This is a genomic window from Pseudomonas sp. 21, from assembly GCF_000955805.1.
GTDB lineage: Bacteria > Pseudomonadota > Gammaproteobacteria > Pseudomonadales > Pseudomonadaceae > Pseudomonas.
Genome location: NZ_JYOA01000003.1, coordinates 224237 through 336567 on the forward strand (window position 1 = coordinate 224237; position 112331 = coordinate 336567).

Genomic DNA, 112331 nt, shown 5'->3' on the forward strand with positions numbered 1-112331 from the left:
GCGCATGGCGCGCTCCTACAGAAATGAAAAAGGCGCCGGAGGGCGCCTTTTTCATTGTTTCAGCCATCAGATGCGGAAGCTGTCCACCAGGTGACGCAGGCGGCCGGCCTGGTTCTCCAGGTCGGCACAGGCGCGCAGGGTGGCCTGGAGGTTTTCCACGCCTTCCTGGTTCAGGGTGTTGATCTCGGTGATGTCCATGTTCAGCGAGTCGACCACGGCGGTCTGTTCCTCGGTGGCGGTGGCCACCGACTGGTTCATCGAGTCGATCTCGCCGATGCGGTGGGTCACGCTGGCCAGGCGCTCGCCGGCGCGGTTGGCGATTTCCACGCTTTCCAGGCTGTAGCGCTGGCTCTCGGTCATGGTGTCCACGGCTTCGCGGGCGCCGACCTGCAGCTCTTCGATCATCTTCTGAATCTGCTGGGCCGACTCCTGGGCGCGGTGGGCGAGGTTGCGCACTTCGTCCGCCACCACGGCGAAGCCACGGCCGGCTTCCCCGGCGCGGGCGGCCTCGATGGCCGCGTTCAGGGCCAGCAGGTTGGTCTGCTCGGAGATGCCCTTGATCACTTCGAGGATCTGCCCGATGTTCACCGTGCGGCTATTCAGTGCTTCGATGTTGGCGCAGGCGGAGCTGATCTTGTCCGACAGCAGGTTCATCGCGCTGATGGTCTGCTCCACTACCTGGCGCCCGTCGCCGGCCTGGTGCGAGGCATCGGTGGCGTGGTGCGAGGCATCGGCGGCGTTTCGCGCGATCTCCTGGGCGGCAGCGCCCAGTTCATTGATCGCCGCCGCGACGCTGTTGGTGCGGTTGGACTGCTCGTCGGAGTTGCTCATCGAGGAGTTGGAGGCGTTCACCACCAGCTGCGAGACGTCGTGCAACTGGCGCGCGGTGGAGGCCACCTCGCGGATCGATTCGTGGATACGTTCGACGAAGCGGTTGAAGGCATTGCCCAGCACGCCGAACTCGTCGTTGCTGGCGACCTTCAGGCGCTTGGTCAGGTCTCCCTCGCCCTGGGCGATGTCTTCCATGGCGCGCCCCATGGTGGTCAGCGGCTGCATCAGCACGCGGATCAGCATGCCCAGCAGGAGCAGGATGGCGACGATGGCAATGGCGGCGGCGACGATGGCCGAGGCGCGGAACTTGCTCAGCATGGAGTAGGCCGCGTCCTTGTCGATGGACAGGCCGATGTACCAGTTCACCGACGGCAGGCCTTTGACCTGGGTGAAGCTGAGGATGCGGGTGTGGCCGTTGAGCTCGGCCTCGCTGAAGCCGCCGCCGATCCTGGGTGTGTTCTGCGGGTAGATGTCGGAGAGGGACTTCATGATGAAGCTCTTGTCCGGGTGCACCAGGATCTTGCCGTCGCCGCTGACGAGGAAGGCGTAGCCCATGCCGCTGAAGTCCAGCGAGTTGATGATTTCCACCAGGGTCTGCAGGCCGAGGTCGCCGCCGACCACGCCCAGGGTCTTGCCGCCAGCGCGCGCAGGAGTGGCGACGGTCATGATCAGTTGCTGGGTGGCTGCGTCGATGTAGGGCTCGGTCAGCGTGGTGCCGCCGGCCGCGACGGCATCCTTGTACCAGGGGCGGGTACGCGGGTCGTAACCGTCAGGCATGGCGCTGTTGGGGCGCATGGTGAAGGTGCCGTCTTCCTGGCCCAGGTAGGTGAAGTTGAAGGTCTTGCGCAGGGTGTCCTGCTCCAGCAGGCCGGTCAGATGCTCGGGCGAGCTGTCGCGGGCGAGGGTCTGGGCGGTGCTTTCGATCAGCAGCAGGCGGCCGCTCAGCCAGTTCTGGATGTTGCTGGCGCTGACGTCGCCCATCTCCCGCAGGTAGTCCTCGAGGTCCTCGCGGATCGCATTGCGCTGCAGGTAGTCGTTGTAGAGGGTGAAGAGGGCGAATGCCGAGAAAACAACAAGAGAAGCGGCCAGGAGGATCTTATGGCTGAATTTCAGGCTCTTGATCATGCTGCGTCGAGTCCGGAAGTAGTGGGATGCCTGAGCGGCGTTGGTCCGGGCGACAGATCCGGTGTCGCCGCAGAACGTCCGTCCCCGTGGTATGAAACGGACGGCGCCGGCGCGGCGGATAGCCGTGCAGGCGTGGCCGGAACTCCCTTGTGCCGGCGGTGACGACAGGCCCGGTTTGTTGGTTGGTATCAAAGGCCTTCACCCTTGATTTCGGCGTGCCCGAGGGAAGCTTGAAAGAGTCGGACGAACGGTAGGGGTGGCTCTGTGGCGGGTGTTTCAGCGGTGATACAGGTTGCAGGGGCTGGCTCGAGAATGCAGATTCACCGGCGGTTTCGTCGCGAACAAAAAAGGCGCCCGAAGGCGCCTTTTTCGTTTTCCGCTGCGGTCAGATGCGGAAGCTGTCCACCAGGTGACGCAAACGGCCGGCCTGGTTCTCCAGGTCGGCACAGGCGCGCAGGGTGGCTTGCAGGTTCTCCACGCCTTCCTGGTTGAGGGTGTTGATCTCGGTGATGTCCATGTTCAGCGAGTCGACCACGGCGGTCTGCTCTTCGGTGGCGGTGGCCACCGACTGGTTCATCGAGTCGATCTCGCCGATGCGGTGGGTCACGCTGGCCAGGCGCTCGCCGGCGCGGTTGGCGATTTCCACGCTTTCCAGGCTGTAGCGCTGGCTCTCGGTCATGGTGTCCACGGCTTCGCGGGCGCCGACCTGCAGTTCCTCGATCATTTTCTGGATTTCCTGCGCGGACTCCTGGGCGCGATGGGCCAGGTTGCGCACCTCGTCCGCCACCACGGCGAAACCACGGCCGGCTTCACCGGCGCGGGCGGCTTCGATGGCGGCGTTCAGGGCCAGCAGGTTGGTCTGCTCGGAGATGCCCTTGATCACTTCGAGAATCTGCCCGATGTTCACCGTGCGGCTGTTCAGTGCCTCGATGTTGGCGCAGGCGGAGCTGATCTTGTCGGAGAGCAGGTTCATCGCGCTGATGGTCTGCTCCACCACCTGGCGCCCATCGCCGGCCTGGTGCGAGGCATCGGTGGCGTGGTGCGAGGCATCGGCGGCGTTGCGCGCGATCTCCTGGGCGGCAGCGCCCAGTTCATTGATCGCCGCCGCGACGCTGTTGGTGCGGTTGGCCTGCTCGTCGGAGTTGCTCATCGAGGAGTTGGAGGCGTTCACCACCAACTGCGAAACGTCGTGCAACTGGCGCGCCGTGGAGGCCACTTCGCGGATGGATTCGTGGATACGCTCGACGAAGCGGTTGAAGGCGTTGGCCAGCACGCCGAATTCGTCGTTGCTGGCGACCTTCAGGCGCTTGGTCAGGTCGCCTTCGCCCTGGGCGATGTCCTGCATGGCGCGGCCCATGTCGGTCAGCGGTGCCATCAGCACGCGGATCAGCATGCCGAGCAGGAACAGGATGGCGACGATGGCGATGACGGTGGCGACGATGGCGGTGTTGCGGAAGTCGCTGAGCATCGCATAGGCGGAGTCCTTGTTGAGCACCAGCGCGACGTACCAGGTCACGCCCGGAAGGCCCTTCACCGGCGTCATGGAGACCAGCTGGTCTTCGCCGTTGATGCTGACTTCCTGCACGCCCGGCTGCACCTTGGGCGCGCCTTGCTGGTAGACCTCGCCGAGGCTCTTGAAGATCAGGCTGCTGTCCGGGTGCAGGAGGATCTTGCCGGCGTCGCTGACCAGGAAGGCATAGCCATCGCCGTCGAACTTCAGCGAATTGATGATCGCGGTGATGGTTTCCAGCTTCATGTCGCCGGCGGCCACGCCGACCAGTTGGCCGTTGCGCATGACCGGCATGGACATGGCGAGAATCTGCTCGTTGGTGCCGGCATCGAGGAAGGGCTCGGTGACGATCAGCCGGCCGGCGGCCACGGCGTCCTTGTACCAGCCGCGGGTACGCGGGTCGTAGCCGTCGGGCATCGGCGCATAGGGGCGCATGGTGAACACGCCGCTGGCGGCTTCGCCCAGGTAGACCGATTCGAAGTTCTTCTGGAACACCTGCTGCTCCAGCACATGCTGGATGCGTTCGGGTGTCGGTTCGCCGTCGGCCAGTTGCGCCGCTTCCGCTTCCACCAGCTGGATGCGACCTTCCAGCCAGCTCTGGATATTGCTGGCGGTCAGGCTGCCGACCTCGGAGAGATAGGATTCGGTGTCGGAGTGGATTGCGTCGCGCTGGCGCAGATCGTTGAAGAAGATGAAACAGGCGAAGGCGAAGGTGACCACGAGAGAGGCTGCCAGGAGGATCTTCCTGGAGAAGGACAGCGAACGAAGCATCGGTAAAGCATCCTGCTGTAAAACGGGTTTGAGCAGGTTGTATCGGCAGATGCGCGGGGAGCTTTAGGAGAATTGCGGCAGGCAGGCGAACAAGTTCCCGCGCGGGGCGCGGGAACCATGAATCCGGTCGTCAGGAAGTTGGATCAGGGGGGGGTGTTATTTAACGGCTTTTGCAACTTCTTCCTGAATGCTGGTCATGATGGTGCCCAGGTCGCCACCGATAATGCTGGCGCCCGCGATAACCACCACCGAGATCAGTCCCGCAATTACCGCATATTCGATTGCTGTTGCCCCTTCCTTGTCGGCCGCGAATGCCTTGGCCATGCAGAACAATCTCAGGGACAGGTTTTTTATTGTCAGGTCCATCGCGGGTGCTCCCTCGAATACCACGGGGCGGCGCCCCGACTTCACCGTCAGGCTAGGCGTCGTATGGCCGAATGCAATTGTTCAAATAGCGCTAATACCAAAGTTATAACCCTCTCGGCATATAAATAATTGCAGGTCGTAAATTTAACCGGCGTGGTTGACGCTCTAAATACAGCTACTAGATTCAGCCATGGCACAACTGAAAACTGATTATGAGGAATGGTTCTTATCGAACTTCCTCGCCTGGCCGAAACAACAATAAAGTTCTGAAGGACAAAACCCGGTGCTGCCGGTAACGGACTTCTTACGACAAGGCCGCGGACCCTCCGGTCCGCATTTCCGAGATTGCCCAAGGATGTGGTCATGAATAGCAAGGTGCTGATGGTATTCGCCGGGCTGTTGCTGGTTTGCGCCGGTGTGGTGGGGTATCTCGGACTCAAGGTCGGCAAGCCGGCCGCGCCGGTTGCCGGCGTGGTTCAGGAAGTGGCGCCGGCGGCGATGGCCGAGGCCGACAAGCTGCAACGCACCGCCGTGGTGGTGGCCGCCCGTGACCTGCCGGCCCTGACGGTGATCGGCAAGGACGATGTCAGCGTGGAGATGCTGCGCACGGCTCCCGCCGGCAGCTTTCCCAAGCCCGAAGTCGTTATCGGTCAGCGTGTCTGGGTCGCCGTTCCGGCGGGCAATATCCTCACCTCCGCAGTGACCGAACCGGGCGGCCCTCTGGCCCGTACCATCCGGCCGGATGAGCGCGCCATGGCGATTGCGGTGGACGAGGTCATCGGTGGCGGCGGCTTCGTGCTTCCCGGTGATTACGTCGACGTCATGCTCTTCGTCCAGGACCAGCAGAGCACCGAGCGCAGCCTCAGCGCCCAGGTGGTGCTGCCCGGCGTGCGGGTGCTGACCTACGGCGAGCAGATCGCCGTTTCCACCGACGGCCAGGCGCGCAACGCCGGCGACCCCAAGGACAAGACACCCAAACCGCCGCGCACTGCCGTGCTGGCGGTACCCGCCGAAGCCGCTTCGCGCCTGATGCTGGCCAGCCAGGCCGGGTCCCTGCGCCTGGCCGTGCGCAGCAAGGACGAGAACCTCTACGAGAAGGAGCAGCAGGGCCGCTATATCCAGGCCTCGCTCGGTTCCGCCGGCAGCCAGCCGATCACCCTCGAGCAACTCATCGGCAAGCCGCGTCAGGCCCCGGCGCCCGCCGTGCGCCAGGTCTCCGCCCCGCAGGTTGACGCCGGCGTGGTGGTCTACCGGGGCACCACCGTTACCCGTGAAGCACATTGAGCAAGGAGTGCATCGATGTCCAAGCGCTTCATCCTTCCCCTGGTTGCCCTGCTGGCTTGCGCCGTTCACTCCGCGGCCCAGGCCGTGCCGAGCGCCTGCGCAGGCTTTGCTGACCAGCAACTGAATCTCGATGTCGAGCAGGGCGCCCAGCGCGACCAGCAACTGCCGGTGCCGATCAAGCGGCTGGCCATCGGCGACCCGAACATTGCCGACGTGCAGGTGCTCGACAAGCGCGACTTCCTCGTCACCGGCAAGGCCGAAGGCCTGACCAGCCTGCTGATCTGGACCGCCTGCAGCGACCAGCCGATGCGCACGGTGGTGCGCGTCGGTGCGCGTGCGGTGGGCGACGTGGCGGGCGCAACCGGCGTTGGCGCCGGCAGCCTGCCCAACCAGGTGCAGACCGATATCCGCTTCGTCGAAGTCAGCCGCAGCAAGCTCAAGCAGGCTAGCACCTCGCTGGTGCGGCGCGGCTCCAACACCTTCGTGCTGGGCTCGCCGGGCAGCCTGGGCAGCATGACGGTCGATCCCGTCGGCAACCTCGATGGCACCTTCGGCAACGCCAACGGCGGCTTCAACATCATCTGGGGCGGCGGCAGCAGCAAGTGGCTGGGCTTCATCAATGCCCTGGAAGGCAGCGGCTTCGCCTACACCCTGGCGCGGCCCAGCCTGGTGGCTACCAGCGGGCAGACGGCGTCGTTCCTGGCCGGCGGCGAGTTCCCGATTCCCGTGCCCAATGGCGACAAGGACACCATCACCATCGAGTACAAGGAGTTCGGCGTGCGCCTGACCCTGACCCCGACGGTGATGAACGACAAGCGCATCGCCCTGAAGGTCGCCCCGGAAGTCAGTGAACTGGACTTCTCCAGCGGCATCCGCACCAACGACATCGCCGTGCCTGCGCTGACCGTGCGGCGCACCGATACCAGCGTGATGCTCGCCGACGGCGAAAGCTTCGTGATCAGCGGGCTGATCAGCAGCAGCACCATCAGCAACATCGACAAGTTCCCCTTCCTCGGCAGCATCCCGGTGATCGGCGCGCTGTTCCGATCTTCGAACCTGGACAAGGACGACCGCGAGCTGCTGATGATCGTCACCCCGCACCTGGTCCAGCCGCTGGCGGCCAATGCCGCGCTGCCCAAGCTGCCCGGCGAAGGGCTGCGTGACTACGACCCGGGCTTCGGCGAGTTCTACTTCCTCGAGGACGGCCGCTTCGACAAGCGCAAGGCCAGCAGCGGGATGTCGCACTGATGGATACCTACGAAGCGCTGACCCGCCAGAGAGCGGGAGGCAAGGCAAAGCAAGGGAGCACGGGCATGAGTCAGACTTTCGTGGCGCTGGTCCAGCATCCCGGTGAGCAGGAGTGGCTGCAGAGCAGCCTGGCCGGCTGCGGGCAGGTGGTTCTGGCCAATAGCGGGACCCTGGAAGAACTGCTGTCGCTGCTGGACGTCACCGGCGCGACGGTCCTGTTCACCAGCCTGAACAAGGCCAACCTGGTCTCCCAGGGCTCGCTGATCGAGGGGCTGGTCTCGGCGCGGCCGCTGCTCTCGGTCGTCGCCGTCGGCGATGGCCTGGACAACCAGCTGGTGCTGGCCGCCATGCGCGCTGGAGCACGGGACTTCGTCACCTACGGCGCCCGTGCCAGCGAGCTGAGCGGGCTGGTCCGCCGTCTCGGCGGGCGCCTGCCCACGGTGCCGGTAAGCGCCACCCAGCAGGGTGAACTGATCAGCCTGATCAGCGCCCGGCCCGACGCCGACGGCGCCTTCGTCGCCCTGCACCTGGCCCTGGCGCTGCAACGCCAGGCGGACCACCGCGTGCTGCTGGTGGACATCGGCCAACCCACCGGCGAGGCGCTGGCGATCCTCGGCATGGAGCCGTCATTCACCTTTGCCGATGCGCTGCGCAACCTGCGCCGCCTGGACCAGACCCTGATCGACAGCGCCTTTGCGCGCCACGAGTCCGGCCTGCGCGTGCTGAGCCTGTCGGACGAGCCCGGCGTGCTGGAGCGCATCACCACTGCCGAGCTGTATCTGCTGCTGGGCAACCTGCGCAGTGCCTTCAGCCATATCCTGATCAACCTCACCGGCGTTGCCGAAGGCGAACTCAGCGGCCAGTTGCTGATGCAGGCCAACCGCGTGCTGTGGCTGGTGGACCAGAGCGTGCCGTCCTGCAAGAAGGGGCTGGAACGCCTGCGCCGCCTGCGCGAGCGCACCCCTGCGCTGCCACGCATCGAGCTGCTGATCGAGCGTTACTGGGCCTCGGTTCCACCGGATGCGCCGGCGCTGGGCAAGATGTTCGGCCTGGAACTTTTCGGCGTGCTGCCTGCCTCGCCCGAAGCCCGCCTGCGTGCCAAGAATGTCGGCCAGAGCCTGTTCGACCTGGCCCCGCGTGACCCGCTGACGGTGAAGCTGCGCGACCTGGCCGAGGCGCTGGGTGCGGGCGTGGCCGAGAAGCGCGGGCTGTTCAGCTGGATCGGCCGGGCGAAGGCCGCGCGCTCATGAGTCAGCACTACGGCGGCGGTCACGGCCGCCACGACCAGGACCTGCAGACGCTGAAAATGCGCCTGCACCGCTACATCATCGACGAGATCGACGAAGACGGCATGAACCTGCTGGAGGGCGCGCGGCCGGCGGTGGCACAGTACGTCTCCGAGAAGGTTTGCGAATACGCCTCGCGCCGCCAGCTGGCAATTTCCCGCTACGAACTGGACCGCCTCGCCGAGGAGGTGGTGGACGAACTGACCGGCTTCGGTCCGCTGGAAATCCTCCTGCGCGATCCGGGCATCTCGGAAATCCTGGTCAACGGCCCGGACCGGGTGTTCATCGAGCACGAAGGCCGGCTGTACCAGAGCGACCTGCGCTTCATCGACGACCACCATGTGCAGCGGGTGATCCAGCGCATACTCGCGCCGCTGGGGCGGCGCCTGGACGAGTCCAGCCCGATGGTGGACGCGCGCCTGCCCGACGGCAGCCGGGTCAACGCGATCATCCCGCCGGTGGCACTGGACGGGCCCTGCCTGTCGATCCGCAAATTCAGCAAGGAACTGCTCAAGAGCGCCGACCTGCTCGCTTACCAGAGCGTCGACGAAGCCATGCTGGCGTTCCTCCGCCAAGCGGTGGCGAGCCGCTGCAACATCCTCATCAGCGGCGGCACCGGCACCGGCAAGACCACGCTGCTCAATGTCATGAGCAGCTTCATCGACGAGCGCGAGCGCATTGTCACTATCGAGGACACCGCCGAACTGCAACTGGGCCACGACCACGTGGTGCGGCTGGAGACCCGTCCGCCGAATGCCGAAGGCTTCGGTGAAGTGACCGCTCGCGACCTGATCCGCAACGCCCTGCGCATGCGCCCGGACCGCATCATCCTCGGCGAGATCCGCGGCGTCGAAGTGCTCGACGTGCTGCAGGCGATGAACACCGGCCACGATGGCTCGATGAGCACCGTGCACGCCAACTCGGCCATGGACTCGCTGCTGCGCCTGGAGATGCTGGTGGGGCTCACCGGCCAGCGCGTGCCGGAGCAGACCTTGAGGCAGATGCTCTGCTCGGCGCTGGACATCATTGTGCAGATCACCCGCCTGTCCAACGGCCGCCGCTGCGTCAGCGAGATCCTCGAAGTGCTGGAGGTGCGCGACGGCGTCTACGTCACCAATTCGCTGTTCAGCCTCGACCGGCGTGGCACCGGGCAATTCGTCCGCACCGCCCAGCCCAGTGGCATCAAGTTCCGCCAGGTGCTGCTGTGAGCGGCGCCCTCTGGCTGGTCGTAGGCAGCCTGGCGCTGGCGGCGCTGGGCATGGCGCTGGCGGGCATGAGCTGGCGCGCGCGACACCATGAACTGGTGATGCGCCGCCTGAGCGGAGAGAGCGTGGTCGCGGGGGGAGGGCGCGCCCGCAGCAGTCACTGGCTGGCGCGACGCATGCGGCGTGCCGGCATCTCCGACATGCGCGGATGGGTGTTGGGAGCCGTTGTGGTCTGCATTGTGCTGGGGCTGTTCGGCCAGCGCCTGGGCGGACCGATAGCCGCGCTCTGTGGTGTCGGGGTGGGAGTGCTCGGCTTCCACGCACTGCTCAATCTGCTGTACCGGCGTCGCCTGCAGAAAATGATCCGGCAGATGCCCAACTTCCTCGACCAGGTGGTGCGCAGCCTGCACTCGGGGCGAACCCTGGGGGATGCCATCACCCAGGCGGTGAACGCGGCCGACGACCCGCTGCGGGAAATCTTCTCGCTGGTGAACAACCATGTGCTGATGGGCATCAGCCTGCCTGAGGCGCTGCAGGAGGTGGCAGAGCTCTACGACGTGGAGGAGCTGCACGTGCTCTCCCTCGGCGTGGCGGTGAACCACCGATACGGCGGCAACACCACCGACCTGCTGGAAAACATCATCAAGGTCATCCACGAGCGGGAGAAACTCGGTCGCCAGCTGCGCGCCATGACCGGCGAGACCCGCATGAGCGCTCTGGTGCTGGCGTTGCTGCCGGTGAGCCTGGGCGCCTACATCCTGTTCAGCAATCCGGGCTACCTGATGAACATGTGGCACGACCACGGTGGCCGCCTGATGCTGCTGACTTCCCTGGGGTTGCAAGTGCTGGGGTGCTACACGCTCTGGCGCATGCTCAAGAGCATCTGAGGAGGCCGGCATGCCCCTGATGTACGGATTGATGGCGGTGATCCTGGCCCTGGCGGCGATCCTCCTGCTGCTCTCGCAGAGCCGCACGGCCGGTCGCGAACAGCGCCTGATCGAGCAGCGCCTGGGCGGCGATGCAACGCCGCACGGTGCTGGCCAGCGCATGGCGCGGGCCTTCGACCGGATGAGCGACAGCGGCCTGGGTCGACGCCTGCAGCTGCGCGATGAGGAAGTCCGGCTGCTGCTCAACCAGGCCGGCTGGTCCGGCAGTACGCCGCGGCGTATCTACCTGATGTCGATATTCCTGGTTCCCCTGCTGTTCGTGGCCATCGTACTGGTGGTCCTTGCCACACCGGGGCACGCCCATACCTCGCCACTGCTGCCATTGTCCTTCGCCGCCGGGATCGGCTTCCTGCTGCCCAAGCGAGTGCTCGCCCATTTTGCCGGCAAGCGTCGGCAACGCCTGGCGGGCGAGGTCATCCTGTTCATCCAGCTGATCCGCATCCTGTTCGATTCCGGCCTCACCGTGGAGCAGAGCCTGCGTGTGGTCAGCCGTGAAGGACGGAGCATCGTGCCGGTGCTGGTGGAGGAGCTCGACGGCGTCCTGGCGCATGCCGAAAACGGCCTGGACCTGGCCGACGAACTGGAGCTGCTGAGCAAGCGCCTGGCGGTGGGCGAATTGAGCGACTGCTGCAACGTGCTGCGCCAGATGCTGCGCCAGGGCGGCAGTGCTCGCGGATCGCTGCTGACGCTCAAGCAATTGTTCGAGGACCGGCGCCTGACCGACCTTCAGGAAAAGGTCAGCAAGATGTCGGCGAAGATGAGCCTGGTGATGATGACGCTGTTGTTCCCGGCGCTGCTGATCATCCTCGCCGGGCCCGGCTTCCTCGCGATCACCAAGGCCCTGGGGAGAATGGGATGAGAAACGCGTGCTTGATCGGCCTGCTGGGCCTGACCCTCGGCGGCTGCGCCAACCTCGACAGCCTGGGTGGCGGGCCGAGTGTCGGGCAGAACTGCGACGAGAAGCTCGGCCAGGCGGTGGAACTGCAGCTCAACCTGGCCCGCGAGATGCTGGACAACGGCCGTGCCCACGCCGCCCTGGCCAACCTGGAAACCCTGCCGCCGAACTCGCTGGAAGTGCGCGAAAGCAAGGCGCTGGCCCTGCGCCGCATCGGCGATCCCAAGGCGCGCATCGTCTACGAAGGGTTGCTGGGCACCTGCAAGGCCGCCGAGGCCCACCATGGCCTGGGACAGATCGCCATGCGCGGCGGCAATACCGTGGAAGCCGAGCGCGAGCTGCGTGAGGCGGCGCGCCTGCAGCCTACCGATAGCGCGCTGCGCAACGACCTGGGTTACGTCCTGCTGCGGCGCGGTGAACTGGAGAGGGCGCGCTTCGAGTTCATTACCGCCATGGAGCTGAACGAGCACGACAAGCTGCCGGCTACCAACCTGCTCAGCGTCATGTTCATCCAGGGCGAGAACAGCGAGGCCAGCCGGTTGATCCAGAGCGTCGGGCTGTCCGCCGACCAGGTCCGCGCGGCCCAGGACCAGGCGAAGGACCTGCGCCCGGCCAGCCCCGCCAGTCCGGCCAGCCAGCCGGCAGTGCAGGCCGAAAGCGTGAGTTACGTGGACGATCCGGAAGAGGGCGCGCACCCCGCGCTGGTCGAGTCGACCCCGGCGGTCGCGCGCGACGCCAAGCTGCTGGTCAAGGCCCGCTGAGGCGGGCAGGGAGGGAAGGATGAAGACATGGATTCTAGCCGGCGCGCTGCTGGCGACGCCGATGCTGGCCCAGGCGGTGGAGACCACCCACACCGAAGCCGGTACCACCGCTCGTGACCAGCAGGAAGTGCTGACCTGGCTGGACCTGCAGAGCAGCGGCAAGGCCGCCTCGCCCCACCGGCAGAGCGCCACCCCGGCCGAGCGCGACCGCGCCTACCAGCGCTACCTGAAGAGCTATACCCACGAAATTCCCGAGTACCTGCTCGACGACAACAACGGCTTCAGCACCGACAAGAACTGATCCCTTCCGGAGGCTGCCATGGGATGTGAACGGCAGCGAGGCGCAATCGGCGTCATGGCGGCGGGAACGCTGCTGCTGGCATTGATTTGCCTGGCCCTGGTGGTAGACACCGGACGCCTGTACTTCGAACAGCGCAAGCTGCAACGTGTGGCGGACATGGCGGCGCTGGAAGCCGCCACCCAGGGCGGCATGTGCGGCTCGCAGCTGGCTGCCGACATCCAGGGCTATGTCACCGCCAGTGCGGCGAAGAACGGCTTCGTTCCCGGCACGGGCGACACTCTGGTGGGGACGCTGGGCAGTGTCAGCTTCTCCGCCGGATACGGCAGTGCCGACTCCCAGCGGGTTTTCAGTGCGGGCGGCAACCTGGCGGATTCCGTTCGCGTGCAGGCTACCCACAGCGTTCCCTCCAGCCTGGTTCTCAATGTCGCCAGCCTGTTCAGCGGTGCCTCGAGCACGACGGTGCTCAGTGCCCAGGCCGTGGCACGGCGCTCGGCGATGGCGGGCATTTCCGCCGGTAGCGGCGTGCTGAGCCTGGATTCGAGCAACTCGCCGTTGCTCAATGCCCTGCTCGGCGGGCTGCTGGGCACCAGCATCAACCTGGACGTGGTGACCTACCAGGGCATCGCTGGGGCCAACGTCTCGCTGCTCGCCCTGAGCCAGCAGCTCAAAGCGGCCGGGGTGAATCTCGAACTGGGCAAGATCGACAGCCTGCTGGGAGCCAACGTCACCGCCGCGCAGCTGCTCCAGGCCATGGTCAATGCAGCGGACTCCTCGCAGCTGGCCGGCGTGAATACGGCGCTGCTGCGCACCGCGCTGGCCACCATCAACGTACCGACGGCGAACCTGACCCTGGGGCAGATTCTCAGTGTGGTGGCGCCGGACAGCGTGCGCGATACGGCGCTCAGTGCCGGGGTCAATCTGCTGGACCTGCTGATGGCCACGGCGCTGGTGGCGAACAAGAACAATGCGGTGACCATTCCCACCCAGAAGCTTGCCGTGCCTGGGCTGCTAACGCAGAGTCTGACCCTGTCGGTAATCAACCCTCCACAGATTGCTATCGGCTATCCCGGCCGCAACGCCGACGGATCCTGGAGGACTCAGGCACGATCATCGCAGGTCAATCTGACGGTGAAGGCTAACGTGGACCTGCTGAATCTCGGTCTGGTGAAGTCCGCCGTGACTCTGGTTGCCGCAGTCGCGCCAGGTTCCGCCGCGCTGGAAAGTATCCAGTGCGGAGGAGTTGGCAAGCCGGTGACGGTGGGTGTTCAGGCGCAACCTGGCATCGCTTCCCTGAGCCTTGGCGCCTCGGTCGATCTGGTGAGCCTGGGATCGGGCTATCTTGCCAGTGTCGACATCACCACTCCTTCGGGGCCCGTGACAATCGCCACTTCAACCCCGACTGCGCTGACCTACACCGTAGCCAGCCCCAGCGATCTGCCCAGCGCCGTTCAGCGTGCCCAGAGTCCACTCGGGGCGTCTTTGGGGGCGGGCTTGGCGAGCCTTAGCAACGGGCTGAAGATCAAAGTGTCGTTGGGCTCGCAGGGATTGCTGTGCAACCCGTTGCTGGGCTGGCTGCTGTGTGACCTGGGCAAGCTGGTGGACAGGGTTGCCGGTGCGGTCATCAACTCCGCCACCGACCTGGAGAAGCTCCTGACCAAGGCCCTGGCGGACCTGGTCACGGCCTTGGGCAATGCGCTCATCGACCCGCTGCTCAAACTGCTGGGCATCCAGACCGGCATCCTCGACGTGCGCCTGATCGACCTCCAGACCGGCGGCTCGGAGCTGCTGATCTGAAGGTCGCCAGAGGTTGTCGCGGGCTCAGTGCACCGCGCTGCTCTGCGAGGCGCTGGGGGAGATGGCGAGGGCGAGTTGGGTGCGGTTGTGCATGTGCATCAGCCGCAGCACCTGGGAGACATAGAGCTTCACGGTATTCTCGGTGATCCCCAGGTCGTAGGCGATCTGGTAGTTGGTCAGCCCCTTGCTCACCAGGCGCGCCACCGCCTGCTGGCGTGGCGAGAGCTTGTTGAACAGCGGGTTGTTGACCACCGGCGTCATCTGCTCGGCGTTGCTCGGCGCTGCGCTGGGCGCAGGCTCGGGCTGTTCCTGCTTGAGCGCGCCGCTGCTGGCCGGCTGGCCGCCGCCACCATGGACTTCATACTTGATCTTGTGGATATCCCGCGAAATCGAGTTGAGCGATTCCGCCAGGTACTCCAGTCGCTGGTTCACGTGGCTCAGGCTGAGCTGGCTGCGGATGCGCTCGTGCAGGCGCGCCTCCAGGCGCTCCAGGCCCTTGAGTAGGTCCATTGGCGCCACTGGCTTCTGGTAGTAATCGGCGACACCGACGCGCATGGCCTCGATCACTTCCTGGCTGCCCTGCTGGCCGGTGAGAATGATGGTTTCGAAGAACCGCGCCGTGCCGGCTGCCTCCTTCAGCGCCTCGACCACGCGGATGCCGTTGTCGCGACCCAGGCCCAGGTCGCAGATCACCAGGCCGATCGTGGGATCGTCGCGGAACTTCTGCAGGGCGCTGTCCTTGCTGTCGCTGACCACGCAGTGGTAGCCGCTGTTCTCCAGCAGTTCGGAAAGCTCCGCGGTGACCTGAGGCTCGTCATCGATGACCAGCACGCTGAAACGGCGATTGGCCGTTTTTTCCATGACTGCACGCTCCTTGAAGGAATACTTCCATTATTTTTATCGTCCGGCCGTTCAATTACCGTAGCCGGATCGTCCCATCAGGCGATGGATGGTATTAACCCTTAGCATATAGTCGTTAAGTTTGGACTCTGCCAATTGTCGGAATCATTTTTATTTGAAGATCGACAGGGTCGTCAGAAGACCGGCGAACAGCGCGAAGATGAAAGGAAATGACTTGAACTTTGACGGTTGCAGTTTGGCTAATTGCGATTTGCAATTAGCCGGTACTTTGTCCGAATCAATCAAAAGTTTGCTGGCGAACATCAGCACCACACAGAACAGGCAGGCCAGCGCCAGGGTGTACAGCACCGTCAGCGGGTCGCTGGCCAGGCCCAGGGCGATCAGCAGTTTCACGTCGGCCGCGCCCAGCTTTCCCAGCCAGTAGCCCGGCACGCTGAGCAACGCCGCCAGCAGCGCGGCGACCCCCGCGGCAAGCGGCGTGTAGCCCGTCAGCGTGTGGCCCGTAAACAGCAGGAACAGCAGGGCGCCCAGCGCTCCGCCGAGCGTCAGCCAGTTGCTGACCTGCAGCCGCGTGAGGTCCTGGCTGGCACAGGCGGCGAACCAGCCCAGCAGGCAGAGTTTGAACAGCATCGAGAATGTCCTTATCCCGGAACGGCGACTTCGAAGCAGGGTAGTGGAGTTTTAAGGTATCCCGCAGTCCAGCGCCATATTGCAAATGAAGCCAGGAGTAATCGAGTTTGGCTCGCAACGTTATTCCGATAGGCCATGAGGGCGAATCCTGGAAGAGCGCCTAGTATTGCTGGAGAGCGGTATTTCTCCGACGGCGGGTATCTTCAGTAAAGTTCCGCTGCGCCGACAAGTTGAACGATCATTCAAGTTGGAAGTTGGTCCGGGAGTATTGCGCATGAACGGAGTCGGCGGACGTGGCACTCAACGAGGCGCGGTGGCTATCGAGTTCGCCGCCGTATTCGTCCTGTTCTTCGCAGTTCTATACGGACTGCTCGGTTATTGCGTGCCCCTGCTGATGCTGCAGTCGTTCAACGATGCGGCGGCGGCGGGGGCGCGAGTGGCCGTCTCGGTGAATCCCCAGGCCGCGGGTGGCTACAGTGCCGCCCTGAAAGCGGCTGTGGATAACGCCGTGACCCAGCGACTGAGCTGGATGCCGGCGAGCTGGCGCAACGGCTGCTACAGCGGGCAGTTCATGGACACCCCGGTGACCGAGACAGTCTCGGGGCGCCAGTACACGCGCGTCCGGGTGTGCGTCAGCTATCCCTACGCCACCTCTCCCATTGTCCCGCTACTGACCCTGCCGGGAATCGGTACGGTGCCGCGCCTGCCCGACGTGCTCAGCGGCACGGCCAGCGTCCTGCTCTGAGGCACCGGATGTTCGATTTCTGGCGCTCCAGGCCTCGTGGCCAGCACGAGATGAATGACAGCCCGGTGCCGAGTCGGCCGCTGGCGGCACGCCGGCGCCCGGCGCTGCCGCTGGAAGAGCTGGCCGAGCCCGTGGTGACCGGCCACTGGGACCTGTGGCTGGAACTGGACAGCCGCGATCGCGTTATTGCTCGCGGTGGCAGCCAGGCGCACCGGTTGCTGCCGCCCGTGCCGGGCAATGGCGATCTGCCGGGACTGGGGGACTATCTGGACCGGCGCATTCCCGGCGGCATGCAGGTGTCCAGCCTGCGCGGTGGCGAACGGCTCGACCTGGTGCTGCGCAGCACCGGCGAACTGCCGCTGGTCTGTCGCTTCCAGGCGGTCCTGCAGGCCAACGAACACTGCCTGTTGCTGGGCACGGACATCTCCGACCTGAACTGGCAGTCCGACAGCCAGCAGCACAAGCTGCAATGCCTGAACCTCAGCAAACTGCTGCTGGCGCGCCTGCGCCACAGCTCGCAGCGCCGCCTCGGCGAGGCCGTCGGTGAGGTGCTGGAGGCATTCTGCAGCAACTTCCACATGCGCAGCATGGCCCTGCTGCTGGAGGCACCGGACCAGAGCCTGCGGGTCTTTGCCTGCTACGTGCAGCCCGGCTTCGACAGCCTGTTGCGGGAAAACCTGACTCTGCCCGGCGATGAACTGCGGGCCGCCAGCGGTGCCTGCCTGCTGGGGGCCGATGACAGCCCCTCGGAGCTGCTGCGCACCTTGTGTTGCACCCAGCTCTACCTGATCCCGGCCCCCGTGCGCGGTGGGCGTCTGGCCGGGTTGCTGGCCGAGCCGATGGAGCATGGCGGCAGTTGGCCGGGGCTGGCGCCGAGCGACTGGCAGTACCTGGCGGAGATCCTCACCAACCTCGTCCACGAACGCACGGAGCTGCACAGCCTGCGCGACAGCAGCCGGCGCCTGAACCTGCTGCAGGACATGGTGGGCGGCGGCTGGTGGCGCTTGCACGTCGACGAGGGCCTGTTCGAACTGTCGCCGGCGGTGGCGGCGAGCCTGGGTCTGCCCGCCGGGCAGCTGCAACTGGCGTTGGCCGACCTGCTGAGCCAGTTGCACCCCGCCGACGCCGATGAGCTCAGCCTGCGCCTGCGCAACCTGCAGCCGGGCGGGCGGCTGGTCCAGGACCTGCGCCTGCGCGGTGCGGCTCCCACCCAGACGCGCCGTTGGCTGCGCCTGCAGGGCCGGCGGCAGGCGCGCGCCGGCGACCAGTTGATGGACGGCGTGCTGCTGGACATCAGCGAGGGCAAGCTGCAGGAAGAACAGGCGCTGGCCGCCCACGCCCGGCTGCGTAACCTGATCGACAGCGCGCCGGTGGTGATCTACGTGCAGCGCGTGGAAGAGGGGCACCTGATCCCCGAGTTCTACAGCGAGAGCGCGGGCAACATTTTCGGCCTGGACCTGCAGGGGCAGAGCTGGCAGGCACTGGCCGAACGGGTGCATCCCGAGGATCTGGAGGCCTTCCTCGACCGTGGCCGAGAGCTGTTGCGCGAAGGTCGCGTCCGCACCGAGTACCGCCTCTGCGACAGCAGTGGCGAGTGGCACTGGCTGTATGACGAGGCCAAGCTGCTGAGGGACATCCAGGGCATTCCGCAGGAAGCCGTCGGCCTCTGGCTGGATGTCACCGAGCAGCGTCTCGCGGCGATGCAGATCGCCGAAAGCGAGGAGCGCTACCGCGTTCTGGTGGAGGACTCGCCGGCGCTGATCTGCCGATACGACCCCGACTTGCACCTGACCTTCGTCAACCACACCTTTGCCCAGGTACTCGGCGAGCCGGTTGAAGCGTTGCTCGGCCGGCGGCTCGACGAGTGGCTGTCGGAGCAGGATTGCAGTGCCTTGCGCGCCCGCCTGGTGGGCGGTGGCAAGGGCGCGGTGGACGATTCCTGGGAGCTGCGCTTCTGCCTCCCCGGGCAGCGCAACCTCTGGCTGATCTGGTCGGACCGGCCGTTGCTGGATGCCGAGGGGCGGTTGGTGGAAATCCAGGCCGTGGGCCGCGACAACACCGCCGTGCGCCATGCCCAGCAGCAACTGGCCCAGGGCGCGAAGATGGCCAGCCTGGGCGAGATGGTCAGCGGCATGGCCCACGAGATGAAGCAGCCGCTGCATGTCATGCGCATGTCCCTCTATAACGCCCGGCAGAAACTCGGCGAGCCCGAGTACCTGAAGGAAAAGCTCGAGCGTGCCGACGCGCAGATCGACCGGCTCTCGCGGGTGATCAGCCACATGGGCGTGTTCAGCCGCAAGTCGGAGCTGGAGGCTGCGCCTTTCGATCCTTACGACGCCTGCGAAGGTGCCGTCGCCCTGCTGGGTGAAAGCCTCACGCAGCAGGGCATCACCCTGGAATGCCGGCCGCCGGCGCAACGGGTGGTGGTGCGCGGCTATGCCGACCAGCTGGAGCAGGTGCTGATCAACCTGCTGGCCAACGCCCGTGACGCTCTGCTGGGACGAGGAGACGAGGGCGCGCGCTGGGTCGGCGTGTCGCAGGAGCCTTGCACCGACCCAGGCTGGGTAGAACTGCATGTGCGCGACAACGCCGGTGGCATCGACCCGACCGTGATCGAGCGCATCTTCGAGGCCTTCTTCACCACCAAGCCCATCGGCAAGGGGACGGGGCTGGGGCTGTCGGTGAGCCACGACCTGATCCGCAACATGGGCGGCAGCCTGTCTGTGGATAACTTCAAGGGCGGCGCGCGTTTCGTCATCCGCCTGCCGAGGCAGGTCATCACCATTTGAGCAAGCGGAAATGAAAAACGCCTGCGGATGCAGGCGTTTTTCGTGGTGCGTGGCGCGGGATCAGCCGATGAAGCGCGAGGACAGCCAGAACAGGCCGGCGGACAGCGCGATCGACACGGGCAGGGTCAGCACCCAGGCCATGAGGATGTTGCGGATCGTGCTGCCCTGCAGGCCGCTGCGGTTCGCCACCATGGTGCCCGCCACGCCGGAGGACAACACGTGGGTCGTGGACACCGGCAGGCTGTAGATGTTGGCCATGCCGATGGCGGCGGTCGCGGTGAGCTGGGCGGCGATGCCCTGGGCATAGGTCATGCCCTGCTTGCCGATCTTCTCGCCGACGGTGAGCACCACGCGCTTCCAGCCGACCATGGTGCCGATGCCCAGGGCCAGGGCCACCGCGATGATTACCCAGAAGGGCGCGTATTCGGTGGTGCTGGTCAGGTCCTTGCGCAGCTTCTCGAGGTCCGCCTTCTCGCGGGACGGCAGCTCGGACAGCTTGCCGACCTTCTTCGCGGTGTCGTCCAGGCACAGCAGGTAGCGGCGGACCTGGACGCGCTCGTCGTCGTTCAGGTCGTTGTAGCTGGAGACGCCGTGCAGGTCGCCCAGCAGGCCCTTGAGGGTCGCTTCGGTCTGCTTCGGCTCGCAGCGGTACAGATCCGGCATGTCCGCTTCGCCGGCCTTGCCCAGTGCGAGCATCTCGCCGAGGGTGTCGGAGTGGCGGTTGTAGAACTGCTGCAGGTGGATGGCGGCGTCGCGGGTGCGCTCGATCTGGTAGGTGGTGCTGTTCAGGTCGAGGACGAACTTGGCCGGGACGATGCCGATCAGCACCAGCATGATCAGGCCGATGCCCTTCTGGCCATCGTTGGAGCCGTGCACGAAGCTCACGGTCATGGCCGAGATCACCAGCACGAGGCGGTTCCAGAACGGCGGGGGCTTCTTCTCGTCGACGTCGCGGCGGGTTTCCGGTGTCTTGTGCATCTTCGACAGCGGGTACAGCCACTTCAGGCCGATCAGCAGGGCGCCGGCGACGATGAAGCCGGCCAGCGGCGAGAAGATCAGCGACAGGCCGATGTCGATGGCCTTGCCCCAGTTGATCCCGTCGGCCACCGGTACGCCGTTGATCAGGGCATTCGCCAGGCCTACACCGAGGATCGAGCCGATCAGGGTGTGCGAGCTGGAGGCCGGGATGCCGAAGTACCAGGTGCCCAGGTTCCAGGTGATGGCCGCGGCGAGCAGCGAGAACACCATGGCCAGACCGTGGCCGGTGTTCACGTTGATCAGCAGTTCCACCGGTAGCAAATGGACGATCGCGTAGGCAACGCCGACACCACCGAGCAACACGCCGAGGAAGTTGAAGATGCCGGAGAGGATCACCGCGCGGTACGGGGACATGGCCTTGGTGTAGATGACCGTGGCCACCGCGTTGGCGGTGTCGTGGAAGCCGTTGATGAACTCGAACGCCAGGACGAATGCGAGTGCCAGCACCAGGCTGATACCCACCCAGAGATCGAGTCCGCTGAAGAGATCGAACATGAAAATTCTATGACCGGTCGGAGACGGGGCGGCGATTATGCCAGAAGCTTGGAGCACCGTATTCAGCCTGAAACGGTTTCTCCAATTTGCGCGACGCCTCGTCGCACGGCGCTTTCAGGCAGGGTGGAAAAAGTTTGCAATGCTTCCACGCGGGCCGCCGGCCCATCGGATGAGTGTTTGCAGGCCAACTGGCGGGCTCCCCCACGGAGCGCCGCTCGCCCATTGCATCAAGACTTTCCCACAACAGATTCGGGCGGGTCTTTCAGCCTGGGGCCGTTCCTGCGATTTAAACGGAAGCGGCTTCCTGATCCTTTTTCTGTCGTTCTTCTTCGATTCTTTCCAGCTCCCGGTCGAAGGCCTTGTCCTGCACGCTGGGTCGCTTGCGCCAGGGTTTCTTGCCGGGTTCGGGCTGGGCGGCATAAAGGGTCACTTCGCCGCCCTGTTCATCCTTGAAACGTTGCTCCTGGCGCTCCAGTTCCGCGCGCAGTTCGTCTTTGGTCACGATGGTTCCTGATGACAAAAAGCTGATGACTTGAAGAGGGTGACTAGCAGCTGATGACGATGGGCCGCTCGCTGGCTGTCGACGTCCCGCCTGGGCGACGCCCTGGAAGTGTAGACGCTCGGCAGGCACTGGCGTGCCGGCTGCAAAAACGGCGCGGATTATAACCTTTCGCGGGGGGCGGCCGGGCGGGGATCGCCGACGGACGGTTTCAGCCCACTGCTGGCGCGGGCTGAACCCACCTCAGCCGGTGCGGCTGAGGTTCAGTTCGCCGATCTTTTCCAGGCGCGCGCGGACGATGTTGCGGCTGATGCCCAGCAAACGGCCGGTCTGCAGCTGGTTGCCATGGCAGAAGTGGTAGGCGGTGCGGAACAGGACCTCCTCGACATGCTCGTAGAGGTCGGGCTTGTTGCTTTCGAACAGCTCCAGCAGTGCCTGCTCGAGGGTGGCCTCGACGCGGGGCGCCAGGGCGTGGGGGAAGGCTTCGTGGCGCAGCGAGTCGTGCCGCGGTGCGGACGGCAGCTCGGCGAGTTGCAGGTCGCCCGGCTGTACCTGCTGGTTGCGGCACACCAGCAGGGCGTGGTGGATGGCGTTTTCCAGCTCGCGGATGTTGCCCGGCCAGGTGTGCCCCAGCAGCTTGCGCTCGGCCTCGGGGCTCAGGGCCGCGCGGTTGTAGCCCAGGCGCTGGCAGTGCTCTTCCAGGAAGAACTCGGCCAGCGGCAGGATGTCGCCGGGGCGCTCGCGCAGCGGGGGCAGACGGATGGTGGCGACGTGCAGGCGGTAGAACAGGTCCTCGCGGAAGTGCCCGGCGACCACGGCGTCGGCCAGGTTGACGTTGGTCGCGGCGACGACCCGCACGTTGATCGGCACCGGTGTGCGCGAGCCGAGGCGCACGACTTCGCGTTCCTGCAACACGCGCAGCAGTTTTACCTGCATGTTCAGCGGCAGGTCACCGATTTCGTCGAGGAACAGGGTGCCGCCGTTGGCCGACTCGAACCAGCCGGCCTTGCTGCTGGTGGCGCCGGTGTAGGCGCCTTTTTCGTGGCCGAAAAGCTCGCTCTCGACCAGCGTCTCGGAGAACGCGCCGCAGTTCACCGCCACGAAGGGCGCGCCGCTGCGGCGGCTGAGCTTGTGGATATGTCGCGCGACCAGCTCCTTGCCGGTGCCGGTCTCGCCGATGATCAGCGCGTTGGCCTCGCTGGGCGCCAGCCGCTCGATGCGGTTGAGCAGCTCCTGCGAGCGCGGGTCCTTGAACACCAGCACCGTGGCGCGGACCGACTTGGTTTGCTCGCGGGCATTGGGAAGGGTCAACAGCGACATGGCAGGTTCCTGGCGTACCGAATGGGTGGCAGCGCCATACTGCGGCATTTTTTATATTTCAAAAAATTATCAATTCGAATTTATATATAACCGATTTTGTTTTTGGCGTAGTGGAAACCTTCACAGACCGGGCGGGATGAAGTGCTGTATCGCGTCGCAGGCCTCGCGAATGCTGGGTCGCGAGCTACGCTCAGAGTGGAAAATCCATCCTGGGAGACCACTCCATGACCACCGTTCGGATTCCGCTGCTCGTCCTGGCTCTGCTGTTCTCGGCGCAAGGCTTTGCCGCCACCGCCGCGCAGACCGCGCAGCAGGAGAAGATGAAAACCTGTAACGCCGACGCCACCACCAAGGCGCTCAAGGGCGATGAGCGCAAGGCGTTCATGAGCACCTGCCTGAAGGCTGGCGGGGGCGAAACCAAGGCGACGACGGCGCAGCAGGAAAAGATGAAGACCTGCAACGCCGATGCGACCAAGAAGGCGCTCAAGGGTGATGAACGCAAGGCGTTCATGAGCACCTGCCTGAAGAAGTGAGGATGGGGCGCGGCAGGGCCGCGCGGGGCATGAAACAGGGCAGCCATGGCTGCCCTTTTTCATTGAGTCTGTTTCACCGATCCGGCATCACAGGCCCGAGAAAACCAGCCAGGCCGCAGCCAGGGCGTAGAGGACGATCACCGCATCCATGCGCAGCGCAGGCGGGAGTCGCCGCACGAAATTCATTTCTTCGCCACCGCGGACCAGAAGCCCTGGGCATTGCGGAAGGGCTGGCGGGCCATCTGTTCGGGACGGGTGATGCCATCGGCGCGCAGGGCGTTGACGAGGGCGGAAAAGGACTTGGCGCTGTAGCTCATGATCGGGCTCCCGATGCTTTCTCTCCTTGGGGTGGAGCTATGAAAACACCAGGGCCACTATCGACGGAAATGGATCGTCTTAAGGGTGACCATCGATGAAATTGATGGGAGGCCAGGTCAGTTCCAGCCGGCTCCTGAAATGCCGCGCCTCGCCGGTGAGCGGGTCGACGAACTCCAGTTGCCGGGCCAGCAGTTTCAGCGGCTTGTCGAAGTCTTCCGGCGGCCGCTCGCCGCGCGGCGGCAGCGTCGGGTAGAGCGGGTCGAAGCAGAGCGCCGCGCCCAGGCCCGACATGTGCACGCGCAACTGGTGACGCTTGCCGGACACCGGGTGCAACCCGTAGCGCCACAGTTCGCCGCGCTGCTCCAGCACCTCGATGCGCGTTTCGCTGTTGGGCTCACCGTCCACTTCCTGCATGCGGATGAAGGGATCGCCCTCGACTATCCGCGAACGATGCACCAGCGGGAACTCCCGTTGCGGCAGTGCCGGGGCGATGGCCTCGTACATCTTGTCGATGCGCCGCTCGCGGAACAGCGCCTGGTAGGCATCGCGGTTGGCCGGGTTGGCGGAGAACAGCACCAGGCCGGCGGTGAGCCGGTCGATGCGGTGCAGCGGCACCAGCTGTGGATTGTCCAGGCGCCTGGCGAGTCGGGCGAGGAGGGTTTCCTCGACGTACTGACCGGCGGGCGTCACCGGCAGGAAGTGCGGCTTGTCCGCCACCACCAGGTGTTCGTCGGCATACAGGATGCTCTCCTGGAAGGGGATCGGCGTTTCCTGCGGCACCTCGCGGAAGTAGTGGATGCGCAGCGCTTCGCGGTAGGGATGCTCGGGGCCGATGGGCTGGCCGTCGTTGTCCAGCACCTTGCCGCGCGCCATGCGGTCCAGCCAGGTGTCGCGGCTGATCGCCGGGAAGCGCGCGCACAGGCAATCGAGCACCGTCGTCCAGGGGCCGGCAGGCAGGTGCAGGATGCTGGCGCGTTGCTGGGCGGTGGAGAAGCGGGAGCTGGACATGCGGGCAGGCGACCGGGTTCGACAGGCTGCGCATTAGGCCGCAGCGGCGTGGCGGCCGTCAAAGCCGCCACGACTTCCGGTCTTTCTACCGGCAGTTCTCAGGCGGGGACCGGATTGATCTCTACCGTGATGTGCGCCAGTTCCTCGTGGACCTGCAGGCGCTGTCGCACCAGCTCGGGCGTCAGGCCGTCGCTGCTGGCGAGACTGAGGATGCAGGCGTAGCGCGACTTGCCCACGCGCCACAGGTGCAGGTCGGTGATGCGCGCCGGATAGGGCAGCTCGGCGACCACCTCGCGGATTTCCTCCACCACCGGGTCGTTCATCTCCGCGTCCAGCAGCACCCGGCCGCTCTGCTTGAGCAGGCCGACTGACCAGACGGCCACCAGCACAGCACCGACCATGCCCATCAGCGGGTCGAGCCAGGCGGCGCCCCAGATCAGGCCGCCGATCAGGGCGATGATCGCCGCCACCGAGGTAGCGGCGTCGGCCAGCACGTGGAGATAGGCAGCGCGCAGGTTCAGGTCGTGGCCATGGTCATGATGCTCATGGCCGTGGTGGTGGTCATGGTGATGGTCATGGCCATGATGGTGATGCTGCTCGCCGCGCAGCAGCCAGGCGCAGGCCAGGTTCACCAGCAGGCCGACGATCGCGATGGCGATGGCCTGCTGGTAATGGATCGGCGAAGGGGAGAGCAGCCGGGCGACGGACTCGAACATCATCAGCGCCGCCACCCCCAGCAACAGGATGGCGCTGGTGTAGCTGGCGAGAATCTCGATCTTGAAGGTGCCGAAGGCGAAGCGCGCGTCACCCTTGAAGCGCCGCGCCGCGACGTAGGCGAAGAACGCCAGCCCCAGCGCCAGGGCGTGGGAGCTCATGTGCCAGCCGTCGGCCAGCAGCGCCATGGAGTTGAAGATCCAGCCGCCGGCGATTTCCACCACCATCATCACGACGGTCAGCAGCGCGGCGCGCAGGGTGTTGCGTTCGGCCAGGGGATTGCCTTCGTGGAACTGGTGGTCATGGCGACCGTCTTGCGGGTGGGCGGCGTGCTGCATGATGATGGTCCGTAGGATCAGTCTGGATACTATACCCCAGTATACCTTTGGAGTTTTGACGTGGGACATACCATCAAGGACCAGAAGAAGCTGCTGACCCGGGTGCGGCGCATCAAGGGCCAGAGCGAGGCGCTGGAACGGGCGCTGGAGGCGGGCAGCGAATGCGCGGCGATCCTCCAGCAGATCGCCGCCATCCGCGGCGCGGTGAACGGCCTGATGGCCGAAGTGCTCGAAGGCCACCTGCGCGACCACCTGGGCGCCGAGGACCGCACCGCGGCGCAGCGCCACGAAGACCTGGAGCAGGTCATGGGCGTACTGCGCTCCTACCTCAAGTGAGGTAGCGGCGGCTCAGTTGGACAGCCGAACAGCCAGTTCGTCGGCTTCTTCGGTCCAGTCCGAGTCCTGCTGCAGCGCCTCGCGCAGGAACTGCGACTGGGCAGCGTTCCAGAACGGCGCGTCCGGCAGATTCTGGCCTTCGGCGAGGCGATGGCTGCCGAGGAAGGCATCGATGTCCGTGCGCCCGTCGGGCAGGCCCAGTTGCTTGAACAGGGCGCTCAGGCTGTGCTGGCTGGTATCCATGACGATCTCCTGGGTTGACGTGGAACGCGCCGCCACGGCGCGCGGCAATGGAACAACTATAGGAGCATCGGCCGGCCAGCAAGGTTCGGATTGGCAATCGGGACGGAAATAGATAGCCTGCTTTCAATCGTCCCCGCACACGCTCCGCCACCCACCGTCAGGCCCGTCCATGAGCTCGTCCGAGCAGCGAACCGCCTCTGTCACCCTGCGCATCCTCGCGACCGTCTTCTTCACCTTCGTCCTGTTCCTGAGTATCGGCCTGCTGCTGCCGGTGCTGCCCGGCTTCGTCCACGAAGGCCTGGGCTACTCGACGGTGATCGCCGGCGTGGTGATCGGCCTGCAGTACATCGCCACCCTGCTGTCCCGCCCGCTGGCGGGCTACGTGGCCGATACCTACGGGGCCAAGCGCGCCGTGCTCCATGGCCTGGGCATACTGGGCGCCGGCGGCGTGCTGGTGCTGGCATCCACCAGCTTCGAATCCGTGACCGGGCTGAGCCTGGTGTTGCTGCTCGGTAGCCGCCTGCTGTTCGGCCTGGCGCAGGGGCTGCTGGGGATTGGCACGGCGAGCTGGGGCATTGCCCTGGTGGGCACGCAGAACACCGCCAAGGTGATTTCCTGGAACGGCATTGTCAGCTACGGCGGCATCGCCATTGGCGCGCCGCTGGGCGTGACCATGTCGGCCTCCCTAGGCCTGTGGAGCCTGGGCGTGAGCATCCTGGTGCTCACCGCGCTGGGCTGGCTGGCGGCCCGCGGCCGCGCGGAGGTGCCGACCATTCCCGGCACGCGCATGGCCTTCCACGCCGTGCTCGGCCGCGTGCTGCCCTACGGGATGTGCGTGATGCTCGGCTCCATCGGCTTCGGCACCCTGGCGACCTTCATCACCCTTTATTACGGCAGCCAGGGCTGGGCCAATCCGGCCTGGTGCCTGACGGCCTTTGGCGTCTGCTTCGTCGGCGCGCGGCTGATCTTCTCGGGCATGGTCAATCGCTTCGGCGGCTTCGCCGTCGCGGTGGTCTGCCTTGGTGTGGAAGTCTTCGGCCTGCTGCTGCTCTGGCAGGCGCCGGGGCCGGGCTTCGCGCTGCTGGGCGCGGCGCTCACCGGTTGCGGCCTGTCGCTGGTCTATCCGTCACTGGGTGTGGAGGCGGTGTTGCGCATCCCGGCCAGCAGTCGTAGCGCGGGGCTGGGCGCCTACGCACTGTTCTTCGACCTGGCGATGGGCGTCGCCGGCCCGCTGATGGGGCTGATCGCGGCGCGGCACGGCTACGCCTCGATCTTCCTGGCTGCCGCCGGGCTGGCGCTTTGCGGCTTCTTCATCTGCTTCGGCCTGCTGCGCTTCACTCGCCAGCAGCACGAAGAGTTGCCCAAGGACTGACCACCAAGGAGCGCAGGAGCGGACTTCGTCCGCGATAGCTCACAGGCGCGCCGGGAACCCATCGCGGACAAAGTCCGCTCCTGCGCCCAGTTGGGTTCCGTACCGGGGATCAGACCGGCGGGAAGGCCTTGAACACTTCCAGTGCCTCGGCCTGCTGCGCCCAGTCGCCTACCGCCGGATAGCTGTCTGCCGGGATGTCTTCGGAGTGCAGGAGCTGCACGAAGGTCCAGGCCACGGCGATGCTCAGTCCGGCCTGGTCCAGCGGCGCGCCGGCATCCAGCGACATGTCGCGCAGTTCGCTTTCCAGTTGAGCCAGGGCGGCATGCAGTTGCTGGTCAACCCGCTCCTGCCAACTGGCCAACTGCTTGTCATCCGGCCGCTGTTGCTCGTAGTAGCGCTGCACCGCCTTCTCCATGACCGCCAGCGCGAGGCCCAGCAAACGCGTGGCGCGCACCCGTGCGGCGGGCTCGGCGGGCATCAGGCTGCGGCCGGCCAGGTGCTCGAGGCAGTCGATGATCAGGGTCGAGTCCATCAGCACCTGGCCATCGCCCAGAACCAGGGTCGGTGCCTTGACCACCGGGTTGATGCCGCGGAATTCCTCGTAGGTGCGGAACACTGACAGCGACTGGTGGCTGAACTCGATGCCGAGCAGGCGCAGGGTGATGGCGACGCGGCGCACGTAGGGCGAGTCGAGCATGCCGATCAGGTGCGGAAGCTTCTGTTGCATGGGCACATCCTGTTAGTGGAAATTGCATCTTGGCTGGCGCGGGTTTCCCCGCGCTGGCCATGAATCTAGCGGCTTTGTTCGCTGGGAAATAGCGACGAATAGTGACCGATTCGGTTAGGAAAACTTACATGAGCGCATTGCCACCGCTCTCCGCCCTGCGCAGTTTCGAGGCCGTTGCCCGGCTCGGCAGCGTGACCCTCGCCGCCAGCGAACTGCACGTCACTCATTCGGCCATCAGCCAGCAGGTGCGCCAGCTGGAGAGCCTGCTGGGCATCACCCTGCTGCAGCGCGAGGGGCGGGGGTTGCGCCTGAGCGAGGAAGGTCGCCTGTATGCCCTGCAGATTCGCGGCGCGCTGCGCGATATCGCCGAGGCGACCCGCCTGGCGAAGGCGCGTCCGGGCGAGGATGAGCTGGTGGTGGCGCTCACCCCGTCCTTCGGCCAGAAGTGGCTGCTGCCGCGCCTGCCGGGCTTTCGCGCAACTTATCCACAGTACCGCCTGCGCCTGCTGGCCAGCCTGGAAGTGATGGACCTGCGCCAGGGCCTGGCCGACGTGGCGATCCGCATTGGCCAGGGCCACTGGGAAGGGCTGGCGCAGGAGCGCCTGTTCGAGGATGAAGTGGTGGTTGTGGCCGCGCCGAACTTCAACGGCGGGCGTCTGCCCCGGACGCCGGCGGAAATCCTCCGCTGCCCCCGTGTCACCGGCTTCGAGTCCTGGCTGGCCTGGTGCCAGGCGGCTGGCGTGGCGGTGCCGCAGGAGGCGGCGGAGTTCGTGGTGAACGACTCCAACCTGAGTATCGAGGCGGTACGCATGGGGCAGGGCATCGGTCTCGAACGGCGCAGTCTGGTAGCCGGCGCGCTGGAACGCGGCGAGCTGGTGGCGTTGAGCGACCTGCGCGTTCCTTACGGTTTTCCCTACTGGCTGGTCTGGCCGGAGCGCGAGTCGACCCAGGCCAAGGTGGCAGCCTTTGCCGGGTGGCTGGGCGCTGAGGTCAAGGGTTACCTGAGCGCCATTGCCTGAGGTGGACATTGGGTAGGAGCGGACTCTGTCCGCGATAGGCTCGCATCGCGCCGGAGTTCATCGCGGGCGGAGTCCGCCCCCACGCAGCCAGCGCTTTCGTGGACTGACGATCCAGGGCCGGCGTGCGCCGACCCCGGTTGGCCTCAGAATTTCTCTTCGATGTAGTGGGTCGGATAGTCGGGGCTCTTGTACTTGCCGATCTTGCCGCGCTTGGGCAGCTTCACTTCCTCACGCGGGATTTCCTTGTACGGCACGTGCTTGAGGACGTGGCTGATGACGTTCAGGCGCACGCGCTTCTTGTCCTCGGAGGGCGCCACGATCCAGGGCGCCCAGGGCGAGTCGGTGGCGGCGAACATCAGGTCGCGGGCGCGGGTGTAGTCGTCCCAGCGGGTGAAGGACTTCACGTCCATGGGCGAGAGCTTCCAGATCTTGCGGCCGTCGGTGATGCGGTCCCTGAGGCGGCGCTCCTGCTCCTCGGGGCTGACCTCCAGCCAGAACTTCAGCAGGATGATGCCCGACTCGGTGAGCATCCGCTCGAACAGCGGGGTCACGGCGAGGAACTTGTCGGCCTGCTCCTCGGTGCAGAAGCCCATCACCCGCTCGACGCCGGCGCGGTTGTACCAACTGCGGTCGAAGATCACGACTTCGCCGGCGGACGGCAGGTGCTTGATGTAGCGCTGGGCGTAGAGCTGGGATTTCTCCCGTTCGGTGGGCGTGGGCAGCGCCACCACGCGGAACACCCGCGGGCTGACGCGCTCGGTCAGCGCCTTGATGGTGCCGCCCTTGCCGGCGCCATCGCGGCCCTCGAAGACGATGCAGACCTTCAGGCCCTTGTGCACCACCCATTCCTGCAGCTTGACCAGTTCCACGGACAGCTTGCGCAGGTGGGCCTCGTACTCGCTGTTCTTCATCTTGCCTTGCGGTTCTACAGCCTGGCTCTTGGCTTTGCTTTTCTTGCCCATCTTGGTCTCCATGTCGGGGCGTCGGGGTACCACTCCAGAGCATAGCGGTGGATTGCCATCGAGCATCTGCGAAAGCGACCCGATACGCGTCGGGCTTTGCCGTGAGCTGATCGGAAAGATCACTCAGCACGGCAGGCGGTAAGCCGATCCCCCGGTGGGACGTTCACGACCACACTGGCGTGCTTTTCATTTCGCGCGCGCAGGAGTGCGCCGCTTCCTCCCGCCCGGACCCCACTGACTCATGCGCTGGAAAACCATTCGCAAGACCGGCCAACGCGTGCTGGCCGCCACCCTGTTCCCCTACCTGCACTGGCGCTGGTCGCGCTGTATCGAGCGCATGCCGGTGCTGTCGGAGCCCTACACCAACGGCTTGCCGCCCGCCCAGAAACACTGGAGAAAGTACCTGTGCCGTCACTGGAGCGTCCGGCGCCGGCTCGCTGCGCTGCTGGAGCACTATTCGCAGCTGGATTGCCTGCCCGGCGTCTGGAGAGACAGGTTGCTGGCTTTGCGGCCGGTGCAACTGAGCCAGGTTCCCCTGAAAAGCGGCGATGCGCTGGACGTGCTGCTGGAACCCTCGGACTTCTACCGCGAGGGAGAACTGGGCCTGTACCTGCGCAATGGTGCCGGCGAGCGCCTGTACTCGCTGAGTTTCACCCTCGGGAAGAACGGCCGGCTGCTGATCGGAGGGCTGCAGGGGCCTCGCACGACGATGGATGAAGGCACCGTCAAATGGCTGGGCAAGGAAATGTTCGGCCTGCGCCCCAAGAGCCTGCTGCTCACTGCCCTTTATACGCTGGGCGAGCAGATGGGCGGCCGACAGCTGCTGGGCATCAGTGACGCGGCACACATCGATTCGCACAAACTCAAGTCCAGCTACGACGCTTTCTGGCTGGAGGCCCAGGCCAACCGCCACGACCGCCATTGGTACCGCCTGCCCGAGTGCGAGCCGGTGCGCGATATCGCCGAGGTGAAGAGCCAGCGGCGCAGCGAGTTCCGCCGCCGCGAAGCCCTGCGCGAAGAGATTGCCGGCGCCATCCGCAAAGCCTGGGAGCAGGGTGCCGCCGTCGCCTGAGCCGCCTTGTAAAAAACTGCCCCGCCTGCACGCTTTTTTGGTGAAATGCCCGTCATCCCCGGCGGGCACTCCCAGTTGCCCGCTCCGCACCAGGAGACACGATGAGCGAGCAGCGACTGACCCCCGGCCTGATGGTGATCCATGGCAACCATCCGGAAGCGCTGCGCGACCTGCTGGTGCAGTGGATGAGCCTGCATCCGCTGGCGCCGCTGGAGAACGAAGTCATCCTGGTGCAGAGCAACGGCATCGCCCAGTGGCTGAAGCTGGCGCTGGGGCGCGACGTAGAGGACGGCGGCTGCGGCGTCACCGCCGCGCTGGACGTGCAACTGCCCGCGCAGTTCCTCTGGCGAGCCTACCGGGGTGCGCTGGGCCGCGATGAAATCCCCGAGGTCTCGGTGCTCGACAAGGGCCCGCTGACCTGGCGCCTGATGCGCCTGCTGCCCACGCTGCTGGAGCGCGAAGAGTTCGCCACCCTGCAGCGCTTCCTCGCCGATGACGCCGACCTGCGCAAGCGCCACCAGTTGGCCGAGCGCCTGGCCGACCTGTTCGACCAGTACCAGGTCTACCGCGCCGACTGGCTGGAAGACTGGAGCCGCCACGTCGATCAGTTGCGCCTGGCCAACGGCACCCTGCGCGAGCTGGACGCCGACAACCGCTGGCAGGCCGCCCTGTGGCGCGCGCTGCTCGACGATGTCGGCCCCGAAGGCCTGGCCACCAGCCGCGCCGGCGTGCATGGGCGCTTCATCGAGAAGCTGAAAAGCGCCGAGAGCCTGCTGCCGAACCTGCCGCGCCGCGTGGTGGTGTTCGGCATCTCCGCCATGCCCGCGCAGACGGTGGAAGCCCTCGCCGTGCTGGCGCGCCACGCCCAGGTACTGCTCTGCGTACACAACCCCTGTCGCCACCACTGGGCCGACATCGTCGCCGACAAGGACCTGCTGCGCCACGAATACCGCCGCCAGCGCCGCCGCGCCGGCACGCCGCAGCTGCTCAGCGACGACCAGCAGCACCAGTACGCCCAGCCCTTGCTGGCCGCCTGGGGCAAGCAGGGGCGCGACTACATCAACCTGCTCGACCAGTACGATGACCCGGAAAGCTACCGTGCACGCCTGGGCGCGGTGAGCAACGGGCGCATCGACCTGTTCAGCGAGGTGGAACCGGGCAGCCTGCTCGGCCAGCTGCAGGACGACATCCTCGAACTGCGGCCCATCAACGAAACCCGTGAACACTGGCCGGCGGTCGATCCACAGGTCGACGACTCGCTGCGCTTCCACGTCGCCCACAGCGCCCAGCGCGAAGTGGAAATCCTCCACGACCAGCTGCTCGCGCGCTTCGACGCCGACCCGACGCTGCGCCCTCGCGACGTGATCGTCATGGTGCCGGACATCAACCCCTACGCGCCGCACATCGAAGCCGTGTTCGGCCAGATTGCGCGCGACGACAAGCGCTTCATTCCCTATACCCTGGCGGACCAGGGCCAGCGCGGCCGCGAACCGCTGCTGGTGGCGCTGGAACACCTGCTGCGGCTGCCCGACAGCCGTTTTGCCGTGAGTGAAATCCTCGACCTGCTGGACGTCGCCGCTGTGCGCGCGCGCTTCGGCCTGGCCGACGCCGACCTGCCGCTGCTGCGCCGCTGGATCGATGGCGCCGGGGTGCGCTGGGGACTCGACGGCCAGCAGCGCGAACGCCTCGGCCTGCCCGCCGCCGCCGAAGCGAACAGCTGGCGCTTCGGCCTGCGGCGCATGCTGCTGGGCTTCGCGGTGGGCGAGGGCGAGGCTTTCCAGGGTATCCAGCCCTACGCGGAAATCGGCGGGCTCGACGCCGCCGCCCTCGGCCCGCTGGCCGGGCTGCTCGGCGCGCTGGAAAAGGCCTGCGACCTGCTCGCCGAGGAAGCCGACGCGGCGACCTGGGTGCAGCGTCTGCGTAACCTGCTGGAAGACTTCTTCCTGGTCACTGACGACCATGACGAACTGCTCCGCCAGCAACTGCTGAACCTGCTCGAAGGCTGGCTGGAAACCTGCGGCTACGCCGGCTTCAGCGACCCGCTGCCGCTTTCGGTGGTGCGCGAGGCCTGGCTCGGCGGCCTGGATGCCGGTGGCCTGAACCAGCGCTTCCTCGCCGGCGCGGTAAGCTTCTGCACCCTGATGCCGATGCGCGCGATTCCCTTCCAGCTGGTCTGCCTGCTGGGCATGAACGACGGCGACTACCCGCGCCCGCAATCGCCGCTGGACTTCGACCTGATGCGCAACGACTACCGCCCCGGCGACCGTTCGCGCCGTGAGGACGACCGCTACCTGCTGCTCGAAGCGCTGCTCTCGGCGCGCCGCCAGCTCTATGTCAGCTGGGTTGGGCGGAGCATCCGCGACAACAGCGAGCGTCCGCCGTCGGTGCTGGTCGGCCAGCTGCGCGACCACCTCGCCGCCGGCTGGCACGGTGCCGACGGTGGTGACCTGCTGCACGGGCTGACCCTGGAACATCCGCTGCAACCCTTCAGCCGCGCCTATTTCGATGCGCCCTCGGTGCAGGGCATCGACGGCCTCTATACCTACGCCCGCGAGTGGCGCGATGTGCATCGCGAGCAGGATGACGAGACGAATGACACGCCGCTGCCCCCGCCGGTGCTGGACGCACCCATCGGCCTGCGCGTGGTTTCGGACTTCCTCGCCAACCCGGTCGGCGCCTTCTTCCTGCAGCGCCTGAAAGTGCGCTTCGGCGAGGAGCAGTTGACCGGGCAGGATGAAGAGCCCTTCGAGCTGAATGGACTGGACGTCTGGCAACTGCAGTTCGAACTCTGCGAACGCCTGCGCCCCTGGGTGGAGCAGCACTGGCAGGATGATCAGCTGGCGGCGCAACTGACCGGCCAGGTGGAGCGCCTGCGCCGCGAAGGCCGGCTGCCGCTGGCAGCCTTCGGCGACTTCTCCGCCCAGGCGCTGGTGGCGCCGCTGTACGATCTGCTGGCGCGCTACCGCGAACAGCTGGAGCACTGGTCGCAGGTGGAAGACGAACAGCGCGAACTCCACCATGAGCATGCCGGCATCGAACTGGCCGACTGGCTGGGCGGCCTGCGCCGCAACGCAGGTGGCGAGCTCGCCAGCCTGCAACTGGTCAGTGGCAAGCTGCACGAAGGCAAGGGCTACAAATGGCATGGCCTGGTGCGCCCCTGGGTGCGCCATCTTGCGCTGCAACTGTGCGGCGAGCCGGTGACCAGCGTGCTGGTCGGCCTGACCGGCACTCTGGAATTCCCGCCGCTGCCGGCGCAGGAAGCGCGCGCCGAACTGGATGCGCTGCTGGATGCCTGGTTCCAGGGCATGTGCCGCCCGCTGCCGGTCGCCTGCAAGGCGGCCTTCGCCTGGCTGGCCGCCGGAGATGACGATGAACGTGCCGCCCGCGAAGCCGCCAAACGCTATGACGGTGGCTTCAACCTGAGCGGCGAGGCGGCCTCTTCGGCGGCGCTGGCGCGGGTCTACCCGGACTTCGCCGCGCTCAACGCCAGCGGGGAGTTCGCTGCCTGGGCCGAAGCACTCTACGGGCCCTTGTTCGAACTGCTGCAGCGCAAGGAGGCCGAACAATGAGTGCCGTGGAACTCAATCCCCTCGACTTCCCGCTGCACGGCAGCCGGCTGATCGAGGCCAGCGCCGGCACCGGCAAGACCTTCACCATCGCCTTGCTCTACGTGCGCCTGGTCCTCGACCACGGCGGCGAGCAGGCTGCGTTCGGGCGGCCGCTGAGCCCGCCGGAAATCCTCGTGGTGACCTTCACCGAGGCCGCGACCCAGGAACTGCGCGAGCGTATCCGTGCGCGCCTGGGCGAGGCTGCGCGCTGCTTCGCCGAGCCCGAGCAGAAGCACGACGGCCTGCTGGTGAAGCTGCGCGACAGCTATGCCGCCGAACGCTGGCCCGGCTGTGCGCGCCTGCTGCGCCTGGCTGCCGAATGGATGGACGAGGCCGCCGTTTCCACCATCCACAGCTGGTGCTACCGCATGCTGCGCGAGCACGCCTTCGACAGCGGCAGCCTGTTCACCCAGGACCTCGCCGCCGACCAGAGCGAACTGCTCGCCGAAGCCGTGCGCGACTACTGGCGGCGCAACTTCTACCCGCTGGGCGTGGCGGCGGCCAACGCCGTGCGCCATTGCTACGCCGGCCCCGAAGCGCTGGCCCGCGCCCTGCAACCGCTGCTGGCGGCACAGGAAGCCGGGTTCCGCTATGCCGATCAACCGCTGACCGCACCGGCTTCCCTCAGCGAGCTGCTGGAAGCCACCGGCCAGTTCTACGACGAACTCGAGGTCGCCGAGGCCCGAGCCCGCGAAGCCTGGGCGGCGGACCGCGCCGGCGTCGCCGAACTGCTGCGCAATCTGCGTGGCGACCTCAACGGCAACAGCTACCGCGGCAAGGATGACGACAGCGTGTTCGCCGGCTGGATCGAAGCGCTGGACGCCTGGAGCGAGGGCGCCGATGCACCGGACAACCTGGCCAGGTTCGGCCAGACGCGGATCAAGGTGAAAGCCAAGGCGGTGGTGCCGGAGCACCCCGCGCTGCTGGCTGTCGATGCCTGGGTCGAGCGTTCCGAGCAACGCCCGGAGATCGCCCCGCAACTGCTGCTGCACGCCCTGGGCGAAGTGCGGCACAACCTGGAAGCGGAAAAACAGAAGCGTGCCGAGCTGGGCTTCGACGACCTGCTGGTACGCCTCGATCGCGCCCTCGCCGGCAGCGGCGGCGAGCGCCTGGCCGAACGTATCCGCGAGCAGTTCCCGATCGCGCTGATCGACGAATTCCAGGACACCGACCCGCTGCAGTACCGCATCTTCGAGCGCGTCTACCGCATTTCGGAGAACCCCCCCGAAGTCTCTTCAGAAAAGAGACTGGGGTTGTTCATGATCGGCGACCCCAAGCAGGCGATCTACGCCTTCCGTGGCGCCGACATCCATACCTACCTGCGCGCCCGTGCTGCGACAGCCGGGCGGCACTACACACTGGGCACCAACTACCGCTCCACGCTGGCCATGGTGAAGGCGGCCAATCGCTGCTTCCTGTTCGCCGAGGGCCATCAGCGCGGCGCCTTCCGCTTCGCGGTGGACGGCCAGGAAAACCCGGTGCCGTTCCTCAACGTCGAAGCGCGCGGCCGTGATGAAACGCTGCTGCTGGAAGGCAGCGAAGCGCCGGCCATGACCTTCTGGCAGCTGGACAACGACGGCCAGGTCTGCGGCTCCACCCTGTACCGCCAACAGATGGCCGAGCGCAGCGCCAGCGCCATCCAGCGCTGGCTGAGCTCCGTGCAGAGCGGCTTCCGCGACGCCGATGGCCAATGGCGCGCCCTGCGCCCGGCGGACATCGCCATCCTCGTGCGCGGTCGCAGCGAGGCCGAGGCCATCCGCGGCGAACTGGCGAAACGCCGGCTCGCCAGCGTCTACCTGTCCGACCGCGATTCGGTGTTCGACAGTCCCGAAGCCGTCGACCTGCTGCACTGGCTGCGCGCCTGCGCCGACCCCGGCGACGATGGCGCGCTGCGCATCGCTCTGGCGACCCGAAGCCTGGCGCTGGACTGGGCGACCCTGGAGCGGCTGAACCAGGACGAACGCTTCTGGGAAAACATGGTGCTGCGCTTCCGCGACTACCGTGTGCTCTGGCAGCAGCAGGGCGTGCTGCCGATGCTGCGCCGCCTGCTCGCCGATTTTGCCCTGCCGGCGCGCCTGCTGCGCGAGACCGATGGCGAACGCAGCCTGACCAACCTGCTGCACCTGGCCGAGTGGCTGCAGCGCGAGGCCGTGGAGCTGGATGGCGAACACGCGCTGCTGCGGGTCCTTGCCGAGCAGCTGGAGAGCCCGTCCAGCGAGGAAATCCTCCGTCTGGAGAGCGACGCCGACCTGATCAAGGTGGTGACCATCCACAAGTCCAAGGGCCTGGAATACCCGCTGGTGCTGCTGCCCTTCATCTGCACCTGGCGCGAGCTGGACGGCAAGAGCGGCACGCCGCCGAGCTTCCAGTCCGGCGAGTCGCGGGTGGTCGAACTGTCCCGCGACAAGGAACTGGCCAAGGCCGCCTTCCAACTGGCCAACGACGAGCGCCTGAGCGAAGACATGCGCCTGCTCTACGTGGCACTGACCCGCGCACGCCACGCCGTGTGGCTGGGCGTGGCGCCGCTGGTGATGAGCAACAGCAAGAGCCCCGAGCTGCACAAGGGCGCCATGGGCTACCTGCTCGGCGGCGGCAACGCGCTGAGTGTCGATGACGTGACCGCACGACTGGGCGACTTGCAGGCCGGCCAGGCGGAAATCGCCCTGGAGCCGGCGCCCGAAGTCGGTATGGAAGTGTTCGTCGGCGTACAGGCCGGCGAGCTGGGCGCGGCCCGCGAACCGCGCCGCCGGGTGGCGGAGAAATGGTGGATCGCCAGCTACTCCGCGCTGGCGACGCTGGCCACCGAGGACGACAGCGAAATCGCCCCGGCGCCGGCCGCCGACGAACCCATCAGCGCCGGCGAAGACCTGCTGCGCGAAAGCAGCCTGGAGGAGCACCGCGAGCTGGAAGCCGTGCCCGCACCCTTCAGCCTTCACGCCTTCCCGCGTGGCGCGAACCCCGGCAGCTTCCTCCACGGACTGCTGGAGTGGGCCGCCGACGAGGGCTTCAACGCCGACGAGGATACGCTGCGCGACCAGATCGCCCGGCGCTGCGCCGTACGCGGTTGGGAAGAGTGGATCGAGCCGCTCACCGGCTGGCTCGGGCAGTACCTGCGTACGGCTTTCCGTGTGCCTGACGCCGCGCCGGTCAGCCTGGCCGGGCTGACCACCTTCCAGAAGGAGATGGAGTTCTGGTTCGCCACCCGCAACGTCGACAGCCAGCGTCTCGACGCCGCCGTGATCCGCCATACCCTCGGCGGCGTGGCGCGGCCGACGCTGCAGGCGAACCTGCTCAACGGCATGCTCAAGGGCTTCATCGACCTGGTGTTCGAGCACGAGGGCCGCTACTACGTGGCCGACTACAAATCCAACTGGCTGGGCGCCGACGATGAGGCCTACACGCAGGGAGCGTTGCGCGAAGCCCTGCTGGAGCACCGCTACGACCTGCAGTACGCGCTCTACCTGTTCGCCCTGCACCGGCTGCTGCAGGCGCGCCTGCCCGACTACGACTACGACCGCCATATCGGAGGCGCGATGTACCTGTTCCTGCGCGGCAGTTCCTCGGCGACCCAGGGTATGTACCTGGAGCGCCCGCCGAAGGCGCTGATGGACGAACTGGACCGCCTGTTCCGCGCGGAGGTGCCGGCATGAAGAGCACCGCCCAGATGCTCGAACTGATCGGCCGCTGGGCCGAGCGCGGCTGGCTGCGCGAGCTGGACCGCGCCTTTGCGATCTTCCTGGTCGAGCGCGCGCCGGATGCCAATCCGTTGCTGATCCTCGCCGCTGCCCTGGCCAGTCACCAGCTCGGTCGCGGGCACGTCTGCCTCGACCTGGAAGCGACCCTGGCCGACAGCCGCTTCGCCCTGTCGCTACCGCCCGAAGGCGACTCCGCCAAGGACGCGCCGGAGCTGCCTGGCGTGCTGCTGGACGGCTTCGATCTCGAAGCCTGGCGCGCCGTGCTGGGCGATCCGCGACTGGTCGGCGACGGCCCCGGCGATACGCCGCTGGTGCTCTCCGGCCGCCGCCTGTATCTGCGCCGCTACTGGCAGTACGAGCGCGAAGTGCGCGCCGGTATCGACCAGCGTCTGCAACAGGGCGATGCACTGCGTGCCGCGTTGCCTGTGGCACAACTGCGTCAGGCGCTGGACGCGCTGTTCCCGAAAAAAGCAGGTGCCCCGGCCGACTGGCAGAAGCTCGCCTGCGCGCTGGTCGCCGGCAACGCTTTCGGCATCGTTACCGGCGGCCCCGGCACCGGCAAGACGACCACCGTGGTGAAGCTGCTCGCGCTGCTGCAAAGCCTGGCGCTGGGGGAGGGCGGGCGACCGCTGCGCATCCGCCTCGCCGCGCCCACCGGCAAGGCCGCCGCGCGCCTGAACGAATCGATTTCCGGCGCGGTGAAAAACCTGAAGCTGGAAGCGCTGCCCGATGGCGAAGCCGTGCGGAAGGAGATTCCCACCGAAGTCACCACGTTGCACCGCCTGCTCGGCAGCCGGCCGGACAGCCGCCAGTTCCGCCATCACGCCGGCAATCCGCTGGCCCTGGAGTTGCTGGTGGTGGACGAAGCCTCGATGGTCGACCTGGAAATGATGGCCTCGCTGCTCGCCGCGCTGCCGCCGCGCGCACGGCTGATCCTGCTGGGCGACAAGGACCAGCTGGCCTCGGTGGAAGCCGGCGCAGTGCTGGGCGAGCTATGCAGCCGCGCCCGCGAAGGTCATTACCGACCGGTCACCCGCGACTGGCTGGAGGCCGTGACCGGCGAATCGATCGACCCCGTATTGCTGGACGCCTCCGGCAGCGACCTCGACCAGGCCGTGGCCATGCTCCGCCACAGCCACCGATTCAGCGCCGACAGCGGCATCGGCCAGTTGGCCGAAGCGGTCAACGCCGGTGATATCCCGGCCTTGCGCCAGGTGTGGAAGGCGCAGCACGAAGACCTCGCCCGCATCGCCGTGGACGCCCAGGAAACCCGCAGCCTGCGTGACCTGGCGATCGACGGCGGACGCGCTGGTGACCTGTTCGGCCCGGTCGGTTATGCCCACTACCTGCGCGTGGTCAGCGGCTCGCGCCCGGCGGACAACGCCGATCAGGCTGCGCTGGATGCCTGGGCCAGGAAGGTGCTGGAAGCCCACGGCCAGTTCCAGCTGCTCTGCGCCTTGCGTCGCGGACCCTGGGGTGTCGAAGGATTGAACACGCTGATCGGCGAGCTGCTGCAACGCGAGGGGCTGATTCCCACGGCGAGCGGCTGGTTCGCCGGTCGCCCGGTGCTGGTCACCCGCAACGACTACGGCCTGGGCCTGATGAACGGTGACATCGGCATCACCCTGGCGCTGCCGCAGACGGCTGACGACGGCTCGGTGCGCTGGGTGGCGCGCGTGGCCTTCCCGGCGGGCGACGGCACCGATGCGATCCGCTGGATCCTGCCCAGCCGCCTGCAGGCGGTGGAAACCGTGTTCGCCATGACCGTGCACAAGTCCCAGGGCTCGGAGTTCACCCATGCCGCGCTGCTGCTGCCCGACAGCCTCAACCCCATCCTCACCCGCGAGCTGGTCTACACCGGCATCACCCGCGCGCGGAAGTGGTTCACCCTGGCCAGCGCCGGGCGCGGCTGGCAGGTGCTGGAGGCCGCGACGGAGCGACGGGTGCAGCGGGCGAGCGGGTTGCTGGGCGCCTGAGGACGAAGCCCCGTTGAGCGACGGCTCGCATTTCCATGCTTTTTAGATTTGTCTGATGTCCGCCTGGCAAGCTTTTCGCCAGGCTGGCGGCCATGAAACTCAAGCAGTTCCTTCGTCGTCAGGATTCGTCTTTTTCCACCCCGAAGGCAGCCCGAAAGCTCCTTCGTCTGCTGGCCTGGGTGGTGATCGCCTGCCTTTTCTTCACCCTCAGCCTGTTCCTCGCCGCGAGCTTCAACAGCGAGGTGTCGCAACTGCGCCGGCAGATGAACGCGGCCATGTACGAGGCCCAGGATTACCTGGGGCAACGCGAGTCGCTGCTGGAGCACATCAGCCGGGGCGTGACCTGGAAGATGGGAGCGCCGCTGGTGCAGTGGCGGCAGTTGAGCGTGCCGGTGCCGCCCCACGAGCAGGTTTTCGTCACCCTTGGCGAGCCCGGCTCCAGCTGGAGCCTGGCGCTGTCCGGGCGGGACCTGGCGGAGATGGAAGCCAAGCGGCTGAACCTGATCTATGTCTCCCCCCAACCGGATCGCTCGGTGACGCGGCTGTACGGGGCGCCAGCGCTCAACGCGGTGGTGCCGCCGTCGGTGCTCGAAGCGCTGGCGCAACCCGGTACTTCCAAGGAGGAGCGACAGGTGCGCTGGCTCGCCGACCCAACCGACCCGCAGGCGCGGCAGTACCTGTTCACCCGGGTGACCAGCGAGCAGGATAACGGTTGGCTGGGGCTGGAGCTGTTCGGCGCCGATCTCTCCGCGGCGTTCGGCGTGCCCGAGGCCGGGCGCTTCCTGCTGCTGGACCGCGATCACCGGGCGATCCTTGGCAGCGCAGTGACGCCGCAGCTCGGCCTGCAGTTCAGCGACCTGTGGGAAGGCGACAACTTCGCCTTCAGCGGCCCGGGCCTGCTGCCCAGCCACCTGGCGTTGCTCAAGCACCTGGGCAGTTCCGACTGGTCGCTGATCTACTATTTCAACCTGTACGACCTGATGCTGCCGATGTGGCCCAGGATCCTCGCATCGCTGGCCTTCCTGCTGGGGTGCTCGCTGCTGGTATGGGGCATGTGCCGGCGCATCAACCGGCGTCTGATCGGCCCGGCGCAGCACCGCCTCACGGCGCTGGTGGAGAACGAGGGTTTCTCCCGCGCGATGATCCAGACCGCGCCGGTGGCGCTCTGTGTGCTGCGGCGCAGCGATGCGGAGGTGGTGCTGGAAAACCGCCTCGCCCAGCAGTGGCTGGGCACTGGCGATGAGCGTCGTTACTGGAGCCATGGCTGGCTGGAGCGGGGCTTCAGCAGCGGCGAGAAGGGCGGCTCCGAAGAGGTGGAAACCCACACTGGCCGACACCTTTACCTGAGCTACACGCCGACCCGCTACAAGGGTGAGGACGTGCTCTGCTGCGCCTTCAGTGACATCAGCGCGCGCAAGCAGACCGAAGCCGCGCTGGCCGAAGCCAAGCACCTGTCCGACACTGCCAACCAGGCCAAGACGCTGTTCCTGGCGACCATGAGCCATGAGATCCGTACACCGCTCTACGGTGTGCTGGGCACCCTGGAACTGCTCGGCCGCACGGCGCTGGACCACCAGCAGTCCGGCTACCTGCGCGCCATCCAGCGCTCGTCATCGACGCTGCTGCAGCTGATCAGCGACGTGCTTGATGTGTCGAAGATCGAGGTCGGCCAGTTGGGCCTGGAACCGGTGGAGTTCTCGCCACTGGAACTGACGCTCGACAGCGTCCAGGGCTACGCCGCCACCGCCCGTGCCAAAGGTCTGCAGATCTATGCCTGCTGTGATTCACAGATGCCCGAGCGGGTGCTGGGCGATGCCACGCGCATCCGCCAGATCCTCAATAACCTGCTGAGCAATGCGGTGAAGTTCACCGACAGCGGGCGCATTGTCCTGCGCGTGCGTGCCGAGCCCGGCGAGGGCTGGCAGGACACCCTGCACTGGCAGGTGGCCGACACGGGAATAGGCATACCCGAAGACCAGCAGGCGAATCTCTTCGATGCCTTCTATCAGGTTTCCGGCAACACCCGGATGGCCGGTGGCACCGGGCTTGGCCTGTCCATCTGCAAGCGCCTCACCGAGCTCATGGGCGGGCAGTTGCGGGTGGTCAGCGACGTGGGGCTGGGCAGCAGCTTTTCCCTCAGCCTGCCGTTGCAATGTGTCGATCGGCAAACCTCCGCCGAACCCCGGCTGAACAACGCGATGGTCTGGGTGCATGCGCCGACCCGCGAGCTGGCCGAGAGTCTTTGCGGCTGGATCACCCGTTGGGGCGCGCTGGCCCAGGTGGTGGCCTGCGACCAACCGGTGGAAGAGGATGCGTCCAGTGTGCTGGTCGACCTGCGTTTCCATCCCCATGACCGCAAGCCGCTGCCAGCGTGGCGCGGCTGCCGGGTTCTGGTGACCGACCTGGGGGGCGAGCAGCCGCGCCAGGAGGGCTGCGACTGGCACGTGGGCCGCTACAACCTCGAAGGACTGCGCCGTGCCGTGGCGGCGGCACAGGGTTGCAACAGCGGCGAGGCCGCGCGACTGGCCGAGGTCCTGCCCGATATCGGCCTCGGTCTGCGCGTGCTGCTGGTGGAGGACAACCCGATCAACCAACTGATCCTGCGTGACCAGCTGGAAACCCTCGGTTGCACGGTGGAGCTTGCCGTCGACGGTCGGCAGGCGCTCACGCGCTGGCAGCCCGATGCCTTCGACCTGGTGCTCACTGACGTCAACATGCCCCATCTCAATGGCTATGAGCTGGCCCGCGCCCTGCGCCTGCGCGGTTATCGCGGGCCGATCGTCGGCGCCACCGCCAACGCCATGCACGAGGAAAACGAGCGCTGCCTCGCCGCTGGCATGAACCTCTGCCTGCTCAAGCCGGTGGACCTGCGCACCTTGCGCCAATGCCTGACCAACCTGCCCGCGGAGGTGCCGCCATGCGACATCAGCGAATCCTGATCGTCGAAGACCAGCCCTTCCAGCGCGAGTACCTGCTCAACCTGTTCCGCGAGCAGGGCGTGGTGCAATTGCGCGCCGCCGAGGATGGCGCCGAGGCGCTGCGCTGGCTGGAGCTGGAACGCTTCGATCTGGTCGTCAGCGACCTGATGATGCCCGGTCTGGATGGCGTGCAGTTGATCCAGCGGCTGGCCGCGCTGAGCCATCCGCCGCTGCTGGCGATCATGAGTTCGGCGTCACGCCCACTGATGGGCAGTGCCTGCATGGTCGCCCGCGCCCATGGCATCACCGTGCTGGAGCAGATAGCCAAGCCGGCACGCGCGCCGGTGATTCGGCGCCTGCTGGAGAAACTCGTCTCGCGTCAGGAGCGTGCGGAGCAGCATCGTGCGCTGACGATTCCGGTGCCCACTCGCGAGGAGCTGGAGGAGGCTCTGGAGCAGCGGCAGTTCTGCGCCTGGTTTCAGCCCAAGGCATCGCTGATCGATGGCCGCATCGTCGCTGCGGAAGCGCTGGTTCGTTGGCAACACCCCCGCCATGGTGTCCTGTACCCGGGCAGCTTCATGGCGACGTTGAGCGCCGCCGGACTGGACGAAGCGTTGCTCTGGGCGGTGCTCGAACAGGCGCTGCAGGCGCAGGCTGACTGGGGCCTGCTGGGCTTTCACCTGTCGGTGGCGGTGAACCTTCCGACCCACCTGCTGGACGATTCCGAGCTTCCGGATCGCCTCGCCGCCTTTGTCGCCGCACGTGGTGGCGTGCCGGCGCACATCGTCTTCGAGCTGCTGGAATGCAGTAGCACCGCGACCCCGGCCAACTACTATGCAGGCACCTGCCGCCTGCGCATGAAGGGCTTCGGTCTTGCACAGGACGATTTCGGCCAGGGTTACAGTTCGCTGTACAACCTGGTTTCGACGCCCTTCACCGAACTGAAGATCGACCGCGCGCTGGTGCACGGTTGTGTGGATGACGAGGGGCTGGCGGCGGCGCTGGAGAGCATCGTCAAGCTCGGCCGGCAGCTCGGGCTGGAGGTGATTGCCGAAGGGGTCGAACACCCCGACGAACTGGCTCTGCTGCGCCGGCTGCGTTGCGATTGCGCCCAGGGCTACCTGTTCTCCGAAGCGGTACCGCCGGCCGTATTTACCCGCCAGTTGCTCCAGGAACGCGCCTCCATGGCTCATTGACCCACGGCAGAAACATCGCAGATACCAGGGCGATCGTCGGCCTCCCAAGGCCCGGCGGGTCGCCTAATGCCTGACTCACATCTACAGTCTGCTGGTATCCGGCGGGCCCTCCGCCGCCACTTTCCGCGACACCGGATGCTTTGCATGAAGGAACATGACAACGGCTCGATTCGTAAACTGGCCAGCACGTCGCTGCGCCTGAACGTCGTGCTGCTGTGCGCCGTCTCCCTCGCCCTGATGCTGGTGGGGGCCTGCTACTGGGCGCTCGGCCGGGTGGTGCAGGAAGAGCGGGACAAGGTGCATTTCCACTTCACCCGGCTGGTGGGGGATATCCACGAGCACGAGGCCTTCCTCAACCGAGTCGCCCAGCAGAGCGACGAGTCCACGCAGCGCCAGGACCTGGACGTGGTCCCGCTGCAGCGGCGCATGCTGAGCCGTGAGAACGGCATGGAGATCCACGAAGGCCGGGAGTTTTCCTTCGCCATGTCCTTCACCCTGGCGCAACTGGTGCGGCCCAGTCCGCAGGAGCGGCCCGGCACCTTCTCCTTCGGCGTGATGCTGACCAATTTCTACAGCAGCTACTGGAGCACCTCGTCCTTTCCTTCGCCGCAGGTACTGGTCGTCGACCTGCACGGGCCCACCAGCCTGGCGGTGCCCTCGATTGGCAACTTCCGTGGGCAACGGCCACTGACGCGGGGCAATTACCTGCAGGTCATCGAGCGGGTGCATGAAACGCTGGAGGAACGCGCGCCCAAGCGCAGCGACACGCAGGTGCATTGGGCGCAGGCGCAGGCCTATACGGGGGGCGGGACTCGCGAGCTGCTGGCCTACGTCAGCCTCGACCTGCCCGATGCGCTGTGGTGGGAATCGGACCTGGACCGCCGCGTCGTCGCCGTGTCGCTGCTGGACCTGGGGCGTATCAACGACCTTGAGCAGGTACTCGACCGCCCGGTGTTCGACGAGCTGGAGCTGATCTCGCCGGCAGGACAGGTGCTGATCGACTTCCCCGGTGGCGAGAAGGATTACCGCGACGGCCTGAACGTCAGCGTCGACGGCCTGGTGTTCAAGGTCCGCAGCGAGTTCACGGGCGGCTGGACCGCCCTCTATCGTCTGAGCTACGCCAGTTTCTTCCGCTACGCCAAATGGCAGTTCCTCGGTGGACTGGCGCTGATCCTGGGCAGCCTCGCCGGAGGCTGGTTCGCCATTCGCTGGTACTCGCGGCGGGTGATCAAGCCGGCAAGGCGCGCGCACCTGGATATCGTCGAGAGCCATGCCTTCAGCCTGGCGGTGATCCAGACCGCGCCGGTGGCGCTGTGCGTGTTGCGCCATGACAGCCACCAGGTGGTGATGCAGAACCGCCTGGCCGAGCAGTGGCTGGGCGACGCCGAGGCCATCACCCGCATCAGCCGGGATTGGGACCTCGGCGGAAGGGGCGGCGAGGGCAGCGGCGAGCTGGTCTTCGAGGTAGAAGGACGCGCCCTGCATGCCAGCTTCGCGCCGACCCGCTACCGGGGCGAGAATGTGGTGCTCTGCGCCTTCAACGACATCAGCGCGCACAAGCAGGCGCAGCAGATGCTGGCCGACGCCAAACTCACGGCGGATGCCGCCAGCGAGGCGAAATCGGTGTTCCTCGCCACCATGAGCCACGAAATCCGCACGCCGCTCTATGGTGTGCTGGGCACCCTGGAGCTGCTCGGACTGACCGAGCTGACCGGCCAGCAGCGCGACTACCTCGCGACTATCCAGCGGTCCTCCGCCACCCTGTTGCAACTGATCAGTGACATCCTCGACGTATCCAAGATCGAGGCCGGGCAGATGGCCCTGGAGGTGGTGGAGTTCAATCCGCTGGAACTGGCCGAGGACGTGGTCGTCGGGTACGCCGGCGTCGCCGAGGGCAAGGAGTTGCAGCTGTACGCCTGCATCGATGCGAACGTTCCCGGCCTGGTGCGCGGCGACGCCGTGCGCATCCGGCAGGTGCTCGCCAACCTGCTGAGCAACGCGCTGAAGTTCACCGACATCGGCCGAGTGGTGCTGCGCCTGCGCATCGTCGCTGGCGAGGCGGGCGCGACGGCCCTGCAGTGGCAGGTGACGGATACCGGCATCGGCATGTCCGACGCCCAGCAGCAGCGGTTGTTCGAGCCGTTCTACCAGGCCCATGGCCATGAGCACACGGTCAGTGGGACGGGCCTTGGTCTGTCGATCTGTGCGCGGCTCAGCGAGTTGATGGGTGGCCAGCTGCGCGTGGTGAGCGAAACCGGGCTGGGCAGCAGCTTCACCTTCACCCTGGCGTTGCCGCTGCTGGAGCGCGCCCAGCCGCTGGCCGATGCCGCCCCGCTGTTGCCGAAGCCGGTCTACGTGCGCGCACCGGTGAAGGAGCTGGCGCAGAGTCTGGCGGCATGGATCGATTGCTGGGGCGGCTCTGCCTTGGTTCAGGAAGAACTGCCGGCGGACGTTCCGCCAGGTGCCATATTGCTGGACCTGCTCGAAGCCGATGACGAGCCGCTCTGGAGTGGCCCACGGGTCCGTGCACTGACCGGGGGCAGCGTGCAGCCGCAAGCGTCGGCGCAGGGGTGGGAGGTCAGCCTCTATCACCTGGCCGGCATCGCCCAGGCCTTGCGCCTGGCGCAGCAGGGCGGAGGTGGTGAGGCCCGGCAGGCTCCCCGCGTCGGCCGTCTGGGCAAGCTCGGCCTGCGGGTATTGGTGGCCGAGGACAATCCGATCAACCAGGCGCTGCTCAAGGAACAGCTCGAAGAGCTGGGCTGCCGCGTTACCCTCACCAGCAATGGCCGCGAGGCACTGCAGCGCTGGGCGCCCGGCGCCTTCGACGCGCTGCTGACCGATGTGAACATGCCGGTGATGAATGGCTACGAGCTGGTGGGAGAACTGCGCCGCCAGGACAATTGGTTGCCTATCATCGGCGTCACCGCCAACGCCCTGCGTGAGGAAGGCGAGCGTTGCATGGCGGTGGGGATGAACGCCTGGCTGGTCAAGCCGATGAGCCTGCGCACGCTGCACGACGGGTTGCTCAAGGTCTGCGGCCATGAGGTAGCCGGGCCGGCAGAAAGCCAATTGCAGGACCCGGCGCCGGCGGAGGACCGCATCCAGGTCTCGGAGAAGATGCGCGAGCTGTTCCTGCGGACCATGCGCCAGGATATGCAGGGTGTGACCGATGCCCTGCACGTCAGCGACCTTGCGACTGTTCGTCAACAGGTGCACCGCCTGCGCGGCGCACTTGCAGTGGTCCAGGCCCATGGTCTGAGTGATGCCTGTGGCGCGGTGGAGGAGGCGCTGATCGCGCAGCCCGCCGGGCCGGAACTGTCCGCGGCGGTGAACGCGCTGCTGGGACGAATCGAGTCGGCCCTGGCCAGTCTCTGAGAGCCTGGCCGGTATCCGGGGCTACTCTTGAAGAGTGGCCGTGCCCCTGTGGCCGGCCGACGATCGCAAACGTTGGGACACAAGAAAACTCATGGAAAAAGTCAGAGTGGCACTAGCGGACGACCATCCCATCGTCCTGATGGGGGTTCGCGAGGTGATCGAACGGGATGATCGCTTCGAGGTGATCGGCGAAGCGCACAACTCCAGCGAGCTGGTGGCCCTGTACCGCGAGCAGCGGCCGGCCATCGTCATCACCGACTACAACATGCCGGGCGACCAGACCTATGGCGATGGCATCAAGCTGATCGAGTTCCTGCTGCGCAACTTCCCCGGCACGCGCATCCTGATCCTCACCATGCTGTCCAACCCGCTGATCCTCTCCAGCCTCTACGACCTGGGGGTGTCGGGGGTGATCCTGAAGAATGGCGACCTCGACGAGATCCTGGTGGCGCTCAAGGCATTGTCCCAGGATCGCATCTACCGGGGGCCGGGCATGCAGTCCTCGAGCAGCGTGCTGTCCAGCGGGGACGATGTGGAGGGGCGCATCGCCAGCCTGTCGGTCAAGGAGTACGAAGTGCTGCGCCACTTCGTCTCGGGGATGAGTGTGCGTGACATCGCCCTGCTGCTGAACCGCAGTGTGAAGACGGTGAGCGCGCAGAAGATCTCCGCCATGCGCAAGCTGGATGTGGATACCGACCAGGCGCTGCTGACGTTCTGCGTGATGGCGAATCTGTTTCAGTAAGTCGGGCCCAGGATGCGCCTGTAGGAGCGAGCTTGCTCGCGAACTGCCGCGATGCTGAAGTCCATGGTAGGCCAACTGTCCTCTTCCTGAGGCTCCGCACCTGCCAGATCAAGAGCCCCTCACCCTAACCCTCTCCCGCAAGCGGGAGAGGGGACTGTTCGGTGCAGAAACAAACGATGGCGTCAGCCGGCACGGACGGGTGCCTCTCTCTCAGCGCAGCTCGGCCTCGCCCTGCTGGCTGTTCCCGCCATCGTCGATCCACAGGTAGCGCACTTCGCCAGCGCTGGCCGGCAAGGCCTGGGTAGGCGCCAGTGTGCGCCGTGAGAATGGCGGCAGCAGTTCGGCCGGCAGCGGTGAGCCGGCGTTGCCCTGGCGCACTTCGGCGCCGGCCAGGGTGATGAAGTAGGCGGTGGGGTTTTCCACCTGCACCGCAGTGCCGGCCCTTCGGAAAACCAGCTGGCGTGGAGCCTCTTCAGCGTCTTTCGCCAGGGCGCGCGGCCGATAGATGACCTTCATCTGCGTGCGCAGGGTGACGGTCAGGCGCGACTGTCCCTCGGCCAGCGGATCGCTGGATTGCGGCGGAATTTCGTAGAGGTTGAGCCAGTACAGCGACTCGCGGTCCCTGGGCATCGCCTCGCCGGTGTAGAGCAGGCGCAGGCTGCGCTGCTGGCCGGGGTTCAGGCGGAAGACCGGGGGCAGAGGCATGATCGGCGCCTGCGCGGTTTCCGGGCTGGATTCAAGTTCGCCGTCGTCGATCCAGGTCTGCACGATGACCGGATAGGGGTTCTGGTTGGCCAGTGCCAGGGAGGCTTCGCGCTGGCCCTCGTCGAAGATCACCCGGGTGCGCTCGGCGGTGACGCCCGCGTGGGCGCTGGCGCCGACCAGCAGCGCCAGGCCGAGGAGGGCGCCGCGCAGGCGGTTACTGAACACGGATCACCACCTGCGCGGTGGCTTCCACGCGGCCGGGGGTGACGGTGGGCATGCTGCCGAGGCTGAGCTTCTCCAGGCGGGCGCGGAAGGTTTCGCTGTACTGCGAGATGCCACCGACCTCGCCGGTCTTGTTCGAGGCGTTGCCGATCACCGGGTACCAGCCGCGCGCTTCGGCGTTGCTACCGTTGGCAGAGTCTTCATTGGCCAGCAGGTTCATCTCGCTGCCGTTGCGCAGCAGGCGAATGCCGACGCCCTGGGCGACGCCTGGCTGGCCGTAGCGGTCGGAGACGAGGTAGGAGAGGCCGCCGTTGCCGTTCACCAGGCCCAGGGACGAGGACGCGGCCAGGGCCCCGGCGGAGACCTTGATGCCCAGTGCGGTGCCGTTGACGGCGGTGCTGTTGATGACGCCGGTCTGGCATTTGAAGGCGACTTCGAAGGGCATTTCGCGGCTGGCGCCGGCGTTGATCTCGCCGATGGAGATCGACGGGAAGACCACGTGCGGGGTGACGTTGGTGATGGCGCAGGTGGGGTAGCGCTTGAGGGTCATGAAGTTGTACAGGCCGATGGCGCCGGGCCAGTTGGCGTGCCAGCCGGACCAGTTGCCGTAGTGGGTCTGGCCGACGTTGGGGTAGGACAGGCCCGGCCCCTTGATGGCGATGTAGCCCGCCTGCTGCGTATAGAGGTACCGCTGCGAGGCGATGGTCGCCGAGTAGTAGCGGGTGCTTTCCAGCGGGGCGCGGAACAGTTCGGCGCGCACGGCGCTCAGATTCTTCGCCTTGACCAGCTGGAAGCCGCGCGAGTCGATATCCAGCCCGGTGAGCAGGCGCTCGCGCCAGATGTCGGTAAAGTACTGGCCGGTTTCGACGTGGGTCAGGCGCAGCAGCACGTTGGGCCAGGCGGTGCGATAGGCGGCTGGCAGGCCGATGGAGTTGCCGACGCTGTCGCCACCCTGGTACCAGCCGCTGTAGAGGTCGTCGGCGTTGGTGGAGAACATTTCGAAGACCTCGTCACCGGCCGCGCAGCGGAAGAATACGCGCTCGGGGTCGTAGCCTGCGGTGACGCCGTACTGGGTGAGCGGGGCGACCGAGCTGGCGATGAGGGTGCCATCGGGCTGGAAGCTGGCGTCGGTGACGTTGATCACGCTGGGCAGGCCGAGCGGGCCGTTGCAGGTATCGCAGGCGCCGGCCCAACTGCCGGCGGTGCCCTCCCCGGGGCGGATCTGGTAGGTCAGGGTGGTGGTCGCGGTGCCCACGCCGGTGACCTTGTAGCAGGTGGCCCAGGCGCTTGGTGCAAGCAGCAGGGCGAGCAGCGGCAGGCTGCGCAGGATGGGGTTCATGAAGCCTCCGGTAGGCAGGTCGCCTGCAGGCGCACCAGCACCTGGTCGAGGTCGGCGCCTTTCAAGTCGTATGGGAGCGAGCAGCGGTCTTCCACCCGATCGCCCCACTGCACGCGCAGGCGGCCCTTCTCTCCTTCGGCGCGGGCATAGACCTGCCCGCCCTGGCCGACCATGCCGATGTTCACGCCATTGCCGTCGAGCACGTCGGCGCCCAGCGGCAGCGGCTGGCCATCGGGCAGCTTCGCCTGGATCAGCAGCGGGTGGCCGGTGAGGGTCTTGAACTCGACGCGCACGGCCGCGCCGGCGTAGGGCGCGATCTTGCGTTCGGTCTCCACCAGTTCGGCGTTCTCGTCGATGCCTTGCGGGTCGAGGCTGATGGGGTTGTAGCGGTAGGGCGATAGCGACGGCACCACGGCGTAGCCGTTGCTGTCCACCCGCGCGCCCTGGCCGCCGCGCACGCCGGCGCCGCTGGCGCCCTTGGCTTCCACCAGGGCGAAGGTGTCGCCGACGTAGGGACCGAGGGTCAGGCCGCCGCTATGCAGTACTGCCGCGCCGCGCATGCCGCCGTTGACCTGGCGGTAGCTGGAGCTTTCGGCGTAGCCGGCGTTGAAGGTGGCGACCGAGGTCTGCTGCTGCACGCTGCCGTTGAAGTCCGTGCCCTGGCCTTCGCTGTCGCGCCCGGCGGAGAGGGCGTAGCTCAGGGAACGGTCTTCGCCCAGGGTGCCGTTGAGACCGGTCTGGTAGGTGCTGCCGCTGCTGTCACCGGAGCGCCGCGAAGCCATGGCGCTGAGGTTGGGCGCGCGGCTGGTGGAGCCCAGCGGCATGGACAGGCTCAGGGTCAGGGTGTTGTTGCGGTTGCTGCCGTGCTGCAGGTTGTACTGCGGCGGCTGGGACGGATCGTAATCGTCGTTCACGTCGCGGTACCAGGTGGTCTGCTGGCGCGAGTAGGACAGGTTGTAGCTGAGCTGGCGCCAGACATTGGAGTAGCCGACCTGCAGCTGGGTGTCGCGGCTCTTGCCGTCGTAGTAGTCGGCGGTGGAGCCGGACAGGTAGAGGTTGCCGTACTGCCCCAGGCCCTGGTTGACCAGCAGGGTGAACTGGTTGCGCTGCTTGTAGCTGCTCGAGTCCCAGCTGTCGCCGTGGTCGCTGGCATCGCGGGCGGAGAGTGCATCGCCGAGGTCGCGGTAGCCTTCGGTGGAATAGCGGTAGCCGGCCAGGGTCAGGGTGGTCTGGGTCGGCTGGAAGGTCCGGCTGTAGTTCAGCCCGACGCGCCAGCCCTGTTTGCGCTGGTTGTTCTCCACGGTGGCGCTGGAGAAGGTGGTGTTCATGCCGAAGGCGCCGTAGGGCGTGGCCAGCACGCCGCCGCCGAGCACGGCCAGGTAGTCCTCGGCGACGCGGGTGCCGAGGTTGGCGGTGAGGGCGTTGGTCAGGCCGCGCTGGTAGGTCAGGTCGCCGAACAGGTCGTTGCCGTCGCCGTACTGGCGCGCCTGGCCGACCGTGGCGCTGTAGCGCGACAGGCCGGGGCGCATGGACTCGGGCACGGCGGAGAAGGGCACGGAGAAGCGCGACACGCTGCCGTCGGCCTCGATCACCTGCACGTCCAGGTCGCCGTCGTAGGCGGTGCCGTAGAGGTCGTCGATGACGAAGGGACCGGGCGCCACGGTGGTCTCGTGGATCTTCCGGCCGTTCTGGCTGATCACGACCCGCGCGTTGGTGTTGGCCGTGCCGCGCACTTGCGGTGCGTACTGGCGTTGCGAGTCCGGCAGCATGCGATCGTCGGTGGCCACGCGCATGCCGCGATAGCCCATGCTGCCAAACAGATTGCCCTCGGTGTAGCTGTCGCCCAGGGTCAGTTCGCTGCGCAGCCCCGGCAGCGCGCGCTGGGCGTAGGTGCGGATGCTGTTCCAGTCGCTGCGGGTGTTCCCCGCGTAGCTGGAATAGGTGTAGTTGGACTGGTGACGCAGGCGCCACAGGCCGAGGTTCACGCCGCCGTTCAGGCCCAGGTAGCCGTAGTCCGAGTCGCCGCCGCTGCCGGATCCTTCGAAACTCGAGCGGTAGAGGTTGGCGTCATAGTTGACGAAGCCCATGGTGCTGCCGGCGTCCCATTCATCCGGGCTGACATAGCCGCGTGGCTTGATGTCGAGCAGTGCCTGGGGGACCGAGAGGTCCAGGCGCAGGCGCGCGGTGTCGAGGTTCCAGGTCGAGTCGGGCAGACGCTCGGTAAGCCAGTGGCAGATGCCCTGGTCGTCCTTGCCGGCCTTCGGGTCGGGGCGCGCCCCCAGGCTCTGGCGCAGGAAGCGCTCGCTGAAGCAGGGCTCGGCGCGCTCGCCACGCTGGCGCATTTCCACTTCGGCACGGGTGGCGTACTGACCGTTGAGATAAAGATCGACGTGGTAGGTGCCGGGGTCCACCTGGTCGGCGCGGTTGAAGCGCTCCAGGCTGCCGCCGGCCAGCCCCGAGCCCATCAGCAGGCTGTCGTCGAAGCGGTAGTCCGCATCGCCCTGTGCCAGGCCCGCGACCACCATGGCGAGGGCTCCGAGGGTGAAGGGCAGCAGCGGTCCATGGCTGGAGTCAACGCGGCAGGTCATGGCGAAGTTCCACTCTTGCGCCGTAGTCGTTGATCAGCAGGGCAGACAGTCGCACGTTGCCTGCGGGCAGGGCGGAGGCTTTGTCCGCTCGCCACTGGGCCTGGCCCATGGGCGCGACCATGCTTGGCTGCAGCTTCCACTGGCGCTCGCCGACGCTGAGCGTCGCGCCGCCGAAGGAGGCGTGGTAGCCGGTCGGGTTTTCCACCTTCACGCTCCAGTCGCCACCGCTCTGCACCAGGGAGAAGCGCAGCTTCTCGGGCAGCTGTTCCGGGCTGCTGGCGATGCCGGCCGGGCGGTAGAACAGCTTCAGGCGGTTGCGCAGCATCAGCAGCATCTGGTTCTGCTCGGCCTTGGCGGCGTTGCGCGGCGGAATCTGCAGCACATTGAGGTGGAACAGCGATTCGCGGTCCTGGGGCAGGCCGGAACCGGTGTAGAGGATGCGCAGGGTCTGGCCGCTGCCGGGCGCCATGCGCGATACCGAAGGGTTCACCACGAAGGGGGCCTTGGCGGTATCCGGGGTGGACGCTGGATCGTCGATGTCGATCCAGGCCTGGATGACGTTGGGGAAGCCATCCTTGTTGGTCATCTGCACGGTCTTTTCCCGCGCGTCGCCGGGATAGATGACACGGGTACCGGTGATCACCACGCTGGCCTGGGCGAGCGTGGCGGTGAAGGCTGCCAGCAGGGCGAGCGCGAGCGTTGCCGCGCGGAGCGGGCGCAGTGGGAGGGCGTTCATCCGGTTCACCTGTCTTGCCGGGGCGTTCGGGGGCGGTGCCCCTGAGCGACGCGGCGCAATGCGGGAAGGCGGCACCGGGGGGCGGTGCCGCGAGGTATCACTCGTAGCGCAGGGTGTAGGTCACCGAGCCGAGTACCGGGCCGGGGGTCACGGTGGCGTCTTCGGAGATGTACTGCACCGCATAGTCGTAGCTGGCGCTGGTTTCACCGTCGGCGAGGACGATGTCACCGGCGGCCACGGCTGCGCCGCCCGCCAGGTTCACCGGGTTGCCGGCCGGGCCGTCGAGCAGCTGCAGGGCCACGCCGGTGGCGCCGCTGGCGGCGGTGTTGGTCAGGTTGCCCGAGGCAGTGGCGTTGGTGGCCTGGAACAGGGTGGTGAAGTGCTCATCGGCCCCGCTGGGGGCGGCACAGCCCGTCAGTTGCAGGGTGAAGCTGGTCTCGCCGGTGGTCTGGCCGACGGAGCCGTTCAGGGCACTGACCGGCACGCTGTCGAGGATGACGGTCGGGTCGGTGTTGCCGTCGACCACGGCCGAGCAGGTCTGGTCGGTCACTTCACCGCTGAAGTTGATGGTGTTGGCGGCGAAAGCAAGGCCCGGCACAGCGAAGGCGGCTGCGACAGCCAGGGCGGTTGCGCGAAGTTTCATTCTCTTGAGCTCCATGGTCAGGGTTTTTTCCCATGGCCATCTTCCCTTCCTGGCGTGCGGAACTCTCTGAGACAAATCTGAAAGCGCAGGCAAAGCACTGGCGCCGCGCCTGATGAACGGCGCAAAAGCCTGTGGCAGAGCCTTGCGCTTGAACCGCCGAGTCGCTTTATCCGGCAACGTGCGAAAAATTCTTGCCCGGCTGTCGATTCCCGCCGGCGCGCTTCGACTATGAGGTAACTGAAAACGCAATGCGCTCCGGAGACGGCCATGAAGTACCTCTGTCTGATCTATGTGGATGACCAGCGCCTGTCGAGCCTCTCCGAGGCCGAGTACCGGCGCCTGATGGACGAGTGCTTCGCCAACGACGAGTACCAGCGCCGGGCCGGCCGGGTGCTGGCCTCCGAGGCGCTGGAGACGGTGGAGACGGCGACGACGCTGCGCCACGGTGCGGCGGGGCTGTCGATCACCGACGGCCCCTTTGCCGAGACCCGCGAGTACCTGGGCGGCTTCGTGCTGATCGACGCCCGCGACCTCAACGACGCGCTGCAGATTGCCCAGCGGATTCCCAGTGGTCGGCTGGGGGCCGTGGAAGTTCGACCGGTCCGTGACTGGGATCGTTATTTCGCCGGACGCTGAGGCCCGGCTCTTCGAGAACTCTTTATTTCAAGAGAAGGCAACGTCAGGAGGATGTGATGCTGAAGTGGATTGCGCTGGTGGTGGTACTGACTGTGGTGGTGGTCCTGGTGCTGGCGGCGAATCGCCCGGGCACCTTCCGCGTGGAGCGCTCCCTGCGCATCCAGGCGCCGCCGGAGAGAGTCCAGGGCTATATCGAGGACTTCCACCAGTGGGCGCAATGGTCGCCCTTCGAGAAGCTCGATCCGGCCATGCAGCGCAGCTTCTCCGGCGTCGAAAAGGGGCGTGGCGCGGTATACGCCTGGGAAGGCAACGGCAAGGCCGGGGCAGGGCGCATGGAAATCCTCGAAAGCGACCCCCGCCGCGTGACCATCGCGCTGGATTTCCTCAAGCCGTTCAAGGCCAGCAACACCGCCGAATTCACCCTGGTGCCGCGCGACGGCGGCACCGAGGTGACCTGGGCGATGTTCGGCCCGGTGCCCTTCGTGGCGAAGATCATGCACCTGTTCATCGACGTGGACCGCATGGTCGGCAAGGACTTCGAGGCGGGCCTGGCCAACCTCAAGGCGCTTGCCGAAAAAGGCTGATGCAAGCCGCAACCTGCAGGAGGTGAGCCATGTGCCCTCTGTGCGTATCGACCCTGACGCTGGCCGTGACCAGCGTTCTTTCCGCCGGCGGCGTCAGCGCCTTCGCCGTCACCCGCCTGCGCGGCAAGCGCCGCGCTCGGCCCCACGAGCAACGGGGGCTTTCTCAGGAGCGTCCCCAGGAGCGTGCGACATGAAACTGGCCAATCAAGACTTTCCCCGTGTGGTTTCCCAGGCCGCCTGGCGCCAGGCGCGTATCCGCCTGCTGGAGCAGGAAAAGGCTGCTACCAAAGCCCGTGACGCGCTCAACGCCCAGCGTCGCGAGCTGCCGGTGGTGCGCATCGACAAGGACTACCGCTTCGAGGGCGCGCACGGGCCGCTGCGCCTGCTCGACCTGTTCGAAGGCCGGCCGCAGCTGATCGTCTACCACTTCATGTTCCACCGCGACACAGGGTTGGGCTGCGAGGGCTGTTCCTACCTGATCGACAACCTCGGCCGGCTGGAGCACCTGCATGCGCGCGGCACCACCTTCGCCATGGTGTCCCGCGCGCCGCTGGAGGAAATCGCGCCATTCCGCGCCCGCATGGGCTGGCAGTTCCCCTGGTACTCGTCGTTCGGCAGCGACTTCAACTACGACTTCCATGTCAGCGTCGACGAGTCCGTCGCCCCGGTGGAATACAACTATCGTGACAAGACGGAGCTGGAGCGCCTCGGCCAGGACTACCACGTGCGCGGCGAGCAACCGGGCATGAGCGTGTTCCTGCGCGACGGCGAGCAGGTCTTCCACAGCTACTCGACCTACGGTCGCGGGCTGGAGGCGCCGCTGTTCACCTACCACCTGCTCGACCTCACCCCGCTGGGGCGCGGCGAAGGCTGGGGCGGCATGCCCGACTACCAGGGCAAGGGCATGAACTGGACGCGCTTCCACGACGACTACGCCGAAGCTCCGCCGCCGCACAGCTGCTGCGGTTCCTGATCCGACCCGACTGCTACACGGAGAGATTCCCGATGACTGCTGCCCAGAAGAACGCCACCCACAGCGAACTGCACGCGCTGCTGGAAAGCTGGCTGAGGTCCGTGCGCGCCTCCGACGTGGAAGGCATCACCCGCCATTACACCCGTGACATCCTCGCCTTCGATGCGGTGAAGCAACTGCAATTCCAGGGCGTCGAGGCCTATGCCAGCCATTGGCGCGACTGCACGCAGATGTGCAAGGAGCCCACCTTCGAGATTCACCAGCTGAGCTTCGAGAGTGGTGGCGATACGGCCTTCGGGCATTACCTCGCCTACTGCGGCGGCACCGACGACAAGGGGCAGCACAACGCCTCCTGGGCGCGGGTGACGGTGGGCCTGCGGCGCGAGGCGGGGCAGTGGAAGATCGCCCATGAGCACTTCTCCATTCCCTTCGATCCGGCGACGGGGCAGTTGCTGTTCGATGCCAAGCCCTGATCTCGACCTCGACCTCGACCTCGACCTCGACTTGTAGGAGCGAGCTTGCTCGCGAACGTATTCCCCGGCAGCTCCGGCGTGAAGCGGGTTCGCGAGCAAGCTCGCTCCTACAGGGGCTGCCCCGCCCCCTGAAACACCCCGCAACCCTCTCGGGCCGAACACCCGTCCGATGATTCCCCACCGTGGCGAAAACCCGTGCAGGATAGGCAGACCTCCCACGCCAAGGATCATCGGCCCGCATGCACGAGTACGCCCCCCAGCCCCTGCGCGACGTGGTGGACGAGGTCTATCGCCGTGAATCGCGCCGGGTGCTGGCCACGCTGATCCGCCTGCTGGGTGATTTCGACCTGGCGGAAGAGGCGCTGCACGAAGCCTTCGTCGCCGCCGTGGACCAGTGGCGGCGCGACGGCGTGCCGGCCAACCCGCGCGCGTGGCTGGTCTCCGCCGGGCGCTTCAAGGCCATCGACGGCCTGCGCCGGCGCTCGCGCTTCGACGCTTCCCTGACGCAGATCGCCGAGCAGTTGGAGATCGACGCGCAATCGGTGGAGGAACTGGCCGACGAAAGCGTCGAGGACGACCGCTTGCGGCTGATCTTCACCTGCTGCCACCCGGCGCTGGCGGCCGACTCGCAGGTACCGCTGACCCTGCGCGAAGTCTGCGACCTGAAGACCGAGGAGATCGCCCGCGCCTACCTCGTCACGCCCTCGACCATCGCCCAGCGCATCGTCCGCGCCAAGGCGAAGATCCGCGACGCGAAGATTCCCTACCAGGTGCCGGAAGCCGCCGAATTACCGGAACGCCTGGCCAGCGTGCTGCGGGTCATCTACCTGGTGTTCAACGAGGGGTATTCGGCCTCGGCCGGCGATTCGCTGACCCGTACCGATCTGTCCGCCGAAGCCATCCGTCTGGGCCGGCAGTTGTTGGATCTGCTGCCGGAAGCCGAAGTGATGGGGTTGCTGGCATTGATGCTGCTGCACGAGTCGCGGCGCGAGGCGCGCACCGCCGCCGACGGCGAACTGGTGCTGCTGGAGAACCAGGACCGCTCGCGCTGGAATCGCGCGCTGATCGAGGAGGGCCAGCAACTGATCACCGCCGCGCTCGCCACCCGGCGTATCGGCCCGTATACCCTGCAGGCAGCCATCTCCGCGGTGCACGCCGCTGCTGCGGACATGGCCAGCACCGACTGGGCGGAAATCGTCGGTCTCTACGACCTTTTGCTGGCGATGCAGCCCTCGCCGGTGATCGAGCTCAACCGCGCGGTGGCCCTGTCCCTGCGCGATGGCCCGGAAGCGGGGCTGGCGCAGGTCGATGCCATCCTGGCCCGTGGCGACCTGCAGGATTACCACCTGGCCCATGCCGCGCGCGCCGATTTCTGCCGCCGGCTGGAACGCCGCGAGCAGGCGCGCGGCGCCTACGAGCGCGCACTGGAGCTGGCAAGGCTGGAGCCGGAGCGGCGCTTCCTCGAACAGCGGATTCGCGAGCTCGACCGCTGAGTTGCATTGCAATATTCAACTGCCAGACTGTGCGACTGACCCCTGCCGACCCGTGCCCATGACCGAACCGACGCCGCGCGATTCCCTCTGGACCGTCTTCCTGATCTTCCTGCGCCTGGGCCTGACCTCCTTTGGCGGGCCGGTGGCGCACCTGGGGTATTTTCGCGAAGAGTTCGTGAGCCGGCGGCGCTGGCTGGACGAGCCGCACTACGCCGATCTCATCGCCCTCTGCCAATTCCTTCCCGGCCCCGCCAGCAGCCAGCTGGGCATGGCCCTGGGCGCCTTGCGCGCGGGGCAGTGGGGCGCATTGGTGGCCTGGACGGGCTTCACCCTGCCGTCGGCCCTGCTGATGCTGCTGGTTGCCCTGGGGCTTTCGCGGCATGGCCAATGGCTGCCGGTCGGGGCGTTGCACGGACTGATGCTGGTCTCCGTCGCGGTGGTGGCCCACGCCGTCTGGGGTATGGCCAAGTCGCTGTGTCCGGACTGGCAGCGCCAGGGGCTGATGATCCTGGTGACCGCCGTGGCGCTGCGCTGGCCCGGCGTGGTCGTGCAGATGCTGGTGATCCTTGCGGCTGCGCTGCTCGGCATGGCCTGCCTGCGGCCGTCTGCGGTAGGCGATTCCGTGGGGCCTGGGCATTGCGCGTCGCGTCGCCGGGGCGGTTTCTACCTGCTGCTGTTCTTCGCGCTGCTGGCGCTTCTGCCGTTGGCGGCGGTAGCGTGGCATTGGCCATGGCTGGCGCAGTTCGACGCCTTCTACCGGGTTGGCAGCCTGGTCTTCGGTGGGGGGCATGTGGTGCTGCCGCTGTTGCAGAGCGCGGTGGTCGAACCCGGCTGGGTGGATGCGCAGACCTTCCTCGCCGGCTATGGCGCGGCACAGGCGTTGCCGGGGCCGCTGTTCAGCTTTGCCGCCTTCCTCGGAGCGGCCATCACTGAGCCGGGCGGCGCGACCGGCGCGCTGCTCTGCCTGGTGGCGATCTTCCTGCCGTCCTTCCTGCTGGTGCTCGGCGCCTTGCCGTTCTGGAAGAGCCTGCGTCGCCAGCATCGTCTGCGCGCGGCGCTGGCCGGGGTGAACGCCGCCGTGGTCGGCCTGTTGCTGGCGGCGCTGATCCACCCCATCGGCAGCGAGACCATCGTCGGCCTGCTCGACATTTCCCTGGTCGCGCTGGCCTTCCTGGTGCTGCTCAGTGGCCGGGTTCCGCCCTGGGCGCTGGTGCTGCTGGGTGCGCTGGGCGGAGGGCTGGTCGGGGCGTTCTAGAGGCTGCTCACCAGGTGCCCGCCGTCCACGGCGAGCACCGCGCCGGTCATGAAGGCGCCGGCGTCGCTGGCCAGCAGCAGGAAGGGGCCCTCCAGTTCCCTGAGCTGGCCGAGACGGCGCATCGGTACCGTGTCGCGGATGTAGGCCTGGCCCTTGTCACTGTCGAAGTAGGCGTCGTTCATTTCGGTCTTGAAATAGCCCGGTGCGATGGCGTTCACCCGCACGTTGAAGCGCGCCAGCTCCAGCGCCAGGGACTTGCTCAGCTGCACCACGCCGGCCTTGGCTGCGCAGTAATGGCTGTAGCCGCCGCCCACGCGCAAGCCGAGTATCGAGGCGATGTTGACGATGCTGCCGCCGCGCCCGGCCTTGGCCAGACGCTGCGCCGCGCACTGGGCGACGCGCCAGACGCCGTCGAGGTTGGTGGAGAGCATGCTGCGCCAGTCTTCCTCGCTGACCTCCAGCGCGCGCTGGCCGTTGCCGATGCCGGCGTTGTTGAGTACGACGTCGATCACGCCGAACTGTGCTTCGGCGCTGTCGAAGGCGGCCTCGACACTGGCGCGGTCCGTCACATCCAGCGCCACGGCATGGGCTTGGCCGCCCTCGGCGCGGATCGCTTCCGCCAGTTGCGCCAGGCGCTCGGTGCGCCGCGCCGCCAGGATCACACGGGCTCCCGCACGAGCGGCTACGCGTGCCAGGTGTGCGCCGATGCCGCTGGATGCGCCGGTGACCAGCACGGTCTTGCCGGCGAGGGAGAAAAGGTCGTTGCTCATGGCTGTTCCTTGGTCGGTCAAGCGTAATCGCTGACCGCCAAGGTTAGCCCGTGGCACCCTCAAGGGCGTGCAGGGTGCGCCATTCGCATCGCGAATGGCGAATGGGGCGAACCTGCAGGAGCGGGCCATGCCCGCTATCGCGCGCATGGCGCGCTCCTACAGGGAGTCTCAAGCTAGCCGCCAGGCGTAGGAGCGAGCTTGCTCGCGAACCTGCAAGGCACGGCGTCAAGGGCGGCGCGAGCAAGCGCGCTCCTGCCGTCGCCGGAAGCACCCAAGAAAAAGCCCGGCACAGGGGCCGGGCTCTTTCATGACGCGGGAAGCGAATCAGGCAGCCAGCTGGCGTGCCTGCTTCTTCTTCACCTGTGCGCGGCAAGCATCGCCGAACGCCTGGAAGATCTTCACCGAGTCGGGGTTCTTCGCTGCCTGCCATTCCGGGTGCCACTGCACCGCGAAGAGGAAGGAGGAAAGCGTCGGGGCGTGGATGGCCTCGACCAGGCCGTCTTCGGCATGGGCGATGGCCTCGATGCCCTTGCCCAGGTTCTTCAGGCCCTGGCCGTGCAGCGAGTTGACGCGGATCTCGTCACCCAGCAGCTGCTGCAGCCAGCTGCCCGCCTTCGGGCGAACGCCGTGGGCCGGGCTGTACTGCACGTCGACCGGGTCTTCGGGATTCTCGCGATGGTCATTGAAGCCGGGTTCGGCGTAGACCTTCTGGTAGATATCGCCGCCCAGGGCCACGTTGATTTCCTGCATGCCGCGGCAGATACCGAAGATCGGCAGGCCACGCGCGATGGCGGCCTTGATCAGCGGGATGTCGAAGTTGTCGCGGTCCTTGTCCTGGCCCTTGCCGGGAGTTTCGTTCTCCTGGCCATACAGGGTCGGATCGATGTTGCTGCCGGCGCCGGTCAGGTACACGCCGTCGGCCATGTCCAGGTACTGCTCGAGGTCTTCGATGCCGCAGCAGGTCGGTACCAGTACCGGCACGCAATCGGACTGTTCGACCAGGGGCACGATGTATTTGTGGGTCATTACCTGATAGTCGTGGCCTTTGCGCTCTTGGCTGCCCATGGACATCAGGACGACGGGTTTACGGAGAGTCTGTTTCTTGTTGCCAATGTTGCTGTTGGACATATGTCACCTTTGGACGGGCTGCAGCCCATCGTTTTTGTGCAGGCGCGCAGCGGAAAGGCGCGCTACCTGAGGCCCCGAGCACTGCCGGGAGCGCACAGAAGGCGAAGTTTCCCGGTCGAAACCTGCCTACCAGCCTGCCAGAGCCGTTAAATATGTCAAACGAATTCGGAGTGGGGCGTCAAAAATAATGGCCGAAATCCTGTCTTACAATTCTTCTATCTAATTGTTTTTAAAGGATTTATTGAAATATCCAAGCGTGCTGAAAAGTCCATTATTTAAAACGCTGGATCATAATGGTGAAAAATTCTGCACGCTTTTTCACGAAGGCCGTTCAGGATCGGCAACGCCCGCGCAGGCGGCACGCTCTGCCTCGCGGGTTTGCCTTCAGTGGCACTCGATGCGGTTGCGACCGTTCTGCTTGGCCCGGTAGAGCGCACTGTCGCTGCGGGAAAGCCCGGCCTCGGCAGAAGCGTCGCTGGCTTCCAGCGAGGCGATGCCGATGCTGATGCTCAGCGGGATGCGCTGCCCGCCCTGCATCAGTGGTTGCTCCAGCAATTGCTGCTGCAGGCGTTGGGCGAAGACCTGGGCGGCGGCGATGTCGGCATCCCCCAGCACCACGGCGAACTCCTCGCCGCCCATGCGCCCGGCGAAGTCGACGCGGCGGATGTCTCGCCCAAGGATGCTGGCGAAGTGGCGCAGGGCCTCGTCGCCGACGGCGTGGCCCCAGCGGTCGTTGATCGCCTTGAAGTGGTCGATGTCGCACATCAGGATCGCCGCGTGGTGGGTCGTCGAGCGCTGCACGCGGCCGAGCTCCGCCTCGATCAGGCGCATGAAGTGGCCACGGTTGGGCAGTTGCGTGAGGAAGTCGGTGGTGGCCAGTACCTGCAACTCGGCTTCGATGCGCTTGCGTTCGGTGATGTCGGTGATGAAACCGTGCCAGATCAGGGAGCCGTCCTCCCCGCGCTTGGGGTGGGCGTTGCCCTGGCGCCAGAGCGTGCCGCGCCCGGCGATCTGCACGCGGTATTCGTGCCGCCAGGGTTGCAGGTGGGCGGCGGAGGCTTCCAGCGAGGCGAGGCAGGCCGGCAGGTCCTCGGGGTGGATCAGGTCGCGCAGGAACACGGAGTTGTGCTGCATCTGCTCGGCCGGAATGCCGTAGATGTCCATCACCCCTGCGCTGACATAAGGGAAGGTCCCGGTGCCGTCGGGCAGGCGGCGGAACTGGAAGACCATGCCGGGGATTTCATTGGTCAGGTCGGTGAGCAGCTCCACGCTTTCGCGCAGTTTCTCGGCCATGCCGCGCAGGGCGGTGATGTCGGTGGTGGTGCCGAGCATTCGCAGGGCGTTGCCGGCGGCGTCGCGCTCGACCACCTTGCCGCGGCTGCAGACCCAGAGGTAGTGGCCGTCCTTGTGGCGCAGGCGATGCTCCACCTCGTAGGCCTCGGTGCGGCCTTCGAAGTGATCGCGCATGGTGTTCTGCACGTACTCGAGATCTTCCGGGTGCAGGCGGGAGTAGGCGTCCTCGATGCGGCTGCCGATCTCGTCCTCGGCGTAGCCCAGCAGGGACTTCCAGGCGCTGGAATAGTGGATCTCGCCGGTGGGCACGTGGCGATCCCAGATGCCGGTTCCGCTGCCGTCCACCGCCAGGGCCATGCGTCGCTCGTTTTCCCGTTGTGGCGCGTGGGCGCGGTCGAGCAGGGCCTCACCCAGCTCCAGCACATCGGCGAGCAGCGTCTGCTGCTCCTGGCTGAGTGCCTTGTCGCCATTGCCCAGCAGCAGCAGGCGCGCCTGGGGGAAGCCTTCCTGGTCGCGCAGCGTCTGGCTGGCCAGCAGATTCAGGAGCTGGCCCTGGTGGCTCAGCGGGCTGGCGGCAGCATTGAGGGACAGCAGGGTGGCCAGGGAGAGGGCGCCGGCACCGTCGAGGCCGAGCTGGCCGAGCAACTGGCCGCGCATGTCGATGAGCAGGACGGCGCAATCGCCACCCGCGTGGCGGGCGAGACGCAGCAGGCCGTCGTATCGCCCGTACTCCTTTACCCCAGGATTACTGGAAGTTCGCATCCGATAGCAGCTTCTTCAACGGAGGATGGGCGTGATTCTGGATTGTGCTCCGCGCCGGACATGCGGCAGGCGGACGCAGGTGGCTTTATGAAATCACGGGCGGGTGAGCGCCCACAATCTCCACCTGCGACCAGAGCGACGAACGCACCGCCCGCCGGCTCTTCGGCGGGCGGGCAGGGAGTCAGTTGATCAGTTGGTCGATCAGCACGGCGTTGGTGTAGATCAGGCTGCCGTCGCTGGCGCGATGGCCGACCAGGTGGAACTGGCCGCGCTGCTCGGCACCCCCCAGGTACACGCGGAACATGCAGTCGGCCAACGGCCCGTAGCCCTCGGGCATGTGCAGGTCGAGGGTGTCGAGGTCGGCATCGACCATCATTTCCCGCTGGCCGTTTTCCTGCAGGTAGACCTCGGCCTGTTCCAGGTGCAGGCGGTCGTCGGCGGTCAGGTAGAAGCGGATGTCTTCCAGCGGCGTGGGTTTCTGCTCGGCGGTGGTCTTGCACCAGCCTTCGAGGGTCATTGCGCTCATGGTGAGGTGCCTCCGTGGTTCGCGGGCGGGATTACCGCGTTGTCGGAGAGTTGGACTGCTGCGCGTGGCGGTTCGATCAGTTTTTGTTCAGGTCAATATCTGAACGATAAATGCCGGGCATAAAAAAAGCCGCTCCAGGGGAGCGGCTCGAAGGACGTCGAAGGAGCAATCACAATATCAACGTCAGGAGTTGTCTTCCGCGGGGAAAGTGCGGAAGCGGGAAGATGGGGTGATTCTAGAAAGTTGCAGCGACGGGATAAACCGCCAATCCGGGAAGAGACTTTCTGCCTTGGCGTAATAATCTCACCCGGACACGGGGCAAACTTTCAGATGAATCCGAAAGTTGCCCCGCAGAGTTGTTCAGGCAGATAGTTGCACTGAATTACAGGATCGACAGCGGGTACTCGACGATCAGGCGCAGCTCGTTGTTGTCGGCTTCACCCTGGTCGGCGTTGGCACGGTGGAAGGCCTGGCGCAGGCGGAAGGACAGGTCCTTCGCCGGGCCGGCCTGGACCACGTACTTGGCTTCCAGGTCGGTTTCGTGGTGGCTGCCGTCTTCACCGTACAGGCCGGCGTAGGCGCCATCCGCGTCGGCGTGGGTGCCGTCGATGCCGGTACCGTTGATGTAGCGCGCCATGAAGCTCAGGCCCGGTACGCCGTAGGTGTCCATCGCCAGGTCGTAGCGGACCTGCCAGGAGCGCTCGCCCGGACCGTTGAAGTCGGAGTACTGCACGGAGTTGGCGAGGAACACCGAGTCACCGGTGGCGCCATCGCCGTCGTCGCCGAAGCCGACGTAGTCGAACGGGGTGTCGCCGTGGACCTTCTGGTAGGCCAGGGTGACGGTGTGCGCCTGCAGGAAGGAGTAGGCGGCGGCCAGCGACCAGGTGGTGTTGCTGATCTCGCCGGCCTTGGCCTGGCCTTCGTCGTTGGTGCGGTAGATGTTGAAGTCGAACGCCAGCGACTGGTCACTGGCGACCGGCAGCACCCAGTTCACGTTGCCGTAGTACTGGCGCCAGATGTCCTTGAACTCGGAGCCGTACAGCGAAACGCTCAGGTTGTCGTTGATCGCGTACTTGCCGCCGAGGAAGTCGACGTCGCTGGTTTCCACGCCGGCGTAGGCCGCCCACAGGCCGCCGTCGCGGGCGGTGGTGACCGGGCTGGTGCCGGAGGTGAAGTGACCGGCTTCCAGGTCCAGGCCTTCGATTTCGCTGCTCAGCAGGTTGAAGCCCGATGCGGTCTGCGGGATCAGGCGGGTGCCGCCGGCGGCGAATACCGGAGCGGTCGGCTGCATGTCGCCGAATTTCAGCTCGGTCTTGGAGATGCGCACTTTCAGCGCGCCGCCGGCCTTGCCGTAGTCGTCATCCGGCTTGCCGTCGTTGCCCACCGGCAGGTTGCCGGTGCCTGCGCGGCCGCGGCCGGCGTCGAGCTTGATGCCCAGGTAGCCGAAGGCGTCCACGCCGAAACCGACGGTGCCCTGGGTGTAGCCCGAGGAGAAGTTCGCCAGGAAGCCCTGGGTCCAGTCGCGGTTGTCGCCTGCGCCGTTCTTGCCGTCGTGATCGTAGTACTGGTTGCGCAGCAGGACGTCGAGCTTGGCGTCCTCGACGAAGCCCTTGGCATCGGCCTGATCGGTGACGAAGGGTTCGGCGCTGGCGAACTGGCTGGCGGCGGCGGAAACAGCGAGCACGATGGCGCTGCGTTTGAGGTGCTTCATGGATATTGCCCCTAGAGTCTTGGAGGACCGGCTCGATGAAGTGCGTGAGAGCCGGACGTTTTTATAGGCAGGCACAATGAATCCGAACGTGGATCGACCACGGCGGAAAGTCGCAGGAAGTTGCGTTGGCATTGTTGCAGTTAACTGGCTTTGTATTCCCCCGCGAATTGCTCCAGACGCGGAAGAGCCGACGTCATAATGCCGAAAGAGTTCGCCGTTTAAATCACGGATTATGAAAAGGTCTATGTCTCAAACTGTAATAATCATGACTTTTGTCCCGTTGACATAACCGGTTCGGAAGTTTCGTGTATATAAGCAATGTCACTGTTTCCGGGGGCTGCGGGCACGGTGACATGGCGTGCGGCGGGGCGATGCGGCTAAGCTGCGCGACCCGGCCGCCGCAGCTGCTGCGGCGACATGCCCCATTCACCGACAGCAGAGATTTGTCCCATGACGCCTACCTTCATCCCCGACGCGGACCCCGAATCCATCTCCTCCGACGTCGCCGGCTTCGGCGGCCTGCTGGTTTCCACGCAGATCCCCACCCTCGAGGACGGCAGCCTGGAACTGGGCGACATCAAGGCCCAGAGCGAAGCCACCCTGCGCAGCCTGCAGCTGGCCCTGGAAAAGGCCGGCAGCGGCCTGGACCACGTACTGCACCTGACCATCTACCTCACCAGCATGGCTGACCGCGCCGCGTTCAACGAGGTGTACTGCCGCTTCTTCGCCAATCCCTACCCGGTGCGCGCCGCCGTCGGTATTGCCGAGCTGGCGGTGGAAGGCATGAAGGTGGAAGTCACCGCCATCGCCGCCAAGCGCGCGAGCTGAATCCTTGTAGGAGCGGGCCATGCCCGCGATGGGGCCGCTTTGCGGCCCTTTCTTTTGCCCCTCTCTGACTTCCCCCCGCGGTTCACTTCTGCTTCGCGGGCATGGCCCGCTCCTGCAGGTCTGCCCCGCGCTCTGTATTCCTTTGTATCTGCCGCTCCCTGAGCGGACACACGCATACAAAAGCCTCCCGCTGCCGATACGCCCGCGATACATCGCCCAGGCGAAATAGCCCTACCCGAACGAAACAACGCGACGGAAGGGAAAACCCTCCAGCGCCTCGTTCCAGGGATCCGCCCTTGCGGCATGACCCGGCGCACCCAGCGCCACAGCATCTGGAGAAGCACCATGACCCGTACCTCGAAAACCCAGCTCGGCCTGCTCGCCATCGCCCTGGCTGGCGGCCTGAACATGGCGTCCTCCGCCTTTGCCGTCGAAGCCCTGCCGCAGGGCTATCAGCTGGCTTCCGCCGCCAAGGCCGGGGAGGGCAAGTGTGGCGAGGGCAAGTGCGGCGCCAACGAGGCCAAGGCCCAGGCCAAGGCGAAGCAGGGCGAAGGCAAGTGCGGCGAAGGCAAATGCGGTGCCGACGGCGCCCAGGCCAAGGCCACCGGTGCCGAGGGCAAGTGCGGTGAAGGCAAGTGTGGCGATGCCTCCTTTGCCCGTACCGATAGCGACCACGACGGCCGCGTCTCCCGCGCCGAACTGCTGGCCGTGGCGCCCAAGGCCGGCGCGGAGTTCGATGCCATCGATGCCAACCACGACGGCTACCTCTCCGAGGCCGAGGTCTACCAGTTCCGCAAGAACCAGTTCGACTCCAACGGCAAGCCATTCCCGTCCGACCTGTACAGCAAGCTGAGCCAGGCCAGGAACTGAGCCACGCCGACGCCTCCCCGCGCCATCGGCCGGGGAAGGCCCTCGCCCAAGGAGATCGCCATGACCACTACCGCATCCCTGCAAGGAGCCGGCCTCGGCTTGCGCCGCGCGATGCTGCCCGACCTGCTGACGATGGACGACCGCGCCGTCGACTTCCTCGAAGTCGCGCCGGACAACTGGATCGGCGTGGGCGGCAGCTACGGCGAAGGGCTGGCCCGCCTCGCGGAACGATTCCCGCTGTCCTGCCATGGCCTGTCGCTGTCGCTGGGCGGCCCCGAGCCGCTGGACCACGTGTTCCTCGGCCGCGTCCGCGAATTCCTCGACCGGCACCAGGTGCCGCTGTTCAGCGAACACCTGAGCTACTGCTCCGACGAAGGACACCTCTACGACCTGATTCCCATGCCCTTCACCGACGAGGCCGTGCGCCACATCGCCAGCCGTATCCGTGAGGTGCAGGACGTCCTCGGCCGCCGCATCGCCGTGGAAAACATCTCCTACTACGCGGCGCCCTACCAGGCGCTGAGCGAGATCGACTTCCTCGGTGCGGTGCTCGGCGAGGCCGACTGCGACCTGCTGCTGGACGTCAACAACCTCTACGTCAACGCCCACAACCACGGCTACGACGCTGCCGGCTTCCTCGCCCGCGTGCCGGCCGAGCGCGTCGTCTGCCTGCACGTCGCCGGCCACTACGACGAAGCGCCGGACCTGAAGATCGACACCCACGGGGCCGCTGTGAAGGACGATGTCTGGACCCTCCTGGCCAGCGCCTACCAGCACCTGGGCAGCGTGCCGACCCTGCTGGAGCGCGACTTCAACCTGCCGCCGCTGGCCGAACTGCTCGGCGAGGTGGACTACATCCGCAACCTGCAAAGCGCCGTGCGCCAACCGGAGGTGCGCCATGGCTGAGTCCCTGCGCGAACAGCAGTTGCGCATGACCCGCTACATCCGCGATCCGCAGGCCAACCCGCCACCGCCCGGCATCGAGGCGCGGCGCCTGGCGGTGTACCGGCAACTGTTCTTCGGCAACCTGCAAGCGCTGCTCGCCGGCAACTTCCCCGTGCTGCACGCCAGCCTGCCGGGCGAGCAGTGGCAGGCGCTGGCGGAGGACTTCTACGCCGGCTTCCGTTGCCAGACGCCGCTGTTCACCGAGGTGGCCGGCGAATTCGTCGACTACCTGGAAGGCCGCGCCGAGCAGCCCGGCTGGATCGCCGAACTGGCGCACTACGAATTCATCGAGACCGAGCTGCTGCTCAGCGACAGCGCCGAGCCGGCCCATGACCCGGACGGTGACCTGCTCGAGGGCGTGCCGCTGTTATCCAGTCTCAGCGTGCCACTGGCCTATGCCTGGCCGGTCAGCCACATCGGTCCCGGACACATCCCGCTGCAGGCGCCGGCCGAACCGACACTGCTGCTGGCGCGCCGGGATACCGACCTGAAGGTGTACTTCTCGCGCGTGGCCCCGCTGGCCCATGCTCTGCTGGTGTCGCTGCAACAGTGGCAGCTCACCGGTCGCCAACACCTCAAGGCGCTGGCGGAAATCTCCGGCGTCGAACCGGCCGCCATCGAAGGGCAGGGCATTGCCCTGTTGCGCAACCTGAAAGAGCAAGGCGTGGTGCTCGGCACCCGCCCGAACTGCACCACTCCCCGTCGTCCCCCATTGCATCGTCCCTGAAGGAGAAGCGTCATGACCGACACCCTGGCAACCGTGATCTACACCGCCCACACGCATACCACTGGCGGCCGTGATGGCCGCGGCCAGACCACCGACGGTGAGCTGGACCTGCCCCTGAGCCCGCCCGGTTCCGGCCGCCCCGGCACCAACCCCGAGCAGCTGTTCGCCATCGGCTGGTCCGCCTGCTTCATCGGCGCCCTGCGCCGCGCCGGGCAGAAGCTGAACCTGCGCCTGCCGGCCGATGTGGCGGTGGACGCCGAAGTCTCCCTGGGCAACACCGCCGCCGGCGGCTTCGCCCTGGCCGCCCAGCTCACCGTGCACCTGCCGGGGCTGGAGGCCGAGGACAAGGAGAAGCTGGTGGCCGAGGCGCACCAGATCTGCCCGTACTCCAAGGCGACTCGCGGGAATATCGAGGTGGGGTTCGTCATTCCCTGATCAATTCCGTGGGAGGCATCTGAGAGGGATGCCTCCCAGGGGATCATCCTGAAGCAACGTGCTGGCAAGTGTCTTGAAGCCAGCCTGCAGCAATTGGTCGTCTTGGGTTGCGTTACTGATACTGACTCGCACGAACTGCGGAACCGCCGCGCGGCCCACGGCAAAGGCTTCCGCCGTGGTGATTAGAACGTTCTTTAGTTTTAGATCTTGTTCGATGTCAGAGGCCCTCCACGGTTCGGGTACTTCAATCCAGAAGTGCGGGCAGTAGGAATGTGTTCGGTAAGTTAACCCCTTGAGACTTTCCGCCACTAACTCCTTGCGGCGCTTGATCTCGATGATCTGCCGCTGCAGCAATTTGGTCGCAGTGCCATTCTCGATCCACTGGGTAGCGAGTTCGATTGTCAATGGCGTGGCCATCCAGCAAGACGATCGGATTGCCGATGCAATCTGGCTGACCAAGCTTGCGGGCGCGTGGATGTAGCCCGCGCGCAGACCGGCTGAGACAGCTTTGCTGAGCCCACCGATCAGTATGCTTCGTTCTGGCGCGAAGTGGCTTAGCGGCGGCGGTCGATCCTCGACCAGGAGTGCGTGCGCTTCATCTTCAATGATCAACACGTTGTGTTGCCTGCAGATGCTGGCAATGGCTTCTCGACGGGGAAGAGAAAGTATCGATGTCGTGGGGTTCTGCAGTGTTGGTGTGCAGTAAAGAGCCGCGATGCGGTACTGCTGGCAGAGCTCGTCCAACGACTCCGGTATCAGCCCCTCTTCGTCCATTGCGATACCCAGTAGCCGCACGCCCAGCAGACGCGACGCGGAAATCAGGCCTGGATAGGTGAGCTGCTCGGTGACGATAGTGTCTCCAGATCGCAGTAATGCCATCAGCGCGCATACCAGTCCATGCTGTCCTCCATTCACGCACAGAACTTGCTCCGCTTGTGCTTCGAAAGCATTACTGGATAACCATTTGGCTCCTGCCTGTCGGAAGCGAGGAAGTCCTGCGTCAGGCATATAGAGCATTAGGTCGTGAAGTTTCTGCCTATCAAAGGAAAGATTCTTCAGGCTTTCTTCTAGTAGGGAAACTTCCGATCCTGGAATATGCATGTTGCGGCTCATGTCATACAGTTCCGGAGCCTGTTCGACGAAGTTCCGGAAACCATCGTCGCGCTTGTTTTCCTGCCCACGACGACATACGAATGTACCGTCGCCCACTCGTGCTTCCACCAGTCCCAAACGCTCTAGCTCCGCGTAGGCGCGGCTAATAGTGCCGACTGTTACGCCTAACTGATCAGCCAGAATACGATGCGGAAATAGCTTCGCGCCGGCAACGATGGAGCCACTGAGGATGCTTGTTTCTATGGCTCTGGCCAGACGTTTGTACTTTGTTCCGGAAGAGGAGCTCAGTGCACTCTTCAGAATTGATATGGTGTCAATACTTGGTTTGACAGGCATTTTTTCTCTCAATAGCCTCAATTAAGAGTGTCAGTCGAAAGATTAGCACCAAACAATCGTTCGCTGTTGAGAGAGCAAATTCATGACGATTTCGTCTATGACGCGGATGGTCGATACGCCGCGAAGAAGGTGGCTTAGAGGGACTGTTACCGGTCTGCTTTTCCTTTGTGTCTGCCTGAGTTGGGGAACAACCTGGCTGGGGATCAAGATCGCCATCGAAAGTGTGCCGCCATTGACTGCGTCCGGGCTGCGCTTCCTAATTGCATTTCCGTTATTTTTGCTATTTTCGTTTATTCGTCGTGCCCCCATATTTTTTCCCAGAGGCGCTCGCGGATTTTTTGTTTTCGTTACGTTCTGTTATTTCGGTCTACCGTATTATTTGCTTAATTATGGCGAAATCCATGTCTCTTCTGGCTTGACGGCACTCATCTTCAGTTGCATGCCGGTATTCATTCTGGCCTTTTCCGCTGTCGTTTTACGCGAGCGGATTTATGTGTCACAGATCCTCGGGATTGCGATTGGCTTCGGAAGTCTTTTCATGATTCTGCACGTTCAGGGGATCAGCATTGATCACGCCGAATTTAAGGGGGTTTTGGCAATTCTCGGAGCTGCTGTTCTGCATGCCATGTGTTATGTGGTGACCAAGAAGAAAGGCTCTGAAATCAGTGTCATCACCTATAACACATTGCCGATTGGTATTGCCGGGCTGATGTTATTTACCCTTGGCTTGGTGGTGGAAACGCCTTCATTTACCAACATCACTGCACGATCCTGGTGGGCGTTGGCTTATCTGGGCATCTTCGCGTCAGTAGGCGGTTTCATTGTTTATTTCGTGCTGCTGAAACGTCTGAGTCCGGTTGTTCTGTCCTTCGTTTTCATCATCTTTCCTGTGTTCGCGGTGATTCTGGGTGCTTGGTACGAGGGGCTGTCGATCTCGCGTGAGTTGGTGCTGTATTCACTTCTGCTGCTTGTAGGTTTTGCAATAACGAAGGTGCCCTTGGAAAGGCTCCGGGTGCCAAGGAGTTAAAGCTATGGCCTACCTGAATCTCCTGTCAAACACAGTCCTGCGCCAAGTATATCGACATGCCGCTGCGTCGTATCCTGAAGAGTGCTGTGGTTTTGTATTCTCCGATGCTCGAGTGCATGAGGGGCAAAACATTCAGAACCAGCTCAATCGAAGTAGCCCGGATACCTATCAACGTACGGCTGCCAGTGGTTATACCTTCTCGGTGGCAGACACTCTGCTATTGAGCAGAAGTCTGCAGGATAGCGTTCCAGTTCGGATCATCTATCACTCGCATCCAGATGTTGGGGCCTACTTTAGCCAGGAGGATCAGGGCAAGGCCCTGTTCATGGGGCAGCCCATTCATCCTGTCGCTTATCTGGTCGTCGATGTCCGTAACGGCCAATCAGTGGGTAGCAAATTATTCGAATGGAATGACGAGAAGTTTGTTTGCAGTCGAGAGTTTTCCGGCCACGAGCACATCGCCCGCATAAATGAAGGAGTTTGTGATGAATAAGGTGATCTTCCCCGAAATATTGGCTCGTGTCGCCAAGCTCCCATCTACTCAGATGGTCAGTGAAGGTAGTACTGCCCGAGAGCGGCTGGAATTCCTGTGTTCCCAGCACGCCGCTCTACGCGACCATCTTTTTCATGTTAATCGCCAAGTCAAGGATCACTTTCTTTTGACCTCCAGCGGACAATTGGTTGAGGGTGATGGCCCATTGCAACCTGATGCTGATCTGGAAGTCTTGCTGGCGACTTCCGGGGGGCTGGATCTGGATGAGTTGAGTAACGATGAGGTACGTCGTTATGTTCGGCATATTACCTTACCGAACGTGGGGCGTCAGGGGCAGTTGCGCTTGAAGAAGGCGCGCGTACTTGTCATCGGCACTGGCGGATTAGGATCACCGGTAAGTCTGTATCTGGCTGCTGCCGGAGTGGGCACGCTTGGGTTGGTGGATTTCGATCGAGTGGAGAGCAGCAACTTGCAGCGGCAGGTTGTCCATGGCACTGGGTCGGTAGGACTGGCTAAGGTGGAATCGGCTCGACGCAGACTGCAGGATCTCAATCCCGACATTACGATCAATGCCCATGATTGTGCGCTGAATACGGACAACGCCTTGGAGCTTGTGGGTTGCTATGACCTTATCGTGGATGGGACCGATAATTTCGCCACGCGCTATCTGGTCAACGATGCCTGCGTTCTACTGCAGCGACTAATGGTGTATGGCGCATTGCATCGCTTTGATGGGCAGGTGAGCGTCTTCAACCATGAGAGTGGCCCTTGCTACCGCTGTCTCTTCCCACAGAGTCCTCCTGGTGAGCTTGCACCGAACTGCAATAGTGGCGGTGTGATCGGTGTCTGCATCTACTGTGCTCCCTTATTGATGCGCCGGTGACAGGTTGTAGCATCGCCGTCGACAAGGCGCGTCTGGATTTCGATCTACCTGAGTCGACTCTTGAACGGGACTCTCTGACGCTCCAGCTCAATGAGTTGGTCGAACGTCAGCTGGAAGTTCGTGCACGGTTCATTGGCGAAGATGATGATCAGGCGATACGGTCGATGAGTCGAACTTTGATTGCTCCACCAGCGTTCGCTGGAGCGGTACGGCTCATCGATATCGCGGGGCTGGATATTCAGCCTTGCGGCGGTACTCACGTCTCCAATACCCGAGAAATTGGGCAGGTGCTTTGCGAGCGGATTGAGAAGAAGAGTCGGCACAACCGGCGTGTCACGTTGCGCTTCGCGTAGTGCCGACAATTGCTGCGTCGAATCAGTGGGCTAAACCTTTGGCAATGTGATCAAGGCTGAGTCTCCCGGCTCCCTTCAAAACCAGTGGCACCAACGCCACCAGATAGATCAGCGGCAGCTTGTAGTTGCCGAACCCATGGTCGGTGATCGAGTACCCCTGGGCCAGTTCAGCCAGGCTCGACCACTGCGCCGGCCAGTGCACGGAGGCGATGGCGACGAGGGTGACGACGATCAGCGAAGCCGACGCGAACCGCGTGGCCAGGCCCAGCAACAGCAGCACCGGCGCGATCAACTCGGCCCACATCGACACCTGCCAGTCGAAGCCGGCGGAGAAGTGGTTGAAGGGGAAGGGGAAGCTGGCGTGGATCTGTTCGAACCAGTTGTCGCCATGCCATTTCTCCAGCCCCGATTCGAAGAACTCCCAGGCCAGGAACAGTCGCAGCGGGACGTCCCAGCCCCAGGCGGCGAGGCGGTCGAGTTGGTCGAAAACGGTCTTGAGCGGGTTCAGGGTCAGCAGGGGCATGGCGCACCTCGTGGGCAATGTTGTGGGCAATCGGTCGTGGGCAAGGCTTGGGCCGGCCGGGCGATGGTTTCGCCCGGTGGCGGAAGACGTCGGGATCAGGCGTTCGGCAGGGCGGGGCGTGTGCTACGGCGCAGGCGGACGGCCAGCTTGGCGATGAGCTTGAAGGCGATGGCGCTGAAGATCAGGCCGAAGCCCAGCGGGTACCAGGAGCCCATCGGCAGGCGCTTGTAGAAGGACAGGAAGAACACCCCGGCGATGACCCAACTGCCGGTGCTGTGCAGGCCTTTCCAGGCCCGGGTGCCGAGCAGTTTCACCGCGTAGGGGAAGGAAGTGACGGCCAGCAGGGTGATGAACAGGTAGCCGACCGAGCCGGGAATGTTCGCGGCGGCGCTGCGGCCGTGCCAGAAGGTTTCGGGAAAGAACTTCACGTAGAGGATGATCAGCACCGCGTGCACCGCATGGGAGAAGGCGAAGGCCAGCCCGAGGAAGCGTCGTTCGCGCAGCAGGCCACGGGTGAAGTCGCTCGGCACCAGCACCGCCAGGGATGAGGCGAGGAAGGTAGCGAGGAACAGCGCGAAGGAGGTGCGGGCGGTGACGCGGATCGAACTGCGCAGCGCTTCCACCCCTTGCGGCTGGGACCAAAGGGCCAGCGCGGCGACGATCAGCACCAGCAGCGACAGCAGGGAAAACAGCCGCCAGCCATGCAGGCGGGCAGGTTCGGCGGGACGGTTCATGGCGGGCTCCTTGGGGGGAACGCGGCGGGCGGGGTGCCGCCGCTGTTCGTGGAGCCATCCTGGCGACGGGCCTTATCCCGGATGTGTCCGGGGAAGGCCGTCTTGTATCTCTGTGTACATTATCGGGCGGGCGGCAGTTCCAGTTGCACGCACAGCCCGCCGCTGGTGCGATTGGACAGGGTCAGCGTGCCGCCCAATGCCTGGCTCAGCTGCTGGGCAATCGCCAGCCCCAGGCCAGTGCCGCCGGTGCTGCGGTTGCGCGAGCTTTCTACCCGGTAGAAGGGCTTCACCACCTCGGCGAGTTCCTCCTCGGGGATGCCCGGGCCGTCGTCGAGTACACGAACACACACGATGCCCAGGGTATCGCGCTCGATTTCCACCTGGGCGGAACCACCGAACTTCAGGGCGTTGTCCACCAGGTTGGTGAGCACCCGGCGCAGCGCGTGGGGGCGGGTTTCCAGCACGGCATGGCTGCTGCCCTGCAGCTCCACGGCCTGGCCGCTGTCCTGGTAGTCGAGCACGAGGCTGTCGAGGAAGGCGTCGAGGTTGACCTTCACCGCCGCCTCGCTGGCGCCGTCCATGCTGCGTGCGTAGGCCACGCCTTCGCGGACCAGGTGCTGCATTTCTTCCAGGTCGCTCCACAGGCGCTCGCGTTCGGGGGAATCGTCCATCTGTTCGACGCGCAGCTTCATCCGCGTGATGGGTGTCTGCAGGTCGTGGGAAATGGCGGCGAGCAGTTGCATGCGCTCCTTGAGGTAGGAGCCGATGCGCCCCTGCAGCGCGTTGAAGGCACGGGCGGCGTAGGCGACTTCGCTGGGGCCGCGTTCGTCCAGCTCCGGCGCCGGGGCGTCCGGGTCGAGATGATCCACGGCCTGGGCCAGGCGCGTCAGCGGGCGGATCGCCAGGCGCACGGCGATCCAGGTGCAGAACAGCAGCAATGCCAGCTGGACGATCAGCACCCAGGGCAGCCATTGCGCCACGGGCACACCCTTGGGCGTTACGTCGATGGTCAGCGGCATGCCATCGGCCAGCTTCAGGTGTACCTGGAAGTGCGGGATCGAGCCAGGAATGGTCTCGAAGCGCAGCCCGTAGCGGGGGCCGATGGCGTCGGCGATGGAGGTCGCCGCCATGGGCGCCTGGGCCATGTTCATCGGCTCGCCGGGTTCACCGCCATCCAGCCGGTAGCGGTAGTTGGGCCGCTGCACCATCGGCAACCAGGCCTCGCGCTCGTCCTTGGGCAGGCGATCGAGCAGGGCGACAGCGGTGCTGACGTCGGTCTCCAGGTTGCCCAGCATCATGCTGCGCGCACTCTGGTAGCGCTCGTAGAACTGCGAGCAGAACGACAGGCTGTAGGCGAACACCAGCCCGGCGAGGAAGATCAGCGCCAGTCGCGCGGCGAGCGTGCGAGGCCAGTGCAGGAGGGATTTCATTCGTTGGGCTCGAGCAGTTCGACGGCCAGGGCGAAGACGTAGCCTTCGCTGCGCACTGTCTTGATGTAGGCCGGCTCGCGGGCGTCGTCCAGCAGGCGCTGGCGCAGGCGGCTGACCAGCAGGTCGATGGAGCGGTCGAAGATGTCCGCTTCACGCCCCTGGGTGAGGTTCAGCAGTTGCTCGCGGCTGAGCACGCGCTGCGGGTGATCGACGAACACGCGCAGCAGGCGGTACTCGGCGCCACTCAGGGCGACCAGGGTGCCATCTTCGTCGAGCAGGTGGCGCGCGGTGGTGTCGAGCTTCCAGCGGCCGAAGCCGATCAGCCGGCTGGCCTCGCTGACCTGCAGGTTCGGCGGCAGCATGCGGGTGCGGCGCAGCACGGCGTTGATCCGCGCCAACAGTTCGCGGGCGGAAAAAGGCTTGGTGAGGTAGTCGTCGGCACCCATTTCCAGGCCGATGATGCGGTCGGTCTCGTCGTTGCGCGCGGTAAGCATCAGCACCGGGGTGGACTTGTGCTTGCCCACGCGCAGCTCGCGACACAGCTTCAGGCCGTCGTCGCCGGGCATCATGATGTCGAGGACGATCAGGTCCACCGAGTTGGCATCGAGGAAGGTGCGCATCTGCCTGCCGTCTCCCGCCAGGCTCACGCGCAGGCCGTTCTTCTTCAGGTAGTTGCCGACCAGCTCGCGGATCTCGCGGTCGTCGTCGACGATCAGTACGTGATCGACATGGTCCATGCCGGTGCCTCGTTCGTAGTGGGTTGAGGCGAGTTTATAGCGCAGCGCCGCGCTTGCCTTCCGTGCTTTGTATTCCACTGTATCTACAGCCGTCGCCGACACCTGGCGCAGCAAACCACGGGCCTGCGCGACACAAGCCCGATACCTCCTGAACGTGAAATGGGCACCAACGGCGAGGCACACAGCCCCCGCCGGCCAAACCCGACACAGGACAGGAGAACCACCATGAAAGCCATCCAGCTTGCCAACGCTTGCCTCTTCGCTTCCCTCGCCGCCTTCGCCAGCTTCGGCGCCCAGGCTGCCGACTCCCAGCCCGCCGAGCCGTACCACTACGGCCAGAAACTGGACGTGAAGCAGGTCGTCGCCATCCAGGAAGAGGCTGCGTCGCCCTTCGACTGCGGCATCGTCAACGCCCGCATGGACTACCTGGACTCCCACGGCAAGCCGCACAGCGTGGCCTACCGCAAGTTCGCCACCAACTGCAACGAAGGCGGCTGATTCCCCTGGGCCGCGGCCACGGAAGGCTGCGGCGTTTATCCCAAGCGTGACCCCCACGGGCCGACGGCCCACCGAGGTGCCCATGTTGCTCATCGCCTTTCTCGGCGGGGCGCTGACCCTGCTCAGCCCCTGCATTCTTCCCGTACTGCCCTTGCTGCTGCAGCGCGCCGGCGGCCCGGCGTGGTCGCCCTGGGTGACCTTGCTCGGCCTGGCCAGCGGCTTCGCCGTGCTGGCGAGCCTGGCGACCGTCTCCAGCAACTGGGTGATTGCCGCCAGCGAATGGGGCCGGTGGTTTGCGCTGGTGCTGCTGTCGGTCTCTGCACTGGCGCTGCTCTGGCCGCGCTTCAGCGACTGGCTGGCGCGTCCCTGGGCCTGGATCGGCGATCGTCTGCACGGTGAAGCCCGGCGCATGCCGCCGACGTTCTCCGCTTGGGTGATGGGCTTTGCCGCCGGCCTGCTGTGGGCGCCCTGCGCGGGGCCGGTGCTGGGGCTGATTCTCTCCGGCGCCATGCTGCAAGGCCCGAGCGCGCAGACCAGCCTGCTGCTGTTCGCCTACGGCCTGGGTAGCGCCACCGTGCTGGGCATCGTGCTCTTCGCCGGTCGCCGGCTGATGCAGCAGATGCGGCCGCGCATGGCCGTCATAGAAGGCCTGCGCCGCGCCACCGGTGTACTCGCCCTGCTGGCCGTGGTCGGCATCGCCAGCGGCACCAGCGCGCAACTGGCTTCCGGCAGTTCATCCACGCTGGTGAACAGCCTGGAGCGCAAGGTCATCGACGGCGTGCCGGCGCTCATCAGCCAGCTGATGCCCGGCGACATGGCCCACGGCGCCGAACGCCTGCCCGACCTCGGCCCGGCTCCCGAACTGCAAGGCGCGGTGGAGTGGATCAACAGCCCCGAACTGAACCTGCGCGACTTGCGCGGCAAGGTGGTGCTGGTCGACTTCTGGACCTACGACTGCATCAACTGCCAGCACAGCCTGCCGTATGTGAACGCCTGGGCGAAGAAGTATGCGGACCAGGGCCTGGTGGTGATCGGCGTGCATACCCCGGAGTACCCCTTCGAACGCGTGCCGGCCAACGTTCGTGAGGCGGTGAAGCAGCACGATATCCACTACCCCGTGGCGCTGGATAACCAGTACCGCCTCTGGAACGCCTTCGCCAACCAGTACTGGCCGGCGCACTACTTCATCGACGCCCAGGGGCGGATTCGCCACCTGTCGATCGGCGAGGGCGGGTATGAGGAGCAGGAGCAGGTGATTCAGGCGTTGCTGGAGGAGCGGGATGGGGCGAAGGCTGGGGTGTGAGTGAGCGATGGGGTGGATGGGATATCCGCCCCTTCCCCTTGTGCTGCTGAGTGATGTCAAAATGAGTTCATTGCTGACAGGGAGGTCGTATGAAACTGATCGCTGCATTGCTGATGGCGTTGCTGGTGGGGTGTTCTGCACAGGTGAAAAGGTCTGCTGAGGAACCACTGGCGCTGTATTCCGACACGCGTGGCGCCATCGTCCTCAACATCACGGGCACCGAGCGGGTACAGAGCAATGCCGAATGGGACGTACTGCGCAACGTCTGGATGAATGCCATGCAGCGCCAGGCTGTGGTGGCAGGCATGAAGTACTCGGAGCAGATGGGGGAGACACGCCTGACACAGGCACCCGCGACCCTGGTCCGGATCAACGTCACGAACTTCCGTTATCTGACCACCGGTGAACGGGTGAACCTTGGAGTGATGGTCGGCAACGCCTGGGTCAATTCCGAGGTGCAATACCTCGATGGACAGACCGGCAAGCTCATGGGCTCGCGCAACTACGACACATCGTCCAGTGCGTGGGAGGGGATTCTTTCGGCGATGACCGACAAGCAGCTTGAAGCGTTGTCGCAATCAATTGTGGCGGATGTACGCGGCGCGAGTGCGCTTGCCCGATCCCAACCTGTCGCGAACTCGCCATCGAAGGCGGCCGAACAAGCCTCCCTTGAGCAGAAACTCACCGAACTGCAGCAGCGCAACCTGCCGTATGAGCAGTATCAGCAAGAGTACCGGCGGATTGTGGAGGCCGAAAAAGCCTGACGCCTGATTCCTCCTCCGTTGCAACGCAAAGGCCGTATCGTCGGATACGGCTTCTGGGACGCACACCCAGGCGCGGCTTGGTGCCTGCCACTGCCGCTCGCGTGAAGGGCAATAGGTCAAGGAATGGCGTGGGGACCCGCTCGTTCTTCTCTTGCCCCATGCGACCTAAGGTTTAGATAGGCGCCCAAAGGACTGGGCCAGAAAACAAAAGCCCTCGGCAACTTACGCTGTCGGGGGCTTTTATTTGAGATTCTGGAGCGGGCGAAGGGAATCGAACCCTTGTGGCCTGCATTTCATTGCGTCGCAGTGTGTTGCTTTGCGGGCGGATCCCGGAGCCTTCTGGTTCGGATTCATGCCTCTTTATTCCATCGTTTTCGACATTTTTTCGACAGCCTCGAGTCGTACATCTTCTCGATCTAGTGCTCGGGATGGAGCGATGGCGTATTGACATCTAGACGCCAAATTAGATAGCTTTTTCGCTGCAGGTGTATCTCGCCTGTTTTTCGCTCTTTAAAAATGCTTTCTTGGAAATCCACGAGGGAAACGATGCCTCTGAGTATCGAGGCGATCCCATTGGGATCATGACCGGCCCCCCGCGCCCCTTTTGCCCGCTGCCTGCGCATATGTCCGCGCGCACCGCGAGCATCAGAGGTCCATGCGACGGTTGTCTGGCGTAATGGTAGAAGAGTCCACCTAGTTCAATATTAATATCCCTTGTCTCCGGCGGAATTGGTCTGGCGCGTCCTAGTGACGCATATATCAATTACTTAAGGAGTTATAACGATGTATATTCTGGTTGTTGTAAAATTTTCTAAGAAAGTAAAGAGCACTCAGCCGGTTGGTGGAGACACTACTGGATTGGGCAAAAAAATTGTACTAGGTGTGGTTAAAGCACTGACCGTTTCGGCTTTGCTTGGCTTGGCTAAGAAGGTAATCGCTTTTATTAGTGAGATTGCTGGATAACCGACTCTCTACCCTTGCTTTTCTTAAGGAATGTATGGCAATGGATAAGCCTTACTACCCGTATCGCCCAATATCTTCAATTGATGCTCTCGCAAGAACCTTAGGCGTCGTGCCTAAGCTTCTTTGTGATCTCGCCGATGATCCTGCTAGCTCTTATGTGAAGTTCACAATTTTCTCTAAGAACGGAAAGCAACGAGATGTATATGAGCCGAAGTATGAGTTGAAGAGGCTTCAGAAAAGAATTAACTCTAGGATTTTTGAACTCGTAATTTTTCCTAGCTACCTACAAGGTGGAATAAAGGATGTGGAATTTCCTAGGGACTATATCGAGAATAGTAAGATTCATGCAGGATCTGGTGCTCTTGTTAGTGTGGATATAAAGGATTTTTATAATTCCATTCGAGAGCCCAGTGTTTTATCGATTTTTAAGAATTTTTTTAGTTTCCCGGACGATGTGAGTTGTTTGTTGACTCGACTCGTCATGCTTGAAGGTAGAGTTCCACAAGGCGCATGCACTTCTAGTTATGTGGCTAATCTTATTTTTCATAACTCAGAGTATTCGTTGGTTAGCAAGTTTCGAGCTAAGGGTTTGGCGTATTCGCGTTTGCTAGATGACGTTACAGTCTCTGCTACTAAGCCTATTTCCCAGGAAGAGTCGACGCTAGCCATTAAGTCAATAGCCGCAATGGCTCGTAAGCATGATCTTCGCCTTAATTCAAAGAAAACAAAAGTTGAGCGGTCAGATGATATAAATGCAGATTATGCAGTGACCGGAGTATGGGTTGGGCATGGCGTTCCAAAGCTGAGAAAAGATGAACGCCGCCATATAAGGCATCTAGTTTATATCTGCGAGAAAGAGTACGCGAAAGACTGCTTCAGTGTAGAGTATCATTCGCTATGGAATAGAGTGTCAGGTCAGGTTTCGAAGTTGACCCGCTTGAAACATGCGCAGGCTAAATCTTTGCGTGAGCGAATGGGTAATATTCTTCCTAAATATGATTTTCAAGCAAAAGCAAAAATAATTTATGAGTGCAGTAGGCTCTTGAGGAGGCCTGTCTCATCTCATAAGAAAATCGGAGTAATAAATAACTATCGACGGTTGATATATTCGATAGGGATTTTGTCTCGAACAGATAGGTCAACAGCTAAAGCCTTGAGGCGACAGTTAGTCGAGAGATTTGCAGGCGTTCCTAGTAAGGCTGAGATGTGGAGTTAAAGTATGGCTGAGCGAGAAGATACCCATAAGGGCGTAGTTAGTGCATACGACACCTTTAAAGGTTTTGGGTTTATTCGCCGAGAAAAGGGGAAAGATGTCTTTTTCTTTTATGACGAAATCGAAGACGATGGAATTGCAGTTGGCGATGTTGTTGTATTTTCTTTGAGAGATTTACCGAAAGGACCAAGAGCATACGGAGTTAGAAAACTAGCGATTTCCTGAGGCGCCGCGGAGTCTGGTTTTCTGTAGAACAGTGTCCTAGAATTGATAGGTTTATTTTTGTCCCGCCCCCCTTGAAGCTTAGTCTATTGACTAAGCAGAAGTGTCTGCATATTTGTGATCTTTAGTCTTTCGACCATATATTCCATCGCTGATGGTTTTTCTAAGTCTCTACCTGCCCCTTTGTCCGTGTTTTTTTGAGGTTATACAGAGGCTTCATGTCTCTACCCCGGCCCTTTGCTCGCTGCTTGCGCCTATGTCCGGGCGAGCCGCGAGCACCAGAGGTCGATGCGGATGTCTGGTAGGAGTTTTACGAATTCCTACTGTTGATTGCCTCTCAGCCAAAGAGCGGTTTCTTCCAACTCTGAGTTTCTTTTGATAACCTCATCCACTTCTCTATTTGCAAGCACTCCTTTGGGGTGGAAGAAGTTCTGTTTTCTCCAGTCAAAAATAAAGTCTGGCTTGAAGCTTAGATCAATATTGTTTCTTTTCTTTACTGTTCTGGCGGAGTTTTTCCTGAATTCAGTGTAAAACTTGTTAAGTTTGTTTAGTTTTAAGTCAAGATCTCTACTGTCAGTTAGGTTCGCTTCAATATAAAAACCGAAAATGCTAGGGAATGACCCTATTAATGATATGTGGGGGTCTTCGACTGTATATAGAGTTTTCCCTGGATGGTCTGCATAGCTGAAGTCTAAATCCAATCCATGTGGGACGGATGTTTTAAAGTCATAGTAGTAGGTGCTGTCAATAACTCCTTCAAAATGTCCCTCGATATAGATTGCAGCTGGAAAGCTCTCTAAGCGAGATTTTGATCTTATGTCGGAGTCGAGATTGGACCTGCAGTCAATACAGAAGGAAGTTCGCAGCGATGTTGGGCGATGGAAGGCTCGATAAAACGCCGCTCGCGTTTCACACATTCCCGCGTCTATTTTTTCGTGCACCTCGTCTGGCAGTAGAGTTAAAACTCCAGTAAGGGTGACGGCGTATTCAGAATAATTCTCCAGCATGATTTCCGGAATCAATACTGGAATAGGGCAGCAGTTGTCTTTAATTAGAAGTCGGTCTGAGAGGTTTTCTTTTTTTTGTGGGTCTTCTTCTAAAAGAAGTCCATTAAATGTGTCTGGGAAGAGATAAGCAATGCAAAATTTTCCGTCATCAGTTTTAATTGGCGGCAAGGCCTGAACTGGAAACTGAAATGAAGTGAAATTAGCGTTTAAGACTTTGTCTTTAATTATTCTTCGTGACTCGAAATCATATTTCGTTCCCGTAACTTTAGCTTGAGAGTCCCGTGTAATTGTAGGGACATATGACATGGGGCGGTAAGTCGGAGCGTATCGGCTAAGGACTCCACTTACTGTAATACATGTGCCAACTTTTAATCTAGAGCTGAAAAAATCATCTGTGAGTTTTTCTACTCTATATGGAGTTGTCAGTCGTGACTTGCCTTTGGTTATTGCTATTTTCCCCAGTTTGCGAAACGGCTGGAAAATGTCAATTGCAGTTTGTAAGTTACTTAAAAGTTCCATTTTGCCGTATCCGATTTAAACATTCGCAGTTGAAGGGGCAGGAATAAAACTGATGTAGATGAGCTATTTTTTGATTTTCACTCGAGAAGTCTAAAATGGTTGTTATCTATTCTCTCCATTTCCTTTCATCCTTGGGGAAAACCAGCGCAAAGTTAATATCTTGGTTAGTGCTATCCCGCGTCTTGATTGGGCAATTTTGAGTTTGCATCATCGTATTCAGGGCTAGTCTGCCCAATCTCAGGGGCAATTTCGCCGCAGATTAGCCACAAGCGGTAGCTTGGAAACAATACTTGGAGCACTTCCAGTTCCTCGGTGCTCATTCGAACGCTTTTGAAGCGGACGCTATGCCAGCGTTGAAAGCCAATTTCGCTCTCCTTCACCAGCCGGTCCATTCCTGCCTTAGATATAAGTGTTCTAGCTCTGCTCTGTATTGATTCCATAAAGGTCTAACAAGGCTCTTGTGGAATAGTTTCACTGGAAAATATAGTTGCCATATTCCAGTGCAATTATTCCACTGGATGAATTTGGCTATTGGAACGAATAGTGACGGAACGAGCATGGAACTGGAAGAGCTGAACCCCAGCGCCCTGGTAGGGCCGCAGCAGGATTTGGAGCGCATCGAGAAGTGGGCTGACCGAAACGGCATTAGTTACGGCATTGCCCGAGCATGGGTATACCGGGGCATCTTGCCTTCCGTGAAGCTCGGCAAGCTGCGCGTAGTGAATAGCGCATTGCTCCGCGCCTGGTTGCTGGAACAGGAGTGGACGGCATGAACGACGGAATGGGAGAACGACTGTGAGCAAGGAGAGATGGAATCTGGACCTGTGCGGCATCGTCACCTTCGCGGAGATGTGCAGCGTGACTTACGACGAAGCGGCCCAGTGGGCGGAGGACGGCACCGTCCCGAGTATCCAGATGGGCTGCTTCCGCATGATCAACCTTGCCCGCTTCCGCGATGACATGGAGCGCGGCAAGGCCACCTTCGGTGCGGGGGATTACAACCATGACTAGCTCGTCCATCACCCTGGATGCTCAGAGCGCAGTGCACTACCTGGGCCAGACCGTCCTGATCGAAATGGTGTTCGATGAAGAGCCAGACCCAATCTGGCGCTGGGTACGTGTCGTTGGTGTTGTGCTCCCCGCCGAAGGCCTGCGCGGTGGGCCGCATTTCCTGACCCTCAAGCCCGGAGCAGAAAAAGCATTCGCGGATGAAGCCTTCTGGGAAAACATCCGCACGATCCGGGTGATGCGGTACCGCGACCGGCACGGTTCCGGCAACGTACTGGGCCGCGTCACCCACCCTGACGACTCGCGCTCAAGGGCCGCGCTCCCGGCTCGTCGGAACAGCTCCACCGTTCCGGCGAACGGAAGCACGGGCGGAGCGAACCCTTGAACGCATGCCCCTCATCAGCCTCGGCCGGTGAGCGTGGGGCAGCTTCTCCGCCCCGCGCTCCCGAGCCCTCGGCGGCAAGAGCGGGATGACAAGGGCAGCGCCCTTGGTGTGTTGGTGGCGTCAGCCATCAATGAAGCTGATGGCTCGGAACGCCTGCTCCTGACCTTGAATGTCGTTCCGTCACTATTCGTTCCAGTGCGTCTAGGACGGGCTTTCAGCCATCAAATCAAACGATTAGTCGCGCCGCCGGCTGTTTGATTCAATACCCATATCCCACTGCAAAACCTCGATAGCGCAGATGAACCGGCGAGCGCGCCTGTTTATCCGTGCCGGGCCAACTCATGCCTGCGAAAAGGCAACGGAGGCAGCGCGATGCAACTACCCGACTGGACCTATGACCTAGTGCTGTTGGCGTTGGCTTTCCTCTTGGGCGCGCTCTCGGTCCTGGGATCTTCCTCGCCTGCGGTGGCGTTTCCCTATTGAGGGTCGAGAGCTGGGCGTTGGCCGCGCCCCCGGCAAGTAGCGTAAGGCACGAGCGCCCTGCCGGAGGGCGCGGCCGACGCCCCTGTAACACGTCGGATAACCCACTGATCACTGTTTCATTACGTAGCTATTTGGAGCACTTCAATGACCAAGCCAAAGCATCAAGTCCGTGTCACGGTTAAGTCCGCTGGCGAGATTTACGAGTCGCCCGAGGGGCGCCTGTTCTTCGACGACAAGCTGGCCAAGTTCACTGATCTGTCCGGTGTGCGCTTGCTGCGCTGCGGTGTGGATACGGTCCGCCAGCTATACAACGGCATGATCCGTCTCGAAGTGATGGCGCTGTTCGATGAGCCGGAAGACGTCGTGGAGTTCGCCGGCTACCAGTGGGTCAAGGGCAGGGTAGGGCGCGATTCCGGCTACCAGTACCGCCTGCAGAACGCCGATACGGGCCTGATCCTGCTGATCAAAAATCACAACGTAAAGCTGGAGAACATCGGGCCGCACCTCAAGATCGAGGTATCCCCACACGCCCTGGATGGCGCTGACCCGGCGATCCTGCAAGGCATGCTCGATGACCTGGCTAGTGCCGTGCTCGCTCACTGTGAAACGAACCAGTGCGCCGTGCATCTCGCGCTGGATGTGCAGGGCTGGACGCCGTCCGCGGACATCGTAGAGCGCATGCGCTGTCGTTCGACTCGTGTGCGGCAGATCAGCGGCATCGACCGTATCGAGTTCCATGGCAACGCCTCGGTGTATGGGCGTGGTGAGACCTTCATGTTCGGCTCGGCCAACGGTATGCAGCTCTGCATCTACAACAAGACGCTTCAGGCACGTGCTACCGACAAGCTCGATTACTGGAGCAACGTATGGGCGTCACTGAATGGTGATCCCTTTGGTGATGGGGAACCTGCCTACAACCCAGAGGAAACCGTGTGGCGTATCGAGTTTCGCTTCCATCACTCGATAGTCCAGCAGTTCTCCGAAGGCTCCAAATTGTCCTCGGGTGAGGTGATCGGTTGTCGTACCTACGCCGGCCTATGTCCGCACCTGCAAGGCCTGTGGGAATACGCCTGCGACAGCTTCCGGCTGCTGCTGAAAGACCCGAAGTGGTACGACCCTTTCTGGTCGCTGATCACGCTGGATACCAAGGTCCAGGTAGAGGCCGATCCGCTGATTGAGCGCACCGAGTATCGCCGCTACTACAAGACCGCACAGGGCTTCTCCGGCAAGAACTGCGAGATGTTCCTTGGTCAGTTCGCCAGCCTGATCGCGCGGGAGCGCATTCCCTCAAAAAAGGCACTTGAGGTCGGGAGAACGCTCCCCTTCTGGCATGTGATCGAAGACCACTACACGGCCAAGGGCTACAGCACTCGCGACCTCGAGAAGCACATCTGCGGGCTAATCAATGATCGCTACTTGAGGCGTGGATACGCCATCTGATGAGCATCACCAAGCTCCCCGATGGCCGCTGGTTCGTCGATGTCGAGCCGATCAAGGGAAAGCGTTTCCGCAAGCGGTTCAAGACCAAGATGGAAGCGCAGCAGTTTGAAGCCAATGCTCGTCAGAAGTGCTCCGAGAACCCGGGCTGGACGATCAAGCCGAAGGACCGCCGCAAGCTCTCCGAGCTGGTCGAACTCTGGTACGAGTTACATGGCCAGACTCTGGCGAACGGTAAGCGCTGTGTGGCTATTCTGCGGCTGATAGCGAAGGATTTGGGGGACCCGGTGGCGGTAGCCCTGGAGCCGGCGAAAGTGGCCCGTGTGCGTTCCTTGCAGGTCGCTAAAGGCATGTCGGGCAAGTACGCCAACAACCGCCTTGGCTACCTCAAGTCGATGTACAACGAGCTACGACAGCTGGGGACCGTCGACTACGAGAATCCCGTTGGACGCATGCGCCCCCTGAAGCTTCAGGAGAAGCCGCTGTCATACCTGACCACGCATCAGGTATCTGAGCTGCTGGCCGCGCTCGATGCTCGTACCACGTCGCCGCATCCGAAGATGGTTGCTCGGATCTGCCTTGCGACAGGTGCTCGATGGGGAGAAGCGCAGGCACTGACCCTGGATCGCTTGAAGGGCAATACGCTGATCTTTGCCAATACGAAGTCGAAGCGCGTTCGCTCGGTTCCGATCTCTGAAGGGTTGGCCAAAGAGATTCGCGAGCACTGGCAGACCCATGGATCGTTCACCAACTGCCTCGGCGTGTTCCGCATCGTACTGCTGTCCACGTCGATCAAGCTCCCGAGAGGCCAGGCCAGCCACGTGCTGCGGCATACGTTCGCGAGTCACTTCATCATGAACGGTGGGCACATCGTGACGTTGCAGCACATCCTGGGGCACGCGTCGCTATCGATGACGATGCGGTATGCACATCTGTCAGTGGATCACTTGGCTGATGCAGTCAGATTTGGGCCGCTGAGATAGGCAAAGTGATAGCAAGAGCTACGCCTCATTTATGAGCATGTAGATCTCGTCATTTGACGTGTTCTTTAGCAAGGAAATCATATGTTCTTCGCCTCCGCGCCAGAACAGAAATAGATTCTGGTCGCTTGCTGAGATGGCGAATTGCTTTCCTAGAAACCCATCAAGTGTCGGCTTCCAGTCCCAAGGGAGCACTTTGCCGTTGGGAAGTTGGAACGAAGTTCTTTCTGTTGGAGAGAGGGAGCTAATCGCTAGGGGCGCTGACCGGACTTCCCATTTGAGGATTTCGTTTTCAGAGAAGATGCGCAGGTATGCGTTGTCGTTCGTGCTGATGACCAGTTCTCTGCCGTTGAAAGCGTACTGGTGGAAGATTTTTCCGTTGATACCTGATGCTTCAATTTCTTTGTTCTTCTGCTGAGCAGCTTGAACTGTCTCGCCGAACGAGCCGTGCTCGTTTAGAGGGTCCACGAACGTTGCATCAATCAACATATTGCATTCCTCTACGGGCAACAGGGCAGCTTCGCTAATTCTCTGAGAGCCATCCTGGGGAGGAGTTGCGCAGAGCGCCAGTCACTGAGCTTACCTGGCTGCCAGGATCACAGGGGCACTGTCGCTCGCAGGCCAGAACACGAGGCCAAACGGTTCCGTCCTGACTAGAACTCCAGGCTCGTCGACTTGCCATTCGCGCATGTCTTCAGCCGTCTCGATGACTGCTTCAATCACTCCCGACGTCCGGCCTGACTCGATCAGCACAGGATCGCCAATCCTCACAGGGTTACCACAGGGGTATCGCATGCGGTGCCTCCTTCCATGATGGCAAGCGTGCAGTATCGACACTTTTTCGACACCTTCCCGCCCCCCAAAAACGCAAAACCCCCGAAACGCTAGGCATTTCAGGGGTTCGGCAGGGTGTTCTGGAGCGGGCGAAGGGAATCGAACCCTCGTCATGAGCTTGGGAAGCTCAGGTAATGCCATTATACGACGCCCGCTTGGGGGTGCCTTTTTACCAGAAGGGCGGGGCTTAGTGAAGCCTTGGGCGGTCGGGCGTGCCGAGTGGATGGCATTCGTGAACACGGTGGCGCAATGAAAAACCGGGGGCGGAAGGTCTGGGGCCAGCCCCCGGCTGTGTGCGCTGGCTGCATCAGCCCACCATGGCGGCGATGGGCACGCCCTGGCTGCTGGGCAGGTAGGGGTTGGCCAGGACCGGGTGGCGCTGCGGCTGGAGGAAGGTCAGGAGGGCGTCCTGGGTTTCCTGCCAGGCCTTCTTGTGTTCCACGTCGATGAAGTGGCCGGCGTTGCGGATGGTGCGGAACTCGCAGTCGCGGATCAGTTGCTGGAACAGCTTGGCCTCGGCCGGGGTGGTGTAGATGTCCAGCTCGCCGTTCATGAACAGCAGCGGGATGTCGATGGCGGCAAACTTCTCCATGTAGCTCTCGGCACTGAGCTTGAGTACCTGGCAGACGTGGAAGTGCATCTGCTGGTATTCGTGCTCGTCGAGACCGGCGACGTGGCGGAAGTTGTAGCGCTTGAACAGTTGCGGCAGGTAGCGACCGATGGTGTCGTTGACCAGGTTGCCGATGTTGGTGCGGTCGCACGCGGAGAGGTAGTCCAGGCCGCGGTGCAGGTAGTCCAGCATCGAGGCGTTGAGCAGCGGCGAGAAGGAGTTGATCACTGCCTTCTGGATCCGCGCCGGGCGTTCGGCCAGCGCCAGCAGGGTGGCGACGCCGCCCCAGGAGAAGGACATCACCACGTCGGCGTGGTAGTGCTCGATCAGGCCGAGCAGCAGCTGCGCCTCGTACTCCTTGGTGATGAACTCGCGGCAGTCGTTGTGGGCCCTCGACCGGCCCGCGTACGGCTGGTCGTAGCAGACGACGTTGAAGTGCGGTTGCAGGTATTTCACCGTTTGCGCGAAGGAGGCGGTGGTTGCCAGCGAGCCGTTGACCAGGATGATGGTCTGCCGCGCTTCCCTGTTGGCGTGAAACTCCGTGTGTACCCGATGTTGCTGAATCTCGACGACGGCGGTTTCCGGCCTCATGTCGTATTCCTCCAGACGCAGGTCATGGTGCGCATCCACCATCGGATGCGAAGAAAGTACCCAGGCAGAGGAAAGCGTCTTGACGTGACAGCTTCATGTCACTCGACGAAAGTTAATAATTTCTTTGTTTTCAATTGCTTAAGACATCAAAAGGCGACGCGCCGAAACCCGTGAGGGCGCGGACGGAGGCTTCTGATCAGGCGGGGGGAAGGTGCGGCTTGGGGAACAGCTGCCGCGAAAATCATTGTTGGCTGCGCTGCGTGACTCGTTGGTCACGCTTGAGCCAGAGTTAAGCAGGGTGGTCTGGCACCTGCAACAGCCACCGAGCGCTTGAGTCACATCGTTTGGCCAAAATCCGACGAAATGACATTTCTCTGCGCGATTGTCCGGCGCTTTGGATAAGCCGGATTACACTCTTGTGATAGCTGTAAAGCCCCTGCCGAAGACGAGCGAACTTGCCGTGCTCCCCCTGAGGCCGATACCGCGTGCGGAGCGGGTCCATGGCACTTCACCGAAAGTTCGTCCCACTGCTGGTCCTGGCCCCGGCCGTATCGCTGTGTGCGGAAGCCATGGCCGAGGATCGCTACGGCTGCGAACAACCGGTCGCCGTCGCCTACACCCGCAACGTGGTGTTCTTCCATGACGACGTCGGCATCGACCCGGACCTGATCGCCGAACTGGGCAAGCGCACCGGCTGCCAGTTCGAGACGTCCGTTCGTCCACGCGACGAAATCTGGCGCAAGCTGGAAAGCGGTGAACTCCAGATGGGCACCAGTGGCGTGGCGACGCCGCAGCGCCGTGCCTACACCTACCTGCTTCCCTACCTGTACATGCGCAACAAGCTGATCGTGCGTTACGACCTGGGCGAGATGAACAGCCTGGACGCCTTCCACGACATGCCCGGTGCGCGTCTGGGCGTGATCGCCGGCTACCGCCACGGGCCTTTCATCGACGGCATGCTGCGCATCCTGCGCGCCGAAGGACGGGTGGTGGAATACAAGGACGATGCGGCTCGCTTCACCGCGTTGCTCAACGGCGACGTCGAGGGCGTGATCGGCCATGAGATGAATCTTGAAGGAGCGGTGAGTGATCGTCGTCAACGCGAGCGCTTTCATGTGGTAGATGTCATGCCCGGGCCGGCGACACCCCACAACCTGATGCTCTCGCGCAAGCGCTTCACCCCGGCGCAAAGCGCCGAGTGGATGCGACTGCTGGAGACGTTGTGGCTGGACGGAACCCTGGCCCGGATCATGCGCAAGAATGCACCGCCGCAAGTGGCGGAAGGACTGCTGGACAGCGGATATCGCTACAGCTCCACGGACAGAGGCTGGTAAAGGATGAAGGCATTCGAACGGGGTATTCCGCTGCAACTGCTGGTGGCCGGGGCCATCATCGCCAGCATGCTGGTGCTGGCGGGGGCGTTGCTGATCCAGGGATACCGTGGTGTGGAAGGCGCGCTGGTGACGGCGGCCGGGGAATCGGCCAGCCAATTGGGCGCCACCATCAACGAGCGTATCCGCCGCCTGATCGATCCGGCGGAAAGCGCGCTGCGCCTGCTGACCCACGACCCCATCTCGCAGACCGACAACCTGCCGGCGCGCCTCGACCGCCTGCCGATGCTGGTGGAGAACCTGCGCGCCAATCGCACCCTGAGCGCGGTGTACATCGGCTACCCGAACGGTGAGTTTCTGCTGATCCGCGCGCTGCGGGTGCCGGAGGTACGCCGTACGTTGCAGGCGCCGGACGCGGCCAAGTACCTGGTGCAGAGCCAGACCCTCAACGGCCAGGGCGGGCTGCTCGGCGAGTGGCGTTTCTACGACAGCGAGCTGCGCCTGCTGCGCGTGCAGGAACGCCCCGACTACACCTACGACCCTCGGCAGCGCCCCTGGTACAACGAGGCGCGGCTCACCAGCAAGACGGTGCTGACCCAGCCCTATGTGTTCTTCACCACCCGCGAGATCGGCCTGACCCTGGCTCACCGCAGCGTCGACGGCGCCGCGGTGATCGGCATGGACGCCTCGGTCAATGACCTGGGCGGCGAGATGGGCGACCTGCGCCAGACCGCTCATACCGAGCTGGCGGTGGTGGACGGCAAGGGCACGGTGATCGCCTATCCGGACCTGTCCAGGCTGATGGTCCACGAGGGCAAGGAACTGCGCCTGGCCACGCTGGCCGAGCTGAAGGTACCGGCGCTGAGCGAACTCAGCGCCGAGAAGGTGCCTTCCGGGACTCCCCAGTCCTACCGGGTCAATGGCGAGGATTGGTACGGCATCTGGGTGCCGCTGTCGAATTTCACCAGCAACGAGGTGAAGGTACTGATCGCCATTCCGGCCGTGGAGCTGCTGGCCGGGGCGCGGCAACTGCTGTTCAACCAGGCGCTGTGGAGCGGCACGCTGCTGCTCGTCCTGCTGCTGATCGGCTGGTACATCGGCCGGCGCATCGCCCGCCCGCTGACCGCGCTGGCCGACCAGGTCGGCGCTCTGGCGGCCTTCGACTTCGCCCGGCCAGTCGGCGTGGAGTCGAAGATCGCCGAGGTTCGCGACCTGAGTAGCGTGATGGGCAGCATGTCGCGCACCATTCACAACTTCCAGGCAATCACCCTGACCCTGAGCCGCGAGACCCGCCTGGAGAGCATGCTCGAAGGCGTGCTGTCACGCCTGGTCGAAGCCACCGGCGTGATGGGTGGCGCGGTCTACCTGCTGGACGACGATGAGTGCCGTCTGCGGCTGGCCTGCTCGGTGAATGGTGAGCAGTACCCGCAGTCCATGCTGATCGAGGGCTTCACCGAGGCGGAGCTGGCCGAGCGGGTGGACCTGGCCCTGGCCAATCGCGGCCAGTACCTGGAGGTTTCCCTGCGCAACCGTTCGGACGAGCTGCTCGGCATCCTGGTCCTGCAACTGGCCCAGGAAGGCGTACACAGCCGCCAGCCGCGCAAACCGTTCAAGCGCTTCGTCGAGGAACTCTCCGGTGCCGCCGCCGTGGCCATCGAGACCCGCCAACTGATCGAAGCCCAGCAGCGGTTGCTGGACGCGATCATCAAGCTGCTGGCTGACGCCATCGACGCCAAGAGCCCCTACACCGGGGGCCACTGCGAGCGCGTGCCGCAACTGGCCGACCTGCTGCTGCAGAAGGTCATCGACTCGCACGATGGCGAGTACGCCGGCTTCACCATGAGCGATGCGGAGCGCTACGAGTTCCAGATCGCCGCCTGGCTGCACGACTGCGGCAAGATCACCAGCCCCGAATACGTGGTGGACAAGGCGACCAAGCTGGAGACCCTGTACAACCGCCTGCACGAAGTGCGCACGCGCTTCGAGGTGATCTGGCGCGATATCGAACTGGACTACTGGCGCGGCATCGCCGAGGGCAGCGACATCGGCCTGCTCGCCGCCCGCCGCGACGCGCTGCACGAGTCACTGCGCGATGACTATGCCTTCGTCGCCCAGGCCAACGTCGGCGGCGAATTCATGAAGGACGAGGACATCGAACGCCTCAAGCAGATCGGCGAGCGCCGCTGGTTGCGCTTTTTCGACGACCGCCTGGGTATCTCCCACGACGAGGCCGAGCGCCTGCAGGGCCGGCCGGCACAGCCGCTGCCGGCGGAGGAATTCCTCCTCGCCGACAAGGCCGAGCACCGTGTGATGTGGGGCGAGCGCAAACCACCGGTGACGAAGGACGACCCGCGCAATATCTGGGGCTTCGACATGCGCCTGCCGCCCTACGCCAGCAACTATGGCGAGCTGTACAACCTGGGCATCCGCCGCGGCACGCTGAACGACGAGGAGCGCTTCAAGATCAACGAGCACATCGTGCAGACCCTGATGATGCTCACCACCCTGCCACTGCCGCGCAACCTGCGCCGTGTGCCGACCATCGCGGCCAACCACCACGAGAAGATGGACGGCACCGGCTACCCGCGCAAACTCTCCCGCGAACAGATGAGCATCCCGGAACGGGTGATGGCGATCGCCGACATCTTCGAGGCGCTGACCGCCGCCGACCGCCCGTACAAGGCGCCGAAGACACTCTCCGAGTCGCTGAAGATCCTTGCCTTCATGGCCCGCGACCAGCACATCGACTCCGATCTGTTCCGCTTGTTCATCAGCCAGGGCGTGTACAAGGAATACGGCGACCGCTTCCTCAATCCCGAACAGATGGACGCCGTGGACGTGCGCGCGATCCTGGAAATCCTCAATGGGGTGAAGGCCTAGCCGCACCTCGCGATCCCCCGAAACGCAAACCGCCGGCATCAGCCGGCGGTTTGCGTTTGCGGGTTGAGATCAGCGCTTGGCGAGGTTGGTGGCGTAGCGGTTGATCTGCGGGTTCCTGGCCACGGTGCAGCTTTGCCCGGCGAGGAACTGCGAGGTCTTCAGGTACTGCTGCTGCGGGTAGTAGGCGAATACGTAGCTGCCGTTCTTCACCGTGTCGATCAGCTGCTGCGCCACCTGCGGGCGCACGGCCGGGCAACCCAGGCTGCGGCCGAGGCGACCGAGACCGGAGACGACCTTGGGGTCGGCGTAGGCGGCGGCGTGCATGACGATGGCGCGCTCTTCGCTGTTGTCGTTGAAGCCCGGCTCCAGGCCCAGCAGGCGCAGGGATCGACCGTGCTTGCCGCTGTAGGTCTGGCCGGTCTGGTAGAGGCCGATGGAGGACTGGTTGCTCTCCGGGCGGTTGGAGAAGGAGGTGGCCATGTCCTCGCCACTCTTCTTGCCGTGGGCGACCCACTCTTCGAAGAGCAACTTGCGCTGCTTCAGGTCGAAGACCCAGAGGCGCTTGTCGCGGGATGGCTTGGAGTAGTCGATCACCGTCAGCAGGCGGTTCTGGCCGCCCAACTGGGTGCTGGCGCATTGCAGCGCGCTGAGCGCCAGGCGCAGGGTCTCGGTGTTGGTTGCCGGCGCGAGGCGGTGCAGTTCCTCGGCGGTGGGCAGGGCGGCAGCGGACACGGCCTGCCAGCTACCGATCGCGAAGAGCGCGGTACTGGCGAGCGAAATCCGGAAGAACCCCCGTAACTTCAAAAAAGTCAGCATGAATACAACATTCCCGTTGAATCGATATGGTTTTTTCTGGGAAACGCCGCATTGTGCGCGATTTTTGACCAGTGATGTGGCTGTTTTTTAATCAAGTATGGTTCCGCCCGTCGGTAATTACGAACTTTGCAGCGCGATAAAATGCCGCGAGACGGTGAGTTTCCTTGCGCAGAGGCGACAGGGAACTCACCCCGGACAGGCACCTTGACTCCTTGTGTTTCGAGATTCTTCGGCTGCTTGCACGGCTGGCTTGAGGCGGTCTGTCCGTTGGCGAGTGCTGGCAGTTTGAAGGGCGCGGGGGAGGGGCGGTGCAGTGGAATGATGAAGATGCTGTAGGGGAAATCCGGAGCGCCCGGGCGTCGCTCCGGCCCATGGCGTTACTGCACGCTCTGGTTATTGACCGGCTTCTGCTCGGCCTTGCGGTCGTTGGTGGTGATCACGGTGAAGTCCGGGTTGCTGCGCATGTCGCGGGTGGATGGCAGGTCGGTGATCACCAGGGTGCTGCCCACGTCCATGCTGGCCAGCAGGTTGCGCAGGAACTCGCGGTCGAGGCTGAACTTGCCCAGTTGCTCGGCGGGTGAGAGGCCGCGCTGTGGATCGCTGACCTGCACACTGGTCCAGCGCAGGTTCGGGCTCTCGCTGTCGATCTCGGCCTGGGAGGGTTTCTCCATCAGGGAGAAGGCGGCGACACCGGTCTTTTCCTCCGGGTGCTCGAAGGCCACGGGCGCGGTGCCGATCTGCAGGCCGCCACGGTAGACGTAGAGGCGGCGGTCGGCACGGCTTACCAGTACGGAGACCGGGCCCTTCTCCGCACCCGGGTCGCTCCAGAACGGTACCACCATGCCGCTGTCGTCATGCGGGCCGGCGGCGCGGCCGTCGCTGACGATAGGCGCGAGCAGGCCGGGGTGGTAGACCTCCACCGGCGAGCTCTTGGCGTCGGAGATGATCACGGTGGTCGAGGTGAAACCGGTGACTTCGTAGAGCTTCTTGGCGAAGGCCATGGGCAGGCGGATGCAGCCGTGGGAGGCCGGGTAGCCGGGCAGGTTGCCGGCGTGCAGGGCGATGCCGTCCCAGGTCAGGCGCTGCATGTAGGGCATGGGCGCGCTGTTGTAGAGGTCGGAGTGGTATTCGACCTTCTTCTGCAGGATGGAGAACACGCCGGTGGGGGTTTCCTTGCCTTTCTTGCCGGTGCTCACCGTGGCCACGCCGATGGCGATGCCGTTGCGGTACACGTAGGCGCGCTGCTCGGTGAGGCTGACCACCAGGGTGACCGGGCCCGCCGGGGAGATTTCCGGGTACCAGAGAAACTGGCCGGGCTTGAGTGTCTTCAGCGCGGCCTGCAGGTCCGAAAGCGGCGAGGGCTTGCCCGGATTGGCAAAGGCGACGCTGGCGCTCAGGGCGATCAGCAGGGCAACCGACAGTTTCTTCATTACCTTTCCTTGGATCGCGGGCATGGCTGGGAGATTAGCCAAGCGGTGGCGAAGGCTGCAAACCGCCGGGCTGAACGGTCTGCGTAGGACTCTTCGGAATGTTGCGCGGGGCGCGGTATGTAGGAGCGAGCTTGCTCGCGAACCGCCCGGACGCCGTGCTCGCCGGCAAGATTGTTCGCGAGCAAGCTCGCTCCTGCAAAGGGCGGCTCAGCCCAGGTCGGCGATTTCCTGCGCGGTCAGCGTACGGTATTCGCCCGGTTGCAGGGCCGGGTCGAGCTGCAGGCTGCCCATGCTCTCGCGGTGCAGGCGGGTCACCTTGTTCTGGAAGTGGCCGAACATGCGCTTCACCTGGTGGTAGCGGCCTTCGTGGAGGGTCAGGCGCGCGGCATGGGTATCGAGGATTTCCAGCTGGGCGGGCAGGGTGGTGAGGTCTTCGAAGGCGAAGTACAGGCCCTGTTCGAAGGTCGCGATGTAGCGTTCCTCGATCGGGTCTTCGGTCTCGACGTAGTAGACCTTGGGCAGCTTGCGCCCCGGCAGCGTCATGCGTCGCGACCATTGCCCGTCGTTGGTGATCAGCAGCAGGCCGGTGGTGTTGTAGTCCAGGCGGCCGCCGATGTGCAGCTCGTGCTTGTCCGGCTCGTCCAGTAGGTCGAGCACGGTGCGGTGCTCGGCGTCGCGGGTGGCGCTGACGCAGCCGGCGGGTTTGTGCAGCATGAAGTAGCGCGCCGGCTTGCCGGCCTGCAGCAGGTCATCGTCCAGCTCCACGCGGGAGAACTCGCGCACCTCGTGGCGTCCGTCGCGTACCACCTGGCCATCGACTCGCAGGCGGCCCTCGGCAAGCAGCTGGCGGGCCTGCTGGCGGTTCAGGTGGGGCAGGTTGGCAATGAAGCGGTCCAGGCGCATCAGGCGTTCCCGGAGTCCTTCAGCCCTGCTGCGCAGCGCGGGCACAGGCAGGCGCGGTCGATCAGCTCTGGCGGGATGCGCTCCAGTGCCTCGCGGTCGATGGGCGTGCTGAAGCACCAGCAACTCTGGCCCAGCAGCGCCGGATCGGCCTGGGTGCAGCGGTTGGATTGGCCGCAGAGCGGGCAGCGGCTGGGATCGGGAGTGGCGTCGTTCATGGCCGGTCAGGGCAGGAAATGGCGGTGAGGCGGACGCACAGGGTGCAGCGCCGACCCGTATCGCGCAAGCGGATTCGGATCGGCGCGGCGGGGGCCGGTCAGGGGATTTCGATGCGCTCGATCCAGGGCTCCAGGCGACGGCCGAAGACGACGTCGGCGACGAAGGGCTGGGGCAGGCCTTCCGCGGTCCGGTGGGACTGCTGCGTGATCTCGTCCAGGCGTTCGCGCCACTGGTAGGGCACGTTGATGCTGTCGGAGCCGATGTCGCTGGCGGTGCCGCCCAGCGTCCAGATGTGCTGGTAGTAATTGGAGATGGGGCGCACGCGGCCATGAATGATCAGGTAGCGCTGGCGGTCGGGATACTGGCTGCGCAGGGCCTGGAGATCCAGGCCAACGTCCTTGAGCAGCAGGCGCGTGTCGGTCTTCTCCTCGCTGTCCAGCTCGCGGCGGATGAAGTCGCGCTCGTCCGCCAGGCGCGCGTTCTGCGGCGCGGCGTCGGCGGCCTGGCGAGCCTGGTCGAGGCGCTTGCGCGTCAGCTGTACTTCGCGCTCGTACAGCGGGCCGGCCAGTTCCAGTACCAGCAGGGCGTTGCGCGATTGCTGGCGGCCGAAGTGCCGGGCGCTGTCGTCGTCCACCTGAGCGGGCATGCTGAAGCCCAGGCTGGCCATCTTCTGCCCGTCGATGGCCGGCAGCCAGCCACGGTTGTGCCGGGTGCCTTCATCACGCGTGGGGGTGCGCCAGCGCAGGCGCAGGCTCAGGCCGCTGTTTTCGTTGTGCCAGGTGTTGTTGCGGATCAGCTCGCGCTGGTTGAGGGGCAGTCTGCTGTCGGGCTCGGCCGAACGGTTCCAGGCGACGCCGCCCAGGGCCACGGCGTTGACCAGCAGGATCAGGCCGACGCCGCCGGCCAGGGCATGGGTGCGCGTCCAGTTCATGACGACGTCCCTCCCAGCAGGCCATGGGCACGGCGCAGGCGCCGCAGTACCAGCAGGATCAGCACGGCGCACAGGCCCAGCACGAGGAAGAACAGGTACTTGGGCATGACCTCCCACCACCAGTCGAAGAACTTGGTGTAGAGGAAGATCACGAAGAAGGTCAGCCCGGTGTTCACCACTTCCGGCCATTCGCGACGCGCACCCAGCCAGATGACCAGCGCCGAGGCAATGAAACCGAGCACCTGGTAGAGGTTCTCCACCGTGGTGATGCTCAGCGGCAGGTAGCTGCTGCCGCCCCAGTTGGCCAGCACCAGCATCGGCAGGAACAGCCCGAGCAGGCCGAATATCCGGTAGATCGCGGCGAAGCCGTCGAAGCGGTTCTGCGCGATGAACGAGGGGATGAGGAAGATCAGCAGCGCAGCGGGGAAGAAGTTCTCCGGGCGCTCGCCCACATCCAGCCAGTAGACGCCGCTCCAGGTACCGACCCGCGCGGCGACGTAGCCCATCACGCAGATCAGCGCGGCGGCCAGCAGCAGGCGGGTGTTGCAGGTGTAGGCGAGCAGCAGGGCATAGGCGGCCCAGGGCAGAAGGGCCTTGTCCGAGGGCGTGATGTTGAAGATCTGCCCGACCATGACGACGTTCAGCACCAGGCAGGCGAAGGCCAGCATGGCGCCGAGCTTGGCGAAGTAGCCGGAGGCGTCGCGGCGTTGCAGGAAGAGCGTCAGCAGCAGGCTGACCACGGCAGCGGCGATGAGGGTGAGCACCTGGGCGGTTTCCGCGAACAGGCCCCAGAATTGGTAGAACAGGAAGAACAGGCTGGCGGCCAGCGCCAGCGCGCCAAGGAAGGACGCGATGCGCATGCTCAGGGAGAGACGGTGGTCCTGGCTGTCGCGGTCGATGTCGAAGCGCGCGCGGTAGTCGGCGAGCAGGCGTTGCTGGTGGTCGTGCAGGCGGTCGCGCTGGGTGGTGTCGAGGACGAGAGCACCCTCGTCGTGCAGGCGGCGCAGCTCGCGGTCGAAGGCCAGGATATCGTCGACGCGGTGCTGCGCCTGCTGGTGGCTGAGGTCGGGCATGACCGGTCCTTGCGGCGGGTGATACCTCGACTCTAGCTGGTGGCGTGAAAGGGTTCCATGGGGTTGCAGATAACCATTTGTGCGTGGGCGGGCCATCGCGGACGGAGTCCGCTCCCACGCGATGCCCGCCATCTGCGCCCACACACCCGTGATGCCGCTGTACTTGTAGGAGCGAGCTTGCTCGCGAACAGCCTCCGCAGCGGGGCGTATTCGCGAGCAAGGACTGGGCGTTCCCCTCGCTCCTGCAAAAATCACTCAGCGGCGGCTCTGCAGCCACGCCCGCCAACCGCCGAAGCGGCTGATGTCCTCGGCGCCGTCCAGGCCCCAGGCGTCGCAGATGAAGCCGGTCTCCCAGCTGCCATCCTCCAGCTGCACCTTGCCCAGCCCCAGCGGCGCCGGGATGCCGGTGAGGAAGGAGCCCAGCTCGGCGCTGGGCAGCTCCCAGACTTCCACTTCGATGGCCACGCCGCCGTCGGCCACACGCAGCATGCCGGGGCGCAGCGGTGGGCCGCCGGCGAGGGCGTAGAGCTTGTAAGCCGGGGCGCTTCGGGTGGCACGCAGCAGGCGCGCGCTGCGCTGGCGCAGTTGCCAGTTCAGCGCCAGGCCGTCGAGGTGCGCGCCACACACGACCAGGCGAGCGCGGTCGTTGCGCGCGGCGTTGGCGGAGGAGGCCGGGGCGATGGCGTTGCCACCGGTGAGCGGCAGGTTGTGCTGGCGCTGCAGCGCATCGGCCACGCCGAGCAGATACTGGTCGGTGAAGGCGCGGCCGAACAGGGTCACGCCCCAGGGCAGGCCGTTGCCCATGATCGCGCTGGGCACGGCGACGGCGGCGTAGTCCAGCAGGTTCATGAAGTTGGTGTAGTAGCCCAGGTCGGAATTGCGCTTCACCGGTTCGGCGTGTAACTCGTCCAGCGTCACCGGGCGGCCGATGGTGGGCGTCAGTACGCAGTCGAGGTTGGCGAGGATCGCGTCGCATTGTGCCTTGAGCTCCTGCAGCCGGTACTGCGCGCGGAACGCCTGCACGGCGGTGGCGCCGGGAGCTTTCGCCAGCACGTCGCGGATCACTGGCAGCACGGCTTGCGGGTCGCGCTCGATCAGCTCGCCGGCCACGCTGTAGCGTTCGGCGACCCACGGACCTTCATAGAGCAGGCGCGCGGCTTCGAGGAAGGGCGCGAAGTCGATCTCCCGAGCCTCGCCGCCCAGCGCCTTGAGCTGGTCGAGGGCATCGGTGAACAGCACCGGGCCTTCGTGGCAGCCGAAGAACTCCAGCTGGTCGGCGCGCGGCACGCCGAAGCGGAACGGCCTGGGTGCACCGAAGGCGCTGGCGTCGTTCCAGGCGGGATTGGCGCGGCTGTAGCCGTCCCGTGGATCGAGCTTTGCCGTGAGAGCGAGCAGCTCGCTGGCCTCGGCGGCACTGGCGGTGAAGTAGGTGATGCAGTCCAGGGTGCGGCAGGCCGGTACCAGGCCCTGGTTGGACAGCAGCCCCTTGCTCGGTTTCAGCCCGAGCAGGCCGTTGAGCGCCGCCGGCACGCGACCGGAGCCGGCGGTGTCGGTACCCAGGGCGAAGCTCGCCACGCCCAGCGCCACGGCCAGCGAGGAACCGGCGCTGGAGCCGCCCGACGGGTACTCGGGCAGCACGCTGTTGCGGCATTCGCCATAGGGCGAGCGGGTGCCGTTGAGGCCGGTGGCGAACTGGTCGAGGTTGGTCTTGCCCAGCGGGATGGCGCCCAGGTCGATCAGTTGCTGCACCAGCGTCGCGGAAGATTCCGGTGTGTAGGCGAAGGCCGGGCAGGCGGCGGTGGTGGGGATGCCGGCAAGGTCGATGTTGTCCTTGATGGCGAAGGGAATGCCGTAGAGCGGCAGGCTGTCCGGCGATTTCTCATCCAGCGAGGCGAGGTACGGCTCCAGCTCTTCCAGGCTCAGCAGGTGGATGAACAGGTGGTAGTCCGGGTTCAGCGCGGCGGCCTTGTTGCGCAGTTCGGCGATCAGCTGGCGCGGGGTGGCACGGCCCTCGCGGTAGGCGGTGCGCAGGGTGGTGAGGCGGAGGTCGAAGGTGGTGGGCATGGTTGGGGTTCCTGTGCTGGGCGGCTACCCTCTCCCCGGCCCTCTCCCTGAAGGGAGAGGGGGAAGAGCAGTCCGCCGTAGTGTCGAGTTCAATCCACAGGCAGGGCTGTGGATTCAGGATGAATCGGATATTTCGCCCTGCTCGGAACGGCCCCCTCTCCCGCTTGCGGGAGAGGGTTGGGGAGAGGGCGCTTTTCAGGTCGCGTCACGCCTCCTCCATCACCACCACCCTCTGCCCGGCGCGCACCGGCGAACCCGGCTGCACGCGAACCTCGCGCACCACGCCGTCGCGTGGGGCGGTGAGGGGGATTTCCATCTTCATGGATTCGAGGATCACCAGGATGTCGCCGGCCTTCACGCTGGCGCCGGCTTCCACCTGCACCTGCCAGAGGTTGCCGGCGATGTGGCTTTCGACGGCGTGCTGGCCGGCACCGAGCGGAGCTTCCTCGCCGGTGTCGATGGCGGCTTCCTCGCTCTCGAAGTGGGCCTGGCCGGAGGCGATCCAGCGCTGGCGCTCGGCATCGAAGGCGGCGCGCTGGTGGACGCGGAACGCAGCGATGCTGTCGGCTTCCTCGGCGAGGAAGGCCTGGTAGTCCGCCAGGCGCAGTTCGCTTTCCTCGATGCGCAGCGGATAGCGGCCCAGCGGGAAGTCGCGGCGGATGCGCAGCAGTTCGTCCGCCGAGACCGGGTAGAAGCGGATCTGGTCGAAGAAGCGCAGCAGCCAGGGTTTGCCGTCGAATGCGGCGACTTCGCGGTAGCGGTTCCACATCTGCAGGGTGCGGCCGACGAACTGGTAGCCGCCGGGGCCCTCCATGCCGTAGACGCACATGTAGGCGCCGCCGATGCCCACGGAGTTCTCCGCGGTCCAGGTGCGCGCCGGGTTGTACTTGGTGGTCACCAGGCGGTGGCGCGGGTCCAGCGGCGTGGCCACGGGCGCGCCGAGGTAGACGTCGCCCAGGCCCATGACCAGGTAGCTGGCTTCGAACACGGTGCGGTACACCGCTTCCAGGTCCGGCAGCTCGTTGATGCGGCGGATGAACTCCAGGTTGCTCGGGCACCAGGGCGCGTCCTTGCGCACGGTGGTCATGTATTTCTCGATGGCCAGCTGGCAGGCCGGATCGTCCCAGGACAGCGGCAGGTGGACGATGCGCGACGGCACCTTGAGGTCCTGCGCGGCGCACACGGCGTCCCAGAGTCCGGCGACGGTTGCCAGCAGGCTTTGCAGCGGCAGGGTTTCCGGCTGGTAATGAACCTGCAGCGAGCGGATGCCGGGCGTGAGGTCGATCACGCCGTCGAGGTGCTTGGCTTCCAGCGCCTGCATCAGGGCATGGGCGCGGAAGCGCAGGACCAGGTCCAGCTCGGGCTGGCCGATTTCCAGCAGCAGGTGAGTGTCGCCGGAGAGGCGCGCAACCAGGCGGGTGTCGTCCTGGCCGAGGTCGAGGACGATGGGGGAGGTGAGCGCTTGCGCTTTTGTAGGAGCGAGCTTGCTCGCGAACGCATTCTGCCGGTGGTCCAGGAGTTGTGCAGGTTCGCGAGCAAGGGCTGGGGCGCCCCCCTCGATCCTACAAAGAGAAAGAGCACGGTATTCGGCGGTTTGGGAGCGGCTCAGCGAGCGGGCGGCGGCGATATCCACCGGCAGGAAGCGCACCTTGTCCCCCGCCTTGAGCTGGCCAAGTTGCCAGAGGTCGGCCTCGATCACCGTCACCGGGCAGACGAAGCCGCCCAGGCTCGGGCCGTCCGGGCCGAGGATCACCGGCATGTCGCCGGTGAAGTCCACGGCGCCGATGGCGTAGGGGTTGTCGTGGATGTTCGACGGGTGCAGGCCGGCCTCGCCGCCGCTCTCGCGCACCCATTCCGGTTTCGGGCCGATCAGGCGGACGCCGGTACGGCTGGAGTTGAAGTGCACTTCCCAGTCGGTGGCGAAGAAGGTCTCGATGTAGGCCGGGGTGAAGTATTCCGGTGCGCCGTGGGGGCCGTAGATCACGCGGATGCTGCGCACGGCCGGGAGGTCGGTGCGCAGCTCAACCGGCAGGCTTTCACCGTGGCGCGCGTCTGCCAGCGCGTCGAGGTGCAGCACGTCGCCGGCGCGCAGGGCGCGGCCGCCGTGGCCGCCGAACTGGCCGAGGGTGAAGGTGCTCTTGCTGCCCAGGTAGTCCGGCACGTTCAAGCCGCCACGCAGGCACAGGTAGCTGCGCGCGCCGGCGCCACTCACGGTGCCGAGGCTGAGTGTGGCGCCGGCGGCGATGAACAGCGCGGTGTCCATCGGCTGTTCGCTGCCATCCAGGCTGATCGGCAGCGCCGCGCCGGTGACACTCACCACCGCATCGGTGTTGAAGCGCAGGGTCGGGCCGCTCATGGTGATTTCCAGCGCGGCGGCGCCTTCGGGGTTGCCCAGCAGCTGGTTGCCCAGGCGCAGCGCGCGATCATCCATCGGCCCCGATGGCGGTACGCCCACGGCCCAGTAGCCGAGGCGGCCGGGGTAATCCTGCACGCTGGTCTGGGTGCCGGCACTCAGCACTTCAAATGTGCGGGCGCGGTAGCGCAGGCTTTCCAGGCAGCGCGTCCAGGGCGAGCCGCTGGCGAAGGGCGTGTCTTTGATGATCTGCCGCAGGTAGTCGCGGTTGCATTCCACGCCGTACAGCACGCTGTCGGCCAGCGCGCGGTCGAGGCCGACACTGGCCTGTTCTCGGGTCGGTGCCCAGGCGATGAGCTTGGCGATCATCGGGTCGAAGTAGGGCGGAATCTCGCAGCCGGCCTCGACCCAGGTGTCGATGCGCAGCGCCTTGCCGTCGGCCGGCGGGAATTGCACGGCGGTGAGCAGGCCGGGACAGGGCTGGAAGTCGCGGCCCGGGTCTTCGGCATAGAGGCGCGCCTGGATGGCGTGGCCGCTGGGCTTCAACCCGGCGATGAGGTCGGCCAGCGGCGGCAGATCGCCGGCGGCCAGCTCGATCATCCAGCGCACCAGGTCGACGCCCCAGACCTGCTCGGTGACGCCGTGCTCGACCTGCAGGCGGGTGTTCACTTCGAGGAAGTAGAAGCGCTGCGCCTCGCTGTCGTAGACGAACTCCACGGTGCCGGCGCTGCGGTAGCTGACGGCTTTCGCCAACTGGATTGCCGCCGCGCAGAGGGCGTCGGCCATGCCGGCGGGCAGGTTGGGCGCCGGGGTTTCTTCCAGCACCTTCTGGTTGCGCCGCTGTACCGAGCAGTCGCGCACGCCGAGGGCGATCACTTCGCCTTGGCCATCGCCGAATACCTGCACTTCCAAGTGGCGGGCACGCTCGATGTACTTCTCGATGAACACGCCCGAGTCGCTGAAGTTGTTCTGCCCCAGGCGCTTCACTGCGTCGAAGGCGTCGCGCAGTTCGTCCGCCGAGCGGCACACGCGCATGCCGATGCCGCCACCGCCGGCGGTGCTTTTCAGCATCACCGGGTAGCCGACTTGCTCACCGGCGAGCAGCGCGGCTTCGAGGTCGGGCAGCAGGTCGGTGCCTTCGAGCATCGGCACGCCCTGTTCACGGGCCAGTGCACGGGCGGTGTGCTTGAGGCCGAACACGCGCAATTGCTCCGGCGTCGGGCCGACGAAGGCGATGCCGGCGGCTTCGCAGGCTTCGGCGAAGGCGGCGTTTTCCGAGAGGAAGCCGTAGCCGGGATGGATTGCCTGGGCGCCGCTGTCGCGGGCGGCGGCAAGGATTTTCTCCACGACCAGATAGGTGCTGGAGGCCGGGCCTTCGCCGAGGCTGATGGCCTGGGCGGCCTGCTGGAGGTGCAGGCTGGCGGCGTCGGCCTCGGAGTACACGGCGACGCCGCCCACGTTCAGTTCATTGAGCGTGCGCAGGATGCGGCAGGCGATGGCGCCGCGGTTGGCGATCAGGAGCTTGTCGAACATGAGGGCGTCCCCATGGGGTGGCGGGCCGTCCCGCCGTCATTCGGTGCGCACCACGGTCGTCCGTGGCGCAGACGTGCTCTTCGTAGGAGCGAGCTTGCTCGCGAACCTTGCTTAGCTCCGGGGCTCGGGCGAAGTCTGTTCGCGAGCAAGCTCGCTCCTACGGGTTCTCAGTGCCGGGCTGCACTGGGCGCTGCGGCTCTGGCTCAGGACGTACAGCCAGCGCCGCAGCACTTGCAGCTTTCCGCCTGCCGCTTGCAGCCGCTTCACTCCCATACCAGCAGCTCCGCCGGCGTCGGGTTCCAGCCGTTGCAGGGGTTGTTGAGCTGCGGGCAATTGGAGATCAGGACGATCACGTCCATGTGCGCGAGCAGCTCGACGTACTTGCCGGCGCCGGAGATGCCATCCTCGAAGGTCAGCCCGCCTTCGGCGGTGACCGGCACGTTCATGAAGAAGTTGATGTTGTGGCTGATGTCGGCCTTGCCCAGGCGGCCGTCGTGCAGGCTGGCGCGCAGGAAGTTGTCGCGGCAGCTGTGCATGTAGCGCTTGTCCAGGGCGTAGCGCACGGTGTTGCTCTCCTGGGCGCAGGCGCCGCCGAGGGTGTCGTGGCGGCCGCAGGTGTCGGCGACGATGCTCAGCATCGGGTTGCCGAGGTTGGAATACAGCACGCTGCCGGCGCTGAGGTAGACCTGCCCCTGCTTGCGCAGGGTGCGCTGCACGTCGTAGCGCTCGCGCGGGTTGGCGGCGCTGAAGAACAGCGTGTCCACCGCCTGGTTGCCTTCCAGGTCGAGGATGCGCAGGGTCTGTCCGGCCTTGAGCTCGGTGAGGCTGGGTTCGCCGGCCGGGATCAGGGTGCGCGAGACGCAGGCTTCGGGGTGTTTGTCGCTGGGGACGATGGGCATGCTCGCGCTCCTTACAGGTACTGGCGTTCGGTGTTGTGGAAGCCGCGGCCGTTCTCCGGGCGGGACGTACGGCAAAGCACGCTGATGCCGTCGGCGGCGACCTGCTGCCAGGTCAGGCCGATGGGCTTGGGCGCGTACTGCGGGTTCGGGTCCAGCGGGTGCTGCAGGGCGGTGAGCACCACCAGCGTGTCCATCGGTGCGTAGAGCTCGATGGAGTCGCCGGCCCTGGAGTTGCCCTGGGCGAAGCGGAAGCAGCCGTCGGCGTCGACGTCCACGCGGCTGAACAGGTTCAGGCACATCAGCAGGTCCTGCAGGCGCATGTCCCACTTGCCCATTTCCACCAGCAGGTTGTCCACGCCGTTGCGATGGAAGCCGTTGCGCAGTTCCTGGTAGCGGCCCGCGCCGTATTTCTCCTGCACTTCGGCGGCGTTCAGCACGCCGCCGAAGCTGTCGTGCCAGCCACAGCTGTCGGCGGTGATGGCGGCGAGCACGCGGCCCATGTCCGAGTACAGGCAGTGGCCGGCGGTGAGCCTGGCGGTGTGCTGGCACTTGAGGCTGTCGGGCAGGTTCAGCCGCTCGCTTTTCTCGGCGGCGTTGAACAGCAGCAGGCTGACGTTGCCGCCGCCTTCGATGTCGGTCAGGCGCAGCACCTGGCCGCGCTTGAGGACGAAGGAGGTATGGCCGCCGCCGGGGACGGTTTCTTCGTAGAGGGTGGTGCGCAATTCGTTCATGGCGGGCTCCTTAATAGGCCGGCGTGATCAGCGGGGCGGCGGCCGTTTCCAGGCGCGCGGCAAGCGGTTCGGGCAGGGCGGCGCGGGCGGCCTTGCGGTCGGCGTTGAGCGGAATGTCGTAGGTGATGCGGGCGCCGTAGGCGGTGGGTGCCTGCGGGTCATGGCGGACCTTGTCGAAGACCAGCAGGCGGGTGCCCAGGCTGAAGCCCTCGGCGAGGTCGTGGGTGACCATGAACACGGTGAGCCGGGTTTCCTGCCACAGCTCCAGCAGCAGGGCGTGCATGTCCTTGCGGATGCCGGGGTCGAGTGCGCCGAAGGGTTCGTCGAGCAGCAGCACGCGCGGCTTCATCACCAGTGCCTGGGCGATGGCCAGGCGTTGCTGCATGCCGCCGGACAGGGCGCTCGGATACTGCGTCAGCGCGTGGCCGAGGCCGACGCGTTCGAGCAGGGCGGCAGCCTGTTCGCGGGCCTCGCGCTTGGCGTTGCCGAACAGTCGGCCGAGCAACGGCGAGCGCGGCAGTTCGAGGCCGAGGGCGACGTTGTCGAGCACCGACAAGTGCGGGAACACCGAGTAGCGCTGGAACACCACGCCGCGGCTCGGGTCGGGCTCGCCCGGCAGCGGTTGGCCTTCGAGCAGCAGCTCGCCACGGCTGGGGCGCTCCTGGCCGAGCAGCAGGCGCAGGAAGGTGGACTTGCCGCAGCCGGAGGCGCCGACCAGGGTGCAGAACTCGCCTTCCTTCACCTCGAGATTCAGGCGTTCGAGCACCACGTTGCCGTCGTATTCCTGCCAGACGTTCTTCACGCTGATGAAGCTCATGCCTTGCCTCCTTCGTACCAGGGGAAGGCACGCCGGGTGAGCAGGCGCAGGCCGTAGTCCATCAGCCAGGCCAGGGCGCTGATCCACACCACGTAGGGCAGGATCACGTCCATGGCGAGGTAGCGGCGCACCAGGAAGATGCGGTAGCCCAGGCCGTCGGTGGAGGCGATGGCCTCGGCGGCGATGAGGAACAGCCAGGCCGAGCCGAGCATCAGGCGCAGGGAAATCAGCAGGCGCGGCATCAGTTGCGGCAGCACCACCCGCAGGATCAGCGTCCAGGTGCTGGCGCCCAGGGTCTGGGCCTTGATCAGCAGTTCGCGGGGGATTTCCCTTGCGCGTTGTTCGATGTCGCGGGCGATGCAGGGGGCGACGCCGATGACGATCAGCACCACCTTGGACAGTTCGCCGAGGCCGAAGACGATGAACAGCACTGGCAGGATCGCCAGCGGCGGGATCATCGACAGCACGGTGAGCAGCGGCGACAGCGGCGCGCCGAACAGCGGCACGCTGCCGGCGGCGATGCCCAGCACCAGGCCGAGCAGGGCGGCGATGCCCAGGCCCATGCCGAGACGTTGCAGGCTGGCGCCGGTGTCCTGCCAGAACAGCACTTCGCCGGTGCGCTTGTCTTCGCTGAAGGCCAGGCGGTTCACCGCGTCGGCCATCTGCGCGGCGCTGGGCAGCAGCTTGTCGTTGGGGTTCTCCGCCAGCCGCGAGGTGGAGCCCGCGAAGTAGGCGAACAGCAGCAGGGCGAAGGGCAGCAGCACGAGGAACAGGCGGCCGCTGCGGTCGGGGGTTCGGTTGATCAGGCGCATGATTCGTACCTGTTTGTCGCGGTGGGGGCTATCTGTAGGAGCGAGCTTGCTCGCGAACGACGTTTCGCTTGGCGCTAAGGCGTCATGCGGTTCGCGAGCAAGCTCGCTCCTACGAAGAGCGTCAGAGCTTGCCGTCAGCCGCCATCTGCACGTAGCTCGGATCGAAGCGCAGCTTGAGGTTCTTCGCGTCGCCGGTGGACAGCCCGCCGGCGAAGCTCATGCCCACTGCGTCGGCGCTCTTCGCGCCTTCGCCGAGCAGGCCGTGGGCGAAGGAGAAGGCTGCCACCTTGTCCATGGTCGCCGGCAGTTTCGGGCTGGTGGCGAAGGCCAGCGCTTCCTGCGGCGTGGCGAACAGCTTGGTGGTGGCGAGCTGGCCCTGGTAACCGGCGAGGTCGGTGCCCGAGGCCTTGGCCATGTGCTCCAGCGCGGCGCGGGTTTCGGCGCTGTCGCCCTGCATCAGCGCGACGGTCTCGAACCAGGCGCCGGTCAGCGCCTTGCCCAGGGCGGGGTTGTCCTTCAGGACGGCGCTGTTGACCACCATCATGTCCATGATCTCGCCGGGGATCTGGCTGGAGTTGAACACTTCGGTGGTGCCCGGCTTGGCGCGGGCTTCGGCGAGCATCGGGTTCCAGGTGGTGACGGCTTGCACGTCGTCGGTGTTGAAGGCAGCGGCGATGTCGGCGTCGGAGGTATTCACCGTCTTCACGTCCTTCTCGGTGAGACGGGCATTCTCCAGGGCGCGCGCGAGCAGGTAATGGGAGACGGAAAGCTCCACCAGGTTGACGTCCAGGCCCTTGAGGTCGGCCAGGGTCTTGCCTTCGCCCTTGAGGACGATGCCGTCGTTGCCGTTGGAGAAGTCGCTGACGATCAGCGCGGTGGAGTCGACGCCGCCGGCGGCGGGGATGGTCAGGGCGTCCATGTTGGTCATGGTGCAGCCGTCGAACTGGCCGGCGGTGTACTGGTTGATCGACTCGATGTAGTCGTTGAGCTGGGTGACCTTGATCTCGATGCCGTACTTCTTCGCCCACTTGTCGACGATGCCGTGGCTGGCCGCGTATTCCCAGGGCATCCAGCCGGCGTAGATGGTCCAGCAGAGGTTGAAGCTGTTCTTCGCGGCGGCGGAGGCCGAGAGGCTGAAGGCGGCGAGGCCGGCAGCGAACAGGGCGGTCAGAAGGGGCTTGCGCATGGAGCATCTCCAGTCGATTGTCGGGCAGGCAGGAGTCGGGCGGCACTTGTCGCTCTCGTCTCCCGGGCTTTTGTCCCGCCGTGTAACCTCGCTGGAGGTCGATGACTCTCGGACCAGTCACTCGCTTGGCGAGCCGGAACCCTAGTCATCCATTTCAAATTGTGGTGCCGCTGTCCGAGTGCTTCGGATCGTTCCTGCACGCCTGAGACAAAGCGAGCGGCGTGCCAAGTTGGCGAAAGTGCCGGGGCAGAAGGGCTACGGTGGAGTGGTGGATGTTTTTCGGTGCACGCGAGGGCATTCGCCCGCCCTCAAATGAAGCGCGACGCCGCATCCTGGTGCGCGGGGCCAGTCGAAAGGCAGGAGCGTGCGGGGCGTGCCGGGCGGCAGACTGCAGCGACCTTCACCTTCGAGGAATCCATCGCCATGTCCGAGTTGCTGAGCTTCGCCAAGGGCGCGCTGACCATGTTCTGGGTCGCCGCCGTGCTCAACCTGATCTACCCCTTCGGCGAGCTGCACCGCCCGCTGCTGTGGCTCTCCGCGATCCTGCTGGTGGTGCATGTGGGCGAGGTGCTGTTGCTGGCGCGCCGGCGCTCGGTCACGGAGAAAGTGCAGGTCCTGCTGTTCGGCGTGCTGCACCTGCAGAGCCGCAAGCTTCGCCGCCTGGAAACTGTAAACGGCTGATTTACCCAAGCTTTACCTTCGCCTGTGGCACCGCCTTCTGACAGACATGTCTGATCTTGCGAGACCGGAAGAATGTACGCCCCGCACTCCGGCAGGGCGGCCGGCTCGCTTGATGGAGGCGCCATGCGTCGTATCTTTGCTGCTGCACTGTTGTTTCTCCCGCTGGTTGGCTGCGTGATCCTTCCGCCGCCGGGGCACGGTCACGGCGGTTGGCGGGATGGTCCTCGCTATTACCAGCCGGCACCGCCGCCGGCCTACTACGGTGGCCCGCACCAGGGCTGGCGCCGTTGATCCTCACGACGCGGCGTTGAACGCCGCGTCTTCCTCCAGCAACAACTCGACAAACTGGCTGGCCGCAGGTGACAGGCTGCGGCTGGCATGGCGCACCAGGGCGTAGGCCGAGCCACGCCCCGAGGCGTCATTGCCGCCGGGCCAGGGCAGTATGGCCAGGCGGCCGGCCTCCACGTCGGTGGCCACCACATCCCAGGTGGCCAGGCAGAGCACGTCGCTGCCCTTCACCAGCTCCTTGAGCATCAACACGTCGTCACATTGCACACTCAGTGGCTGTTCGCGGCCAAGGGCGCGCACCATGCCTTCATGGGCGTCACGGGGCAGGCGCGGGCCGGCAAGCGGGAAGTCGAGCAGGCGCTCCACCGAGGGCGCGCTGCCGATCAGCGGATGCCCCGGCCGGCAGAACAGCACTCCCCGGTGCACCCGCAGCGGCAGGATGTCCA

97 protein-coding genes, 1 tRNA gene, 3 pseudogenes and 1 riboswitch (1 of these 102 cut by a window edge) are annotated in these 112331 nt (G+C 64.8%); of the genes and pseudogenes, 53 read left to right on the forward strand and 48 right to left on the reverse strand.

Annotated elements, in window-relative coordinates:
* Positions 1 to 66: 66 nt before the first annotated feature.
* The 4 genes and pseudogenes from UB43_RS06670 to UB43_RS06680 all read right to left on the reverse strand — a co-directional run bounded on the left by UB43_RS06670 (position 67) and on the right by UB43_RS06680 (position 4591).
* Positions 67 to 1956, reverse strand: coding sequence for a methyl-accepting chemotaxis protein (locus UB43_RS06670; protein WP_045209659.1), 1890 nt, complete (start codon positions 1954 to 1956; stop codon positions 67 to 69).
* A gap of 385 nt (positions 1957 to 2341) precedes the next feature.
* Positions 2342 to 3106 (reverse strand): methyl-accepting chemotaxis protein, encoded by a 765-nt coding sequence (locus UB43_RS30260; RefSeq protein ID WP_371318965.1) that lies wholly within the window; start codon positions 3104 to 3106, stop codon positions 2342 to 2344.
* 90 nt (positions 3107 to 3196) lie between these two features.
* Positions 3197 to 4237, reverse strand: a pseudogene (locus UB43_RS30265) (cache domain-containing protein); the annotation flags it as partial.
* 156 nt (positions 4238 to 4393) lie between these two features.
* Positions 4394 to 4591, reverse strand: a complete 198-nt coding sequence (locus tag UB43_RS06680; RefSeq protein ID WP_045210219.1) for a Flp family type IVb pilin — start codon at positions 4589 to 4591, stop codon at positions 4394 to 4396.
* Positions 4592 to 4966: 375 nt separating this feature from the next.
* On the opposite strand from UB43_RS06680, the gene cpaB reads away from it, so the two are divergent.
* The 9 genes from cpaB to UB43_RS06725 all read left to right on the forward strand — a co-directional run bounded on the left by cpaB (position 4967) and on the right by UB43_RS06725 (position 14324).
* Positions 4967 to 5887 (forward strand): Flp pilus assembly protein CpaB, encoded by a 921-nt coding sequence (gene cpaB, locus UB43_RS06685; RefSeq protein ID WP_045209661.1) that lies wholly within the window; start codon positions 4967 to 4969, stop codon positions 5885 to 5887.
* 15 nt (positions 5888 to 5902) lie between these two features.
* Complete coding sequence (locus tag UB43_RS06690; protein ID WP_045209662.1) at positions 5903 to 7135, forward strand: type II and III secretion system protein family protein; 1233 nt, start codon at positions 5903 to 5905, stop codon at positions 7133 to 7135.
* 65 nt (positions 7136 to 7200) lie between these two features.
* A complete protein-coding gene (tadZ, locus tag UB43_RS06695) occupies positions 7201 to 8385 on the forward strand; it encodes a type 4b pilus Flp biogenesis protein TadZ (protein WP_045209663.1) in 1185 nt (394 codons plus the stop codon).
* Positions 8382 to 9629, forward strand: a complete 1248-nt coding sequence (gene tadA / locus UB43_RS06700; RefSeq protein ID WP_045209664.1) for a type 4b pilus Flp biogenesis ATPase TadA — start codon at positions 8382 to 8384, stop codon at positions 9627 to 9629. Before tadZ ends, tadA begins: the two co-directional genes overlap by 4 nt.
* Complete coding sequence (locus tag UB43_RS06705) at positions 9626 to 10513, forward strand: type II secretion system F family protein (protein WP_045209665.1); 888 nt, start codon at positions 9626 to 9628, stop codon at positions 10511 to 10513. Before tadA ends, UB43_RS06705 begins: the two co-directional genes overlap by 4 nt.
* Before the next feature lie 10 nt (positions 10514 to 10523).
* Positions 10524 to 11432 (forward strand): type II secretion system F family protein, encoded by a 909-nt coding sequence (locus tag UB43_RS06710; protein ID WP_045209666.1) that lies wholly within the window; start codon positions 10524 to 10526, stop codon positions 11430 to 11432.
* On the forward strand, positions 11429 to 12229 hold the full coding sequence (locus UB43_RS06715) for a hypothetical protein (RefSeq protein WP_045209667.1): 801 nt from the start codon (positions 11429 to 11431) through the stop codon (positions 12227 to 12229). Before UB43_RS06710 ends, UB43_RS06715 begins: the two co-directional genes overlap by 4 nt.
* 19 nt (positions 12230 to 12248) lie before the next feature.
* On the forward strand, positions 12249 to 12530 hold the full coding sequence (locus UB43_RS06720; RefSeq protein WP_045209668.1) for a DUF3613 domain-containing protein: 282 nt from the start codon (positions 12249 to 12251) through the stop codon (positions 12528 to 12530).
* An 18-nt stretch (positions 12531 to 12548) separates the two neighbouring features.
* Positions 12549 to 14324 carry a pilus assembly protein TadG-related protein gene (locus tag UB43_RS06725; protein WP_082085790.1) on the forward strand — a complete coding sequence of 592 codons (1776 nt, stop codon included), beginning with the start codon at positions 12549 to 12551 and terminating at the stop codon, positions 14322 to 14324.
* Between the two features lie 24 nt (positions 14325 to 14348).
* Here UB43_RS06725 and UB43_RS06730 read toward each other — a convergent pair whose 3' ends face one another.
* Entirely contained in the window at positions 14349 to 15185 is an 837-nt protein-coding gene (locus tag UB43_RS06730) for a response regulator transcription factor (protein WP_045209670.1), read from the reverse strand.
* Between the two features lie 150 nt (positions 15186 to 15335).
* Complete coding sequence (locus UB43_RS06735) at positions 15336 to 15815, reverse strand: prepilin peptidase (RefSeq protein WP_045209671.1); 480 nt, start codon at positions 15813 to 15815, stop codon at positions 15336 to 15338.
* A gap of 274 nt (positions 15816 to 16089) precedes the next feature.
* Here UB43_RS06735 and UB43_RS06740 point away from each other — a divergent pair, with 274 nt between their 5' ends.
* Both UB43_RS06740 and UB43_RS06745 read left to right on the forward strand, forming a co-directional pair.
* Entirely contained in the window at positions 16090 to 16560 is a 471-nt protein-coding gene (locus UB43_RS06740; RefSeq protein ID WP_045209672.1) for a TadE/TadG family type IV pilus assembly protein, read from the forward strand.
* An 8-nt stretch (positions 16561 to 16568) separates the two neighbouring features.
* Positions 16569 to 19349, forward strand: a complete 2781-nt coding sequence (locus UB43_RS06745; protein WP_082085791.1) for a PAS domain-containing sensor histidine kinase — start codon at positions 16569 to 16571, stop codon at positions 19347 to 19349.
* A 60-nt stretch (positions 19350 to 19409) separates the two neighbouring features.
* Here the strand turns inward: UB43_RS06745 and UB43_RS06750 are convergent, their stop codons facing one another.
* From UB43_RS06750 to UB43_RS06760, 3 genes are all read right to left on the reverse strand, one after another.
* Entirely contained in the window at positions 19410 to 20882 is a 1473-nt protein-coding gene (locus tag UB43_RS06750) for an inorganic phosphate transporter (protein WP_045209673.1), read from the reverse strand.
* Positions 20883 to 21168: 286 nt separating this feature from the next.
* Positions 21169 to 21384: a hypothetical protein gene (locus UB43_RS06755; protein ID WP_045209674.1), complete on the reverse strand. Its 216-nt coding sequence runs from the start codon at positions 21382 to 21384 to the stop codon at positions 21169 to 21171.
* Between the two features lie 240 nt (positions 21385 to 21624).
* Entirely contained in the window at positions 21625 to 22701 is a 1077-nt protein-coding gene (locus UB43_RS06760; RefSeq protein ID WP_045209675.1) for a sigma-54-dependent Fis family transcriptional regulator, read from the reverse strand.
* Between the two features lie 224 nt (positions 22702 to 22925).
* Between UB43_RS06760 and UB43_RS06765 the strand changes: the two genes are divergently transcribed.
* Entirely contained in the window at positions 22926 to 23234 is a 309-nt protein-coding gene (locus UB43_RS06765) for a PsiF family protein (RefSeq protein ID WP_045209676.1), read from the forward strand.
* 182 nt (positions 23235 to 23416) lie between these two features.
* Here UB43_RS06765 and UB43_RS30030 read toward each other — a convergent pair whose 3' ends face one another.
* From UB43_RS30030 to dmeF, 3 genes are all read right to left on the reverse strand, one after another.
* Positions 23417 to 23551 (reverse strand): hypothetical protein, encoded by a 135-nt coding sequence (locus UB43_RS30030; RefSeq protein WP_017519380.1) that lies wholly within the window; start codon positions 23549 to 23551, stop codon positions 23417 to 23419.
* 79 nt (positions 23552 to 23630) lie between these two features.
* Positions 23631 to 24560: a pseudouridine synthase gene (locus tag UB43_RS06770; RefSeq protein WP_045209677.1), complete on the reverse strand. Its 930-nt coding sequence runs from the start codon at positions 24558 to 24560 to the stop codon at positions 23631 to 23633.
* Between the two features lie 98 nt (positions 24561 to 24658).
* Positions 24659 to 25612 carry a CDF family Co(II)/Ni(II) efflux transporter DmeF gene (gene dmeF / locus UB43_RS06775; RefSeq protein ID WP_045209678.1) on the reverse strand — a complete coding sequence of 318 codons (954 nt, stop codon included), beginning with the start codon at positions 25610 to 25612 and terminating at the stop codon, positions 24659 to 24661.
* Between the two features lie 60 nt (positions 25613 to 25672).
* On the opposite strand from dmeF, the gene UB43_RS06780 reads away from it, so the two are divergent.
* Positions 25673 to 25948, forward strand: coding sequence for a metal/formaldehyde-sensitive transcriptional repressor (locus UB43_RS06780; protein WP_024764116.1), 276 nt, complete (start codon positions 25673 to 25675; stop codon positions 25946 to 25948).
* Positions 25949 to 25960: 12 nt separating this feature from the next.
* Here the strand turns inward: UB43_RS06780 and UB43_RS06785 are convergent, their stop codons facing one another.
* Positions 25961 to 26191 (reverse strand): DUF2789 domain-containing protein, encoded by a 231-nt coding sequence (locus UB43_RS06785; RefSeq protein ID WP_045209679.1) that lies wholly within the window; start codon positions 26189 to 26191, stop codon positions 25961 to 25963.
* 169 nt (positions 26192 to 26360) lie between these two features.
* Here UB43_RS06785 and UB43_RS06790 point away from each other — a divergent pair, with 169 nt between their 5' ends.
* Positions 26361 to 27563: an MFS transporter gene (locus UB43_RS06790; RefSeq protein ID WP_045209680.1), complete on the forward strand. Its 1203-nt coding sequence runs from the start codon at positions 26361 to 26363 to the stop codon at positions 27561 to 27563.
* Between the two features lie 109 nt (positions 27564 to 27672).
* Here UB43_RS06790 and UB43_RS06795 read toward each other — a convergent pair whose 3' ends face one another.
* Positions 27673 to 28290 (reverse strand): glutathione S-transferase family protein, encoded by a 618-nt coding sequence (locus UB43_RS06795; RefSeq protein ID WP_045209681.1) that lies wholly within the window; start codon positions 28288 to 28290, stop codon positions 27673 to 27675.
* A gap of 128 nt (positions 28291 to 28418) precedes the next feature.
* Between UB43_RS06795 and UB43_RS06800 the strand changes: the two genes are divergently transcribed.
* On the forward strand, positions 28419 to 29309 hold the full coding sequence (locus UB43_RS06800) for a LysR substrate-binding domain-containing protein (RefSeq protein WP_045209682.1): 891 nt from the start codon (positions 28419 to 28421) through the stop codon (positions 29307 to 29309).
* A 143-nt stretch (positions 29310 to 29452) separates the two neighbouring features.
* On the opposite strand, the gene ppk2 is transcribed toward UB43_RS06800, so the two are convergent.
* Positions 29453 to 30271 (reverse strand): polyphosphate kinase 2, encoded by an 819-nt coding sequence (gene ppk2, locus UB43_RS06805; protein WP_045210221.1) that lies wholly within the window; start codon positions 30269 to 30271, stop codon positions 29453 to 29455.
* 241 nt (positions 30272 to 30512) lie between these two features.
* Between ppk2 and UB43_RS06810 the strand changes: the two genes are divergently transcribed.
* The 8 genes from UB43_RS06810 to UB43_RS06845 all read left to right on the forward strand — a co-directional run bounded on the left by UB43_RS06810 (position 30513) and on the right by UB43_RS06845 (position 48853).
* Positions 30513 to 31343: a DUF535 family protein gene (locus UB43_RS06810; protein WP_052969513.1), complete on the forward strand. Its 831-nt coding sequence runs from the start codon at positions 30513 to 30515 to the stop codon at positions 31341 to 31343.
* A gap of 101 nt (positions 31344 to 31444) precedes the next feature.
* A complete protein-coding gene (gene recC / locus UB43_RS06815) occupies positions 31445 to 34912 on the forward strand; it encodes an exodeoxyribonuclease V subunit gamma (protein WP_082085792.1) in 3468 nt (1155 codons plus the stop codon).
* Positions 34909 to 38601 (forward strand): exodeoxyribonuclease V subunit beta, encoded by a 3693-nt coding sequence (recB, locus tag UB43_RS06820; protein ID WP_045209683.1) that lies wholly within the window; start codon positions 34909 to 34911, stop codon positions 38599 to 38601. The genes recC and recB overlap by 4 nt, the downstream gene beginning before the upstream one ends.
* A complete protein-coding gene (gene recD / locus UB43_RS06825; RefSeq protein ID WP_045209684.1) occupies positions 38598 to 40622 on the forward strand; it encodes an exodeoxyribonuclease V subunit alpha in 2025 nt (674 codons plus the stop codon). The genes recB and recD overlap by 4 nt, the downstream gene beginning before the upstream one ends.
* Before the next feature lie 92 nt (positions 40623 to 40714).
* Positions 40715 to 43561 (forward strand): ATP-binding protein, encoded by a 2847-nt coding sequence (locus UB43_RS06830; RefSeq protein WP_045209685.1) that lies wholly within the window; start codon positions 40715 to 40717, stop codon positions 43559 to 43561.
* Positions 43540 to 44736, forward strand: a complete 1197-nt coding sequence (locus tag UB43_RS06835; RefSeq protein ID WP_045209686.1) for an EAL domain-containing protein — start codon at positions 43540 to 43542, stop codon at positions 44734 to 44736. Before UB43_RS06830 ends, UB43_RS06835 begins: the two co-directional genes overlap by 22 nt.
* Before the next feature lie 144 nt (positions 44737 to 44880).
* Positions 44881 to 48111, forward strand: coding sequence for a hybrid sensor histidine kinase/response regulator (locus UB43_RS06840; RefSeq protein ID WP_045209687.1), 3231 nt, complete (start codon positions 44881 to 44883; stop codon positions 48109 to 48111).
* A gap of 91 nt (positions 48112 to 48202) precedes the next feature.
* On the forward strand, positions 48203 to 48853 hold the full coding sequence (locus UB43_RS06845; RefSeq protein WP_045209688.1) for a response regulator: 651 nt from the start codon (positions 48203 to 48205) through the stop codon (positions 48851 to 48853).
* A gap of 210 nt (positions 48854 to 49063) precedes the next feature.
* Here UB43_RS06845 and UB43_RS06850 read toward each other — a convergent pair whose 3' ends face one another.
* The 5 genes from UB43_RS06850 to UB43_RS06870 form a co-directional block, all read right to left on the reverse strand.
* Positions 49064 to 49783, reverse strand: coding sequence for a molecular chaperone (locus UB43_RS06850; protein WP_045209689.1), 720 nt, complete (start codon positions 49781 to 49783; stop codon positions 49064 to 49066).
* Positions 49773 to 51119: a fimbrial protein gene (locus UB43_RS06855; protein ID WP_045209690.1), complete on the reverse strand. Its 1347-nt coding sequence runs from the start codon at positions 51117 to 51119 to the stop codon at positions 49773 to 49775. The genes UB43_RS06850 and UB43_RS06855 overlap by 11 nt, the downstream gene beginning before the upstream one ends.
* Positions 51116 to 53707 (reverse strand): fimbria/pilus outer membrane usher protein, encoded by a 2592-nt coding sequence (locus UB43_RS06860; RefSeq protein WP_045209691.1) that lies wholly within the window; start codon positions 53705 to 53707, stop codon positions 51116 to 51118. The genes UB43_RS06855 and UB43_RS06860 overlap by 4 nt, the downstream gene beginning before the upstream one ends.
* Positions 53691 to 54443, reverse strand: coding sequence for a molecular chaperone (locus UB43_RS06865; RefSeq protein ID WP_045209692.1), 753 nt, complete (start codon positions 54441 to 54443; stop codon positions 53691 to 53693). The genes UB43_RS06860 and UB43_RS06865 overlap by 17 nt, the downstream gene beginning before the upstream one ends.
* Before the next feature lie 97 nt (positions 54444 to 54540).
* A complete protein-coding gene (locus UB43_RS06870) occupies positions 54541 to 55086 on the reverse strand; it encodes a fimbrial protein (protein WP_045209693.1) in 546 nt (181 codons plus the stop codon).
* A 267-nt stretch (positions 55087 to 55353) separates the two neighbouring features.
* On the opposite strand from UB43_RS06870, the gene UB43_RS06875 reads away from it, so the two are divergent.
* The 7 genes from UB43_RS06875 (at position 55354) to chrA (ending at position 60500) form a co-directional block, all read left to right on the forward strand.
* Positions 55354 to 55722 carry a YciI family protein gene (locus UB43_RS06875; protein ID WP_045209694.1) on the forward strand — a complete coding sequence of 123 codons (369 nt, stop codon included), beginning with the start codon at positions 55354 to 55356 and terminating at the stop codon, positions 55720 to 55722.
* Positions 55723 to 55778: 56 nt separating this feature from the next.
* Positions 55779 to 56306: an SRPBCC family protein gene (locus UB43_RS06880; protein ID WP_045209695.1), complete on the forward strand. Its 528-nt coding sequence runs from the start codon at positions 55779 to 55781 to the stop codon at positions 56304 to 56306.
* Between the two features lie 29 nt (positions 56307 to 56335).
* Positions 56336 to 56500: a hypothetical protein gene (locus tag UB43_RS29525; protein ID WP_156160363.1), complete on the forward strand. Its 165-nt coding sequence runs from the start codon at positions 56336 to 56338 to the stop codon at positions 56498 to 56500.
* A complete protein-coding gene (locus tag UB43_RS06885) occupies positions 56497 to 57279 on the forward strand; it encodes a DUF899 domain-containing protein (protein ID WP_045209696.1) in 783 nt (260 codons plus the stop codon). The genes UB43_RS29525 and UB43_RS06885 overlap by 4 nt, the downstream gene beginning before the upstream one ends.
* A 32-nt stretch (positions 57280 to 57311) precedes the next feature.
* A complete protein-coding gene (locus tag UB43_RS06890) occupies positions 57312 to 57752 on the forward strand; it encodes a nuclear transport factor 2 family protein (protein ID WP_045209697.1) in 441 nt (146 codons plus the stop codon).
* A gap of 239 nt (positions 57753 to 57991) precedes the next feature.
* Positions 57992 to 59245: an RNA polymerase sigma factor gene (locus UB43_RS06895; RefSeq protein ID WP_045209698.1), complete on the forward strand. Its 1254-nt coding sequence runs from the start codon at positions 57992 to 57994 to the stop codon at positions 59243 to 59245.
* Positions 59246 to 59297: 52 nt separating this feature from the next.
* The gene (chrA, locus tag UB43_RS06900; RefSeq protein WP_045209699.1) at positions 59298 to 60500 is read left to right on the forward strand and encodes a chromate efflux transporter; all 1203 of its coding nucleotides are present in this window, start codon (positions 59298 to 59300) and stop codon (positions 60498 to 60500) included.
* Here the strand turns inward: chrA and UB43_RS06905 are convergent.
* The 5 genes from UB43_RS06905 to UB43_RS06925 form a co-directional block, all read right to left on the reverse strand.
* Positions 60497 to 61270 carry an SDR family NAD(P)-dependent oxidoreductase gene (locus tag UB43_RS06905; protein WP_045209700.1) on the reverse strand — a complete coding sequence of 258 codons (774 nt, stop codon included), beginning with the start codon at positions 61268 to 61270 and terminating at the stop codon, positions 60497 to 60499. The genes chrA and UB43_RS06905 overlap by 4 nt on opposite strands.
* Before the next feature lie 324 nt (positions 61271 to 61594).
* The gene (locus UB43_RS06910) at positions 61595 to 62398 is read right to left on the reverse strand and encodes a gamma-glutamyl-gamma-aminobutyrate hydrolase family protein (protein WP_045209701.1); all 804 of its coding nucleotides are present in this window, start codon (positions 62396 to 62398) and stop codon (positions 61595 to 61597) included.
* A gap of 384 nt (positions 62399 to 62782) precedes the next feature.
* On the reverse strand, positions 62783 to 64453 hold the full coding sequence (locus tag UB43_RS06915) for a sensor domain-containing diguanylate cyclase (RefSeq protein ID WP_045209702.1): 1671 nt from the start codon (positions 64451 to 64453) through the stop codon (positions 62783 to 62785).
* Between the two features lie 181 nt (positions 64454 to 64634).
* On the reverse strand, positions 64635 to 64979 hold the full coding sequence (locus tag UB43_RS06920; RefSeq protein ID WP_045209703.1) for a hypothetical protein: 345 nt from the start codon (positions 64977 to 64979) through the stop codon (positions 64635 to 64637).
* A 382-nt stretch (positions 64980 to 65361) separates the two neighbouring features.
* Positions 65362 to 66690, reverse strand: coding sequence for an OprD family porin (locus UB43_RS06925; protein ID WP_045209704.1), 1329 nt, complete (start codon positions 66688 to 66690; stop codon positions 65362 to 65364).
* 450 nt (positions 66691 to 67140) lie between these two features.
* Here UB43_RS06925 and UB43_RS06930 point away from each other — a divergent pair, with 450 nt between their 5' ends.
* The 5 genes from UB43_RS06930 to UB43_RS06950 all read left to right on the forward strand — a co-directional run bounded on the left by UB43_RS06930 (position 67141) and on the right by UB43_RS06950 (position 70495).
* Positions 67141 to 67518, forward strand: coding sequence for a RidA family protein (locus UB43_RS06930; RefSeq protein WP_045209705.1), 378 nt, complete (start codon positions 67141 to 67143; stop codon positions 67516 to 67518).
* Positions 67519 to 67863: 345 nt separating this feature from the next.
* Positions 67864 to 68388, forward strand: coding sequence for a hypothetical protein (locus UB43_RS06935; RefSeq protein ID WP_045209706.1), 525 nt, complete (start codon positions 67864 to 67866; stop codon positions 68386 to 68388).
* A gap of 60 nt (positions 68389 to 68448) precedes the next feature.
* A complete protein-coding gene (locus UB43_RS06940; RefSeq protein WP_045209707.1) occupies positions 68449 to 69294 on the forward strand; it encodes a DUF692 domain-containing protein in 846 nt (281 codons plus the stop codon).
* Positions 69287 to 70060, forward strand: coding sequence for a DUF2063 domain-containing protein (locus tag UB43_RS06945; RefSeq protein WP_045209708.1), 774 nt, complete (start codon positions 69287 to 69289; stop codon positions 70058 to 70060). The genes UB43_RS06940 and UB43_RS06945 overlap by 8 nt, the downstream gene beginning before the upstream one ends.
* A gap of 12 nt (positions 70061 to 70072) precedes the next feature.
* Positions 70073 to 70495: an organic hydroperoxide resistance protein gene (locus UB43_RS06950; RefSeq protein ID WP_045209709.1), complete on the forward strand. Its 423-nt coding sequence runs from the start codon at positions 70073 to 70075 to the stop codon at positions 70493 to 70495.
* Here the strand turns inward: UB43_RS06950 and UB43_RS06955 are convergent, their stop codons facing one another.
* Positions 70496 to 71944 (reverse strand): PLP-dependent aminotransferase family protein, encoded by a 1449-nt coding sequence (locus UB43_RS06955; RefSeq protein ID WP_045209710.1) that lies wholly within the window; start codon positions 71942 to 71944, stop codon positions 70496 to 70498.
* Between the two features lie 97 nt (positions 71945 to 72041).
* Between UB43_RS06955 and UB43_RS06960 the strand changes: the two genes are divergently transcribed.
* The 3 genes and pseudogenes from UB43_RS06960 to UB43_RS30215 form a co-directional block, all read left to right on the forward strand.
* Complete coding sequence (locus UB43_RS06960; protein WP_218187692.1) at positions 72042 to 72971, forward strand: EamA family transporter; 930 nt, start codon at positions 72042 to 72044, stop codon at positions 72969 to 72971.
* A 4-nt stretch (positions 72972 to 72975) separates the two neighbouring features.
* A pseudogene (locus tag UB43_RS29050) lies at positions 72976 to 74311 on the forward strand (ThiF family adenylyltransferase); the annotation flags it as partial.
* Positions 74308 to 74700 (forward strand): annotated as a pseudogene (locus UB43_RS30215) (alanyl-tRNA editing protein); the annotation flags it as partial. The pseudogenes UB43_RS29050 and UB43_RS30215, both read left to right, overlap by 4 nt.
* Before the next feature lie 22 nt (positions 74701 to 74722).
* On the opposite strand, the gene UB43_RS06975 reads toward UB43_RS30215, so the two are convergent.
* The 4 genes from UB43_RS06975 to UB43_RS06990 all read right to left on the reverse strand — a co-directional run bounded on the left by UB43_RS06975 (position 74723) and on the right by UB43_RS06990 (position 78124).
* Entirely contained in the window at positions 74723 to 75223 is a 501-nt protein-coding gene (locus UB43_RS06975) for a DoxX family protein (protein WP_045209714.1), read from the reverse strand.
* Between the two features lie 95 nt (positions 75224 to 75318).
* Complete coding sequence (locus UB43_RS06980) at positions 75319 to 75957, reverse strand: membrane protein (RefSeq protein WP_045209715.1); 639 nt, start codon at positions 75955 to 75957, stop codon at positions 75319 to 75321.
* 119 nt (positions 75958 to 76076) lie between these two features.
* Positions 76077 to 77387: an ATP-binding protein gene (locus UB43_RS06985; RefSeq protein WP_082085795.1), complete on the reverse strand. Its 1311-nt coding sequence runs from the start codon at positions 77385 to 77387 to the stop codon at positions 76077 to 76079.
* Positions 77384 to 78124, reverse strand: coding sequence for a response regulator (locus UB43_RS06990; protein ID WP_045209716.1), 741 nt, complete (start codon positions 78122 to 78124; stop codon positions 77384 to 77386). Before UB43_RS06990 ends, UB43_RS06985 begins: the two co-directional genes overlap by 4 nt.
* Positions 78125 to 78349: 225 nt before the next feature.
* Between UB43_RS06990 and UB43_RS06995 the strand changes: the two genes are divergently transcribed.
* The 6 genes from UB43_RS06995 to UB43_RS29065 all read left to right on the forward strand — a co-directional run bounded on the left by UB43_RS06995 (position 78350) and on the right by UB43_RS29065 (position 83090).
* Positions 78350 to 78622, forward strand: a complete 273-nt coding sequence (locus tag UB43_RS06995; RefSeq protein ID WP_045209717.1) for a DUF2790 domain-containing protein — start codon at positions 78350 to 78352, stop codon at positions 78620 to 78622.
* Between the two features lie 82 nt (positions 78623 to 78704).
* Positions 78705 to 79925 carry a cytochrome c biogenesis protein DipZ gene (locus tag UB43_RS07000; RefSeq protein WP_045209718.1) on the forward strand — a complete coding sequence of 407 codons (1221 nt, stop codon included), beginning with the start codon at positions 78705 to 78707 and terminating at the stop codon, positions 79923 to 79925.
* 89 nt (positions 79926 to 80014) lie between these two features.
* The gene (locus tag UB43_RS07005; protein WP_052969514.1) at positions 80015 to 80689 is read left to right on the forward strand and encodes a DUF4410 domain-containing protein; all 675 of its coding nucleotides are present in this window, start codon (positions 80015 to 80017) and stop codon (positions 80687 to 80689) included.
* Positions 80690 to 81472: 783 nt separating this feature from the next.
* A complete protein-coding gene (locus tag UB43_RS29530) occupies positions 81473 to 81652 on the forward strand; it encodes a hypothetical protein (RefSeq protein ID WP_124182451.1) in 180 nt (59 codons plus the stop codon).
* A gap of 40 nt (positions 81653 to 81692) precedes the next feature.
* Positions 81693 to 82868 carry a reverse transcriptase family protein gene (locus UB43_RS29060; RefSeq protein WP_256204904.1) on the forward strand — a complete coding sequence of 392 codons (1176 nt, stop codon included), beginning with the start codon at positions 81693 to 81695 and terminating at the stop codon, positions 82866 to 82868.
* A gap of 3 nt (positions 82869 to 82871) precedes the next feature.
* A complete protein-coding gene (locus tag UB43_RS29065) occupies positions 82872 to 83090 on the forward strand; it encodes a retron Se72 family effector protein (protein WP_082085797.1) in 219 nt (72 codons plus the stop codon).
* 317 nt (positions 83091 to 83407) lie between these two features.
* Here the strand turns inward: UB43_RS29065 and UB43_RS29535 are convergent, their stop codons facing one another.
* A complete protein-coding gene (locus UB43_RS29535) occupies positions 83408 to 84613 on the reverse strand; it encodes a hypothetical protein (RefSeq protein WP_156160364.1) in 1206 nt (401 codons plus the stop codon).
* A gap of 557 nt (positions 84614 to 85170) precedes the next feature.
* Between UB43_RS29535 and UB43_RS07010 the strand changes: the two genes are divergently transcribed.
* The 5 genes from UB43_RS07010 (at position 85171) to UB43_RS07030 (ending at position 88909) form a co-directional block, all read left to right on the forward strand.
* A complete protein-coding gene (locus UB43_RS07010; RefSeq protein ID WP_023084896.1) occupies positions 85171 to 85386 on the forward strand; it encodes a hypothetical protein in 216 nt (71 codons plus the stop codon).
* Between the two features lie 22 nt (positions 85387 to 85408).
* Positions 85409 to 85624, forward strand: a complete 216-nt coding sequence (locus UB43_RS07015; protein WP_045209719.1) for a hypothetical protein — start codon at positions 85409 to 85411, stop codon at positions 85622 to 85624.
* Entirely contained in the window at positions 85617 to 86006 is a 390-nt protein-coding gene (locus UB43_RS07020) for a hypothetical protein (protein ID WP_045209720.1), read from the forward strand. Before UB43_RS07015 ends, UB43_RS07020 begins: the two co-directional genes overlap by 8 nt.
* 627 nt (positions 86007 to 86633) lie before the next feature.
* Entirely contained in the window at positions 86634 to 87929 is a 1296-nt protein-coding gene (locus UB43_RS07025) for a hypothetical protein (RefSeq protein ID WP_045209721.1), read from the forward strand.
* Positions 87929 to 88909, forward strand: coding sequence for a tyrosine-type recombinase/integrase (locus UB43_RS07030; RefSeq protein ID WP_045209722.1), 981 nt, complete (start codon positions 87929 to 87931; stop codon positions 88907 to 88909). Before UB43_RS07025 ends, UB43_RS07030 begins: the two co-directional genes overlap by 1 nt.
* A gap of 18 nt (positions 88910 to 88927) precedes the next feature.
* On the opposite strand, the gene UB43_RS07035 is transcribed toward UB43_RS07030, so the two are convergent.
* From UB43_RS07035 to UB43_RS07050, 3 genes are all read right to left on the reverse strand, one after another.
* Complete coding sequence (locus tag UB43_RS07035; RefSeq protein ID WP_045209723.1) at positions 88928 to 89395, reverse strand: hypothetical protein; 468 nt, start codon at positions 89393 to 89395, stop codon at positions 88928 to 88930.
* 426 nt (positions 89396 to 89821) lie between these two features.
* Positions 89822 to 89895 (reverse strand) — tRNA-Gly (locus UB43_RS07045).
* A gap of 152 nt (positions 89896 to 90047) precedes the next feature.
* On the reverse strand, positions 90048 to 90941 hold the full coding sequence (locus UB43_RS07050) for an alpha/beta fold hydrolase (protein ID WP_037011257.1): 894 nt from the start codon (positions 90939 to 90941) through the stop codon (positions 90048 to 90050).
* A 500-nt stretch (positions 90942 to 91441) separates the two neighbouring features.
* On the opposite strand from UB43_RS07050, the gene UB43_RS07055 reads away from it, so the two are divergent.
* Positions 91442 to 92275: an ABC transporter substrate-binding protein gene (locus UB43_RS07055; protein WP_045209725.1), complete on the forward strand. Its 834-nt coding sequence runs from the start codon at positions 91442 to 91444 to the stop codon at positions 92273 to 92275.
* 3 nt (positions 92276 to 92278) lie between these two features.
* The gene (locus tag UB43_RS07060) at positions 92279 to 95152 is read left to right on the forward strand and encodes an HD domain-containing phosphohydrolase (protein ID WP_045209726.1); all 2874 of its coding nucleotides are present in this window, start codon (positions 92279 to 92281) and stop codon (positions 95150 to 95152) included.
* 69 nt (positions 95153 to 95221) lie between these two features.
* Here the strand turns inward: UB43_RS07060 and UB43_RS07065 are convergent, their stop codons facing one another.
* The 13 genes from UB43_RS07065 to UB43_RS07125 form a co-directional block, all read right to left on the reverse strand.
* Complete coding sequence (locus UB43_RS07065) at positions 95222 to 95968, reverse strand: murein L,D-transpeptidase catalytic domain family protein (protein WP_045209727.1); 747 nt, start codon at positions 95966 to 95968, stop codon at positions 95222 to 95224.
* A 377-nt stretch (positions 95969 to 96345) separates the two neighbouring features.
* Complete coding sequence (locus tag UB43_RS07070) at positions 96346 to 97398, reverse strand: L,D-transpeptidase (RefSeq protein WP_045209728.1); 1053 nt, start codon at positions 97396 to 97398, stop codon at positions 96346 to 96348.
* A gap of 207 nt (positions 97399 to 97605) precedes the next feature.
* Positions 97606 to 98301, reverse strand: a complete 696-nt coding sequence (locus UB43_RS07075) for a pseudouridine synthase (protein ID WP_045209729.1) — start codon at positions 98299 to 98301, stop codon at positions 97606 to 97608.
* Positions 98301 to 98516, reverse strand: a complete 216-nt coding sequence (locus tag UB43_RS07080) for a cysteine-rich CWC family protein (RefSeq protein WP_045209730.1) — start codon at positions 98514 to 98516, stop codon at positions 98301 to 98303. The genes UB43_RS07075 and UB43_RS07080 overlap by 1 nt, the downstream gene beginning before the upstream one ends.
* Before the next feature lie 98 nt (positions 98517 to 98614).
* The gene (locus UB43_RS07085) at positions 98615 to 99448 is read right to left on the reverse strand and encodes a DUF4824 family protein (RefSeq protein ID WP_045209731.1); all 834 of its coding nucleotides are present in this window, start codon (positions 99446 to 99448) and stop codon (positions 98615 to 98617) included.
* The gene (locus tag UB43_RS07090) at positions 99445 to 100521 is read right to left on the reverse strand and encodes a DUF2157 domain-containing protein (protein WP_045209732.1); all 1077 of its coding nucleotides are present in this window, start codon (positions 100519 to 100521) and stop codon (positions 99445 to 99447) included. The genes UB43_RS07085 and UB43_RS07090 overlap by 4 nt, the downstream gene beginning before the upstream one ends.
* A 255-nt stretch (positions 100522 to 100776) precedes the next feature.
* A complete protein-coding gene (gene atzF / locus UB43_RS07095; protein ID WP_045209733.1) occupies positions 100777 to 102585 on the reverse strand; it encodes an allophanate hydrolase in 1809 nt (602 codons plus the stop codon).
* Positions 102586 to 102790: 205 nt separating this feature from the next.
* Positions 102791 to 106471: an urea carboxylase gene (uca, locus tag UB43_RS07100; protein WP_045209734.1), complete on the reverse strand. Its 3681-nt coding sequence runs from the start codon at positions 106469 to 106471 to the stop codon at positions 102791 to 102793.
* Positions 106472 to 106734: 263 nt separating this feature from the next.
* On the reverse strand, positions 106735 to 107370 hold the full coding sequence (locus UB43_RS07105; protein WP_045209735.1) for an urea amidolyase associated protein UAAP2: 636 nt from the start codon (positions 107368 to 107370) through the stop codon (positions 106735 to 106737).
* Between the two features lie 11 nt (positions 107371 to 107381).
* Positions 107382 to 108101, reverse strand: coding sequence for an urea amidolyase associated protein UAAP1 (locus UB43_RS07110; RefSeq protein ID WP_045209736.1), 720 nt, complete (start codon positions 108099 to 108101; stop codon positions 107382 to 107384).
* Positions 108102 to 108111: 10 nt separating this feature from the next.
* Complete coding sequence (locus UB43_RS07115; RefSeq protein ID WP_045209737.1) at positions 108112 to 108918, reverse strand: ABC transporter ATP-binding protein; 807 nt, start codon at positions 108916 to 108918, stop codon at positions 108112 to 108114.
* On the reverse strand, positions 108915 to 109730 hold the full coding sequence (locus UB43_RS07120) for an ABC transporter permease (protein ID WP_045209738.1): 816 nt from the start codon (positions 109728 to 109730) through the stop codon (positions 108915 to 108917). Before UB43_RS07120 ends, UB43_RS07115 begins: the two co-directional genes overlap by 4 nt.
* 121 nt (positions 109731 to 109851) lie before the next feature.
* Positions 109852 to 110916: a putative urea ABC transporter substrate-binding protein gene (locus tag UB43_RS07125; protein ID WP_045209739.1), complete on the reverse strand. Its 1065-nt coding sequence runs from the start codon at positions 110914 to 110916 to the stop codon at positions 109852 to 109854.
* Positions 110917 to 110973: 57 nt separating this feature from the next.
* Positions 110974 to 111072: riboswitch (guanidine-I (ykkC/yxkD leader) on the reverse strand.
* Positions 111073 to 111339: 267 nt separating this feature from the next.
* Here UB43_RS07125 and UB43_RS07130 point away from each other — a divergent pair.
* A complete protein-coding gene (locus tag UB43_RS07130; protein ID WP_045209740.1) occupies positions 111340 to 111597 on the forward strand; it encodes a DUF1145 domain-containing protein in 258 nt (85 codons plus the stop codon).
* 123 nt (positions 111598 to 111720) lie between these two features.
* Complete coding sequence (locus tag UB43_RS29540; RefSeq protein WP_156160365.1) at positions 111721 to 111888, forward strand: hypothetical protein; 168 nt, start codon at positions 111721 to 111723, stop codon at positions 111886 to 111888.
* Between the two features lie 3 nt (positions 111889 to 111891).
* On the opposite strand, the gene UB43_RS07135 is transcribed toward UB43_RS29540, so the two are convergent.
* Positions 111892 to 112331, reverse strand: the end of a protein-coding gene (locus tag UB43_RS07135) for a LysR family transcriptional regulator (RefSeq protein WP_045209741.1). The gene runs 472 nt beyond the window's last position; only the last 440 of its 912 coding nucleotides appear in the window; its start codon lies beyond the right edge, outside the window; the stop codon is at positions 111892 to 111894.

What these genes read in the sequence shown, in the direction of transcription:
- UB43_RS06975 (WP_045209714.1), bottom strand. Translation starts at nt 75,223, where the DNA reads ATGCCCCTGCTGACCCTGAACCCGCTCAAGACCGTTTTCGACCAACTC.
- UB43_RS29060 (WP_256204904.1), top strand. Translation starts at nt 81,693, where the DNA reads ATGGATAAGCCTTACTACCCGTATCGCCCAATATCTTCAATTGATGCT.
- UB43_RS07110 (WP_045209736.1), bottom strand. Translation starts at nt 108,101, where the DNA reads ATGAACGAATTGCGCACCACCCTCTACGAAGAAACCGTCCCCGGCGGC.
- UB43_RS06745 (WP_082085791.1), top strand. Translation starts at nt 16,569, where the DNA reads ATGTTCGATTTCTGGCGCTCCAGGCCTCGTGGCCAGCACGAGATGAAT.
- UB43_RS29535 (WP_156160364.1), bottom strand. Translation starts at nt 84,613, where the DNA reads ATGGAACTTTTAAGTAACTTACAAACTGCAATTGACATTTTCCAGCCG.
- UB43_RS06945 (WP_045209708.1), top strand. Translation starts at nt 69,287, where the DNA reads ATGGCTGAGTCCCTGCGCGAACAGCAGTTGCGCATGACCCGCTACATC.
- UB43_RS07050 (WP_037011257.1), bottom strand. Translation starts at nt 90,941, where the DNA reads ATGAGGCCGGAAACCGCCGTCGTCGAGATTCAGCAACATCGGGTACAC.
- recC (WP_082085792.1), top strand. Translation starts at nt 31,445, where the DNA reads ATGAGCGAGCAGCGACTGACCCCCGGCCTGATGGTGATCCATGGCAAC.
- UB43_RS07105 (WP_045209735.1), bottom strand. Translation starts at nt 107,370, where the DNA reads ATGCCCATCGTCCCCAGCGACAAACACCCCGAAGCCTGCGTCTCGCGC.
- recD (WP_045209684.1), top strand. Translation starts at nt 38,598, where the DNA reads ATGAAGAGCACCGCCCAGATGCTCGAACTGATCGGCCGCTGGGCCGAG.
- UB43_RS06870 (WP_045209693.1), bottom strand. Translation starts at nt 55,086, where the DNA reads ATGAAACTTCGCGCAACCGCCCTGGCTGTCGCAGCCGCCTTCGCTGTG.
- UB43_RS06840 (WP_045209687.1), top strand. Translation starts at nt 44,881, where the DNA reads ATGAAGGAACATGACAACGGCTCGATTCGTAAACTGGCCAGCACGTCG.
- UB43_RS06910 (WP_045209701.1), bottom strand. Translation starts at nt 62,398, where the DNA reads ATGTCCAACAGCAACATTGGCAACAAGAAACAGACTCTCCGTAAACCC.
- tadZ (WP_045209663.1), top strand. Translation starts at nt 7,201, where the DNA reads ATGAGTCAGACTTTCGTGGCGCTGGTCCAGCATCCCGGTGAGCAGGAG.
- UB43_RS06995 (WP_045209717.1), top strand. Translation starts at nt 78,350, where the DNA reads ATGAAAGCCATCCAGCTTGCCAACGCTTGCCTCTTCGCTTCCCTCGCC.
- UB43_RS29540 (WP_156160365.1), top strand. Translation starts at nt 111,721, where the DNA reads ATGCGTCGTATCTTTGCTGCTGCACTGTTGTTTCTCCCGCTGGTTGGC.
- UB43_RS06935 (WP_045209706.1), top strand. Translation starts at nt 67,864, where the DNA reads ATGACCCGTACCTCGAAAACCCAGCTCGGCCTGCTCGCCATCGCCCTG.
- UB43_RS06810 (WP_052969513.1), top strand. Translation starts at nt 30,513, where the DNA reads ATGCGCTGGAAAACCATTCGCAAGACCGGCCAACGCGTGCTGGCCGCC.
- UB43_RS07055 (WP_045209725.1), top strand. Translation starts at nt 91,442, where the DNA reads ATGGCACTTCACCGAAAGTTCGTCCCACTGCTGGTCCTGGCCCCGGCC.
- UB43_RS30030 (WP_017519380.1), bottom strand. Translation starts at nt 23,551, where the DNA reads ATGAGCTACAGCGCCAAGTCCTTTTCCGCCCTCGTCAACGCCCTGCGC.
- UB43_RS06905 (WP_045209700.1), bottom strand. Translation starts at nt 61,270, where the DNA reads ATGAGCAACGACCTTTTCTCCCTCGCCGGCAAGACCGTGCTGGTCACC.
- UB43_RS07010 (WP_023084896.1), top strand. Translation starts at nt 85,171, where the DNA reads ATGGAACTGGAAGAGCTGAACCCCAGCGCCCTGGTAGGGCCGCAGCAG.
- UB43_RS07025 (WP_045209721.1), top strand. Translation starts at nt 86,634, where the DNA reads ATGACCAAGCCAAAGCATCAAGTCCGTGTCACGGTTAAGTCCGCTGGC.
- recB (WP_045209683.1), top strand. Translation starts at nt 34,909, where the DNA reads ATGAGTGCCGTGGAACTCAATCCCCTCGACTTCCCGCTGCACGGCAGC.
- UB43_RS29065 (WP_082085797.1), top strand. Translation starts at nt 82,872, where the DNA reads ATGGCTGAGCGAGAAGATACCCATAAGGGCGTAGTTAGTGCATACGAC.
- UB43_RS06920 (WP_045209703.1), bottom strand. Translation starts at nt 64,979, where the DNA reads ATGAGCGCAATGACCCTCGAAGGCTGGTGCAAGACCACCGCCGAGCAG.
- uca (WP_045209734.1), bottom strand. Translation starts at nt 106,471, where the DNA reads ATGTTCGACAAGCTCCTGATCGCCAACCGCGGCGCCATCGCCTGCCGC.
- UB43_RS07000 (WP_045209718.1), top strand. Translation starts at nt 78,705, where the DNA reads ATGTTGCTCATCGCCTTTCTCGGCGGGGCGCTGACCCTGCTCAGCCCC.
- UB43_RS06765 (WP_045209676.1), top strand. Translation starts at nt 22,926, where the DNA reads ATGACCACCGTTCGGATTCCGCTGCTCGTCCTGGCTCTGCTGTTCTCG.
- UB43_RS06845 (WP_045209688.1), top strand. Translation starts at nt 48,203, where the DNA reads ATGGAAAAAGTCAGAGTGGCACTAGCGGACGACCATCCCATCGTCCTG.
- UB43_RS06830 (WP_045209685.1), top strand. Translation starts at nt 40,715, where the DNA reads ATGAAACTCAAGCAGTTCCTTCGTCGTCAGGATTCGTCTTTTTCCACC.
- UB43_RS07065 (WP_045209727.1), bottom strand. Translation starts at nt 95,968, where the DNA reads ATGCTGACTTTTTTGAAGTTACGGGGGTTCTTCCGGATTTCGCTCGCC.
- UB43_RS06875 (WP_045209694.1), top strand. Translation starts at nt 55,354, where the DNA reads ATGAAGTACCTCTGTCTGATCTATGTGGATGACCAGCGCCTGTCGAGC.
- UB43_RS07115 (WP_045209737.1), bottom strand. Translation starts at nt 108,918, where the DNA reads ATGAGCTTCATCAGCGTGAAGAACGTCTGGCAGGAATACGACGGCAAC.
- UB43_RS07090 (WP_045209732.1), bottom strand. Translation starts at nt 100,521, where the DNA reads ATGCCCGACCTCAGCCACCAGCAGGCGCAGCACCGCGTCGACGATATC.
- UB43_RS06980 (WP_045209715.1), bottom strand. Translation starts at nt 75,957, where the DNA reads ATGAACCGTCCCGCCGAACCTGCCCGCCTGCATGGCTGGCGGCTGTTT.
- UB43_RS06985 (WP_082085795.1), bottom strand. Translation starts at nt 77,387, where the DNA reads ATGAAATCCCTCCTGCACTGGCCTCGCACGCTCGCCGCGCGACTGGCG.
- UB43_RS06725 (WP_082085790.1), top strand. Translation starts at nt 12,549, where the DNA reads ATGGGATGTGAACGGCAGCGAGGCGCAATCGGCGTCATGGCGGCGGGA.
- UB43_RS07005 (WP_052969514.1), top strand. Translation starts at nt 80,015, where the DNA reads ATGAAACTGATCGCTGCATTGCTGATGGCGTTGCTGGTGGGGTGTTCT.
- UB43_RS06930 (WP_045209705.1), top strand. Translation starts at nt 67,141, where the DNA reads ATGACGCCTACCTTCATCCCCGACGCGGACCCCGAATCCATCTCCTCC.
- atzF (WP_045209733.1), bottom strand. Translation starts at nt 102,585, where the DNA reads ATGCCCACCACCTTCGACCTCCGCCTCACCACCCTGCGCACCGCCTAC.
- UB43_RS07060 (WP_045209726.1), top strand. Translation starts at nt 92,279, where the DNA reads ATGAAGGCATTCGAACGGGGTATTCCGCTGCAACTGCTGGTGGCCGGG.
- dmeF (WP_045209678.1), bottom strand. Translation starts at nt 25,612, where the DNA reads ATGCAGCACGCCGCCCACCCGCAAGACGGTCGCCATGACCACCAGTTC.
- UB43_RS06855 (WP_045209690.1), bottom strand. Translation starts at nt 51,119, where the DNA reads ATGAACCCCATCCTGCGCAGCCTGCCGCTGCTCGCCCTGCTGCTTGCA.
- UB43_RS06760 (WP_045209675.1), bottom strand. Translation starts at nt 22,701, where the DNA reads ATGTCGCTGTTGACCCTTCCCAATGCCCGCGAGCAAACCAAGTCGGTC.
- UB43_RS07020 (WP_045209720.1), top strand. Translation starts at nt 85,617, where the DNA reads ATGACTAGCTCGTCCATCACCCTGGATGCTCAGAGCGCAGTGCACTAC.
- UB43_RS06710 (WP_045209666.1), top strand. Translation starts at nt 10,524, where the DNA reads ATGCCCCTGATGTACGGATTGATGGCGGTGATCCTGGCCCTGGCGGCG.
- UB43_RS06915 (WP_045209702.1), bottom strand. Translation starts at nt 64,453, where the DNA reads ATGCGAACTTCCAGTAATCCTGGGGTAAAGGAGTACGGGCGATACGAC.
- UB43_RS06785 (WP_045209679.1), bottom strand. Translation starts at nt 26,191, where the DNA reads ATGGATACCAGCCAGCACAGCCTGAGCGCCCTGTTCAAGCAACTGGGC.
- cpaB (WP_045209661.1), top strand. Translation starts at nt 4,967, where the DNA reads ATGAATAGCAAGGTGCTGATGGTATTCGCCGGGCTGTTGCTGGTTTGC.
- UB43_RS06670 (WP_045209659.1), bottom strand. Translation starts at nt 1,956, where the DNA reads ATGATCAAGAGCCTGAAATTCAGCCATAAGATCCTCCTGGCCGCTTCT.
- ppk2 (WP_045210221.1), bottom strand. Translation starts at nt 30,271, where the DNA reads ATGGGCAAGAAAAGCAAAGCCAAGAGCCAGGCTGTAGAACCGCAAGGC.
- UB43_RS07075 (WP_045209729.1), bottom strand. Translation starts at nt 98,301, where the DNA reads ATGCGCCTGGACCGCTTCATTGCCAACCTGCCCCACCTGAACCGCCAG.
- tadA (WP_045209664.1), top strand. Translation starts at nt 8,382, where the DNA reads ATGAGTCAGCACTACGGCGGCGGTCACGGCCGCCACGACCAGGACCTG.
- UB43_RS06800 (WP_045209682.1), top strand. Translation starts at nt 28,419, where the DNA reads ATGAGCGCATTGCCACCGCTCTCCGCCCTGCGCAGTTTCGAGGCCGTT.
- UB43_RS06720 (WP_045209668.1), top strand. Translation starts at nt 12,249, where the DNA reads ATGAAGACATGGATTCTAGCCGGCGCGCTGCTGGCGACGCCGATGCTG.
- UB43_RS07030 (WP_045209722.1), top strand. Translation starts at nt 87,929, where the DNA reads ATGAGCATCACCAAGCTCCCCGATGGCCGCTGGTTCGTCGATGTCGAG.
- UB43_RS07085 (WP_045209731.1), bottom strand. Translation starts at nt 99,448, where the DNA reads ATGAACTGGACGCGCACCCATGCCCTGGCCGGCGGCGTCGGCCTGATC.
- UB43_RS06885 (WP_045209696.1), top strand. Translation starts at nt 56,497, where the DNA reads ATGAAACTGGCCAATCAAGACTTTCCCCGTGTGGTTTCCCAGGCCGCC.
- UB43_RS06895 (WP_045209698.1), top strand. Translation starts at nt 57,992, where the DNA reads ATGCACGAGTACGCCCCCCAGCCCCTGCGCGACGTGGTGGACGAGGTC.
- UB43_RS29530 (WP_124182451.1), top strand. Translation starts at nt 81,473, where the DNA reads ATGTATATTCTGGTTGTTGTAAAATTTTCTAAGAAAGTAAAGAGCACT.
- UB43_RS06925 (WP_045209704.1), bottom strand. Translation starts at nt 66,690, where the DNA reads ATGAAGCACCTCAAACGCAGCGCCATCGTGCTCGCTGTTTCCGCCGCC.
- UB43_RS07080 (WP_045209730.1), bottom strand. Translation starts at nt 98,516, where the DNA reads ATGAACGACGCCACTCCCGATCCCAGCCGCTGCCCGCTCTGCGGCCAA.
- UB43_RS06730 (WP_045209670.1), bottom strand. Translation starts at nt 15,185, where the DNA reads ATGGAAAAAACGGCCAATCGCCGTTTCAGCGTGCTGGTCATCGATGAC.
- UB43_RS07035 (WP_045209723.1), bottom strand. Translation starts at nt 89,395, where the DNA reads ATGTTGATTGATGCAACGTTCGTGGACCCTCTAAACGAGCACGGCTCG.
- UB43_RS06770 (WP_045209677.1), bottom strand. Translation starts at nt 24,560, where the DNA reads ATGTCCAGCTCCCGCTTCTCCACCGCCCAGCAACGCGCCAGCATCCTG.
- UB43_RS07120 (WP_045209738.1), bottom strand. Translation starts at nt 109,730, where the DNA reads ATGCGCCTGATCAACCGAACCCCCGACCGCAGCGGCCGCCTGTTCCTC.
- UB43_RS07125 (WP_045209739.1), bottom strand. Translation starts at nt 110,916, where the DNA reads ATGCGCAAGCCCCTTCTGACCGCCCTGTTCGCTGCCGGCCTCGCCGCC.
- UB43_RS07070 (WP_045209728.1), bottom strand. Translation starts at nt 97,398, where the DNA reads ATGAAGAAACTGTCGGTTGCCCTGCTGATCGCCCTGAGCGCCAGCGTC.
- UB43_RS06865 (WP_045209692.1), bottom strand. Translation starts at nt 54,443, where the DNA reads ATGAACGCCCTCCCACTGCGCCCGCTCCGCGCGGCAACGCTCGCGCTC.
- UB43_RS06990 (WP_045209716.1), bottom strand. Translation starts at nt 78,124, where the DNA reads ATGGACCATGTCGATCACGTACTGATCGTCGACGACGACCGCGAGATC.
- UB43_RS29525 (WP_156160363.1), top strand. Translation starts at nt 56,336, where the DNA reads ATGTGCCCTCTGTGCGTATCGACCCTGACGCTGGCCGTGACCAGCGTT.
- UB43_RS06795 (WP_045209681.1), bottom strand. Translation starts at nt 28,290, where the DNA reads ATGCAACAGAAGCTTCCGCACCTGATCGGCATGCTCGACTCGCCCTAC.
- UB43_RS06740 (WP_045209672.1), top strand. Translation starts at nt 16,090, where the DNA reads ATGAACGGAGTCGGCGGACGTGGCACTCAACGAGGCGCGGTGGCTATC.
- UB43_RS06735 (WP_045209671.1), bottom strand. Translation starts at nt 15,815, where the DNA reads ATGCTGTTCAAACTCTGCCTGCTGGGCTGGTTCGCCGCCTGTGCCAGC.
- UB43_RS06890 (WP_045209697.1), top strand. Translation starts at nt 57,312, where the DNA reads ATGACTGCTGCCCAGAAGAACGCCACCCACAGCGAACTGCACGCGCTG.
- UB43_RS06960 (WP_218187692.1), top strand. Translation starts at nt 72,042, where the DNA reads ATGACGCGGATGGTCGATACGCCGCGAAGAAGGTGGCTTAGAGGGACT.
- UB43_RS06690 (WP_045209662.1), top strand. Translation starts at nt 5,903, where the DNA reads ATGTCCAAGCGCTTCATCCTTCCCCTGGTTGCCCTGCTGGCTTGCGCC.
- UB43_RS06835 (WP_045209686.1), top strand. Translation starts at nt 43,540, where the DNA reads ATGCGACATCAGCGAATCCTGATCGTCGAAGACCAGCCCTTCCAGCGC.
- UB43_RS06750 (WP_045209673.1), bottom strand. Translation starts at nt 20,882, where the DNA reads ATGTTCGATCTCTTCAGCGGACTCGATCTCTGGGTGGGTATCAGCCTG.
- UB43_RS06940 (WP_045209707.1), top strand. Translation starts at nt 68,449, where the DNA reads ATGACCACTACCGCATCCCTGCAAGGAGCCGGCCTCGGCTTGCGCCGC.
- UB43_RS06880 (WP_045209695.1), top strand. Translation starts at nt 55,779, where the DNA reads ATGCTGAAGTGGATTGCGCTGGTGGTGGTACTGACTGTGGTGGTGGTC.
- UB43_RS06715 (WP_045209667.1), top strand. Translation starts at nt 11,429, where the DNA reads ATGAGAAACGCGTGCTTGATCGGCCTGCTGGGCCTGACCCTCGGCGGC.
- UB43_RS06860 (WP_045209691.1), bottom strand. Translation starts at nt 53,707, where the DNA reads ATGACCTGCCGCGTTGACTCCAGCCATGGACCGCTGCTGCCCTTCACC.
- UB43_RS30260 (WP_371318965.1), bottom strand. Translation starts at nt 3,106, where the DNA reads ATGAGCAACTCCGACGAGCAGGCCAACCGCACCAACAGCGTCGCGGCG.
- UB43_RS06955 (WP_045209710.1), bottom strand. Translation starts at nt 71,944, where the DNA reads ATGCCTGTCAAACCAAGTATTGACACCATATCAATTCTGAAGAGTGCA.
- UB43_RS07130 (WP_045209740.1), top strand. Translation starts at nt 111,340, where the DNA reads ATGTCCGAGTTGCTGAGCTTCGCCAAGGGCGCGCTGACCATGTTCTGG.
- UB43_RS06950 (WP_045209709.1), top strand. Translation starts at nt 70,073, where the DNA reads ATGACCGACACCCTGGCAACCGTGATCTACACCGCCCACACGCATACC.
- UB43_RS06790 (WP_045209680.1), top strand. Translation starts at nt 26,361, where the DNA reads ATGAGCTCGTCCGAGCAGCGAACCGCCTCTGTCACCCTGCGCATCCTC.